This window comes from Chthoniobacterales bacterium, from assembly GCA_039930045.1.
Classification (GTDB): domain Bacteria; phylum Verrucomicrobiota; class Verrucomicrobiia; order Chthoniobacterales; family DASVRZ01; genus DASVRZ01.
Map to the genome: position 1 here is coordinate 1 of JBDSQB010000009.1, position 113443 is coordinate 113443.

111 protein-coding genes, 1 tRNA gene and 1 pseudogene (1 of these 113 cut by a window edge) are annotated in these 113443 nt (G+C 58.5%); 48 read left to right on the plus strand and 65 right to left on the minus strand.

Annotation, left to right across the window (positions count from 1 at the left end):
* The 8 genes and pseudogenes from ABIT76_07070 to ABIT76_07105 all read right to left on the minus strand — a co-directional run bounded on the left by ABIT76_07070 (nt 1) and on the right by ABIT76_07105 (nt 7432).
* Nucleotides 1-1185 (minus strand): annotated as a pseudogene (locus ABIT76_07070) (NADH-ubiquinone oxidoreductase-F iron-sulfur binding region domain-containing protein).
* A 108-nt stretch (nt 1186-1293) separates the two neighbouring features.
* Nucleotides 1294-1812 carry an NAD(P)H-dependent oxidoreductase subunit E gene (locus ABIT76_07075; GenBank protein ID MEO7932902.1) on the minus strand — a complete coding sequence of 173 codons (519 nt, stop codon included), beginning with the start codon at nt 1810-1812 and terminating at the stop codon, nt 1294-1296.
* A 116-nt stretch (nt 1813-1928) separates the two neighbouring features.
* Nucleotides 1929-2501, minus strand: a complete 573-nt coding sequence (locus ABIT76_07080; protein ID MEO7932903.1) for a hypothetical protein — start codon at nt 2499-2501, stop codon at nt 1929-1931.
* On the minus strand, nt 2498-4450 hold the full coding sequence (locus ABIT76_07085; GenBank protein ID MEO7932904.1) for a hypothetical protein: 1953 nt from the start codon (nt 4448-4450) through the stop codon (nt 2498-2500). The genes ABIT76_07080 and ABIT76_07085 overlap by 4 nt, the downstream gene beginning before the upstream one ends.
* A gap of 10 nt (nt 4451-4460) precedes the next feature.
* Nucleotides 4461-5396 (minus strand): hypothetical protein, encoded by a 936-nt coding sequence (locus ABIT76_07090; GenBank protein ID MEO7932905.1) that lies wholly within the window; start codon nt 5394-5396, stop codon nt 4461-4463.
* Nucleotides 5389-5973, minus strand: coding sequence for a prepilin-type N-terminal cleavage/methylation domain-containing protein (locus ABIT76_07095; GenBank protein ID MEO7932906.1), 585 nt, complete (start codon nt 5971-5973; stop codon nt 5389-5391). Before ABIT76_07095 ends, ABIT76_07090 begins: the two co-directional genes overlap by 8 nt.
* A 115-nt stretch (nt 5974-6088) precedes the next feature.
* Nucleotides 6089-6161: transfer RNA gene (locus ABIT76_07100), tRNA-Ala, on the minus strand.
* A gap of 104 nt (nt 6162-6265) precedes the next feature.
* Nucleotides 6266-7432, minus strand: coding sequence for a hypothetical protein (locus tag ABIT76_07105; protein ID MEO7932907.1), 1167 nt, complete (start codon nt 7430-7432; stop codon nt 6266-6268).
* Between the two features lie 177 nt (nt 7433-7609).
* Between ABIT76_07105 and aroC the strand changes: the two genes are divergently transcribed.
* The 7 genes from aroC (at nt 7610) to infC (ending at nt 14601) form a co-directional block, all read left to right on the plus strand.
* On the plus strand, nt 7610-8701 hold the full coding sequence (gene aroC, locus ABIT76_07110; protein ID MEO7932908.1) for a chorismate synthase: 1092 nt from the start codon (nt 7610-7612) through the stop codon (nt 8699-8701).
* A 1-nt stretch (nt 8702) separates the two neighbouring features.
* Nucleotides 8703-9620 (plus strand): CvpA family protein, encoded by a 918-nt coding sequence (locus ABIT76_07115; GenBank protein MEO7932909.1) that lies wholly within the window; start codon nt 8703-8705, stop codon nt 9618-9620.
* 5 nt (nt 9621-9625) lie between these two features.
* Nucleotides 9626-11083: an Asp-tRNA(Asn)/Glu-tRNA(Gln) amidotransferase subunit GatB gene (gatB, locus tag ABIT76_07120; protein MEO7932910.1), complete on the plus strand. Its 1458-nt coding sequence runs from the start codon at nt 9626-9628 to the stop codon at nt 11081-11083.
* An 11-nt stretch (nt 11084-11094) separates the two neighbouring features.
* On the plus strand, nt 11095-12345 hold the full coding sequence (locus ABIT76_07125) for an alkaline phosphatase (protein MEO7932911.1): 1251 nt from the start codon (nt 11095-11097) through the stop codon (nt 12343-12345).
* Nucleotides 12346-12416: 71 nt separating this feature from the next.
* The gene (locus ABIT76_07130) at nt 12417-13178 is read left to right on the plus strand and encodes an FKBP-type peptidyl-prolyl cis-trans isomerase (GenBank protein MEO7932912.1); all 762 of its coding nucleotides are present in this window, start codon (nt 12417-12419) and stop codon (nt 13176-13178) included.
* A 5-nt stretch (nt 13179-13183) separates the two neighbouring features.
* The gene (locus ABIT76_07135; GenBank protein MEO7932913.1) at nt 13184-13864 is read left to right on the plus strand and encodes a DsbA family protein; all 681 of its coding nucleotides are present in this window, start codon (nt 13184-13186) and stop codon (nt 13862-13864) included.
* 137 nt (nt 13865-14001) lie between these two features.
* Nucleotides 14002-14601 (plus strand): translation initiation factor IF-3, encoded by a 600-nt coding sequence (infC, locus tag ABIT76_07140; protein ID MEO7932914.1) that lies wholly within the window; start codon nt 14002-14004, stop codon nt 14599-14601.
* A gap of 75 nt (nt 14602-14676) precedes the next feature.
* On the opposite strand, the gene ABIT76_07145 is transcribed toward infC, so the two are convergent.
* Nucleotides 14677-15744: a PA0069 family radical SAM protein gene (locus ABIT76_07145; protein ID MEO7932915.1), complete on the minus strand. Its 1068-nt coding sequence runs from the start codon at nt 15742-15744 to the stop codon at nt 14677-14679.
* A gap of 102 nt (nt 15745-15846) precedes the next feature.
* On the opposite strand from ABIT76_07145, the gene ABIT76_07150 reads away from it, so the two are divergent.
* Nucleotides 15847-16527, plus strand: a complete 681-nt coding sequence (locus ABIT76_07150) for an HAD family hydrolase (GenBank protein MEO7932916.1) — start codon at nt 15847-15849, stop codon at nt 16525-16527.
* A gap of 3 nt (nt 16528-16530) precedes the next feature.
* Here the strand turns inward: ABIT76_07150 and ABIT76_07155 are convergent, their stop codons facing one another.
* Nucleotides 16531-16914 (minus strand): hypothetical protein, encoded by a 384-nt coding sequence (locus tag ABIT76_07155; protein ID MEO7932917.1) that lies wholly within the window; start codon nt 16912-16914, stop codon nt 16531-16533.
* 347 nt (nt 16915-17261) lie between these two features.
* Nucleotides 17262-18560, minus strand: a complete 1299-nt coding sequence (locus tag ABIT76_07160) for an MFS transporter (protein ID MEO7932918.1) — start codon at nt 18558-18560, stop codon at nt 17262-17264.
* Between the two features lie 608 nt (nt 18561-19168).
* On the opposite strand from ABIT76_07160, the gene ABIT76_07165 reads away from it, so the two are divergent.
* Nucleotides 19169-19345 carry a hypothetical protein gene (locus ABIT76_07165; GenBank protein MEO7932919.1) on the plus strand — a complete coding sequence of 59 codons (177 nt, stop codon included), beginning with the start codon at nt 19169-19171 and terminating at the stop codon, nt 19343-19345.
* Between the two features lie 67 nt (nt 19346-19412).
* Here the strand turns inward: ABIT76_07165 and ABIT76_07170 are convergent, their stop codons facing one another.
* The 4 genes from ABIT76_07170 to rph form a co-directional block, all read right to left on the minus strand.
* Nucleotides 19413-20828, minus strand: coding sequence for an MFS transporter (locus tag ABIT76_07170; protein ID MEO7932920.1), 1416 nt, complete (start codon nt 20826-20828; stop codon nt 19413-19415).
* Between the two features lie 61 nt (nt 20829-20889).
* Nucleotides 20890-21669 (minus strand): glucose 1-dehydrogenase, encoded by a 780-nt coding sequence (locus ABIT76_07175; GenBank protein MEO7932921.1) that lies wholly within the window; start codon nt 21667-21669, stop codon nt 20890-20892.
* Nucleotides 21670-21710: 41 nt separating this feature from the next.
* Complete coding sequence (gene gmd / locus ABIT76_07180; GenBank protein ID MEO7932922.1) at nt 21711-22715, minus strand: GDP-mannose 4,6-dehydratase; 1005 nt, start codon at nt 22713-22715, stop codon at nt 21711-21713.
* Nucleotides 22716-22742: 27 nt separating this feature from the next.
* Nucleotides 22743-23489 carry a ribonuclease PH gene (gene rph / locus ABIT76_07185; protein ID MEO7932923.1) on the minus strand — a complete coding sequence of 249 codons (747 nt, stop codon included), beginning with the start codon at nt 23487-23489 and terminating at the stop codon, nt 22743-22745.
* Nucleotides 23490-23569: 80 nt separating this feature from the next.
* On the opposite strand from rph, the gene thrB reads away from it, so the two are divergent.
* From thrB to ABIT76_07200, 3 genes are read left to right on the plus strand one after another with little or no spacing between them, the layout of a single operon-like run.
* On the plus strand, nt 23570-24460 hold the full coding sequence (gene thrB / locus ABIT76_07190) for a homoserine kinase (protein MEO7932924.1): 891 nt from the start codon (nt 23570-23572) through the stop codon (nt 24458-24460).
* 8 nt (nt 24461-24468) lie between these two features.
* Nucleotides 24469-25665: a tetraacyldisaccharide 4'-kinase gene (lpxK, locus tag ABIT76_07195; protein MEO7932925.1), complete on the plus strand. Its 1197-nt coding sequence runs from the start codon at nt 24469-24471 to the stop codon at nt 25663-25665.
* A 1-nt stretch (nt 25666) separates the two neighbouring features.
* Nucleotides 25667-27988, plus strand: a complete 2322-nt coding sequence (locus tag ABIT76_07200) for a ComEC/Rec2 family competence protein (protein MEO7932926.1) — start codon at nt 25667-25669, stop codon at nt 27986-27988.
* Here the strand turns inward: ABIT76_07200 and lipB are convergent.
* The 8 genes from lipB to ABIT76_07240 form a co-directional block, all read right to left on the minus strand.
* Complete coding sequence (gene lipB, locus ABIT76_07205) at nt 27942-28559, minus strand: lipoyl(octanoyl) transferase LipB (protein ID MEO7932927.1); 618 nt, start codon at nt 28557-28559, stop codon at nt 27942-27944. The two genes, ABIT76_07200 and lipB, sit on opposite strands and share 47 nt — an antisense overlap.
* Nucleotides 28556-29059 carry a crossover junction endodeoxyribonuclease RuvC gene (gene ruvC, locus ABIT76_07210; protein ID MEO7932928.1) on the minus strand — a complete coding sequence of 168 codons (504 nt, stop codon included), beginning with the start codon at nt 29057-29059 and terminating at the stop codon, nt 28556-28558. The genes lipB and ruvC overlap by 4 nt, the downstream gene beginning before the upstream one ends.
* Before the next feature lie 93 nt (nt 29060-29152).
* Nucleotides 29153-29623 (minus strand): roadblock/LC7 domain-containing protein, encoded by a 471-nt coding sequence (locus tag ABIT76_07215; GenBank protein ID MEO7932929.1) that lies wholly within the window; start codon nt 29621-29623, stop codon nt 29153-29155.
* A 24-nt stretch (nt 29624-29647) separates the two neighbouring features.
* Entirely contained in the window at nt 29648-30286 is a 639-nt protein-coding gene (locus ABIT76_07220) for an ADP-ribosylation factor-like protein (protein MEO7932930.1), read from the minus strand.
* Between the two features lie 29 nt (nt 30287-30315).
* A complete protein-coding gene (locus ABIT76_07225; GenBank protein ID MEO7932931.1) occupies nt 30316-32163 on the minus strand; it encodes a hypothetical protein in 1848 nt (615 codons plus the stop codon).
* Nucleotides 32164-32168: 5 nt separating this feature from the next.
* Nucleotides 32169-33911: an ATPase, T2SS/T4P/T4SS family gene (locus tag ABIT76_07230; GenBank protein MEO7932932.1), complete on the minus strand. Its 1743-nt coding sequence runs from the start codon at nt 33909-33911 to the stop codon at nt 32169-32171.
* Nucleotides 33898-34845, minus strand: a complete 948-nt coding sequence (locus ABIT76_07235) for a hypothetical protein (GenBank protein MEO7932933.1) — start codon at nt 34843-34845, stop codon at nt 33898-33900. Before ABIT76_07235 ends, ABIT76_07230 begins: the two co-directional genes overlap by 14 nt.
* 65 nt (nt 34846-34910) lie before the next feature.
* Nucleotides 34911-35723: a hypothetical protein gene (locus tag ABIT76_07240; GenBank protein ID MEO7932934.1), complete on the minus strand. Its 813-nt coding sequence runs from the start codon at nt 35721-35723 to the stop codon at nt 34911-34913.
* A gap of 18 nt (nt 35724-35741) precedes the next feature.
* Between ABIT76_07240 and ABIT76_07245 the strand changes: the two genes are divergently transcribed.
* Entirely contained in the window at nt 35742-37298 is a 1557-nt protein-coding gene (locus tag ABIT76_07245; GenBank protein MEO7932935.1) for a hypothetical protein, read from the plus strand.
* Here the strand turns inward: ABIT76_07245 and ABIT76_07250 are convergent.
* Nucleotides 37201-37818, minus strand: coding sequence for a hypothetical protein (locus ABIT76_07250; protein MEO7932936.1), 618 nt, complete (start codon nt 37816-37818; stop codon nt 37201-37203). The two genes, ABIT76_07245 and ABIT76_07250, sit on opposite strands and share 98 nt — an antisense overlap.
* 3 nt (nt 37819-37821) lie before the next feature.
* Nucleotides 37822-38232, minus strand: a complete 411-nt coding sequence (locus tag ABIT76_07255; GenBank protein ID MEO7932937.1) for an EVE domain-containing protein — start codon at nt 38230-38232, stop codon at nt 37822-37824.
* A 70-nt stretch (nt 38233-38302) separates the two neighbouring features.
* Between ABIT76_07255 and tmk the strand changes: the two genes are divergently transcribed.
* Nucleotides 38303-38929 (plus strand): dTMP kinase, encoded by a 627-nt coding sequence (gene tmk, locus ABIT76_07260; GenBank protein ID MEO7932938.1) that lies wholly within the window; start codon nt 38303-38305, stop codon nt 38927-38929.
* 25 nt (nt 38930-38954) lie between these two features.
* Complete coding sequence (locus tag ABIT76_07265) at nt 38955-39944, plus strand: hypothetical protein (protein MEO7932939.1); 990 nt, start codon at nt 38955-38957, stop codon at nt 39942-39944.
* A gap of 790 nt (nt 39945-40734) precedes the next feature.
* Here the strand turns inward: ABIT76_07265 and ABIT76_07270 are convergent.
* Nucleotides 40735-41169, minus strand: coding sequence for a hypothetical protein (locus ABIT76_07270; protein MEO7932940.1), 435 nt, complete (start codon nt 41167-41169; stop codon nt 40735-40737).
* Between the two features lie 251 nt (nt 41170-41420).
* On the opposite strand from ABIT76_07270, the gene ABIT76_07275 reads away from it, so the two are divergent.
* The 6 genes from ABIT76_07275 to ABIT76_07300 all read left to right on the plus strand — a co-directional run bounded on the left by ABIT76_07275 (nt 41421) and on the right by ABIT76_07300 (nt 43798).
* Nucleotides 41421-41930 (plus strand): hypothetical protein, encoded by a 510-nt coding sequence (locus ABIT76_07275; protein ID MEO7932941.1) that lies wholly within the window; start codon nt 41421-41423, stop codon nt 41928-41930.
* A gap of 28 nt (nt 41931-41958) precedes the next feature.
* A complete protein-coding gene (locus tag ABIT76_07280; GenBank protein MEO7932942.1) occupies nt 41959-42471 on the plus strand; it encodes a hypothetical protein in 513 nt (170 codons plus the stop codon).
* A gap of 105 nt (nt 42472-42576) precedes the next feature.
* Nucleotides 42577-42909, plus strand: coding sequence for a hypothetical protein (locus ABIT76_07285; GenBank protein MEO7932943.1), 333 nt, complete (start codon nt 42577-42579; stop codon nt 42907-42909).
* A gap of 23 nt (nt 42910-42932) precedes the next feature.
* Complete coding sequence (locus ABIT76_07290; GenBank protein ID MEO7932944.1) at nt 42933-43355, plus strand: hypothetical protein; 423 nt, start codon at nt 42933-42935, stop codon at nt 43353-43355.
* A 45-nt stretch (nt 43356-43400) separates the two neighbouring features.
* The gene (locus tag ABIT76_07295) at nt 43401-43586 is read left to right on the plus strand and encodes a type II toxin-antitoxin system HicA family toxin (protein MEO7932945.1); all 186 of its coding nucleotides are present in this window, start codon (nt 43401-43403) and stop codon (nt 43584-43586) included.
* A complete protein-coding gene (locus tag ABIT76_07300) occupies nt 43583-43798 on the plus strand; it encodes a type II toxin-antitoxin system HicB family antitoxin (protein MEO7932946.1) in 216 nt (71 codons plus the stop codon). Before ABIT76_07295 ends, ABIT76_07300 begins: the two co-directional genes overlap by 4 nt.
* 2 nt (nt 43799-43800) lie before the next feature.
* Here ABIT76_07300 and ABIT76_07305 read toward each other — a convergent pair whose 3' ends face one another.
* On the minus strand, nt 43801-45288 hold the full coding sequence (locus tag ABIT76_07305; protein MEO7932947.1) for a CoA-acylating methylmalonate-semialdehyde dehydrogenase: 1488 nt from the start codon (nt 45286-45288) through the stop codon (nt 43801-43803).
* A gap of 102 nt (nt 45289-45390) precedes the next feature.
* Here ABIT76_07305 and ABIT76_07310 point away from each other — a divergent pair, with 102 nt between their 5' ends.
* Nucleotides 45391-46554, plus strand: coding sequence for a peptidylprolyl isomerase (locus ABIT76_07310; GenBank protein MEO7932948.1), 1164 nt, complete (start codon nt 45391-45393; stop codon nt 46552-46554).
* Here ABIT76_07310 and ABIT76_07315 read toward each other — a convergent pair.
* The 3 genes from ABIT76_07315 to ABIT76_07325 are packed head-to-tail and all read right to left on the minus strand — an operon-like array spanning nt 46551 to nt 49466.
* Nucleotides 46551-47351 (minus strand): polysaccharide deacetylase family protein, encoded by an 801-nt coding sequence (locus ABIT76_07315; GenBank protein MEO7932949.1) that lies wholly within the window; start codon nt 47349-47351, stop codon nt 46551-46553. The genes ABIT76_07310 and ABIT76_07315 overlap by 4 nt on opposite strands.
* A gap of 21 nt (nt 47352-47372) precedes the next feature.
* Nucleotides 47373-48950 (minus strand): glutamine-hydrolyzing GMP synthase, encoded by a 1578-nt coding sequence (gene guaA, locus ABIT76_07320; GenBank protein MEO7932950.1) that lies wholly within the window; start codon nt 48948-48950, stop codon nt 47373-47375.
* A gap of 6 nt (nt 48951-48956) precedes the next feature.
* Nucleotides 48957-49466, minus strand: coding sequence for a peptidylprolyl isomerase (locus tag ABIT76_07325; protein ID MEO7932951.1), 510 nt, complete (start codon nt 49464-49466; stop codon nt 48957-48959).
* Between the two features lie 142 nt (nt 49467-49608).
* Here ABIT76_07325 and ABIT76_07330 point away from each other — a divergent pair, with 142 nt between their 5' ends.
* Nucleotides 49609-49875, plus strand: a complete 267-nt coding sequence (locus ABIT76_07330; GenBank protein MEO7932952.1) for a hypothetical protein — start codon at nt 49609-49611, stop codon at nt 49873-49875.
* Nucleotides 49876-49980: 105 nt separating this feature from the next.
* A complete protein-coding gene (locus tag ABIT76_07335) occupies nt 49981-51009 on the plus strand; it encodes a hypothetical protein (protein ID MEO7932953.1) in 1029 nt (342 codons plus the stop codon).
* A gap of 16 nt (nt 51010-51025) precedes the next feature.
* On the opposite strand, the gene ABIT76_07340 is transcribed toward ABIT76_07335, so the two are convergent.
* From ABIT76_07340 to argA, 3 genes are all read right to left on the minus strand, one after another.
* Nucleotides 51026-51289 carry a DNA-binding protein gene (locus ABIT76_07340; GenBank protein ID MEO7932954.1) on the minus strand — a complete coding sequence of 88 codons (264 nt, stop codon included), beginning with the start codon at nt 51287-51289 and terminating at the stop codon, nt 51026-51028.
* Between the two features lie 64 nt (nt 51290-51353).
* Nucleotides 51354-52325: a tryptophan--tRNA ligase gene (gene trpS, locus ABIT76_07345; protein MEO7932955.1), complete on the minus strand. Its 972-nt coding sequence runs from the start codon at nt 52323-52325 to the stop codon at nt 51354-51356.
* A gap of 3 nt (nt 52326-52328) precedes the next feature.
* Nucleotides 52329-53612 (minus strand): amino-acid N-acetyltransferase, encoded by a 1284-nt coding sequence (argA, locus tag ABIT76_07350; protein MEO7932956.1) that lies wholly within the window; start codon nt 53610-53612, stop codon nt 52329-52331.
* A gap of 99 nt (nt 53613-53711) precedes the next feature.
* On the opposite strand from argA, the gene tsaD reads away from it, so the two are divergent.
* Nucleotides 53712-54710 (plus strand): tRNA (adenosine(37)-N6)-threonylcarbamoyltransferase complex transferase subunit TsaD, encoded by a 999-nt coding sequence (gene tsaD / locus ABIT76_07355; protein MEO7932957.1) that lies wholly within the window; start codon nt 53712-53714, stop codon nt 54708-54710.
* A 117-nt stretch (nt 54711-54827) separates the two neighbouring features.
* On the opposite strand, the gene ABIT76_07360 is transcribed toward tsaD, so the two are convergent.
* The 3 genes from ABIT76_07360 to ABIT76_07370 are packed head-to-tail and all read right to left on the minus strand — an operon-like array spanning nt 54828 to nt 57751.
* On the minus strand, nt 54828-55526 hold the full coding sequence (locus ABIT76_07360) for a glycosyltransferase family 2 protein (protein ID MEO7932958.1): 699 nt from the start codon (nt 55524-55526) through the stop codon (nt 54828-54830).
* 18 nt (nt 55527-55544) lie between these two features.
* On the minus strand, nt 55545-57110 hold the full coding sequence (locus ABIT76_07365; GenBank protein ID MEO7932959.1) for a glycosyltransferase family 39 protein: 1566 nt from the start codon (nt 57108-57110) through the stop codon (nt 55545-55547).
* Nucleotides 57107-57751 (minus strand): phosphatase PAP2 family protein, encoded by a 645-nt coding sequence (locus ABIT76_07370; protein MEO7932960.1) that lies wholly within the window; start codon nt 57749-57751, stop codon nt 57107-57109. The genes ABIT76_07365 and ABIT76_07370 overlap by 4 nt, the downstream gene beginning before the upstream one ends.
* 20 nt (nt 57752-57771) lie before the next feature.
* On the opposite strand from ABIT76_07370, the gene ABIT76_07375 reads away from it, so the two are divergent.
* Nucleotides 57772-58449 carry an outer membrane lipoprotein-sorting protein gene (locus ABIT76_07375; protein ID MEO7932961.1) on the plus strand — a complete coding sequence of 226 codons (678 nt, stop codon included), beginning with the start codon at nt 57772-57774 and terminating at the stop codon, nt 58447-58449.
* Nucleotides 58450-58492: 43 nt separating this feature from the next.
* Here ABIT76_07375 and ABIT76_07380 read toward each other — a convergent pair whose 3' ends face one another.
* The 3 genes from ABIT76_07380 to ABIT76_07390 form a co-directional block, all read right to left on the minus strand.
* Nucleotides 58493-59062 (minus strand): hypothetical protein, encoded by a 570-nt coding sequence (locus ABIT76_07380; protein ID MEO7932962.1) that lies wholly within the window; start codon nt 59060-59062, stop codon nt 58493-58495.
* A gap of 119 nt (nt 59063-59181) precedes the next feature.
* Nucleotides 59182-60195, minus strand: a complete 1014-nt coding sequence (locus ABIT76_07385) for a hypothetical protein (GenBank protein ID MEO7932963.1) — start codon at nt 60193-60195, stop codon at nt 59182-59184.
* 46 nt (nt 60196-60241) lie between these two features.
* Entirely contained in the window at nt 60242-60997 is a 756-nt protein-coding gene (locus ABIT76_07390) for a hypothetical protein (protein MEO7932964.1), read from the minus strand.
* A 299-nt stretch (nt 60998-61296) separates the two neighbouring features.
* Here ABIT76_07390 and ABIT76_07395 point away from each other — a divergent pair, with 299 nt between their 5' ends.
* A complete protein-coding gene (locus ABIT76_07395) occupies nt 61297-61614 on the plus strand; it encodes a hypothetical protein (protein MEO7932965.1) in 318 nt (105 codons plus the stop codon).
* Between the two features lie 38 nt (nt 61615-61652).
* Here the strand turns inward: ABIT76_07395 and aroF are convergent, their stop codons facing one another.
* The 3 genes from aroF to ABIT76_07410 are packed head-to-tail and all read right to left on the minus strand — an operon-like array spanning nt 61653 to nt 64889.
* Nucleotides 61653-62663: a 3-deoxy-7-phosphoheptulonate synthase gene (gene aroF, locus ABIT76_07400; GenBank protein ID MEO7932966.1), complete on the minus strand. Its 1011-nt coding sequence runs from the start codon at nt 62661-62663 to the stop codon at nt 61653-61655.
* A 55-nt stretch (nt 62664-62718) separates the two neighbouring features.
* Entirely contained in the window at nt 62719-63522 is an 804-nt protein-coding gene (gene trpA, locus ABIT76_07405; protein MEO7932967.1) for a tryptophan synthase subunit alpha, read from the minus strand.
* A complete protein-coding gene (locus tag ABIT76_07410; protein MEO7932968.1) occupies nt 63519-64889 on the minus strand; it encodes a class II fumarate hydratase in 1371 nt (456 codons plus the stop codon). The genes trpA and ABIT76_07410 overlap by 4 nt, the downstream gene beginning before the upstream one ends.
* 91 nt (nt 64890-64980) lie before the next feature.
* On the opposite strand from ABIT76_07410, the gene ABIT76_07415 reads away from it, so the two are divergent.
* Nucleotides 64981-65943 carry an acetylxylan esterase gene (locus ABIT76_07415; GenBank protein MEO7932969.1) on the plus strand — a complete coding sequence of 321 codons (963 nt, stop codon included), beginning with the start codon at nt 64981-64983 and terminating at the stop codon, nt 65941-65943.
* Nucleotide 65944: 1 nt separating this feature from the next.
* On the opposite strand, the gene ABIT76_07420 is transcribed toward ABIT76_07415, so the two are convergent.
* On the minus strand, nt 65945-66256 hold the full coding sequence (locus tag ABIT76_07420) for a metalloregulator ArsR/SmtB family transcription factor (GenBank protein MEO7932970.1): 312 nt from the start codon (nt 66254-66256) through the stop codon (nt 65945-65947).
* 110 nt (nt 66257-66366) lie between these two features.
* Here ABIT76_07420 and ABIT76_07425 point away from each other — a divergent pair, with 110 nt between their 5' ends.
* From ABIT76_07425 to ABIT76_07480, 12 genes are all read left to right on the plus strand, one after another.
* A complete protein-coding gene (locus ABIT76_07425; protein MEO7932971.1) occupies nt 66367-68493 on the plus strand; it encodes a hypothetical protein in 2127 nt (708 codons plus the stop codon).
* 122 nt (nt 68494-68615) lie between these two features.
* The gene (gene hydA / locus ABIT76_07430; GenBank protein MEO7932972.1) at nt 68616-69998 is read left to right on the plus strand and encodes a dihydropyrimidinase; all 1383 of its coding nucleotides are present in this window, start codon (nt 68616-68618) and stop codon (nt 69996-69998) included.
* Between the two features lie 90 nt (nt 69999-70088).
* On the plus strand, nt 70089-71483 hold the full coding sequence (locus tag ABIT76_07435; GenBank protein ID MEO7932973.1) for a cytochrome ubiquinol oxidase subunit I: 1395 nt from the start codon (nt 70089-70091) through the stop codon (nt 71481-71483).
* Nucleotides 71483-72514 carry a cytochrome d ubiquinol oxidase subunit II gene (gene cydB / locus ABIT76_07440; protein ID MEO7932974.1) on the plus strand — a complete coding sequence of 344 codons (1032 nt, stop codon included), beginning with the start codon at nt 71483-71485 and terminating at the stop codon, nt 72512-72514. The genes ABIT76_07435 and cydB overlap by 1 nt, the downstream gene beginning before the upstream one ends.
* Nucleotides 72515-72577: 63 nt before the next feature.
* The gene (locus ABIT76_07445) at nt 72578-74065 is read left to right on the plus strand and encodes an NCS1 family nucleobase:cation symporter-1 (protein ID MEO7932975.1); all 1488 of its coding nucleotides are present in this window, start codon (nt 72578-72580) and stop codon (nt 74063-74065) included.
* 12 nt (nt 74066-74077) lie between these two features.
* Nucleotides 74078-75412: an aminotransferase class III-fold pyridoxal phosphate-dependent enzyme gene (locus tag ABIT76_07450; GenBank protein ID MEO7932976.1), complete on the plus strand. Its 1335-nt coding sequence runs from the start codon at nt 74078-74080 to the stop codon at nt 75410-75412.
* Nucleotides 75394-76245 carry a factor-independent urate hydroxylase gene (gene pucL / locus ABIT76_07455; protein ID MEO7932977.1) on the plus strand — a complete coding sequence of 284 codons (852 nt, stop codon included), beginning with the start codon at nt 75394-75396 and terminating at the stop codon, nt 76243-76245. The genes ABIT76_07450 and pucL overlap by 19 nt, the downstream gene beginning before the upstream one ends.
* Before the next feature lie 159 nt (nt 76246-76404).
* On the plus strand, nt 76405-77205 hold the full coding sequence (locus ABIT76_07460) for an XdhC/CoxI family protein (GenBank protein ID MEO7932978.1): 801 nt from the start codon (nt 76405-76407) through the stop codon (nt 77203-77205).
* Nucleotides 77206-77252: 47 nt separating this feature from the next.
* On the plus strand, nt 77253-79004 hold the full coding sequence (locus ABIT76_07465; GenBank protein MEO7932979.1) for a hypothetical protein: 1752 nt from the start codon (nt 77253-77255) through the stop codon (nt 79002-79004).
* Nucleotides 79005-79104: 100 nt separating this feature from the next.
* Nucleotides 79105-79257, plus strand: a complete 153-nt coding sequence (locus ABIT76_07470) for a DUF3309 family protein (protein MEO7932980.1) — start codon at nt 79105-79107, stop codon at nt 79255-79257.
* Nucleotides 79258-79314: 57 nt separating this feature from the next.
* A complete protein-coding gene (gene lpdA, locus ABIT76_07475; GenBank protein MEO7932981.1) occupies nt 79315-80715 on the plus strand; it encodes a dihydrolipoyl dehydrogenase in 1401 nt (466 codons plus the stop codon).
* A gap of 6 nt (nt 80716-80721) precedes the next feature.
* Nucleotides 80722-81714, plus strand: a complete 993-nt coding sequence (locus tag ABIT76_07480; GenBank protein MEO7932982.1) for an aldo/keto reductase — start codon at nt 80722-80724, stop codon at nt 81712-81714.
* A 120-nt stretch (nt 81715-81834) separates the two neighbouring features.
* Here the strand turns inward: ABIT76_07480 and glmM are convergent, their stop codons facing one another.
* The 4 genes from glmM to folP all read right to left on the minus strand — a co-directional run bounded on the left by glmM (nt 81835) and on the right by folP (nt 85085).
* Nucleotides 81835-83214 (minus strand): phosphoglucosamine mutase, encoded by a 1380-nt coding sequence (gene glmM / locus ABIT76_07485; protein ID MEO7932983.1) that lies wholly within the window; start codon nt 83212-83214, stop codon nt 81835-81837.
* Between the two features lie 68 nt (nt 83215-83282).
* A complete protein-coding gene (locus tag ABIT76_07490) occupies nt 83283-83423 on the minus strand; it encodes a hypothetical protein (protein ID MEO7932984.1) in 141 nt (46 codons plus the stop codon).
* Nucleotides 83420-84238: a diadenylate cyclase CdaA gene (gene cdaA, locus ABIT76_07495; GenBank protein MEO7932985.1), complete on the minus strand. Its 819-nt coding sequence runs from the start codon at nt 84236-84238 to the stop codon at nt 83420-83422. Before cdaA ends, ABIT76_07490 begins: the two co-directional genes overlap by 4 nt.
* Nucleotides 84231-85085 (minus strand): dihydropteroate synthase, encoded by an 855-nt coding sequence (gene folP, locus ABIT76_07500; GenBank protein ID MEO7932986.1) that lies wholly within the window; start codon nt 85083-85085, stop codon nt 84231-84233. The genes cdaA and folP overlap by 8 nt, the downstream gene beginning before the upstream one ends.
* Nucleotides 85086-85130: 45 nt before the next feature.
* Between folP and ABIT76_07505 the strand changes: the two genes are divergently transcribed.
* The 4 genes from ABIT76_07505 to ABIT76_07520 all read left to right on the plus strand — a co-directional run bounded on the left by ABIT76_07505 (nt 85131) and on the right by ABIT76_07520 (nt 88059).
* Nucleotides 85131-85649: a hypothetical protein gene (locus tag ABIT76_07505; GenBank protein ID MEO7932987.1), complete on the plus strand. Its 519-nt coding sequence runs from the start codon at nt 85131-85133 to the stop codon at nt 85647-85649.
* 80 nt (nt 85650-85729) lie between these two features.
* Entirely contained in the window at nt 85730-86395 is a 666-nt protein-coding gene (locus tag ABIT76_07510) for an acyltransferase (GenBank protein MEO7932988.1), read from the plus strand.
* Nucleotides 86396-87520 (plus strand): glycosyltransferase, encoded by a 1125-nt coding sequence (locus tag ABIT76_07515; protein ID MEO7932989.1) that lies wholly within the window; start codon nt 86396-86398, stop codon nt 87518-87520. It abuts the gene before it with no gap.
* Nucleotides 87517-88059 carry a DapH/DapD/GlmU-related protein gene (locus ABIT76_07520; protein MEO7932990.1) on the plus strand — a complete coding sequence of 181 codons (543 nt, stop codon included), beginning with the start codon at nt 87517-87519 and terminating at the stop codon, nt 88057-88059. The genes ABIT76_07515 and ABIT76_07520 overlap by 4 nt, the downstream gene beginning before the upstream one ends.
* Before the next feature lie 1054 nt (nt 88060-89113).
* Here the strand turns inward: ABIT76_07520 and ABIT76_07525 are convergent.
* From ABIT76_07525 to nadA, 5 genes are read right to left on the minus strand one after another with little or no spacing between them, the layout of a single operon-like run.
* Entirely contained in the window at nt 89114-90112 is a 999-nt protein-coding gene (locus ABIT76_07525) for a glycosyltransferase (protein MEO7932991.1), read from the minus strand.
* Nucleotides 90109-91293 (minus strand): FAD-dependent oxidoreductase, encoded by a 1185-nt coding sequence (locus tag ABIT76_07530; GenBank protein ID MEO7932992.1) that lies wholly within the window; start codon nt 91291-91293, stop codon nt 90109-90111. The genes ABIT76_07525 and ABIT76_07530 overlap by 4 nt, the downstream gene beginning before the upstream one ends.
* On the minus strand, nt 91290-92753 hold the full coding sequence (locus ABIT76_07535; protein ID MEO7932993.1) for a menaquinone biosynthesis decarboxylase: 1464 nt from the start codon (nt 92751-92753) through the stop codon (nt 91290-91292). The genes ABIT76_07530 and ABIT76_07535 overlap by 4 nt, the downstream gene beginning before the upstream one ends.
* A gap of 6 nt (nt 92754-92759) precedes the next feature.
* Nucleotides 92760-93437, minus strand: a complete 678-nt coding sequence (locus ABIT76_07540; GenBank protein ID MEO7932994.1) for a hypothetical protein — start codon at nt 93435-93437, stop codon at nt 92760-92762.
* Nucleotides 93438-93459: 22 nt separating this feature from the next.
* Complete coding sequence (gene nadA, locus ABIT76_07545; GenBank protein MEO7932995.1) at nt 93460-94395, minus strand: quinolinate synthase NadA; 936 nt, start codon at nt 94393-94395, stop codon at nt 93460-93462.
* A gap of 93 nt (nt 94396-94488) precedes the next feature.
* Between nadA and ABIT76_07550 the strand changes: the two genes are divergently transcribed.
* The gene (locus ABIT76_07550) at nt 94489-96279 is read left to right on the plus strand and encodes an adenine deaminase C-terminal domain-containing protein (protein ID MEO7932996.1); all 1791 of its coding nucleotides are present in this window, start codon (nt 94489-94491) and stop codon (nt 96277-96279) included.
* 40 nt (nt 96280-96319) lie between these two features.
* Here ABIT76_07550 and ABIT76_07555 read toward each other — a convergent pair whose 3' ends face one another.
* From ABIT76_07555 to serB, 10 genes are all read right to left on the minus strand, one after another.
* Nucleotides 96320-96844 carry a GNAT family N-acetyltransferase gene (locus ABIT76_07555; protein MEO7932997.1) on the minus strand — a complete coding sequence of 175 codons (525 nt, stop codon included), beginning with the start codon at nt 96842-96844 and terminating at the stop codon, nt 96320-96322.
* A 136-nt stretch (nt 96845-96980) separates the two neighbouring features.
* A complete protein-coding gene (locus ABIT76_07560) occupies nt 96981-97439 on the minus strand; it encodes a hypothetical protein (GenBank protein ID MEO7932998.1) in 459 nt (152 codons plus the stop codon).
* 30 nt (nt 97440-97469) lie between these two features.
* Nucleotides 97470-98636, minus strand: coding sequence for a PilT/PilU family type 4a pilus ATPase (locus tag ABIT76_07565; GenBank protein ID MEO7932999.1), 1167 nt, complete (start codon nt 98634-98636; stop codon nt 97470-97472).
* Between the two features lie 36 nt (nt 98637-98672).
* On the minus strand, nt 98673-99752 hold the full coding sequence (locus ABIT76_07570) for a type IV pilus twitching motility protein PilT (protein MEO7933000.1): 1080 nt from the start codon (nt 99750-99752) through the stop codon (nt 98673-98675).
* A gap of 141 nt (nt 99753-99893) precedes the next feature.
* A complete protein-coding gene (locus ABIT76_07575; protein ID MEO7933001.1) occupies nt 99894-100559 on the minus strand; it encodes a response regulator in 666 nt (221 codons plus the stop codon).
* Nucleotides 100560-100863: 304 nt separating this feature from the next.
* A complete protein-coding gene (locus ABIT76_07580) occupies nt 100864-101865 on the minus strand; it encodes an acetyl-CoA carboxylase carboxyltransferase subunit alpha (GenBank protein MEO7933002.1) in 1002 nt (333 codons plus the stop codon).
* A gap of 5 nt (nt 101866-101870) precedes the next feature.
* Nucleotides 101871-102716, minus strand: a complete 846-nt coding sequence (locus ABIT76_07585; GenBank protein MEO7933003.1) for a LysM peptidoglycan-binding domain-containing protein — start codon at nt 102714-102716, stop codon at nt 101871-101873.
* 23 nt (nt 102717-102739) lie between these two features.
* Nucleotides 102740-103261 carry a hypothetical protein gene (locus tag ABIT76_07590; protein ID MEO7933004.1) on the minus strand — a complete coding sequence of 174 codons (522 nt, stop codon included), beginning with the start codon at nt 103259-103261 and terminating at the stop codon, nt 102740-102742.
* A 65-nt stretch (nt 103262-103326) separates the two neighbouring features.
* On the minus strand, nt 103327-104997 hold the full coding sequence (locus ABIT76_07595; protein ID MEO7933005.1) for a glycosyltransferase family 39 protein: 1671 nt from the start codon (nt 104995-104997) through the stop codon (nt 103327-103329).
* A complete protein-coding gene (serB, locus tag ABIT76_07600) occupies nt 104994-105854 on the minus strand; it encodes a phosphoserine phosphatase SerB (GenBank protein ID MEO7933006.1) in 861 nt (286 codons plus the stop codon). Before serB ends, ABIT76_07595 begins: the two co-directional genes overlap by 4 nt.
* 54 nt (nt 105855-105908) lie before the next feature.
* On the opposite strand from serB, the gene ABIT76_07605 reads away from it, so the two are divergent.
* Entirely contained in the window at nt 105909-107852 is a 1944-nt protein-coding gene (locus ABIT76_07605; protein MEO7933007.1) for a phospho-sugar mutase, read from the plus strand.
* A 34-nt stretch (nt 107853-107886) separates the two neighbouring features.
* The gene (locus ABIT76_07610) at nt 107887-108474 is read left to right on the plus strand and encodes a hypothetical protein (GenBank protein MEO7933008.1); all 588 of its coding nucleotides are present in this window, start codon (nt 107887-107889) and stop codon (nt 108472-108474) included.
* Here the strand turns inward: ABIT76_07610 and ABIT76_07615 are convergent.
* Together ABIT76_07615 and ABIT76_07620 are read right to left on the minus strand one after the other, a co-directional pair.
* The gene (locus ABIT76_07615; protein ID MEO7933009.1) at nt 108471-108788 is read right to left on the minus strand and encodes a hypothetical protein; all 318 of its coding nucleotides are present in this window, start codon (nt 108786-108788) and stop codon (nt 108471-108473) included. The genes ABIT76_07610 and ABIT76_07615 overlap by 4 nt on opposite strands.
* Nucleotides 108789-108791: 3 nt before the next feature.
* Nucleotides 108792-109157: a hypothetical protein gene (locus tag ABIT76_07620; protein ID MEO7933010.1), complete on the minus strand. Its 366-nt coding sequence runs from the start codon at nt 109155-109157 to the stop codon at nt 108792-108794.
* A gap of 42 nt (nt 109158-109199) precedes the next feature.
* Here ABIT76_07620 and ABIT76_07625 point away from each other — a divergent pair, with 42 nt between their 5' ends.
* The gene (locus tag ABIT76_07625) at nt 109200-110951 is read left to right on the plus strand and encodes an Ig-like domain-containing protein (protein ID MEO7933011.1); all 1752 of its coding nucleotides are present in this window, start codon (nt 109200-109202) and stop codon (nt 110949-110951) included.
* Nucleotides 110952-110963: 12 nt separating this feature from the next.
* Here the strand turns inward: ABIT76_07625 and xdhB are convergent, their stop codons facing one another.
* Nucleotides 110964-113443, minus strand: partial view of a xanthine dehydrogenase molybdopterin binding subunit gene (gene xdhB / locus ABIT76_07630; protein ID MEO7933012.1) — the 3' portion only. 1222 nt of this gene lie beyond the right edge of the window; 2480 of the gene's 3702 nt are visible here — the last part of the coding sequence; its start codon lies off the right edge, out of view; the stop codon is at nt 110964-110966.

Genomic DNA, 113443 nt, shown 5'->3' on the forward strand with positions numbered 1-113443 from the left:
CGGGAGCGTCAGCGGTGCCGGAGGCGGCCCGTAGAGTTGGAGGATCTTGATCCCCGACTCCACTGCCGCGTAGGCCGCCTGGCCCAGGCCGCAGATAGAGGCGTCGCGCATGCCGGCGCCGACCTCGTCCAGGAGCCGCAGCTCCGCCGAGGCGCCCTGCTTGCCGCAGCCCGCGGCGATCCGGCCCAGGGCCTCTTCCTGGCGCACCGTGCCCACCCGGCAGGGCACGCATTGGCCGCAGGACTCGTCGCGGAAGAAGGCGGCAATGCGCTGGAGAACGGCCGGCAGGTCGGCCCGCTCGTCGAAGGCCATCACCACACCGGAGCCGAGCGTGGTCCCCGCGGCGCGTGCATTCTCCAGGGTCAGCGGCAGGTCGATCTGGTCCGGCCTGAGGAAGGAGCCGGCCGCCCCGCCCATCAGGACCGCCTGCAGCCTGCGGCCCTCGGCCACGCCGCCGGCTTTGTCCAGGAGAGCCAGGAGGCTCGTGCCCATGGGGACCTCGTAGATCCCAGGTCGGGCGACGTTGCCGCTCAGGCAGAAGAGCCGCGTGCCGCTGGATTGTTCGGTCCCCATCTGAGCATAGGCCGCGCCGCCGCGCTCCAGGATGGGCAGGACGTTGACCAGGGTCTCTACATTGTTGACCACCGTGGGCTTGCCAAAGAGGCCCTGCTCCACCGGGAAGGGCGGCTTGCTGCGCGGCTCGCCCCGCCGGCCCTCGATGGACTCGAACAGCGCGGTCTCCTCGCCGCAGATGTAGGCTCCGGATCCCCGGCGCAGCTCGATGTCGAAGTGCAGGCCGCTGCCCAGGATGTCCGGGCCCAGGAGTCCCGCGGTCCGAGCTTGGGCGAGCGCATTCGCCAAGCGCTCGTGCGCCAGTGGGTACTCGGCCCGCAAGTAGACATAGCCATGTTCGCAGCCGGTGGCCAGGGCGGCGATGGTCATCGCCTCCACCACCGCGAAAGGGTCGCCGCACATCAAGACGCGATCCTTGAAGGTACCGGGCTCGGACTCGTCGGCGTTGCAGATCAGGTAATTTGGCTTCGGCCCGTCCTGTTTGATGAAGCCCCATTTCACTCCGCAGGGAAAACCAGCGCCGCCGCGACCGCGCAAACCGGAGGCCTTCACCTCGTTGACGATGTCCACGGGTTGCATCGTGATGGCTTTTTTCAGTTCCTCGTAACCGCCGTCGTTGAGATACGACTCGATGTCGTTGCTCCAACCCGGACGGTCGATGTTTTTGAAAATCATCCGGCGCTCACCGGGATGCGGCTGTTTGATTAGAGAAACCATAAATTAAACGGCGTATTCTTCCTTGTCGGCGCAGTTGTCGAGGAGCGTGGTCGCCTCGTCGTGGGTCACGCCCTCGTAGAAATCGTCGCCAATCATACAAACCGGCGCGGTGCCGCAACTGGCGAGGCATTCGACAAATTCGATGGAAAATTTTCCATCCTCGCTCACGGAAATCGGGTCGCCGTGGCCGCCATGTTCATGCCGGTGAATGCCCGCTTTCTGGCAAAAATGGTCCATCAACTCGTAACTCCCGCCCATTGCGCAGGAGAGCGTGCGGCAAACGCGAATGTGATGCAATCCCGCCGGTTTGCGGCGAAACATCGGGTAAAACGTGACGACTTCGAGGACGTTGATCGGCTGCAACTCGAGTTTGGTTGCAATCCAGGTGATCGTTTCATCGCTGATGTAGCCCATTTCCTCCTGAAACAGGTGCAGCAGCGGCAGGGTGGCCGACCGTTTGGAAACGGGATAATGGGTAATCGTTTCGTCGATCTTGGCAGCAAAGTCAGTGGGAAGGTCCATGTGGTGTCTCGGTTCCGAAGTGGTCGGCAAATTTAATAACCGATAAAGGAACGCCACGAAAACGAAAAAATGGACACCGACGCCTATTCTTTCCGAAACGGGGCCGGGGCTGGCTATTATTGGGCGTCCATCCAATGCCAGGAACAGAGGCTGCCTTCCAGGGCTTGGCTGAAGGTCTGAAACTGTTTCGCTGGCGCAGTGGAGACGATTTCCAAATACTCTTTGCCGAGATTGATGAAGGTCACGCGCAGACAAAATTTCTGCCCGTAAAAGGCGTAGGTGAGGTCGGCGGTGTAAAACTCGCCATTGGCAATGAGATGCTGTCCGGTGGATTCGGCGATGGTGACGTTTTGAGTTTCACTCGGCACCAGCTTCAGCGCGGCGGCCTTCAGATTTTTCAGCGTGTCGGCGTTAAAGGAAGCGGGCTTCGGGATTGGACACACTTGGAAATACGCCTGCCCTTGTCCGTTGGAGTCGTCGAGAGTGAGTCGGCTGCCGCTGCCAGTGGCTTTCCAGCCTGTGGGCGGCCCGTAGGCCACTCGTTGAGCCCCATCGGGAAAGCTCAAAAAATGAATCGGATACGTGTCGATCATCTGCGTTTCCTGCCGGGGCGTGAAATCCAGCGCGAACGCGGCGGACGCTCCCCAAGCGGAGACGCAGGCGATCAACAGACGAGAAGCGGTTTTCATTGCAGGAACCAGCGTCCGTCGGTCTTCGAGTAGGAAACGAGATAGGGCGTGCCGGGCGGCGGATTATTCACGAGGCGGCTGTCGAAGTTCCAGCGGCGTTTCGGAGCACTATAAACATTGGATTTGCCCCAAGGCTGGTTGGCTTGCTGGCTCTGAAACATTTCCACCATGGAGCCCCAGTAGGTGAATTCAATGTTGGTCCAGTCTTCGAGGAAACGCGGGAAATTCTCCGCGCCACCACTGTAGGCCGAGCTGGTGGTTTCCACGTTGCCGGTCATGAAGGCGGAATTCACGGTGGTGCGCGAGGCGGCGGTGACGGTGGTGGTGGAGGAGTTCACCGTGGCGTCGTTCCAGGCGTTGGAGAGGACGGTGACGGCGTCGGCGATGATGGCCGCTGGCTGCTGGATGGTACCGGTAATGGTGGGCTTGGTCTGATCGGGCGTGGAGGAGTTCGAGACGGGCTGCGTGGAGGGGGTGCGATCGGTGGTGGCCGTGGTGGCGTAGGTCCCATTGGTATTGTAGTCGCCCTGCACATAGACTGGGTTTTGACTGGCAAAGGTGAGCCCGCCACTCGGCAAAGCGGCACCGCGGATGAGACGGATGCCTTTGCGAGTGGTGCTGGTGCCACGCGAGTCGTAAACGTAGATGGTTTTGTTCCCGGCGAAGTATTTCGGGTCGGTGGTGGCGAGTTTCGAGCGAGCGGTGAGTTGACTTACATCGATATCTGTCACGTCCACATTTCCGCCCCAGCGGTTGTCGCGCACGGTCTTGCTGGGGGTGAAGACGGCGGCGAGAGTGGCGTCAGGCGCAACTCCATAAATGCTGTAGCCGTTGGCATCCTCTCCAGTTTTAACTTTTACGCTGACGGTGGCGGGACTGCCGCTGATTTGGACAAGAAGGTCTGCCTTGTTGTAATAACGCTGGCCAGCGATCTCGGCGGGATCGGGGTAGCTGGCGTTCGGGGGTTCGATGATCTCCTGAAAGTCGTCGTTGTTCGGATTGGAATCCGTCGTGTTAAACGTACTGCTGGAGATATCGATGACTTTTTGCTGGGTGCCTGCGGTGGGCGGCGAAGTACTGGTCCAGTTGTCGAGATAGCCGTTGGAAACAGAGGAGCCAGAGACCAGGTCGGTGCCGCCGCCGTAAATGGGTGCCGAGGTGGGAAACAAGTTGGAGCCGCTGATGCGCCGGGAGTCGCCTGGCGCGTAGTTGCCCTCCATGCCGTTGCCGTAGGTCACGCGTCCCATCATGTGGACGCTGTTTTCTGCGGCGTAGAAAGTGCCGTTGCTGTGGATCCAGCCGTTGATGATCATGTCGGGACCCGGATGCAGCTCGAGGTTGTCATTATAGAAAATGGCGAAGCTCCAGGGAGATTTAAAGCGCTTGACGAAATAGCGATTAGTCTCCACATGCACGCTTGCGCCAGTGGTGCTGCGGTCGCGGATGGGAACTGTGACGCCAACGTGGGCTTTGTAGTAGAAATTGCGCAATCCGGTGTCCGCGCCGATGGCGGGGCGGAGATAGTCCTCGCCGGTCGTCTTGGTGGGCGTCACCGAGGTGGTGACGTCATTTCCAAAGCCATCAATGTGGGTGATCTTGAAATCCTTTTTGAAGCCATCGCTGCCCACTGTGAGGTCCTGAGTGTAATAAAAGCCGGTGGCACTGCTCGCGACGGAGGCGGAAACCGGCGTGTAGGAGGCCAGAGTCGTCTTTAAGTCCGCTGTGGTGATCTCGCCGACTGCGCCGCGATTCTGGCTGGCGGTTTTCCAGACCGTGAACGCCTGGTCGATGAGACCGTCGGCGATGTTGGCGGCAGCTTGATACGCCTCGGTGCGCTCGCCGTTTTTATCCATGGCGGTGGTGAAGTCAAAGGAGACGCTGATGAGCGCGGCAAAAGTCGCGATGATCATCATGGTGATGACGATGGTGTTGCCTTGTTCGTTTTTCATGGCGGTGATCTCAGTTATAGACGGTGCTTTGGAGCATGGTGCATTTGGCGGGAATGGTTTCATTGAGGACCATGCGGTCTCCAATGTATTTGCGGACACCGGTGTCGGCGTTGATGGAAATAAGCTGGACGGTGACGCTGCTGCTTCCCGTCGGAATGGAGAAGGCACCGTCGGGCAACGTCAAGGTGCCGGCAGGCAGATAGGTGGTCATGTCCCGGTTGGTAACGGTGTAACTCGTGGTCACCAAGGCATCGGGATAAAACCGGACCTCCGTATTTGTGGGCAAACCATCACTGTCCGTCGCCGTGGTCGTAGGCACCACGCAATACGCTGCCAGTCGCGCGATATAGATGAGAGTCGGCTCAATCGGCGGAGTGGGATACGTATTCGGGCTGATGTTCAGGTTGACGCCGAGATCCTTCACCGTGACCGTGGTCGGGCTGCCCAGGGAGACAGCCGTGATCGTGCGCGTCAGGGTGTTTCCCAAAATATCCGAGATGTCGGGAAAAATCAGGATGTCGCCCACTTTCGGCGAAACGGTCTGCTGTGGGATTTTCAGGGACACCGACGAAGTAGCGGACACCGTCGGGATGCTGTAAGTATTGGTGCTGCTGGAAACAACGTAAGAGGCTTTGGAATTGAGCAGCAAAGGAAACCGCACGCCCTGGCCCGTCGCTGTAGAAACGCTCTGAAAACTGCCACTCACCAGCTTGACCAATTCGGGACGTCCGACTGATTCGTGCAAATCTTGAATCAGGCGGAGCGAGGCCATGCGCACCGTAAGATTGGAATGGTTGGTGGCGATGTTTTTGGAGAAAAGAATCATTCCCCCATTCAGAACGGTGTAAATCACGCCGCCCACGATGGTCAACATGCCCATGGAAATGGCGAGTTCCATGAGGGTGAAGGCCCTTGAAGAAAAGCGGCTGGCAGATGTCTTATTCATCGAGTGAGCGGAAAGTGCTGAAGCGGACTTGGTATCGGTAGGCTGACTCGAAAGCCGCCTGAGTGGTGTAGGTGTAGGAAGCGTTGTTGGTCGCGCTGTTGCTGCCGCGATAGTTGTAGCCCACGGTCACGTCCACCTGACGCAAAGACGAATTGATGATCGTTATCTTCCGGAGCAACTGCCCGTTGACGATGGTCGTGCCTTTGTTCGCCCCAATCTGGAGTCCCACCGGGGAAATCACCACGCTGTAAGCACGTCCACTGGCATCCGTGCCCGACGCGGCCCAGCTATCTCCCGTGGCCAGAGTGCCGCCCTCGGATTGCACCCGCAAAATCTGCGGAACGCTGCTCGTCGCCGTGTAAGGCCGGGCCGACATCACATCATCAATCTCCTGCTGGGCCATGACGACAGCCGCCGTTCCGATCCGGCTCCGGGAGCTCTGCCTGTTCAGCACCAGAAAAGTCGAGGTGATGCTCAGGAAAATAATCGCGAGCAAAGTCATGGAAATCAGGATTTCCGTCAGAGTGAAGCCGATCTTTCTCTTAAAAAAACCAGGAAATATGAGGACGGGCGACATGACCCGTCTTAATACGCAGCTTCCATACCATTGCTCCCCGCCGCGTGTTTTTACCTCAGATAGTCGGCAATTCCAAGAAGTTTTTCTTAGAATTGCGTCTCACTTCTCAAGAATGTGGAGACAAGGGGGATCGAACCCCTGACCTCGTCATTGCGAACGACGCGCTCTACCAACTGAGCTATGTCCCCGGTCACTGGGCCTGTCATGGAATACAGGCGCTGTCAGTATGTGTTGAAAAAGCTTTTCGGCAACCAAAAAGGCGGCCTCATTCCCATGGAACTCGACTCTCGTTTTATCCAGCCAGCAAACCAGCCATGTAGGCGGCGGGTTGGAAATTCTCGATGAGCACTTCGGTGCGGCCGTGGCGCGACATGCGGACTTGAGGGACGTTGATCTCGGGGGTTTTCGCCGGGGAGAAAAGGATGTCGTCGTGCGTGGCGTTGGCTTTTGTTTTGAACATGCTCGGAACCAGATTGCCGCCGAGGTGATCGCTGCGCCCGGTGGCGACGTGCATCGTGCCGAGGACTTTTTCATCCTGAATGTCGCGACCGGAAACGGGCAGCACTTGCGTCCCGAAACCGAGTTCGCCCAATTCGCCGGTAACCGGATCGTAGGCCAGTTTCGCGTTGTGCTCGGCGACGGTTCCCGGGTTGCCGCGCACGAAATCCGCGTGAACGATTCGCCCGCCGGTTACGTTCATGATTCCCAAAGTGCCGTCCTCGTATTTCGAGGGAAACTGCCCCTCGGCTCCGGTGGGGACGTAATAAATTTCACCCGCCGGCAGATTGGCAATGTCTGGACCGCCGCGACAGAGGCCGTGGCTTTTTTGCGCCTCCTGACCGTCGAGCTGGAGGCGCAGCGTGTATTTCGCGTCGTCCAGAGTGTAATCGATCTCGACCCAGTCCGCGTTCGTCATGCCGAGGCGCAGCTTTTCCGCATCGCGGCTGACTTCGTCGTAATCCACGGCCAGGCCGGAGCCGAGGATGATCTCATTCACCCCATGCAGCGTCGCGCCGCGGAAGCCGTATTGCTTGGCAAAAGCCGTCAGCGGCGCGGTCGCCGAGTAGGTGGAAATGCAGAGAATGATCTGGTAATTCGGGTAAACGTCGCGCTCCAGGCTGACTTGTTTTCCCACGGGAGTGAACGCCTCGTCGCCCATGTCGAGGTTGCTGCCGCCGGTGATTTCAAAGGCGTAGAAATCCACGTTTCCGACGTTGATCGCCGCACCCTCGCCGTTGAGCAAACCCTGGTAGAAGACCTCGTAGGCGTTACGCTGGATGGTGAGTTCCGGGTTTTTCAGAAAGGCGAAATCCTTCACCTCGGCTGGGTTTTCGAGATCGATCAGGATGGCCACATTTTCGCCGCCCTTCGGATGAAAGACCGTTTTCAACAGACGCGAGAGGCTAAATTCGGGGAAACCCGCGATGCGGGGAATGGCGGGTGCGGTGGCGGTGATCATAACGTCATGTTCGGTGGTTATCGAAGAATGTCAAAACTCGGATGCAGCTTACCCCGAGCAGGTCTTCAGTGTAAATCCTGATACGACTGCAACTCCCCCCCGCGATGCAGCGGAGTTGCATAAAACTGGAGTTTTTATTCGCGCCCAGCGGCGGCCTTTGCTTTGCTGTGCGGTCACATGTCGAGTCAACTGGGCCAGCTATTTCGCATTTCCACCTGGGGTGAATCCCACGGGGGCGGCGTTGGCGTGGTCATTGATGGCTGCCCGGCGCGACTGGAACTCAGCGAGGCCGATATTCAAGTCGATCTCGACCGGCGGCGTCCGGGTCAAAGCGAGATCGTGACCCCGCGCGACGAAGCGGACGAATGCCGGATTTTGAGCGGCGTTTTCCAGGGAAAAACCCTCGGGACTCCCATTTCCATCGTGGTGATGAACAAGGACGCGCGCCCGTCGGCTTACACCGAGATGGAGACCGCGTTTCGCCCATCGCACGCAGATTTTACCTACGAGGAAAAATACGGGATTCGCAATCATCAAGGCGGCGGTCGCGCGTCGGCCCGCGAGACAATTGGCCGCGTGGCGGCGGCGGCGGTCGCGAAGAAACTTTTCGCCCACATCGCACCGCAACTCGAGGTGCTGGCCTACGTGAAATCGATCTACAACATCGAGGCCGAAGTCGATCCGTCTACGGTGACTTTCAGTGCTATCGAAGGTAACATCGTGCGCTGTCCCGACGCGGCTGCGGTGGAAAAAATGATCGCGCTGATCAAACAAATGCGGACCGACGGCAACTCGGTCGGCGGCGTCGTCGAATGCGTCATCCGAAATTGTCCGACCGGCCTCGGCGAGCCCGTTTTCGACCGGTTGGAAGCCGACTTGGCAAAAGGAATGCTCAGTCTGCCCGCGACTAAAGGCTTTGAGATCGGTTCCGGTTTTTCCAGCACGCGCATGACGGGCGCGGAGCATAACGATCCTTTTGTGATGCGTGAGGGAAAGGTCCGCACGACGACGAATTTCTCCGGCGGCACCCAGGGCGGCATCTCGAATGGCGAGGACATTTTCTTTCGTGTCGCCTTCAAACCCACGGCCACGATTACGCGCTCGCAGCAGACCGTCACCAAATCCGGCGAAGCAACAGAACTCGCCGCCCGCGGACGCCACGATCCATGTGTGCTGCCGCGCGCCGTGCCGATGGTCGAGGCCATGGCCTGGCTAACATTAGCCGATCATTGGCTGCGGCAGCGCGCGACCGATATCGTTCCCCGCTAACATGACGCTCGCCGAGAACACTTTCGCGGGTCTCACCGTGCTACAAATCGCATTGGTTAGTCTCACGTTGCTCATCATCACGATGAACGTCTGGTCAGGCTGGCAAAACGGCATTGTGCGCCAGGTGCTGCGAATCTTCGCCATCCTCGCGGGCTACATTGCAGGCTACAAGCTAGGTCCGGTTCTAACTCCGATGGTGCCCGATGTGGCGGTGCTCGGCTCCGTGCAGCCAGCAGTGATTTCCCTCCTCACTGGCTTCCTCACCTACCTGTTTCTGCGCTTCCTAATCAACATGCTTTTCCGCAAAACGCGCGAGCAGGAATCCGCCATCATGCGCTTCATTTACGGCATCGGCGGCGCGACGATCGGGTTGTTCTTCAGCGTGTTCTTTCTAGTAGTTTTTCTGGCAGGCATCCGATTGTTAGGAACCGTCGTGGACGCTCAATTTCACGTGGCCGAGAAACGTCATGAGAAGCTGCCCGACGACACGCGCACTACAGTCATGACGCAATTCTCGAAGGCGCGTCAGGCGATTGAAAACGGTCCCGTCGCTGCAGTAGTCGAGACGATTGATCCGACTCCGACGACAGTTTACAAAACGCTGGATCGCGTCACCACGATGACCGCCGATCCAGATGCGATGAATCGGTTTTTCAACTACCCCGGAACGAAGAAATTGATGCAGCATCCCGCATTGAAAAAACTAGCGGACGACCCGCAAGTTCAGGTCATGGTTCAGAAGAAAGACTACGTCGGTCTGATGCAAAATCCCAAAGTCGCGGAGATGTTGAAGGACGATTCTTTGCGGACGCAGTTGAAGACGTTCGAGTTCAACAAAGCTCTGGACTACTCGCTCAAGCCCGGTCCGATTGCACCCGCCAAACCCTCCCCCACTCCTCTCAACACCATTCTCTACTAACATTTATGAAACCCGGATTGATCGTCACCATTGGACTGGAAGTCCACGTCCAGCTTAAGACTCGCAGCAAGATGTTCTGCGGCTGCCCCGTGGAGTTTGGAGCGGAACCTAACACGCACACCTGCCCCGTCTGTCTCGGCATGCCGGGCGCATTGCCGGTAATGAATTTGCAGGCACTGAAACTTACTGCGCTGACAGGTTTGATGTTGAAATGCGAGATTCCCGAGATCTGCAAATTCGACCGCAAACACTACTTCTATCCGGACATGCCGAAGAACTACCAGATCACACAATTCGACCAACCGATTTGTCTCGGCGGCGGCGTTCCGCTGCACGATCTGGCCTACCCAAAAGATCACCAAAAGAAGATTACGACTCCTAACAAAATCATCGGGCTCACTCGCATTCATCTGGAGGAGGATGTCGCGAAAAGTTTCCACTTCGATGCGAACACTGGGATCGATTTTAACCGGGCCGGATCGCCGTTGATGGAGATTGTTAGCGAGCCCGACATTGCATCACCCGAAGAGGCGTTTGCCTATCTAACCTCGCTGCGCCAAGTGTTAGTCTATGGCAACGTGAGCGACGCCGACATGGACAAGGGCCAGATGCGTGTGGACTGCAACATTTCCGTGAGACCCGCATCGCAGAAAGACTACAACGCGAAGATCGAGCTGAAGAACTTGAACACCGTCAGCGGAGTTAGACGCGCGCTGGCTTTTGAGATCGAGCGCCAGACCGAAGCAGTGGAAAATGGAGTTGTTCTCAAGCAGGAAACCCGCCGCTGGGACGACGACGCAGGCGAGACCTATCTCATGCGCGTGAAGGAAACTTCCGCTGACTATCGTTACTTCCCCGATCCCGATTTGCTGCCGGTGAAAACGGAAGCGTTTATGACGGAAGTTCGCACGCTGGTGCCTGAGTTGCCGACGCAAAAACGCGACCGCTATGTGAGTGATTACGCTGTAAGTCCGTATGACGCCTCAGTGATTGCCAACGATCTCGATCTTTGCACCTATTTCGAGGCGGCGGTGAAGACTGCGCGCAAGCCAAAGGGTATCGCCAACTGGATGCTCAACGATCTTCTCAGCGCCCTGAGCGCGGCCAATCTAACTATTGCGTCATCGCCCATCCAACCAGAGTTGCTGGATGAATTGGTTAACCTCGTGGACGACGGAAAAATCAATGGCAAGCAGGCGAAGGAAGTCTTTGCCGATATGTTTGCCACTGGCAAATCGGCCGGCGTGATCGTCGAGGAAAAAGGGCTCAAACAAGAGAGCGACAGCGGCGCGATTGAAACGATCTGCCTGCAAGTCATCGGCGAAAATCCGAAGTCGGTCGAAGACTATCGCGCTGGAAAAGTGGCAGCGGTGAACTTCCTCAAGGGACAAGTCATGAAGCTCAGCAAAGGAAAAGCGAATCCCGCCATCGTCGGCGATTTGTTAGTCAAGCTGCTGGGTTGACTTCCATTTCCATGTTAGTCCGCTCACTTTTCAGCCTGCTGCTTCTAGCTATTTCGCTGCAAGCGGCGCCGAAGGGAGTCGTGCTGCTGATTGCCGACGGAACTTCGCTGGAACTACTCACCGCCGCGCGCATTTATCAGGGCGGTGTTGCGTCCAAACTCAATCTGGAAACCATGCCGCAGTCGGCTTTTGTGAGCACGTATTCCTACGATGGAATGGTGACCGACTCCGGCGCTGCCGCGACCGCGCTGGCTCGTGGTTTCAAGGCCGACAACCAGGCCGTCGGTTCTCCGCCGCCGGGAAAACCGAGCGCGCCGAGCATTGTGGATCTCGCAAAGAAAGCGGGGTGGGCCACGGGCGTGATCACCGACGACAGCGTGACCGGCGGCACTCCCGCGCCGTTTGTGATCGAGCACGATCATCGCGAGGAGGAATACATTATTGCCAATCTGGAAGCGCAAAATCTCGGTAAAAACTGCGACTTTCTCCTCGGCGGCGGCCAGCGTTACTTCCAGGGCGGGCCACCCGGAGGCGGGAGCACTAAATTTGTGCCTGTCTTTAATTCGACTGTTTCCACCCTGACAGCATCTAACATCCAAATCTTCGACTCGTGGGACAAATGGATGGCCGCGCCGCCCGCCGATTTGCGGAAGCCGATCCTGGGAATTTTTGCCCCTTTCAAACTGGACTTCATCGCCGATGGCGACCGCAAGCCGCACCTCGAGGACATGGTTTCCGAAGGACTCCGGCTTTTGCAAAGCTCGGGAAAACCTTGGCTGCTCATCGCCGAGGCCGGGCTTCCGGACAAGGCCTGTCATTTAAACAACATGAAGCGAGCTCTTGAGGAAGTGCTCGTGCTGGATCGCACCGTCGCTCTGATCCGCCAAAAGATCGGGCCAGACGTCCTCTTTCTCGTCACGACCGACCACAACACGGGGGGACTCACCTTAAACCCTGGGCTACCGATTCGCACGAAGGGCGATGCTTTGTTAAAGACCAGTCCGATCACGAAACTGCCCGTGCTCACCTTCGCCAGCGGCCCCGGCGGCGTGCTCGATACGACTGTCACTCCGCCCGACCCGTCGGTGGATTACACCGCGCCGGAGGCTGTTTCTCCGGCGTTGATTCATAGCGGAGCCGCCTGGCACAGCGGCGGTAATGTCTGGCTCTTAGGCCAGGGCCCGGGCAGTGAAAAGGTTCACGGTTTCCTCGATAACACGGACATTTTCCAGATCATGGCTGCCGCTATTTCGGAAAAATAAGGCTCCGAGACGGATTGTTACCATTTTATTATTTGCACCGCTTCTGCATCTGGCTTACCACTGCGATTCCTATGAAATTCACCCCTTTGGCACTCGTTGCCGCACTCACCATCACCTCTTTTGCGCAAGCTGAAGACCTCAAAGAACCCAAAGACAAAGTCAGCTACAGCATCGGCGTCGATATTGGTTCCACCATCAAGCGCCAGGGCATCGAGATCGATCCCGACAAAGTATTGCTCGGCCTGAAGGACGCCTACAGCGGCGGCAAACTCGCCCTCACCGACGAGGAAATGAAGTCCACGATGGAGACGTTTCAGAAGGAAATGATGGCCAAGATGGCCAAGAAGCGTGAAGACGACGGCAAAAAGAACAAGGAAATCGGCGAGAAATTCCTCGCGGAGAACAAGAAGAAGGACGGCGTGAAAACCACCGCTTCCGGTCTGCAATACAAGATCATCACCGAAGGCAAAGGCGAGAAACCGAAGGAAACCGACACCGTTGTCACCAACTATCGCGGCACGACCATCGACGGCAAAGAATTCGACAGCTCCTACAAGCGCAATGAGCCTGCGGAATTTCCTCTCGCTGGCGTGATCAAGGGCTGGACCGAAGGTCTCCAACTCATCCCCGTCGGCACCAAGGCCCAATTCTACATTCCAGCGGAACTCGCTTATGGCGACAACGCTCCTCCCGAAATCGGACCAGGCCAGACCCTAATCTTCGACGTCGAGCTTCTCAGCATCAAGGCTCCTGAAGCCGCCGCACCAGACGCGGCTGCCAGCGCCACTCCAGCAACTGCGGCACCCGACCAGAAACCTGCGGAGAAGAAGTAACTCCCATGCCCGCCATCCGGGTCACCTATTATCTGGAAGTCCTTTCCTCATGGTGTCACTGGGCGGAACCGACTTGGACTGCACTGCAGGCGAGATACGCCGCAGTCGCCGAGTTTGATTGGAAGATCGCCCTCATGGAGGCGTCCGCATTTCCCGAGTCCCTCGAGCAATGCGATTGGTTTTACCGGCGCAGCGGCACGATTCGCCGCTCGCCCTATAAGTTGAACCCTGGCTGGTTTGAAACTGGCCAGGGTCAATTTTTGCCTCCGAGTCTAATGGCTCTCGCAGCGAAACAGATGGGAGTTGCAGACGATTCCGTGCGGATGGCCCTAGCGCACGCTGCCCTCATCGAGGGGCAAAAAGTCGCGGACTGGCAGATAGCAGCCGAAGTCGCATCACGGGCGACCGGCATTTTTCCGCAGGAGCTTTTGGAGAAGGCGCGGTCGCCAGAAATTCTCCAGGCAGCGCAGGTTAGCACCGAGGAATTTCGCCAGTTGCAGGTAACGCAACGTCCGGCGTTTCTGATTGAGAGCCCCATCGGCGATCGGGCTGTTTTCTCCGGTCTGGTGCATTTCACGCCGCTTGCCGCGACCATCGACGCGATGTTAGAAGATGCCGCTGGCTATGCCTCCTACGAGGCGCATTTTGGCAAGACCGGAGCAGTTAGTGAGTGCGATTCACATTAAAGCTTGCCTGTGGGCAGAGGCGCTATTATATGCCTCGTTCCGCATGGCAGTGAACAAGCCTCGCAGATTTTTTAACCCAAACCAAAAACCGAGAGTCATCGCCTTAACCTGCGCCGATTTTCCAAGGAGATAGCACCATACAGCAACCACCCCGTGTCAATGGCCGCATACGCGCTCGAGAAGTGCGCGTCATCGTGGCGTCCACTAATGAGCAACTTGGCGTCTTGAAACTGACCGACGCCATCAAGCACGCGCAGCAAGCCGGCTTGGACCTCGTCGAAGTCGCTCCCAACGCCAACCCCCCAGTTTGCCGCATCGTCGATTTCGGCAAATACCGTTACGAGATCGCCAAGCAGGAAAAGGAAAAGAAGGCTACCACCAGCAAACTCAAGGAAGTCAAATTCCGGGTCAATATCGACGAGCACGATTACATGACGAAGATTCGTCGTGCCGAGCAGTTCCTCGACAAGGGCAACAAGGTTAAAACCCAACTCCAGTTTCGCGGACGCGAAATGGCGCACCAAGATCTGGGTTACGCGCTGATGCAACGCGTCAAAGCCGATCTCGCCACCATGTCAGCCGTGGAGACCGAGCCGAAAATGATGGGCCGCAGCATTAACATGATGCTCTCCCCGCTCCCCGCCGCCCGCCGCAAACTGAAGTGGACGACCAAGGACGACGCCGACCTCGACGAGGAGGAAGAAGAAGACGACGAGGGCGACGAAGCGGAGGATTGAAACTCCCACGCCGGATAACGGCAGTTCGATTTTGAAAAAGACAAGGCGGCAAATCCAAGCCGCCTTTTTCTTTGGTTAGAACAACGACAACTGATTCGTCGGCACACGGAAGGCCGCCGTGGAAAGCTCGGGCATTTCCTTGGGGAAGCCGGCCTTGTGACGGGCGAGCTGGTAAAGATTTCGCATTTCAGTCGCATAGAAACCTTCGCCGCTCATCCGGGAGCCGAAACGCGGATCGTTCAATTTGCCGCCACGCATCGCCCTAACCCGGCTCAAAATTTTCTCCTTCTGCCCCGGCAGCGTTCGCTCCAGCCAATCCTCGAAAACGGGCGCGACCGCACCCGGCAGCCGCAGGGGAACGTAACCCACGCCGCGCGCCCCAGCCTTCGCGACCGCCGCAAAGATTGCGGGCATCTCGTGGTCGTTCAGCCCCGGAATACATGGAGCCATGAGGACTCTCACTGGGATGCCCGCCGCGCTCAGTTCCTCCACGGCGGCGAGTCGCCGGCTGGGAGCGGAGGCGCGGGGTTCGAGTGTTTTCGCCAGCTCGGCGTCCAGCGTGGTGATGGAAATATTCACCAGCGCCGCCTGATGCGCGGCGAGCGTTTTCAGGTGGTCGATGTCGCGCGTGACGAGGTGATTTTTCGTAATGATGCCAACCGGCTGACGAAATTCCGCCATCACTCCGAGACAGCGGCGGGTGATTTCCAGGGTACGCTCGATCTGTTGATAACAATCCGTGACACCGCTCATGATGAGCACCTGCGGTTTCCACTTTCGGGCCGAAAGCTCGGCGTGGAGGAGTTCGGGCGCGTTCTCTTTCACGACGATCTTCGATTCAAAATCCAGCCCGGCAGAAAACCCCAGAAACTCGTGCGTCGGCCGTGCGAAGCAATAGGCGCAGCCGTGTTCGCAACCCCGATACGGATTCAGGCTGGCCTCGAAACCAATATCGGGGCTGTTGTTGTAAGTGATGATCGACTGCGTAGCGTCCTTCAGAAACTGCGTGCGCAGCGGACGCAGTTCGTCATCTGGATCTAACTCCGCATCAGGATCAGCGACGTATTCGAGCTTCTCGAAGCGGTTTTTCGGGTTCAATCCCGCCCCGCGACCGCGAGTTAGGTTCGAATCGCGCGGTTGCATTCCCACCCTTTCGCACTGTCGCAGAATCCTCTGCAACTCGTCGCGCTGCGGAACCGGTGAAAACACTCGCCGCCAGCACGGCTCCATTCTAACCTAACTCCCTTGAAAAAACTCCTTCTCTTCGACATCGACGGCACCCTCATTGACACCGGCGGCACCGGGTTTCCCGCCTTGCAACAAGCGTTGCAGGACAGTTTCGGCATCGAGGACGATCTGAGTCACATCAGTCTCGCCGGGGCGACGGATACGAATATTTGCCGCGAGATTCTGGCGCATCACGGGATTGAGCCGACGGCGGCGAACATAGCGCGCTACCTCGACAGCTACCTGCACCATTTGCAGATGTTGCTCCCGGAGAAAAGCGGACGCGTGCTGCCGGGCATCCTCGAACTGCTGGGAAAACTCCAGTCGCGTCCGGGCCTCGTCGTCGCCCTGCTCACCGGCAATCTCATTCGCGGGGCCGAGATTAAGCTCGCCCACTTCGGCATCTGGCATTTCTTCGAGTTTGGCGCGTTTGCCGACGATCACCACGTGCGCAACGAGCTGGGGCATTTCGCGAAGGCGCGCGCCTTGGAAAAGCACGGCGTCGAATTTCCACCGGAGGCGATCTATGTTATCGGCGACACCCCGAAAGACATCGCTTGCGGTCGGGCCATCGGCGCGAAAACGGTCGCCGTCGCCACCGGCGAATACAGCAGGGACGAGTTAGAGAGTTATCAGCCTGATTTCGTTTTTGAGAATTTCTCGGAAACCGCCCACGCCATCGAGCGGCTCGGCTGGTAAAACCTACGCCGCAGCCTTCGTCTGGTGCCGGAGCGATTCCGGACTCTTGAAAAGCACCGCCTCGGACTCGGAAACCTTGATCAACCGGCCTTCCGGATCTCGGAAATTGGCATACGGTCCGTCATTCAAAACAATCACGCCATTGCGCCGCAACTGGTCGAGCACGGCTTGGCGCTCCTTGATCGACAGATACAAATGGAAGTAGCTCACGGCCTCGCCCATCAGGCACGGGCGAATGGTCAGCGGCATGCCGCCGAGCATGAGATCGACATAACGGTCGGTGCGTTCACTGATCACCTTCGCCGCCAGGATATTGACGTAGAAGTTGCGAATCTCCCGCCAGCGCTCCGTAAAAACGGTGATGGAATAGCACTGGGGTTTGATCATGCTGCGGTTGACCCGACGCCGGGGATTCACCCGGTTTAGTTGCTCAAATTCTGGTGGCATTATGGATTCCTTCTTAAGCAGGTTCCATGCACCACTTGCGGAACATTCTTCATTTGCCAGCGGGAATTATTTTCAGAAGTGCCCTTTGCCGGGTAAATGAGGGCGAAAAAGCGGCTTCCGGGTGCCGATGAACCGTGGATTCTCACATTTGTCTTCCAAATTAGAGAAAACACGAGGTTTTACGTCGCATCCGCTGTGGACTGCCCCTGCGGCGGCAGGAAGAAAAAGGAGAAAAGAAAGTTCTGACCCGACTTGCAACTCGCAACTCTGGGGGAGGCGCGGGCTGCCTAGCCTTTCACCCGTTTGGCCAGGCGGAGAAACATTCCGATCGTCACACCGGCGAATATCCACGGGAGCCACGACAGGGCGGCCACGAAAACCTCATTCGGCGTGAGTGCCATCGAACCCGACTGCAAGCCGCGCAACAAACCGGCAAACATCAGTCCCGCGCTGCCGTAGGCGAGATTCGTCGCCAGCCCGCGAAAGCTCAAGATCGTCGCCCGTCGCGCCGGGTCAGCGGCCTGATTGAGATAATACGACGTGAGAAAATTCATCACCGACATGCCGAGACCGAGCAGAAGCGGAAAAATCAACCCCGTGTAAGGCAGCACAAAAGTCAGCCCCGTGAGTGCGATGAAACTCAAGCCCGACACCACGGCGAAAGCCCGCGTCGGCGGCCCTAGCGCGATGAGCCGTTTCGCCAGCGGCGGCGCGAGGTAGCCGAGGAGGGCAAACCCGGAGCCAATCAATCCAAACGACGCCTCGGGCAACTGGATGAGCCGGTAATATTGGCTGCCGATGGTGAGGAAGAGTCGAATGAAGCTGTCGTTGCAAATCGTCGCGGCAATGACGAAGAGCGCGAGCGGCGACGCCCAGATCCAGCGTCCGGCAGCAACCACTTCGCCAAAGGCTGCCCCGGCCGTGACGTGTTTTCCCGTAGTCAGCGGTGGCTCGTGCAGGCGCAGCGCGGCGAGCACGGTGCCGAGCGATGTGGCCAGGGTGAGATACACCGGCCAGCGAACGGTGAGCGCCTTCGTTGCCACGAGCGGACTTCCAATGAAATGGAGCACGCGTGTGACCAGACCCGGATCATAGACCGCCGCACCGACGACCATGGCAAAGAAAAATCCGCCCGACTGCCAGCGCGCCAGACGTTCCAGCACCCGGGGCCATTCGTTGTCGCGCCCGGCGGCTTTCAGCGAATCATAGACCAGCGCCTCGTCGGCCCCGCTCGCACTCGCCTCCGCCGCACCGCTGATCACCCGGTTCAGCATGAACAGCCAGAAGAGCAGCGTGAGATTTGACCGGGGCGCGAAGGAAAAGACGGCCATTTCGAGGACCATGAGGCAGGCGGCAAAGACGACGAGTCGTTTGCGTCCGACGAGATCGGCGAGCGCACCCGAGGGCACCTCCAGAAGGACGATGGCGGCAGCCCAGGCGACATTCAGGAGGGCGTATTGTGAGAGGGTGAGGCCGAGGTCGAGGAAGAGAATCGCCATCACCGGATAGTAAAACCGGGCATTGAAGAGCACGCGAAAAACGATGAACCACCGCACATTGCGATCGGCAGCGGAGTGGAGTTCCATCGCACTGTGATGTCAGGAAACGAGGGATGGGTCAGTATCTATTTCGGTGTTTATCGAAAAAGGTAAGCGATGGAAGGTGGTGCGGGGCTGGGAGTGGGAGGATGGCGGCCTCTGCTTCGGGAGCGCACGCGTCCCGCGTGCTCCGTTGGGCGTCTCGCCCAATGGCGATCTTCCGTCCATGGAGGGTAAGAGCTTTTTCAGGCACCGGGCCTCGTATTCTATTTCACTCGACCGTCGCCTATGCATGCTGACCCCCGTCTTTTCGGCGAGACGCCAAAAAGAACACGCGGGACGCGTGCGCTCCCAAAGAAACGGGCAGCGGCGCGCCGTTTGTCTGGGGAGCACAGGCCGCTGGCCTGCAGTTCTCGGCGGCCCGCCGGGAACCAATGGGCGATGCGAGTGATTCGAGTTCGATAGTTGCCATCCTCACTTTGGCGGGCCGCCAAAGGGTGCAGGCGAGCCGCCTGCGCTCCCCGGAATTGTGGGCCACCGCTGGCCGTGGGAGTGCCATGCGACTGACATCCGGCGGCGGGGCGGGTGACGTTTCTCTTCATATGAAAACATCCTTCGTCTCTCTGTTGCTGGCCGGTGTGCTAGGTGCTGGTGTTATGACTCCTTCGCCCACCGAAGCGGCCAGTCTGGTGGTGTCTATCGGCGACCGCGGTTACTATCATGGCCGCTCGTATCGACGGCATCATCGTCATTACGTGTGGGTGCCCGGTTATTGGCATCGCACGCGGCATCATCACCGCGTCTGGATCCACGGGCATTATGCGGTGAGGTAAGCGGAGGCTTGGCCTACGGGATGGCGGTCAAGATTCGGAAGATCGAATAGAACGACAAAGACTTCGATTAAGCTGAGGCCAGGTTGAGGCGTTTTTGTTTCCGCATGACGCTCCACATGGCGAGGCCGCCGATGCAGCCGAAGCCGGCCATAATGGGATACCAGATGCCCCAGCCGTATTTCTGGATGCAGTAGCCGGTGAGGGGCAGCGCGATGGCGGCTCCGTAGTATTGGAAGCTGTCGATGACGCCGCTGGCGAAGCCAGCCATTTTCCGTCCGCCGATGTCCATGGCGGCGGAGGTGCCGACGATGCTGTGGGTGGAGTTGGCGGTGAAGGAGACGAGGACGAGGAACATGCACCCGATAAAGATGCCACTCGGGGTGGGTCCGACGAAGTGGAGGTGGATGACGATGGCGGCGGCGGTGATGACGAGCGCCTCGATGAAGTAGAGGCCCATGGCGACGGGCGAACGGTGGCCTTTGAAGACTTTATCGGAGACGATGCCGGAGAGGAAGGAACCGAGGACGGCGACAAGCGGCATGAGGTTTACGGTCCAGGCGACGGCGGCGGGCTTGGCGGCGAGGTCGAGTTTGAGCACGTCGTGGAAGTAGAGGATCATGAGTTGGTCGGAGCTGTTTCGCACCGCGCCGGTGCAGGCGTAGGCGAGGGCGTAAAACCAGATGAGCGGGTGCTGGAAGATGGTAATGAAACATTCGCGGATGCTGGCGCGGGTTTCGCTGCCTTCGTTACCTCGGCTACCGGGAGGGGTGGCATCGTCTTTAACGGCGTCTGGATGGCCGGCGGCCTCGGGGGTTTCCTTGACGAAAAAGACAAAGAGGAGCGCGGCGAAGGCGACGATGAAGGGCGGGATGCGGAAGAGGTAATGCCAGTCGGTGGCGCGTCCGTTAGCGGGCCCAGGCGAGAGGACCCAGATGCCAACGGTGAGGCCGGCGAGGATGATGGGGGCGAAGTTGTTGATGGCAAACTGGCCCATCTGAATCATGAAGCCGAAGATGCCGGCAAAGGTGCCGCGCTCGGTGCGATGGAACCAGGCGGCGTTGATTTTGATCATGCCCGGCGCGCCGAAGGATTGGAAGTAGCCGTTGAAGAGCCAGATGAGGGAGAACGTCGAGAAGGTGCCGACGAAGGAAGAGAAGCCGAAGATAAGGTTGACGATAATGGTGCCGATGGCTCCGGTAATCATGGCGGTCTTTCCCCCAATGCGGTCGGTCAGGAGGCCGTTGACGAGCTGGCCGGTGCCGTAGGCGAGCGACCAGGCGCTGAGCATGGAGGTGATCTGGAGGGTGCTGAAGCCAAACTCGGCGACCATGCCGGGGGTGGCGAACCGGAAGTTGTACCGGCACATGTAGAAGGAGGCGTAGAGGAGGCCGATGATGGCCCAGTTGAGCCCGCGGCGGGCGCGGAAACCCGGAGGGTGATGCAGGATGGTGTCGGGGGTCGCAGCGGGGGAGATGGCAGCCATGGGAGTTAGATAATCATGGTTTTGCCGTATCGAACACGAGAAAAGATTGGACAGTTACAATTTACTGTTCGGAGTAGTTCCAAGTGAGGCCGCCATCGACGACGAGAGTGGCTCCGTTGATGTAGTCGGCGTCGGAGGAAGCGAGAAAGGCGGCAAGCGCGGCGACGTCGTCGGTCTTGCCAAGGCGGGCAAGCGGGATGTTGCCGAGAAGCGATTTCAGGAGGGCCGGGTCGTGGAGGAGTTTGGCGTTGATGGGCGTCTCAATGGCTCCGGGGGCGATGTTGTTGACGGTGATGCCGTGGGGCGCGAGTTCGATGGAGAGGTTGCGCATCATCATTTTCATTCCACCCTTGCTGGCGCAGTAAGCGGTGAAATGCGGGAATGGCAGGTCCTCGTGGACGGAGCTGATGTTGATGATTTTTCCGGGCGACTGGCGGTCGATGAGGTGGCGGGCGAAGGCTTGCGAGGTAAAGAAGGTGCCCTTCAGGTTGGTGTCGAGAACGAGGTCGTAGTCGGCTTCGGTGACTTCGGTAAACGGGGCGTTTTTTTCGATGCCGGCGTTGTTGACGAGGATGTCGAGCGAGCCGAGCGCGGCGATGGAGTCAGCCACGAGTTTCTGGACATCGGCGACGTTGCCCAAGTCGGCGACCAGCGCGACCGACTTTCGTCCGAGAGCGCGGATGTCGGCGGCGGTTTGCTCGGCGGTTTCCGGGTGCGAATGGTAGTTGATGACGACGTTCGCGCCTTCACGGGCAAGTCGCATGGCAATGGACTGCCCGATGCCCTGGCTGCTGCCGGTGACGAGGACGTTGCGTCCCGCGAGTTGGTAGGAAGTGGCCATACGATTGAATCGCTACTGCTCCCCCGGCTTGTTGGAATTTTTTACGCCGGAATCCCCGACCGCACGATGCCCTGGGCTTTGTCCATGTCGGCATCGACCATGATTTTGACGAGCTCCTTGAATTTCGTTTTTGGTTCCCAGCCGAGTTTGGCTTTGGCCTTGGAGGGATCGCCGATGAGGAGATCGACCTCGGCCGGACGCTCGTAACGCGCGTCGTATTTCACGTATTCCTGCCAGTCGAGCCCGACACAGGCGAAGGCTTCCTCGACGTATTGTTGCACGGAGTAGGTCTCGTTGGTCGCCAGCACGTAATCGTCCGGCTCATCGGCCTGCAACATCCGCCACATGCCTTCGACGTATTCTGGCGCGTAACCCCAGTCGCGCTTGGCTTCGCGGTTGCCGAGGTAGAGGTCTTTCTGTTGGCCGATCTTGATGTTGGCCACGGCACGGGAGATTTTCCGGGTGACAAACGTCTCACCCCGTCGCGGGCTTTCGTGGTTGAAAAGGATGCCGTTGCAGGCAAACAAATCGTAGCTTTCGCGGTAATTGATCGTCGCCCAATAGCCGAACATCTTCGCGCAGCCATAGGGTGAGCGCGGCCAGAAAGGCGTTTTTTCCGTCTGCGGGATCTCCTGCACCTTCCCATACATTTCACTGGAACTCGCCTGGTAGAAACGCGGTTTCACCCCCGATTCGCGGATCGCTTCCAGAATGCGAATCGTGCCGACGCCCGTGACGTCCGCCGTGTATTCGGGGATGTCGAAACTCACCCGCACGTGGCTCTGTGCGCCGAGATTATAGATTTCATCGGGCTGCAATTTGTAGAGGAGTTTCACCAGTTGCACCGAGTCGGCCAGATCGCCGTAATGCAGAAACAGCCGCACGCCATTGATGTGCGGGTCGGCGTAAATGTGGTCGATGCGCGACGTGTTAAACGTGCTGGCCCGGCGGATGATGCCGTGAACTTCGTAACCTTTGGCGAGAAGAAGATCGGCGAGATAGGAACCGTCCTGGCCGGTGATGCCGGTGATGAGCGCTTTTTTCATGGGAGTTAAATGGAAACCAGAGCCGTATTAAGAGAGGGAAATGCCCAATGCCTCAAGTGCCATTTTCTGCCCTACGAGCAGTTCGGCAATGCCCTTTTTTCCCACAGCGATGAGAGCGGCCAGTTGCGCCTCGGAGAAAACGGATTCCTCGCCAGAACCCTGCAACTCGATGAACTCTAGGTCGCTGGTCATCACGAGATTCATGTCGACCTCGGCGTCCTTGTCCTCGAGGTAATTCAAGTCGAGCAACGCCTCGCCGCCGCAGATACCCACGCTCACTGCCGCCGCTAGTTTCTTGATCGGCAACGCCGCCAGCTTCCCCGCCGCGACCAGTTTGTGACACGCCATCACCACCGCCACCGTCGCGCCCGTGATCGCCGCCGTGCGCGTGCCGCCGTCGGCCTGCAACACGTCACAATCGACGCAGAGCGTGCGCGCGCCCAATTTTTCCAAGTCCAGGACGGCCCGCAGCGAACGCCCGATCAACCGCTGAATCTCCGTGCTGCGTCCATCCAGCCGGCCCTTCGTAATGTCGCGTGCCTTCCGGTCGAGCGTCGAATAGGGCAACATGGAATACTCCGCCGTCAGCCAGCCGCCCGTCACATTTTGTTCCTTCATCCAGCGCGGCACTTTTTCATCGATCATCGCGCTGCAAATCACCCGGGTATTTCCCGTGGCGACGAGGACCGAGCCGGTCGCATTTGGCGCGATGTCGGAAGTGAAAGAGAGCGGGCGAAGTTGGTCGACCGTGCGGCCGTCGTTGCGAAGTGACATAAGGCGCGCAGACTAGGAGCCGGGTGAAATGCTGGCAAGGCTGCTGTTTGGGTGAACGGTGCGCACGCATTTCGTGATTGATGCGCGGCGGCCTGCATTCGATTCTAACTCCCATGTCGATTCAGCGAGCCAGAGTGCAGGTCCCCGGAACCACCGCCAATCTCGGACCCGGCTTCGATTGCCTCGGCATTGCGCTGGCCGTGCATAATGTCTTTACCATCGAACGCGCCGAATCTTCGCTGCCCGAGCCGATGATTGATCAGGCCGCCGCAGGTTTTTTTGCGCGGGCGAAACAGGCGCCGTTTCCCTTTCGCTGGTCGATTGAGGGCGAGGTGCCGCGTTCCCGTGGCCTCGGCAGCAGCGTCACGGTTCGACTCGGGCTCCTCCACGGCCTGAACGAACTCTGCGGACAACCCATGACGCGCCACGAGATTTTCCTCCTCTGCGCCGCTTTGGAGGGTCATCCCGACAACGCCGCGCCTGCGGTTTACGGTGGCTTCACCGTCGCCGGTGAGAATGGCCGCGTCGCCCGCTTCGAGGTGGATGCGAGTCTGATGTTTGTCCTGCTCATCCCCGACTTTGAAACGGAAACCACCTCCGCTCGCAAAGTGATGCCAAAGACGCTGTCTGTTTCCGACGCCGTCTTTTCCCTCGCCAACGCCTGCGCGATCACCGCCGCCTTCGCCAGTAAAAACTACGAGTCGCTGCGCGGAGCGTTCGCCGACAAAATCCACCAGCCGTATCGCACTCCGCTCATCCCGTTTCTCCCCGATGTGCTCACAGCCGCAGAAAAAGCCGGCGCCCTCGGCGGATTTCTCTCCGGCTCCGGCTCCACCATCGCCGCCGTCACCCTCAAAAACCCCGAAATGGTCGCCCGCGCGATGTCCCGTGCCTCCGGCCAGAAAGTCTGCGGCATCCGCATCGTCGGCGCCGACAACGCAGGCGTCCAAACCTTGTCCGTGGACAGCTAGTTAGCATCATGAGCCGACGTCTCGAGGAAGCGGAGGAATACGCCATCGATGTCATCCTCGGTGGCCGCAAAGGCGCGCAAGCCTCCATGCTGCGGACGCTTTTGTTAGGACTTTCCCAGCTCTACAAACTCGGCGTGCAAACCCGGCTCTGGCTTTTCCGCAAACGCCTCCTGCGCGATCACCAGCTAGGTTGCCTCGTCATTAGCATCGGCAATCTAACTGTCGGCGGAACGGGCAAAACTCCCGTCGTGGAAAAATTTGCCCGCGCCCTGCAAAACGGCGGCCGCCGCGTCGCCATCCTAACACGCGGCTACAAAAGCAAACCGCCGCCCGACACCCGCACATTCTGGGACCGCGTGCTCTTAAAAAAGCCCGACCGCGAGCCGCGCATTGTCTCGGATGGAAAGACTGTTTTGTTAGATTCCGAATACGCTGGTGACGAGCCCTACATGCTCGCAAAAAACCTCAAGGACGTGCTGGTCATCGTCGATAAAAACCGCGTGAAGAGCGGTCTGCGTGCAATCAAAAAATATGGCGCGGACACGTTGTTGCTAGACGACGGCCTGCAATATCTCCATCTCAAGCATCGCCTCGATATTGTGCTGGTCGATTGCCAGGCGCCGTTCGGAAATGAGTTTCTCCTCCCGCGTGGCACCCTGCGCGAACCGCCCGAAAATCTGCGACGGGCGAGTTACATTTTTCTCACCAAAAGCGACGGCAACAACACCGCGCTCATCGAGCGCATTCGACGCTACAACCGCCGCGCCGAGATCATCGAGTGCGCCCACCAGCCGCTCCATCTGGAAAATTTACATTCGGGTGAGATCGTTCCCCTCGACTTTTTGAAGGACAAATACGTTGCCGCCCTCAGTGGCATCGCCTCGCCGGAAAGCTTCGAAAACGGCCTGCGCAGACTGGGCGCGATCGTCGAGGTTAACAAACGTTTCGCTGACCATCATCGCTATACCAAGGAGGACTTGGATTCCTTTCTGCGACGCTGCATTCGGCGCGATGTGCATGCGATTATCACTACGGAAAAAGACGCCGTCCGCTTCCCCGCGATGAATGCATTGGAAGTCCCGATCTTCTTTCTGCGCGTCGAAATCCAGATTCTCAGCGGACAGGAAACCTGGGAACATTGCGTTCGCCGCATCTGCGATCCGCAGCACATCACACCCGCCGAAATCCGTCTCCAGACTGTCTAACATGATGGACCCGGCGACTGGAAAATATCCATTCGTGGGTCTGACATTCGCCGCCATGGCTGGCATTTTGCTGGCCGATCACTGGCCCGCTTCACTCGGGAGTTCCATGGCAATCACAGCCATTGCCCTCGGCATCTGGCGGCTCTATCGGCGAACTCCCACCTTGTTAGTACTCGTCGTCGCCATTTTCCATCTGCTGCACAGCTTGCAGTTCGATCACAATGCAAGTCGCATGTTAGCCGCGCAGCTCGGCGGCACTGAAACGACCATCCACGGCTCCGGCATCGTCGATTCCGTTCCCAACGAAATCGCGTCCTCCACCGGCAAGCTTCGCAGCAACTTCCAGGTCACACACGCCCAGCTAACTTTCGACGACACGCACCGGGTTGGATCGTTATCATTGCTGGTCAACTGGCCCGACGCCAAGCCAAAGCTGGGCGACCGAATCGAGTTTGAGGGCAATCTTCGGAACGTCGCCGCACCACGAAATCCTGGCGAGTTTGACTACCGAGCCTGGCTGGCGCGCCAAAACATATTTAGCCAAATCACAGTCCCGTTTGCAAAGAAGGCCCACATCGTCACAGTCGGTTCTAACTCGAATCTGCGTCGCTGGGCCAATGAAACCAAACTCACCCTCGCCCGCATCATCACCACCGATCTAACCTCGTCGCCCGTCGAGGCGAGCGTCATATCCGCGATGATGTTAGGAACCAAGGACGACACTCCCGATTCGACTCTGGAGTTGTTCATGAAGACCGGCACGTTTCATCTTTTCTCGGTCAGCGGGCTTCACGTCACCATGCTGGCGGCGATCACCTTTGGCATCTTCACCATCGTGCGAATCCCACGAAGAACGGCGCTGCTTCTAACCATTCCATCGGTCTTCATCTATGCACTGATCACCGGCTGGAGTCCGTCGAGTGTCCGCGCGGCGATGATGACTTCCGCGTTTGTCGTGGCGACGTTGCTGGACCGCTCGTCGCTCTCCATCAACACGTTGGCCGTTGCCTGTTTTCTGATTCTGATCGCCAATACCAACCAGCTTTTTTCCGCCGGCTTTCAGCTCTCCTTCACCGTCGTCGGCGCGATCATTCTCCTGAGCGGAACGATTACACGCTGGCTGCAAACATTTACCCAGCCCGATCCATTTCTTCCGAAGAAACTGCTCACGCCTTTTCAGAAAAGCCGCTGGCTGGTGACTAACAAAATCGCTGGCAATCTCGGCCTCACTCTTTCCGCCTGGGCCGGTTCGCTCCCGCTGACAGCAGTCTATTTTAACCTGCTCTCACCTGTCGCGCTCGTTGCCAATCTCTGCATCGTTCCCCTCGCCTTTCTCATTCTAACCTTGGGCATTCTCAGCCTGATGTCCTCGCTGGTTAGTTCATGGCTGGTGGTCGCATTTAACAACACGAGCTGGGCCTTCGTGAAAGTGCTTCTCCTCGTGTTAGGTGCCTTTGCCGCGATTCCCGGCAGCTCGGCTTTTGTGGGCTCGCATTGGTGGCAGCGTCCGAGTCAGCAGCGTGTCACGTTCTTTGACTTGGGCAGCGGCGGAGCGACTGCGATTGAGACGAGCAACAGTTGCTGGTTAGTCGATTGTGGATCGGACACAGACTATCGCCGCGTGGTGCGACACTACCTGCAACAACGCGGCATCAACCGCGTCGATGGCATCCTTCTAACCCATGGCGATGGAAGTCATATCGGAGGCATCACGCAGTTTCTGATCGATTTCCCAAAGGCTGCGGTCTATGTGCCCGAAGCAGGCCGAAAGTCGATTGTCTTCCGGCGGTTGGTTAACAAAGACACCGCCCACTGGATCACTGCCGGTGCGAATTTTTCTGTGGATGACCATGTTAGCATTGATGTTCTTTGGCCGCCCTCAACAGTCGATAGTGGACGCGCCGACGATCATTGCATGGTGCTGAAACTCTCAATCAACAATCAGATGTTTCTACTAACTGGTGACAGTGGGCTCACCACGGAAATGAATTTGCTCGCGAATGAATCTCCCGATTTTCTGCGTGCCGACTGGCTTGTTATGGGACGTGACCGCAATGATGTCGGCGGCTCCAAAACGTTTTTCCAGCGAGTTGGGGCGAGATCAGTTTTGACAACTGGCACGAATTTTCCGCCTGCGGAAAAGGTTCCCGCATCGTGGGTTAAAAACTGCCGAGAGTTAGGTTTGAATTTTCTCCGCTTTGATGAAACGGGTGCGGTGCAAATCGACTTGCAGGAGAAGAAGGTGGACGTGAAAACTTTTGCCCGCGCGGGCGAGGTTACTTCAAGCGACGCAGTAGTTCCGCCGCGAAGTATATCCCGGTGACATCGGCGAACTCCTTCACCGTCACATTGCGCCCTAACTCGATGCTGAGTGAAGTCATTGTGACACCTGCGATTCCGCAGGGTGTGATCGCTGCGAAGCCCGATAGATCGCGGCTAACATTCAGCGCGAAGCCGTGCATGGAGATCCATTTTCTAACACCGACTCCGATGCTGGCGATCTTGCGATCCTCGACCCAGACTCCAGTGAGTCCTTCACGACGTTGAGCGTGAACTTCGTAGATCGCTAGTATCTCGATGAGAAGTTCTTCCAGTGTGCGCAGATAGTGATGCAAGTCGCGTCTTAGTTCATTGAGGTCGATGATCGGGTAGCCGACCAACTGTCCGGGACCATGATAGGTGGCCTGTCCTCCGCGATTTGTCTGAATCACCGGATGCGACAGCAAACCTGTTCGCAAGCTAGATTGATCCGGCGTGCGTCCGATGGTGTAAATGGGTTCATGCTCGAGCAAAAGCAGCATGTTAGCATCGTGTTCCGCTACTAGCTTTTCCTGCAAGGCGAGTGCGTCCGGGTAGTTGACGCGTCCGAGCCATTGGACTTGAAGTCCGCTCATAGCCGTTCGCCGCTAAGCTGGCGGAGTTGCAGGCTGGACTGGCTTTGCAAATGCGTGATTCCAATCGCCAGTGCGTCGGCGGCATCAGCGGACGGAGTTTCGGTGAGTCCTAACATCGCGCGCACCATGAAGGCGACTTGTTTTTTGTCCGCCGCACCGCTGCCGACGACGGATTGCTTGATCTTGCGAGGCGCATACTCGAAAATGGGAATCCCATGCTGCGCGACTGCTAGTATCGAGGCTCCGCGAGCCGCGCCGAGAGTGATGGCGGTGCGCAGGCTTTGCACAAAGATTACTCCTTCCACGGCGCATTCCTCTGGGCGATGTCTAACTACTAGCTCGGTGATCTTTTCGTGAATGGCAACCAGGCAGCCGGACTGGGAAAGTTTCGGCGCATTGGCGATCACCCCATATTCGAGAGCGATGTGCTTTCGTCCATCGGATTCGAGCACGGCGTAACCTGTGCCGCGCAGGGAAGGATCTATGGAGAGCAGGCGCAAGGGAAGAAACTAGAAAGCTGAAACTTGAAGGAAGAAAACTTCGCCACGGCGAAATACTCAGCTTTCAGGTTTGCAGTTTCAAGTTTCTTTTGCCTACCTCGGCGCTGCGACATCGACGCTACCTACATCGAAGCCGGAGAAATTCATGTCGCCGCTGCCTTGAGCGCGGATGACGATGAGAAACTCAGCCAGACTTTTGCAGCAACCGGTTGCGTAGAAACGAACCAGACCGACGGTGGTCTGACTGCCGAAGACGGTGATCATGATCGTGTCGTCGTCCACTGAGTTCATGAAAATGTGACTGCCGTTGCCCTGATGATAGACGGCGTTAAACTCGATCTCGCCGATGCGTTTCGCCAGTTCCTTGGTGGCCGCAAACGAGCCCGCAGCGAGCGCCGCGATGATGGTAACATCCAGGATTTCCGAATGACCGCACTGCGAGATGACATTTCCCCCCTGGTCGATAATGACTGCCAAATCCGATTCGCTCTTGTCGAGATAAGACTGAAGAATTTCGTCGAGTCGGGCGACTTCTCGAATACCTAATGATAAAACTGTATCCATAATGTTAGCAGGGGCGGCAGATGCCTAGACGACGGCGATTTGGGGAGGGGCGGAGTTGGCCTGCGCAGCATCGCTGGCTTTGTTGAACTTGTGAAGCAATAGTTGCGACACGACATTCAAGGAACTGAAAACATTCTGGCCCGTGCTGGAGATGACCTCGAAACTTTGCACGCGCTTCTTGCGGTTGTTCAGGAGGAATTCCATGTAGTTGATCGGCGCGACATTGGGTAGATCGCGTTTGTTGTACTGAATGATGTAAGGCATCTCGTCGAGCGACATGTTCATCTTGTTCAAGTTCTCCTCGAGATTCTTAAATGCCTCTACGTTTTCCTCCATCTTGTCCCATTGCGAATCGGCGACGAAGACAATGCCATCGACGCTGCGGAGGACTAGTTGTCTAGTGGCGTTGTAGATGACCTGGCCTGGCACAGTATAGAGCTGAAACTTCGTTTTGAAGCCCTTGATAACAATGGCACTCAAAGGTAGAAAATCGAAGAACAAGGTGCGGTCTGAAGCGGTAGCCAGGGAAACTAGATCTCCACGATTTCCCGGATCGATCTTGGAGTGAATGTAGGAAAGATTGGTTGTCTTTCCGCAGAGAGCGGGACCGTAGTAAACGATCTTGAATTGGATCTCTTTGCTGGCGTAGTTGATGATGGACATACTCTGGGTTTCCTCGTGAAAAAATAGTGTTAGTGGGAGGCAAGTTCTCCGCTGTATTGCTTGGCTAGACCATCGACGATGGCGATGAATTTTTCCTTCACACCATGACCTAGATCGGACTGGTTTTGGTGGAGGACAGCCAGCGTCATTCCGCTGCCAGTAAAGATGGTTACCGTGTGAGTTTCGGTCGAGAGCGAGAGGTGTTTAAGCTCGCCAAGTTTCATCTCGGCAGCGTGCTTGGCCATCTTGCGGTGGAGTTGCGGTGCCATGGCGCTGAAGCCTTCGGGATCCATGAAGCTAGGCATGTTGCCAGCGAGGGCGAGTCCGTCCTCGGTGATGATTGTGAGACTGGCGACGCCGGGCAGGGCTGAGGCGAGTTTGATTACTTTCTTCGCATCCAGCGCGTCCTGGGTGCCGAGTGCGGCGTGCATCGGGCTCGGGAATTTGTTGCCTGTGTTGTTGAGTTTGCGCGTGGTGTAGTTGGTAATCGCCGGAGTAATCAGCGGCTTGGTGCGATTCGGGCCGGCTGGTGCCGGAATCGCGGCGGACAATGGCGGCGGCGAGGGCGGTTTGACCGCAATCGTGTCAGGCGTGGTGTTGAAGGGCGTCTCAAATTCGTCTGGATCGACTTCCTGCTCGTGCTGGTCCTCGCGCATCTGGAGGGCGGTGTTGGGCAGGTTTTTGACGATTTCCGAAAGGGAAATGGGCACCTCGGAACCGGTGTAGTTTTCCTTGAACAACTTTCGCATGGACGGGCTGAGCGCCTCGGAAAAAGTTTCCATGGAGAGTGCGACGCGGCCGCTGGCGAGCTGGTTTTCGATTTGATCCAGCGGCAGATCGACTTCGCTGTCCTCCGGGATGCTGCCGAGCAAGGCCTCGCGCTGCTGCATCGGCATGGCCTGAATGAGCGGGCGAACGCGCACGGTCACGCGGCGATCGGAATCTCTCGGCGCAGGCTTCGCGGCGGGTTTGGGAGCCTCCGCCTCCGGAGTAGAGCTGAGTTTGAGTCCAATGGGTTTCGGACGCGCCGGGGCCACGGGCTCTGGCGCGGGAGGTTGTGCCACGGGCGATGCAACAGGAGCCGGGGCGGCGACAGCACCGGAGACTTTGTGGATTTCCTTGTCGCGCTGGGCGGCCTTTAGGAACGGCGTTTCGACTTCCTCAAAAACCTCGGGTGCCTCCTGGTCGGGACGGGTGAAAAGATCACTCATTTGCGCGACGATCTTCGGCAGCGGGAGTTGGATTTCAATGTCCTCCTCGGCGGAAAGTTTGCGCTTGAAGAGGGCAGGCAGCGCCTCGGCAATGATCGAGAGCGGCACGGTGGCGCGGCCCTTGGTCATGTCGGAGTAGAGATCGGAGGCGTCGAAGCGCACTTCCAGCGTGGGAGAAACGGCTTTTTCATCCACGAAATTGCTCGGAATGCGGCTGAGAAAATCGCTGACCAGAAGAACGATCTGGCGGCTGGAGGAAGCTGCGGGAGCCGAATCAAAACTGAGCGCGGGTTTCTTTTTCGCCGTGGTCAGGCGCACCATTGGAGGCGCGGCATCCAGAGCGGGCTCAGACTCGGATGTCTCTGCGGCCGGGGACAGGCGGACCGGAGACCGACGGATGACTGGTGCTGCCTCGGGTTCCTCAGCGCGCGGAGCCGGCATGGAAATCGGCGACGGCTTTGGCAGGCTGGGCGTGAGCGTAATGGTCGGTGCCTGGGCTGCGACGGCGGGTCTGCTGGCAGCGTGGCGGGCTTCCTCCTCCTCGGCTTCGGCCTCGGCCTGTCGAAGGCTGGCGGGCACGATGCGTTTGACGACCCGCGTGGCACGGACGTCGTTGGATTGGGGGGGCTTGCGCCCTTGGGCGAGGTTTTTGATCCAGTTAAACATGGCTTTTAGGTGTCTTCTGAGGTTGTGCGCCACACTTCTTCGAGAGTGGTAATACCTTCTCTAGCTTTATCCATGCCCACCATGCGCAAAGTTTTCATTCCCTCGGCCACGGCTTGGTTTTTGATGACGGCAGCGGAGGCGCGTTTGATGATCAGACGGCGAATCGTCTCGGAAATAGGGAGGACTTCGATGACGGGGGCGCGTCCGACGTAGCCGCGTTGCTTGCAGCGGTCGCAACCGGTGCCCTGATAAAATATTTCGCCAGCTTCCGGGTCGATCCCGAGTTTGTCGCACATTTCAGAATCCGGGATCATTTCCTCGCGGCAATTCGGACAAATTTTGCGAACCAAACGCTGGGCGCAGGTGAGCAGAACCGAACTCGAAATCAGGAATGGCTCGATGCCCATGTCGTCGAGACGGGCGATGGCGCCAGCAGCGTCATTCGTGTGCAAAGTCGAGAGCACCTGGTGGCCGGTGAGCGCGGCTTTGACCGCGATGTCGGCGGTCTCGTTATCGCGAATCTCACCGATCATGACGATGTCAGGATCCTGACGCAAAATGGAACGCAACGAGCTGGAGAAATCGAGCCCGATGTCGGCTTTCACCGCGACCTGGTTGATGCCGGCGAGCTGGTATTCGACCGGGTCCTCGACGGTGACGATGTTGTAGATCGGGTTGTTCAGCTCGGAGAGCACGGAGTAAAGCGTCGTCGTCTTTCCAGATCCCGTCGGGCCGGTGACGAGGATCATCCCGTGCGGCGCGTCGATGGCTTTCTTAAAGCGCTCGAGGGTGAAATCGTCCATTCCGAGGTTGTCCACGGAGCCGGCGAGCGCGCTCTTGTCGAGAATACGAATAACGATTTTCTCGCCATAGACCGTCGGCAAAAACGAGATGCGCAGATCGACATCCTTGCCGCCGACGGTGATGCGAAAACGTCCGTCCTGCGGCAGGCGGCGCTCGGCGATGTCGAGCCCGGCGAGAATCTTGATGCGCGAGGCGATCGGGAGTTGCAGTGCTTTCGGCGGCGAGCTGGCCTCCACGAGAGCGCCGTCCACGCGGTAACGGAGTTTGAGCGATTTCTCAAATGGCTCGAGGTGAATGTCGGACGCTTTTTCCTTGAGCGCCTGGACGAGAATCAGGTTCACAATCTTGATGACGGGCGCTTCCTCGCTGTCCGCCGCCATGCGGTCGAGATCGACCTTGTCCTTCTGCGCGCCGGTGATCTCGATGTCGTCGGAAAGATTAGCCGCCGAGCGCATCGCCTCGTCCATCGCTGCGGAACCACCGCCATGCACGCCGCTAAGGGCGTCCATAATGCTCTTTTCCGTTGCAATCATCGGAACGATTTCCAGCTTGGTGCGCTGGCGGACGTCGTCGATGGCGAGCACGTTCAGCGGGTCGGCCATCGCGATGAAAAGCTTTGTGCCGAGCTGGCAGATCGGCACCAGCTTAAAGCTCCGGGCCATGTCCTTCGGGATGAGTCCCATCACACTCTCGGGCACACGGATTTTCACCATGTTGATCGGCGGCGTGTCGAGGCAGCGGCCCATGCCGAGGGCCATGTCCTGCTCGTTGACGAATTGTTTCTCGGTCAGAATTTTCAGCAGCCGTCCGCCGCTTTTCTTCTGGAGTTCCATCGCTTCCTCGAGCTGGCTGGGCAGCAGGAGGCCGTCGTCGATCAAGACATCGGCGATGCGCTCGCCGAAGGACTTGGCTGCAATCTTGGTGGTTCTTTTAGCGGTTGCCACGGTCGGGTTTGTCTAGTTTGTAAACGTCGGTGAGCGCCTTCGCGATAGCGGCAGGCGTGGCGACGTACCATTGAATGTTGTAGTCGAGCATCTTCTGGGCGGCGGACTTGGCCGCGACGTCGAATGGATTGCAAGTGGCGATCATGAGCGTGCGGCTCATCAGGTCGAACGGCAAAACCAGCCGCCCAATCGTGATTTCCTCGGGCAGCATCTTCACAATCGAGCGGTCGATGTCGTAAATTTCCAGCGGGATGTAGGCCAGCTTGACCTTGTCCAGGAGGTCGCAATACAGCGTGTCGATGGGGATTTGCGTCTCATTGCAGACTTCCTCCAGCAAGGAAAATGGGAGCGTGCCCGGAGCGCGGCCTTCGTTGCGTTCCCGGATCCGCTCAAGGGCGACCTTGGCGGCTTTGTTGGGGCAAATGCCGTGGTAAATGAGAAATTTCGAGAGGGCCGTGTCGCCATCCTCGGCCACAGCTCCGGCCTGACGCAGGGCGCTTTCGTTGCGCTGCGTGTCGCGCACTTCGATCAGCGAAGGCTCGGCCACGCTGCCTTGGCGCGCACTGCTGACCGACGCGCCGTTGATGACTTTTTCTGTGAGCAGACTGTCCACCGGATTCCGGGCATTGCCGCCTTGGCTCATGCGTTCCTCGACGTCCTTTTTCTTGGCGAGGATTTCCTTGTCCGCCGGATGCCGCTGTAGCAGCGCCTCAAACTCCAACAGAGCCGAGGAATACTGCCCCATGCTGATGTAAGTCTCGCCGAGTTTGCGCGAAATCTGGTAGGCGTCATCGTCGCGACCGACCTTCAGATAGGCGTCCTTCAGAATGTCGTAGGATTGGTAATCGTCCGGATTCGACTGCGTGATCAGCTCGAACATCTCGATCGTCTGGAGGATTTGCTCCTGCTCGAGATTGGATAGGGTCGGATTCATTTCATCCTCCTAAAAAGCTATTCCTGTGCCGGAGACGGCTGACTTAGGGAAATATCTCGATTTATTTAAAGCCACCGTGTGTGATAAACGCGAATGACGTTCACCCGTCCGCCTGGGTAGTACCAGGTTTTCTGATACTCGAAACTGCTCGTCGCAGAATCGAACGTGAGCTGACAAATTTTCCCCGGCAGATTGGGGTCCACCACGGAGAAAACGAGCCCCGCCCGCGTCCGGCGATAACGGTAGGCAACGAGGCAGTGGTTCAGCGGCTTAAAACGTGTGATGTAAACCGCAGCGAGCGAGCCGGAGTCGATGCTTTGCGTGAGTTTTTCGGCGACTTCCCGTTGGCCGGAGCGGGGAAATGGAAGTCCCATGCGCCAGTTGCCGAAGCGAAAATAAGTCGGCCACCAGTTTCCGAGATTTTCTTCAAGCAACGCCGGGTAGGCCCGTGAGAAACTTTGCAGATTTGCGAATCCGGGGATCAAAACCTCCTTTGGTTTTCTTTTTTGCGAAACAGGGATGCGACAGACTTGCCGGATTTTCTGGCGATATTCCTCCTCTGAAACCGTCGGCTGAGTCGGATCAAACTCCGCAAACTGATGAAACTGGATCAGCGCCCGGCCCATCACGAAGCACCGGCGAGAATACGGACGCCCCGTTTTCACCGCCGGACTCGCAGTGTCGCGATGCTGATTGCCGTAAGCCCAAAGCGTCTCGTTGCCAAAGGCAAACGTGTCCGTCGCCGGGTTAAATTCCGCCCGCAGCGACGTGGCCCCAAACGCCAGCAGGAAAAAGAAAAGCCTCCAATGCACAGGCCGCACCATGATCTGAATCGAAGCGACTTGCAAAAGGCGATTGAACTTGCAGGACACCGGCATTTTCCCAAGTCTCGCGCGGTGGAAGCCCCGAATTGGAGAAAAGTTTTCCTGCTTTGCCTGCCCGGACTCATCGTGGGTTTGGTCCTCCGCGCGTGGCTGCTCGCGGTCACCCCGGAAGCCTATTATGGACCCGACGGCGGCTCCTACTGGCACACCGCCGTCCGTCTCTGGACCGAGGGAAATCTATCCATGTTCGACAAGCGCCGCTGGCTTTATCCGGCCTGGCTTTGCATTTTGCCGCTGCTGCCGGTGAGACCGATTCAAGCCGTGGCTTTTTTCCAGCACCTGGCCGGTCTCGCCATGGTATTTGGAGGAGGCATGGTCGCCTCCCGCTGCACCCGGCAGTGGAAAATATGGGTGCCGCTGATTAGTCTGATTCTGGCCACATGGCCGCAAACTCTCTTGCTGGAGCATAGTCTGGAGACCGAGACGTTTCTCGTGGCCACGTTTATGGCGCTCGTTTTTATCGGCCTGGCTCCCGGATCATTTTCACCACGGCGGTTGTTCTGGTTTCTTCTCACCGCCGCCCTCGTGGCCGCTTGGAAACCGCATGGTCGCGGCATCTGGCTGGCCTGCCTCCTCATTGCCATCTGGAAAAATGGCAGCCCGCTGCACTGGGCCCGGCGCAGTTGGGGCGCGATTGTTTTTGCCCTCGTCGTCATTCTGAGTTCCGGCAGCAGCGGACAGGGAAACTGGCTGCTGCTCAACTCCGTCCTGCCGCTCGTCCCGCTGGAGGGACGCGCTTATCCAGCCGAGCGCGCCGCCCTTCGTCCGCTCCTGCTGGAAGCACGCGGTGTCCGCCAAAACTACGCCTGGGAACAGGAAAATTTTAAGTATCGCCTGAACAGCCCCGACCCGGAAAACGTCGATCCCGCATGGGCCCGCGTCGCCAGAGACGGCAAACATTTCAGCCGCGTCTGCCGCGCGTTTGCCTTCGAGGGTTTGCGCTCCGATCCCCTCACCTTCCTGAGATTCACCCTGCAAAAAATCGCCCTCTCCCTCTCCGAGAATGGCTGCATCGAACGCCTGGAGCCGAAAAAATTCTGGCACGATCAAAACGCCGAAAACGCCACCCGCTGGAAGAAAACGCCGCCCAAGGAACTCGCCCTGCTCTACCGCCTCGACGCATCGGAATACCAGCGGATGGCCGAGCTTGGGGCGGCACGAAAATTCACACCCATCACGGCCATTTATCGAATTGCCGACTGCTGGGGCTGGTTTCAGGAAAGCCTCTCGCCGCAAGGCAACACCCTCGCCCTGCGGACATCCGGCTGGCTCGCGCTGGCCGGGCTGCTCTGCACGTGGCTCCCGGGTCGTTTCCAGCGATTCAGCATTCTCTGGCTGCCCGCGGCGTTTTACGCCATCACCGTCTTTGCCATGGGCGACCGCTTGCCCCGCTATGCCTATCTCTTAAATTGGCTGGGCGTGATCCTGGCGGCCATTGCCCTCGACACGGTCCTCGCCGTCCTCGCCCGGTTTATTCCGCAGCGCGCAGAAGCGCCGCCAGATGCGTCACGCAGATCTGCGACCAGCTCTCCAGCGAATCCTTTTTCGCCTGAAGCTGCTCCACGGTGAGAAACTCCATTTCGGTGATCATCGCCTCGCGTTTCTCGACGGCGGGCGTCTCCAACTCGAAAATATGGACGACGCCCAGATGCACCTGGCCCACCTCGTTCGAGTCGTCGTTCAGCAAGGCGACGACGCTGTTTTTGTAAGGCGTGTTCACCTTCAGTTCCTCGTTTACCTCGCGCTGCACCCCGGCCTGATACGCCTCGAAGTCGAGTGCAAAAAGTCCCTCGTCCGCGTCGTTCATGTGGCCGCCGATGCCGATGGAACCCTTGCTCACCAGCCGTTGCTCGCCCGCTTTTTTGCCCCGGACGTAATGCAGCACTTTCCCCTCATGCACGAGCAGCGCGTAGGGAATGATCTGCTTAAACTCCGGACTTTTCTCCGCCTCGGAGCGAACCATGAAAAAATTATTCTGCCTCGCCAGCAACTGCGGCAGGTAGCGCTCGACGTTGAAATTCAGCCCTTGAAACGAGCCAATCGCGTCGAACACATCCCGTCGCACCACCAAAATCATTTCCTCAGCCATAAATCAGTTTTTTGAAAGCTCCAGAATCCGCTCAAACTCCGCTTTCTCCAGCGGCAGAACGGAGATGCGCCCGTTGCGAACGAGCAGGATGTTTTGCAAAGCCGCGTCGGCCTTGATCTCCGCCAGGCTCACCGGACGCGACAACGCCTTTTTGGGCTGCAACTCCACGCAACTCCAGTCGCCCTCAGTCGCTGTCGGATCGGGAAACGCCGGCTTCGATACCACTGCAACTCCCACCACTTCCTTGCCCGTGACGCTGTGGTAATAGAAGACCTCGTCGCCTTTCTGCATCGCGCGCAGATTGTTCCGCGCCTGGTAATTCCGCACGCCCGTCCAATTCGTCCGGCCATCCTGCACAAACTGCTCCCAAGCGTAGGCCGTCGGCTCTTGTTTCACCATCCAGAAGCGTTTCATCGAGCGCCAAGCATCGCAAAGTGGCTTTCGCGTGGACAAGAGGAAAACATTCTTTTTTCATGGCAGCCGCATGTCCCTGTTCATCACCTTCGAAGGCTCCGAAGCCTGCGGTAAAACCACCCAGATCGAGCGGCTGGCACAGCGTTTGGGTGAATTGAACCTCACTCCGCTCGTCACCCGCGAACCCGGCGGCACCGACGCAGGCGAAGCCATCCGCGACCTCCTGCAATACTCCAAGAACGGCGCGAAACTCGTCCCCGAGGCCGAGTTGCTCCTCTTCACCGCCAGTCGCGCGCAACTCGTTCGGGAAAAGATTCGACCCGCACTCGACCGTGGCCAGATCGTCATCAGCGACCGCTTCCTCGACTCCACCACCGTCTATCAAGGCGTCGCCCGCCACATCGACGCGGAGAAAGTCGCCGCCGTCAATCGCTTCGCCGTCGGCGACTGCCTGCCCACCATCACCTTCCTCTTCGACCTCGACCCCGACATCGCCGCCGCCCGTCTCGCCGCCCGGGTTGGGGAGAAATACGACCGCATGGAATCGCAGCCCCGCGCCTTTTACCAAGCCGTCCGCGCCGGCTACCTGGCCCTCGCCGAGAAAGAAAGCCAGCGCTTCGTCATCATCGACGCTGGATTGCCGATCGACGAGATAGCGGACTCGATCTGGGCTACTGTCTCGGGGCACCTTTCATAGGTCATATACGACCTATTTTCCACCCATGTCCTTCACACCCGCCGAAGCCCTCGCCCTCCTCACCGCCGCCCAGCGCGACTCGCGGCTCGGGCACGCCTACCTCATCACCGGCGCCATTGGCAGCGGCAAACGCCAGCTCGCCGCCGACATCTTCCGCCTCATCAACCGGCTGCCATTCGACCCCAGCTCCGACCTCCTTTCCACCCACCCCGACGCCCACACCGTCGAGCCCGAATCCAAATCCCGCCGCATCGTCATCGAGCAAATCCGCGAACTCGAACGCGCCTTGCACATGAAATCCGGCCAGGCCGAAAAGAAACTCGGCGTCATCATCGAAGCCGACCGCCTCCAGCCGCAGGCCTCCAACGCCTTCCTGAAAACCCTCGAAGAGCCCCCGGCCAACTCCATGCTCCTCCTCCTCACCACCGCACCCGAGATGCTCCTCGACACCATCCTCTCGCGCTGCCTCATCCTCCAGCTTCGCCCCCCTGCCGAAGTCGTCCGCAGCCCGTGGGAACTGAAACTCCTCGACACCCTCAGCCAATATTTCGCCCAGCCCGCTCCCGCATCGGGGAGGGAAATCCCCCAGATCTTCGGCCTCGTCCGCGACTTCCAAGACATCCTCAACGACTGCAAAGACACCATCGCCGCCGAGAACAAGACCGAACTGAAGGCCGAGGAAAAACACCTCAAAGGCACCGTCGAAGCCCGTTACCTGGAGAAACTCGAGGAACAATACGACGCCCAGGGGGCCGCCCGCAGCCAGCGCGAACGCACCCACCTCATCGAGCTCCTCACCACCTGGTGGACCGACGTTTCCCGCCAGCGTGCCGGCATCCGCACCCACCTCGACCTCCCGCATTACGCCGCGCAGACCGAATGGCTCGCCGGCCAGGAGGACACCCTCGCCACCCTCGACCGCCTCGACGCCCTCGAAGCCCTCAAGACCCACCTCGCCCAAAACATCAACGAACCCCTCGCCCTCGAAGCCGCCTTCCTCAAAGCCTTCGCCTAAAGCTTCGCCTAACTCAGCCAGCCCAGCTTCTTCTCGATCCCACCCGGCACTTGCCGCAGATCCAGCACCGCCCGCCCGAGCACGGCTCCGTCGGAGCCGAATATCTCTAGAAGCACGCTCGGGAAAAGCCTGAGCGCCGTAGGTGCGACATCGGATTTCCCTCGTCCAACGACCAATGCCGGTCCTACGGACCTGATTCGACTGCCACTCGACTGGCTATAGATAGGCCGACCCTAAAGGGTCTATTTCCCTCGACCTAACCACATGCCTGCATCGCTTGGTTTAGGCGACGTTCGGATGACGTGGTCAGCGCGCATGGAGAGAGTAAGCTGCAAGGCAAAGCTCAAGACCAAAGAGCAGAAAGAAGGCGAAGCTGGTGAAGACGGATGGCCGCACTCCGCAATGCCGAAAAGCGCGAAGGCAGGCGAAGAATGTTGTGGACCAACCGATAACGCCAAGAGCAAACACAATGGTCGCGGGGATTAGGTTGGGTGGCGTGAACGGCGGCTCGCTGGAAATCGGCGGGTATGTGAACAGAAAGAGCACCGTGAATACGACGGGAATGAGGAATGCGCGTTGCAGTGCAATCCGTCCCGCAGTGCCTCGAACTGGAAGTTCGGACAAGGGAGATTCTGTATTCGTAATTGCAGCCTTCACGGGAGACGTGTGCTAGTCGCCTAACGACCCCAAGCTCAGCGACGGTGAGGCTGGCGCGATGGTTGCGCGGGCGAAGGCGGCGGAGCAGCCAGCATGGCAGCCGGAGCCGTTCGCTGCAGCGCATGGTTAGGCATCATCTTTTTCGTTTCCACTCTTCAAATCTCCGGCTGACGACTGCTGCAATCTTGTCGTAATTCTGCCATGTGTCCTCGACGTGATACATGCTGGGCAAGTCTCCGACAAGAGCAGCCTCGTAGTCCTCGAAATAAAGTCCGCCCTGTCCCTCTGTGCCATCGTAGTAAAATTTGGCGAACGCATTTCCCTCGTCGCTCAAGTCCTCGTCCCAGAACTTCTCGTCGCACTCTTTGGACAAGAACTGCCGTCCAGTCATCTGGCGAGCACGCACGGCGGCGAGAGATGCGGGTGACTCCTGTCGGTGGAACTCTCCCTCCAAGCCATTCGTAATGGCCCATGCGAGAAACATGCCGATATGCGTGCCGCCGTTCTCAGGAGGCAAGCCCTCTGGATAATCTCCTCCATAATGCCAATCAGCGCGGTCGTATGCCATAGCGTGTGATGATGCCTAACATATTGTAGGCGAAAGAGGTGCGTCCATTTTGAAAAACGCTGGAGAGAAACGGCATGGGGTTCAAGGTGCTCCAGCAAAGCAGGGAATGGCAAGTGCGGAACTCAGGCTCCAGCGGCATCGCTGACACCTACCGTCGAAAAAAAAATCACACCCCTCGAAAATAATTCGCCGGAACGCTTGACGAGATTCAACGGAATCTTTAGCCAGTTCCATCGTCGGGCGGTTTTCTTATGAAACTCGGGAACATTTCGGCAGTCACGGGATTGGACGACGCATCGGTGGTCGATGCGTCGGGCGGATGCACCCCGGACGGTGATTTCATTGCAACTCGCCTCTTCCCAGGCACTTGCGCAAAATTGGTCATCCGAACGCTCATCGTCGGTTTGGGGTCTGTAAACGTCGGTTTGCGCCGCATCAACGTCGGTTTCCACCCGGTGATCGTCGGTTGGAGGGTGTTCAGCGTCGGCATGCGGTCGGTGATCGTCGGTTCGCGCCGGATCACTGTCGGTTTGCGCCAGATCAATGTCGGATCGTGGGTGGTCAACGTCGGAGCGCCCGCGTTCAGCGTCGGCGCGCGCTTCCGAAAGGTCGCCCAGCCATCGTTCAGCGGCTTTTTGTCTGCGATGAGTCGTTTTTCCCCAGCCCACGGACCCTTTTCAACGGCAGGGCGCGGCTTTTCGCATCCGCAAAACGTCCCCGCCACCCCGCACCCTTTCCCGGAGCTTCTGCCGGGCAATTAAACGCAGCCATCACCACACACTACGACCCATGGAATACCATCAAGCCATTCAAAATCGCACGCAGCAAACCGTCGCCGTCATCAATGCCCATGTGCCCACGATGCAGGTCGGCCTCGTGACTGCGGCCGATCTCACCACGCAAAGCAATGCCCTCAACGGGCTGGCGCTCACCCGCGACAGCCGTCTGGCGGATTACGACGGGGCCGTGAATGCCGAGGCGGCGGGGTTTAACCTCCTGCGCAAGCTCAGTCTCGCGCTCCCACAGTCGGCCACCGGCGAACTCGACGAAGAGGTGCCCGCCGAGGCGAAACTCCTCAACCTCCTCGATGCCGTCTATTCCATCAATCCCAACACCACCGAGGCCGCCACGCAACGCGCGCAGAAAACCAAGGCGGCGCTGCTCGAGATCGATCCTTATCTGACCGGCTTGGTGCCGCCGCGCAACGCCATTACCAGCGGCGGACGCGGCCTGCCCGAGCTCACCGCTGCCCTCGATGCCCAGCCCGACCTGGAGCAAAACGTGGAAACCGAGGGCGCGTAAGTCACGAAAGCGCGCGGCGACCTGCGCCTGGCCGCGCGGGCACTCGACCGGCTGAACAAGCGTTTCTACAGCAAACTCGTTGCCGAGGCGCGCGACAACGAGGCCTTGGCGGCGGCTCTTTCGCAAATCCAGACCGACGATACCAACCAGCCCGCCACGCTCGGCATCCGCAAGCTCCTCCAAGGCGGCGCGAATGGCCTGCAAGTGCTGGTGAGCTACGACAACGCCAGCTTCGATGCCGACCTTACGAACACCCTCGAGTGGTTGGTGGAGGGAGCCGGGGCCGAGTTTGGCAACAATGTGGTGGCCGACCCGAGCGGCAACGCCCTGGGGCCCTTTGCCGTGGGTGCGGTGGTAAAATTGCGCACCCGAACGAAGAACGCCAACGGTACCACCACCGGCAGCGTCCGCACGCTGACGTTGCTCGCGCCGGTGTAGGCGAGGGTGCGTTTCATGTGGAGATGAATCCATCCAAGAAATCACAAAATTGGAGGCAGGCCGCTTTGGGGTGCTTTCCTGAACTGGACGATTTGCTATCCATTCCCGATGAGGGAGATGCCTGTTATCAATACTTCATCTGGATGTTTTCTCGGTTTGAAGAGGCCCTTGAGGAGGGAGCCAGAAATCGTGCAGGGAAGTATCTCCAGTTCGTTCTCCGCGCCTTGGGAACAGAGTTGCACTCAGACAGCGAAGATCTCCAAGCCGCCGCTGGAGTTTGCTTTGCCGAACATTTGTTTGATGAGCGCTCCGAGGAGGATTGGCAGTTCATTCTTTCGCTCATGTCGCGCGAAGATTATCTATTGTGCAGACCCTATCTCCAGAACTGGCTCGACGCGGAAGAATTTATCAAAGCCGAGGGTGCCGCAGACCACCATTATGCTTAATAGCGTGGAGCTTGACGTATCGAGCGCGGCAGAAAGACTGGGGCTGTGAAAGTCCGTCAGATTCTAAAGCTCATCGAAGACGATGGCTGGTATCTGGATCGGACGCGGGGCAGCCATCGGCAATATAAACATCGTGCCAAACCGGGTCTGGTCACTGTGCCAGGCAAGCCGGGCGATGATCTTGCGCCGGGCACGCAAAATAGTATTCTCAAACAAGCAGGTCTCAAATGAAGCACTACCTCATCATCATTGAAGGCACCGACACGGGGTTTTCCGCTTATTCTCCCGATCTTCCGGGTTGTGTAGCCACGGGTGCCAGCCGCGAGGAAGTGGAGCGGGAGATGCACGATGCCATCGAATTTCACGTCGAAGGGCTGCGTCTGGCCGGTTATCCGGTTCCCGAGCCACGTTCGCAAGCGGCCTATTGCGACATCGCTGCCTGAGCTTATTTCTCCGCCCAGATGTTGCCTTCGCCGTAGCTGAACCAGCGGCTGGTGGTGACTTTGAGTTGGGTGAAGAATTGCACGCCTTCCCTCCCCTGCATGTGCAAGTCGCCGAAAAAGGAGTCGTCCCAGCCGTTGAAGGGGAACCACGCCATGCTCGCGGGCACGCCGATGTTGATGCCGACCATCCCGGCTTTGACGCGGTGTTTGAATTCGCGCGCGGCTTTGCCCGAGCGGGTGAAGATGCTCGCGCCGTTGCCAAAGACGGAGCGGTTGGTGAGCTCGATGGCGGCGTCGAGGTCGTCCATCCGCATGACGTTGAGGACGGGGCCGAAGATTTCTTCGCGGGCGACTTCCATCGTGCTCTCGACATGATCGAGAATGGTCGCGCCGACGAAGAAGCCTTTCGGGGCGTCGGCGACTCGCACGCCGCGTCCATCGACGGCGATCTTCGCGCCGTGTTGCAGGCCGCTGGCGATGAGAGATTCCACCCGATCCTTGTGCGCCTGGGTAATGACCGGGCCCATCTGAGGCTGGCTGGCAGTGTCGGTCGGGCCGACTTGGATCGCTTTCGTGGCGTCGATCAACGTGGGCAGGAAATGTTTCGCCGCATCGCCGATGACGACGGCGGTGGAGCCTGCCATGCAGCGTTCTCCGGCGCAGCCGAAGGCAGCCTCGGTGACGCCTTTGACGCTCGGCTCGAGGTCGGCGTCGGGCATGATGAGCACATAGTTTTTCGCGCCGCCGTTGGCTTGGACGCGTTTGCCGTTTTGCGTTCCAGTTAGATAGATATGGCGGGCGACGGGCGTGGAGCCGACGAAGGAAATGGCGCGGACTTTCGGGTGAACGAGCAGCGCATCGACGACTTCGCGGCCACCGTGGACGATGTTGAAGACACCCGCTGGCAGCCCGGCTTCCTCCAATAACTCCCCAAGTCGAATGGCGGTGAGCGGGACTTTTTCGCTGGGCTTGAGGACGTAGGTATTGCCGCAAACGAGCGCGACGGGGACCATCCAGAGCGGGACCATCGCGGGGAAGTTAAAGGGCGTGATGCCGGCGCAGACACCGAGCGGCTGGCGGATGGCGTCGCAATCGATGCCGCGCGCGACGTTTTCGAGGATTTCGCCCATCAATAACGATGGAACTCCGCAGGCAAACTCGACCATTTCGATCCCGCGCCGGACGTCGCCCCGGGCTTCGATGGCGGTCTTGCCATGCTCGCGGGTGACGAGCGCGGCGAGTGCGTCGAAGTGGTCTTCGAGCAGAATCTTGAAGCGGAAAAAGATGCGGGCGCGTTCGGTCGGCGGGGTCTCCATCCAGCTCGGGAACGCGGCGGCGGCGGCTTCGACGGCTTCGTTGACCAATGCCGCGTCGCCCATCGGCACTTCGGCGATGACTTCGCCGCGCGAGGGGTTGAAGACGGGCGATGTGGGGAGATCGGAGAGGTTTCTCCATTCGCCCCCGATGTAAACCGGGCAGGGCGTGAGCATGAGTAAATCTAAGCGTCGCGCCCGCAGCGTGTCTAATGGGAATCGGCCCGGCAAAGATAGGGAGATTTTGCACCGTGCGGAAGGTGTGTTACAGGTTTGCGCGTGACATTCCCCTCGCTTCTCCGTTTCGTCTGTGTGCTCTGGCTGGTGGGCTCCACTTTGTTCGCGGCCAATGAGCCGATCGTGGCGAACACTTTGCCCGATTTAAGTCTGATGCGTGGAGGGGCCACGACGACGCTGGATGTGTCGAATGTCTTCGGACTGACTGGCGTGACCGGGCCGCTGGTGGAGTTTGTTTTTTCTGGCGGCCACATGTTTCTCGAGCTGTTTCCGACGACCGCTCCCGCGACGGTGGCCAATTTCCTGCGCTACACGGATAACAAGGTTTACGACAACACCATCATTCATCGTTCCGAGCCGGGGTTCGTGATTCAGGCGGGGGGTTATCAGTGCGTAACCAATCTACCGCATGTGACGACATACGACCCGGTGCCGAATGAATTTTCGATCTCAAACACCGCTGGCACCATGGCGATGGCGAAAGTGGACGGCGATCTGAACAGCGCCACGAGCGAGTGGTTTGTGAACCTGGCGGATAACACCGGGCTCGATGCGGACAATCAGAAGTTTACGGTTTTCGGACGTTTGATTGGCAACGGACTGGGGTTCTGCCAAAGCATCGCAGCATTGCCGAGGGTCGATCTTTTCCCCGGTGATCCGACGAATTCAGAAGACCCGAATAACTACGATCCTTTCAACACATTGCCGGTTTTCAACTACACGAGCGGTACGGTCTTTCTCTCGAATTTGCTCCTTCTCGAGACCGTTCGCCGCGTCCCATTGATCAAACTCGACAGCACCATTTCTGGCTACCTCACACTCACGGCCACGTCGTCCAACCCGAGTGTGATGGTTCCCACGGTCACTTCCAATGGACTGCAACTCACCAGCGGCAGCACGTCGGGCCAGGCTACGATCACGGTCACTGCAACCGACATTTATGGACAAAACGTGAGCACGACTTTCGTGGGCAGCGCGTTGACGCCATCGTATCTCGTTTCCCTTCGAGCCAGCCCCTCCAGCTATGGCTCCGTTCGCGGCGGAAACACCATTCTCGCGGGCAGCCGCATCACGGTCAAAGCCATTCCACGGGCGCATCGCCGGTTCCGCAAATGGACGGAAAATGGCCGCACGATCAGCACACGGGCGAGTTACGTTTTTACCGTCGGATCGCAGCGTTCGCTGGTCGCAGTCTTCAGCCGCTAACTGGCAAAACGATAACCTGCGGCCCGAATCTGCGTCACGAGTTCGCGGATGAATTCCACGCTGGCGGGTGAGCCGGCGGCGTCGGTTTTTCCCTCGTGCACGAGCAGGATGGCACCGGGTTCCAGTCCGGTCAGAATGCGCTTCATGCTCTTCTCCGGGTCGCAGCGCAGGCCATCGAAGGCGCGCACGCTCCAGCCGACGAGGGTGAGTTTTTTCCGTCGCAAAACACCATGAAGAAAGGGATTTTTGATTCCCGCAGGACAGCGAAACGCCGGGAGCAACGGGAGTTGCATCCGACTCGCAGTCGATTCGAACTCGTCCAGTTCGCGGGCGACTTTCCACCGCGGATAAATCCAGAAGCGGGCGAGGTCGTGGTTTTGCGTGTGGCTGGCTGCGGTGTGCCCGTGGCGTTGCAATGCGGCGAGCGCCTCGGGGAATGAGGGTAGTTTTTTTCCCATCAAAAAGAAGGTCGCGGAGACGCCCTGCGCTTCTAACATTTTCGCCAGTTCCACCGTGTCGGCGGAAGGTCCGTCGTCGATGGTGAGCCAGACGATTTTCTCACTCGTCGGCAGCCGCGCTAGGACCGGACCTAACATGGTTGAACGCGGATAAAGCAATGCGACTAACAACAGCCCGTGGGCCACGACCGCATACAGCCAGACCCATAAGTGTGTGACTCCGATCAGGCCGACGAGCAGCGGCGGAGTGAGGTTCCAGACTAACAACGCGCGCCTGAGCCAGACGCTGGACGCGGTCACCCGATGCTCAGACAACGCACGGGCGATCAGCGATTCCATTCGACTATGGAATTCCTAATTTTACTCCCACTCGATCGTCGCGGGCGGCTTGCTGCTGATGTCGTAAACCACGCGGTTGACACCTTTGACTTCGTTGATGATCCGCGTGCTGATGCGGGCCAGAATGTCGTAGGGCAGCCGCACCCAGTCGGCGGTCATGCCGTCCTGGCTCTCGACGATGCGCAGCGCGATGGTGTTTTCGTAAGTGCGCTCGTCGCCCATCACGCCGACGGAGCGGACGGGCAGGAGGACGGCGAAGGATTGCCAGACTTTGTAATACCACTCGGAGGCTTTCATTTCCTCGACAACAATGGAGTCGGCCTCGCGCACGACGCGGAGGTTTTCCTCGGTGATTTCGCCGAGAATGCGCACGGCGAGTCCGGGGCCGGGAAACGGCTGGCGAAAGACGACTTCCTTTGGCAAGCCGAGTTCGAGTCCGACCTTGCGAACTTCGTCCTTGAAGAGCTGGCGCAGCGGTTCGATGAGCTGGAAATCCATGTCCTCGGGCAGGCCGCCGACGTTGTGATGGCTCTTGATAAGCGACGCCGGATTGCCGTCGATGGCGACGCTTTCGATGACGTCGGGATAGAGCGTGCCCTGGGCGAGAAACTTGTATTGCGACTCGTCGCCCGGGGCGTGAGCGGACTTTAAGTCGCGTGTCGCCTGCTCGAAAACGCGGACAAATTCGTTGCCGATGATCTTGCGTTTTTTCTCTGGATCGGTGACGCCCGCGAGCTTGCCAAGGAAGCTGGCCGAGGCATCCACGGTGACCAGTTTCATGTGGAAGTTCTCGCCGAAAAGTTTCTGGACGGCCTCCGCTTCATTGGCGCGAATGAGGCCGTTGTTCACAAAAACGCAGGTGAGCTGGTCGCCGATGGCCTTGTGCAAAAGCGCGGCCGCGACGGACGAATCGACGCCCCCGCTGAGCCCGAGAATGACACGCGCATCGCCGACTTTGGCCCGAATCTCGGCGCAGGTCAGCTCGATGAAGGAGCCCATCGTCCAGTCGCTTTTCGCGCCGGAAATAGTGTGGACGAAGTTTTTAATGATCTCGCTCCCGCGCGGCGTGTGGACGACTTCGGGGTGAAATTGCAGTCCGTAAAACTTGCGGGTGGCATCTTCGACGACGGCGTAGGGCGAGTTTTCCGTGGTGCCGACCGACTCAAACCCGGATGGCAACTGGGTCACTTTGTCGCCGTGGCTGTTCCAGACGTCGATCTCCTCGGGCAGACCTTGAAAAAGCGGGCACGCGGTGCGGACTTTCAATTTGCCGGGGCCAAACTCGCGGCGGCTGGAGTTTTCCACTCGACCACCGAGATGATGCGCCAAAAGCTGCATCCCGTAGCAGATGCCGAGCACGGGCAAGCCCAGGGAAAAAATCGCTGGGTCGGGTTGCGGTGCTTTCTCGGCATAAACGCTGGCCGGGCCGCCGGAAAGGATGATGCCGCTGGCTCCGGCCTGCGCGAGAACGGCGGCGGGCGTGTCGAACCGCACGATTTCGGAGTAAACCTGGCATTCGCGCACCCGGCGGGCGATGACCTGAGTGTATTGCGACCCAAAGTCGAGAATGAGAATTTTGGAAGGTGCGGCAGCAGACATGCGAATTTATTTCTTAACGATCACCATCTTCATCGCGTCGCCGCGCTTGATCTGGTCCACCACGGTCATGCCTTCGCCGAGGACGCGTCCAAAAACGGTGTATTGCATGTCGAGATGCGGCGCGTCCTGGAGGACGATGTAAAACTGGCTATTGGCCGAGTTGGGGGCGTTTGTGCGGGCGGCAGCGAGGGAGCCGCGGGAGTTTTTGTAGGCTTTGTTGACCTCGAGCGGGAGGTCGGGATAAGTCGAACCACCCGACCCGGCTCCGGGAACATCGACGCCATTTTTAGTTTTTGGATCGCCGACTTGGGCGACGAAATTCGGCACGATGCGATGGAACTGGATGCCGTCGTAAAAGCCTTCGCCAGCGAGAAGAAGAATCCGCTCGACGTGTTTCGGGGCGGCATCGGGGAAGAGTTCTAGGTAAATGTCTCCAGCGGGCACTTCGACGCGGACAATGGGATCTTTGCGGTCGAGATATTGGGCGTCCGCAGGTTTGGAGGTGGTGTCGTTCATCTGCAAAACTAAGCAAACAGACCGGGCCTAGCACAAGCGCGGAATTTTTTAATTTCTCCAAGCCACATCGCGAGTTGCATCGTTATGGGATTGACCCCGGGTTGCAGTCGCATGTATTACTAACTCGAACCCCTCCCCTATTATGATCGAGCTTGAAGTTTATGCGGCTGGCGTCCGCGATCCCGACAAAATCCTCGAACTCGAGCACGCGCTCGAAGTGCTGGTCGGCTTGCGTTACAAAATCGATGCAAACCACGACGTCGTTTACATGGATCTCGATCAGCCGACGGTGAATCTCCAGGAACTGAAGGATCTCTTTCGCCGCGCCGGACTGGACCCGAAATTTGTCGGTTCCGTCCCAGCGGAAATGACGAAAAAAGCGAAGACGCAGAAGATCACCATCCGCTAAATCGGGCGGTAAATTCTTTATCGGCGGGAATAACGCCCGCGGCCTCCATCGGCACCGTTCCTGCTTAGGAACAGGTATGCTTTTTATCACGGGAAATTCTCAGGTATGACACCCTCCCGGACGATCAACCTGATGCGGCTGCTGTTTCTGGCCTTCACCACCAGCATTGGCTGGCTCTGCATCGATCTCGGTCGCGGCCCTCTCTGGATCGGGGCCTGCATCGGCATGGTGGCGGGTTTGATCACGATTTTGGTGGACCGCCTGCTCGACGGGATTCGGCTGCGGGCGTTCTCATCGGCCACTTTCGGGCTCCTCATCGGTTGCGTCTTCGCCCATCTTTTGCGTGCGTCCGGCGTGCTCGATTATGTGCCGGAAAGGACCGCTTGGATGATCAATCTCGGTGCCTACTGCTTTTTCGGTTACATGGGAATGATGCTCGCCGTCCGCAGCAATCGCGACGAATTTTCCCTCATCATTCCCTACGTTCGCTTCCGGCAGCAATCGGTCCAGGAACAACCCGTTCTTGTCGATACCAACATCGTTATCGACGGTCGCATCACCGAGCTTTGCCTCTCTGGCTTCATTCGCGGACCACTCATCGTCCCGCGTTTCGTGCTCAACGAACTCCAGCGCATGGCCGACTCCGGCGATTCAATCAAGCGTGAGCGTGGTCGGCGCGGTCTCAGTAAACTGCAGGAAATGCAGCTCTCGGAGATTGTAGGCGTCACCATTCACGAGACGGATACCCAAGCCATTGGCGACGTGGACAGCGAACTGATCCGGCTGGCGCAGATATTGGGAGCCCGCATTATTTCCAATGACAGCGGACTTTGCCAGGTCGCACGGCTGCAAAAAGTCAACGTCCTCAACCTCAACGAAATGGCCAAAGCCTTGCAAATGAAGGACTTGCCCGGAGACGAGTTGGAGTTGCATCTGGTCAAGGAAGGCCGCGACTTCCATCAGGCGGTCGGCTACCGCAACGACGGAACGATGGTCGTGGTGAACAACGCCCGTCATCTCATCGGCGAGACGGTCGATGTTGTCATCAGCAGTTTTGTCCAGACGAACGCCGGTCGGCTGACCTTTGCCGAGTTGAAAAATATGGAACACGCGCCGCTGAAAGCCAGCGCCTGAGCAAACCGAGTTAGACTTAATTCAGCGTCCGCTCGTAATCCACCAGCCGGTTGAGCGCGGCGGCAAAATCCTCGAAAGCCGGGGCCGGAATCATGATCGTGTCGCGGCGTCCGTTCACGTCTTCGGTCACTTTCAGAAAGCGTCCGCGGGCGTTTTCCTTGAGGTCCAGAAAGAAAACTTTGCGGTCAATGATCACTTTTTCGCTCGCGATCGGCGCATCGTGCACGCGCTCATTTCCACCGCGGGATTCATTTCTTTCGGACCACTCTGATTCGGACATAAACGTGTTTTTTGGGGCTGAATCTTTGTTTTAGATTCTAAATGAACAATGTCAACCTCGCTCTTTAACTCCGCTGCAAGCCCACGGCAGAGCGGACTTTGAGCAGTGTCTTTGAGGCCACAGCCTGCGCCTTTTCGCTGCCTACGCTGAGAATTTTCTCCACACGAGTTGGATCGGATTGTAACTCGGCCCGGCGTTCCCGCATCGGCGCGAAATGGGTCCAGATCGCCTCGAAAAGCCGGTTTTTGAACTCACCGTAACCAATTCCGCCCGCCCGAAAATCGGCTTCCATGCGAGTTACATCCGACTCAGCGGCGAAGTGACGATAGAGCGCGACGATGCTGGAAGTCGCCGGATCCTTCGGCGATTCCACCGGAGTCGAATCCGTCTGCAGCTGGCGGATTTTCTTGAGCAACGCCTTTTCTTCCAGAAACAAATCGATGGTGTTCCCGTAGCTCTTGCTCATTTTTTGGCCGTCGAGTCCGGGCACGGTCGCGACTTCCTCGCGAATGATCGGTGTCGGCAGTTTGAAGGTCGCGCCGTATTGTTCGTTGAGTTTGATCGCGATGTCGCGGGTCACTTCCACGTGCTGTTTTTGATCGCGCCCGACGGGAACGAGGTCGCTCTCGTAGAGTAAAATATCCGCCGCCATCAGCACCGGATAGGCAAACAACCCGTGATCCGCCGCGATCCCGCGCGCCGTTTTGTCCTTGTAGGAATGGCACTTTTCTAAGAGCGACATCGGCGTCACCGTGCTCAAAATCCAGGAAAGCTCGGTCACCGCTGGCACGTCCGACTGCACGAAAAGGCAGGCTTTTTCCGGGTCCAAACCGCAGGCGAGAAAGTCCAGCGCCACGCTTTTCACATAACTCCGCAACTGCGCCGGGTCGCGCACGGTCGTCAGCGCGTGGTAATCGGCAATGAAATAATAGGCGTCGCCGCGCTCCTGCAATTCGATTGCGGGCCGCATGGCGCCGAGATAATTGCCGATGTGCAACGTGCCTGAGGGCTGGATGCCGGTGAGGATGCGCGGCATGAGTTATTTCGAGATGGATTTGACGAGCACCTTGCTATTGCGACCGCTCGCGTCGTATTTCTCGCGTCGGCTGGCGGGCAGCACGTCGGCGGACGTCTCCACGAAGCCGCCTTTCTGGTGCAAATAGGCAAATGCACGGGTCGAAAGCGCGAAGATTTCATTGAAACTCCGCTCACGCGCCAGGTTCTCGACAAAGGCCATCAGCTTTTTGCCGTGCCCTTGATTCTCCGCGCCTTTCGCGACGTAGAGACAGGCCAGTTCGGCCTTCGATTCCTCGGGAAAGGCATGAAGCGCCACGCAGCCGACAAGCCGACGGTCGATTTCCAGCACCCAATAATCCTCGATTCGCGCGACGATGTCGGCCCGCGTGCGATGGATCAATTCCTCGTTATCGACCGACTCGCGGATGAGATTCATCACGCCACGCACGTCCTTTTTGTAAATGCGCCGAATCTGCTGGTAGTCGTTTGAGAAAATCATCGTCCCGACGCCTTCATTGGAGAAAACCTCGGTCAACAACGCCTCATTCAGATTGCCGTTGATCAAATGCACTCGCGGAATGCCCAACCGGCAGGCGCGGGCGGCGTGGTCGAGCTTGGACGCCGTGCCGACGGGCAGTTTGGCGCGGTGCTTTTTGAGAAGATCCTCCGTCTCCGGCACGGAAAGCTGCGCCACGAAACGCCCGTCGATCACCACGTCCGGGTGAGCCGAAATGAAAATAATCTTCGCCGCGTGCAGCGCCTCGGCGACTTCCAAGGCTATGGCGTCGGAGTTCACCCGGAACGTGCGGCCCTCGCCATCGAACCCGAGCGGCGGAATCACCGGAACGATTCCCTCATTCAAAAACAGCTCCAAACAACGGTCGTCCACGCGCTCGACACGGCCGGTGTTTTGGTTGTCCACCCCGCCCAAAATGCCTGCCGGATGCGCGATCACGGTGTTCGCGTAAGCCGCCCGCAGATCGACATTGGTCAGGCCCTGCATGATCTCGTTGGTGAGATTGATCGCAATGTGAGTCGCGATCTCCAGCGTCGCGTCGTCCGTGATCCCAGTTCCATCGGTATTGGAGAGCGCGACGTGCTCTTTCTGGCCCGCCGCCTCGATCTGAAAAGCCGCGCCGTGAATCAGCACGACCCGGATGTTCAACGAACGCAAGACCGCGATATCGAGGAGAATATTGGGGAAATTGGGAGACGCCAGCACCTCGCCATCGATGGCAATCACGAAAGTCCGCTCCCGAAAACGGGGAACGTACTGCAAAATACCGCGGAGATCGGAGACCTTCATCTGCGGCCAGTGAATATCAATTTGGCGGATCGGAAAACAAGAAACTATGCCGGGTAATTTTCTCTGTGTCCGCTCCGGCACGTGTGAAATAGTCGGGCGATGATTCTGGCGATTGAGACTTCCTGCGATGAGACGGCAGTCGCGTTGTATTCAGCGGAAAAAGGCGTGCTGGCGTCGGAGATTTCGTCGCAGATTTTGCTCCATCGTCCGTATGGCGGCGTCGTGCCGGAGGTGGCGTCGCGCAGTCATTTGGAAGTAATCGAGCCGCTGATTCGAGTTGCATTGGAATCAGCCAAAGTGGCCGTCAGTGACATCGATGCGTTTGCCGCCACGTCGGGTCCGGGGCTCGCTTCGTCGTTGCTCGTCGGCTCGTCGGTCGCGAAGGGTCTCGCCGTCGGGTCCGGCAAACCCTATCTCGCCGTCAACCATATCGAGGGTCATCTGCTCTCGCCGTTCATCGGAAATCCGGCGGGCGTGCTGCCGAATCTTTCGCTCGTGGTCAGCGGCGGTCACACGCTGCTCGTCGAGGTGGGTGGGGCAGGCGATTACCGATTGCTCGGCCGCACGGTCGATGATGCCGCAGGCGAGGCTTTCGATAAAGTGGCGAAGATGCTCGGACTGCCGTATCCGGGGGGGCCGGAGATTGATCGCGTGGCGAAAACCGGAGATCCGAAGCGCTTCGATTTCCCGCGTTCGATGCTGAAGAGCGGAGATTTTCAATTCAGTTTCAGCGGACTGAAAACGGCGGTGCGCTATCTGTTGCCGAAGCTGAAACCCGACGATCTGGCGGACGTTTGCGCGTCATTTCAGGAGGCGGTGATCGAGGTTCTGGTCGGCAAAGCTCTGGCTGCGGCCAAAAAAACGCAGTCGAGTTTGATTGCAATCAGCGGAGGCGTCGCGGGAAATTCCCGTCTGCGCGAAGCGATGACGCACGCCTGCGTCAAGAATGGATTGGAACTCCGGATCGCCGCTGGAAAATATTGCGGCGATAACGCGGCGATGATCGCCCACGTCGCGCAAAAACATTTCGAGCGTGGCCTTTTTTCCGATCTGGATGAGGAGATTCAGCCCAATCTCAGCCTCGACTGGCTGCGCTGATTTCCTTGGGAGCGCCCGCGTCTCGCGGGCAGTTCTCGGCGTCCCGCCGAGAACCTTTCCAGATGTGTTGCGTGGGACACGCAACACTGGCCGCGAGACGCGGGCGCTCCCCGGGGTCTAACTTTCCGGTTTGATCCGGTAATCCACCCGGCGTGAGTTCAGCCAAGCCACTCCAAACATGTCCATCGTGGCCTTGATCGCACGGTTGCCGAGGCCGTATTTGCTGATGCCAAACTGCCGGTGCCGGTGATTCACCGGGGTTTCCACCACTTTGTAACCCGCGTTTTTGATCAGCGCCGGAATGAAACGATGCATTCCGTAGAAGGGCAGCAGCGCGCGGCGGCATTCGGTTCGCATTGCCTTCAGACTGCAACCCGTGTCGCGCACGCCGTCGCCGATGAAGCGACTCCGAACGAAATTGGCCACGCGGCTGGTGATGCGCTTGACCACCGTATCGCGGCGTTTAGCGCGGTAACCGCAGACGAGGTCACCGCCGTTTTCCACGGAAGAGACGAGTTTCATAATATCGGCAGGATCGTTTTGCAGGTCGCCGTCGAGCAGGACGATGATGTCACCTTTCGCCGCCATGATGCCGGCATACATCGCAGCGCTTTGGCCGGCATTTTTCTCAAAAGCGAGCACGCTCACGGTCGGCTTGCGCTCGATTTTGGCCACGGTGGCGTCCTTCGATCCATCATCGACGAAGAGGATTTCGTAATCCTGTCCAGCCAGGCCGGACTCGAGTTGTTGCTGGAGCGGGGCGATATTTTCCTCCTCGTTGTAGAGCGGAATGACGACGGAAATGTGTGGACTCATGGAGATTTTGGCGGGGTCTTAGAGAGGCAGGGTCTTATAATTGGTGCAAATGAAAAAGCGAATTTTGCGGACGAGCAGCCCATTTTTCGTGATTTCCCGCTCGCCGAAATACTCCCAGCGCTCGAAGCCGCGCATGAGCGCCTCCGCCGGTTTGCCCTCGGCGCGGTCGGTGACGTAGAGCGCGTTTTTGCCCATGAATCGATTCACACCCGCTTCTTCAGTGTTGAATGGATCGAGTTCGTGCGGCGCGGCATCGTCGAAAGTGTCGTAACTCGGCCAGAAGGAATATTGGTTCTGAATCATCTGCGACTCGGGGATGTAAACCGGCGGATCGCCCGCTCGCATCACCGGTTTTTCGGGCAGATACCAGGCGAGCGAGGCGGCGACCTGGTATTTGTTGGCGATCAGGAAAACCGGGCCGCCGGTCTTGGCTTCGACCTCACGGCGAACCTCGGCGACGGTTTTTCCCGTCTCGGTCCAGCCTTGCAGACGCGTGCCTGCGTCATATTCGTAGGGCCAGTGGATGCCCATTTTGCGGAGCGGTTCCGTGCCCATCGCGAGCAGGGAAATGAAAACCCCTAGCACGAGCGCGGCCCGCGCCCAGATGCGAAACCACGGCTTGCGCTCGAACCGGCGCAGCCAGTCGCGCGTGGCAAAAATCGCCAGCGTGACCATCGCGGGCGCGGTCCAGTTCGCCTCGCCGGCTTCCTTTAGCGACAATCCGAAGTAGAGAAAAATCAGCGGCGCGGCGAAGGAAATGAGGAAGGCTGTCTTGCGATGGTTGCTGAAATTCCAGAGTCCGGCGAAAAAACTCCAGCCGAGTCCGATCAATATCAGCGGCGAATAGACGCCGAGATGTTCGCCGAGGAACTTAAACGGCTCCTCCGGGTGCAGCGCGAAACCGGTCTCCAGATTGCCACGTTCGCTCAGGTGCGTGAGCGTGATCCAGTCGTGCTCATTATTCCAAAGCACCGGCGGAATCATGCAGAGCGCGGCAATGAGCAGCGCGAGATAAATGCCAAGCCGCCGCCACTGGATTCTCCATGCGGGCACGAGGGAAATCACCGCCGCCATCGAGAGGAGCGCGGCAAGATTGGTGTATTTCGCGAGCGAACCGAGCCCGACCGCCAGCCCGGACAGCAGCCACCACGGGCTCCATCGGGGTGTGACTTCGATGGCGCGCCAGAAGCTGTAAACCCCGAGCAGCCAGAAGAAAATCGACAGCGGATCGATCGTCATGAGAAGTGCGCCGATATTAAAAATCGGGAGGCATTGCGTCAGGATCGCCGCCCAGAATCCGGCGCGTTCGTCGTAGATCCGCCGGGCGAGTCCGAAGACGAGCAGCGACGTTCCCAAGCCCAGCAGCGGACTGAGCGCGCGCACGCCAAATTCCGTCGCGCCGAAGAGCTTTGTCGAAGCGAGAATCGTCATCGCCACGCCCGGTCCCTTGGAATAATAGGCGAGGTCGGGATGCTGCGACCATTGGTAGTAATACGCCTCGTCGGGCGACAGCTCGAAGCGTCCGCAAATCAGCAGCCGCAGCACCGTCAGCACGGCGAGAATCAGAAAAAGTCGTGTCTTCATTTCAGCAGATCAGGATGCAACTCCGCCGTCTTCGGAAACCAGCGCGGGCCGAGCCGCCGCCAGAGCGCGTTGCAAATGAGGAAGAGCAGCAGCGCCTCGCCCACCCCGAGAAAGATCGAAACCACCACATCGCTGGGATAATGCGCGCCGACGTAAATCCGCGAATACGCCACCAGCGCCGCCGGCAGAAAGAGCAGCCAGCCGCGTCCGCGAAAAAATACCGCCGCCAGCGTCGCCATCGCAAAATTATTCACCACATGCGACGACGGAAACGAGTTCCCCTCCACCGGTTTCTCCGACGGACGCGCCATCTTGATTTTCAACGGCTTGCCCAGCGCCAGCAGACGCGGCGACGCGTTTGCCAGATCGACCATGCGCACGTCGGCCCGGACGTCGTTGGGTCGTGGACGAGCCACGCTTTTCTTGAGCGATTTGCTGCTCACGCCATCGAGCAAACCCAGCGTCAGCCCCGCGCAAAGCACGAACGCCCGCACCCGGAAATTGCCAAAAATCAGCATCAGCCCGCCCGCCAAAATCAGGAGCGGCATCCACACTGCCACACAGGAGGCCACCGCCATCACCCAGTCCAGCGCGGGACTTGTCCAGGTGCGGTTGAATAAATAAAGTAACTCCAGGTCCATCAAAAACAGACCGCCAAACTATGACTCATCGCCCCGGCAAACAAGCACGGAAAACCGCCCTTCTCCTTTTCAGCATCGCCACTTTCATCGCATTGGCACTCCCCTCGTGGGCGAAACCCAGCGGCCCCGAAATCGTCGCCCAAGCCCGCGAAATGATCCGCGCGCAGGACGTTTCCCTCACCGGCAAACTCCGCACCGGCGCGACGAACATCCCCTTCCAGCTCACCCAGCGCGGCGGCGTTTCCACTTACGTTTTTCGCGACCCGGCGGAAACCATCCGCGTCCAGCTCGGGGAAAATGGCGTCAAAATCACCGGCGCTGATAAGACCACGACTCCGATCAGAAATTCCGTCCTCACCTACGACGACCTCGCCCTGCGCTTCCTTTATTGGACCCGGATCGAAGACCTCGGCGACGAGAAACTCCGCTCCCTCCCCTGCTGGAAACTCCGCCTCGATGCGCCCGATAAATCATCGCCCTACGCCTTCGTCAAACTCTGGGTCAACGTGCAAAGCGGCGCCTTCATCCGCGCCCAAGCCTTCGACTGGACCGGCGCCCTCGCCAAACAATTCGACGTCATCAGCACCCAAAACATCGAAGGCCGCACCTTCCTGAAGTCGATGAAAATCCAACTCACCAAACCCGCCTCACCCAACCCCGAAACCCTCAGCTACTTGGAGATCGACAAGCCGAATTAGAGAGTTATCAGACTAAGTAAACGAGGGGGCGAGCAGCTTAAATTCATTGTTGAGAAATTTTTTTGAGCCAAGCTCCAAGCCACCCCATTCTGATTAAGTCTACTTGCTCTATGATCTGTTTGCGGAGAGTATCTTTCCATTCGAAGATTTTACTCTCGTCTATTTGCTTATTGACGTATGGATGCGTCGGATTTTTTAAATGATCTTGATATCGTCTATATCGATCTTCAATTTGGCTTCCGCTGGCAATAACGCTGTTAATTAGTTCCTGTGCAGAATTCCTTAAATCTGGATACCAGATATCTGTTAAGACCATTAGACGCTTGTATGCATCCCAATGTTCTCTATCTATTTCGTCCACAAGGGCCTTAATATGTTGGGATTTTTCTACCTTTATGGTTCCGATGAACAATCCTAAACGTAAGTCTTGATATTGTTTACCCCAGGCAAATGCATCCTGTGTTGCCATCGCAATTTCTTCTAGTTTGCTTAACTGCCGGTCTCTATCAGCTCGATACAGCGTTATACCTTGGCTCAAGAGAGCCGAGACAACCCCCCCAAACAAGATCGTCAAAAGAGCAACCGCTATTGTGGTATATGATATCCCTTCCATTTAACGCTTTTAAGTGAGATGTGCTGCTTTGAAAAGACAACATGCCTTATTAGTGTCATTCCACCCATCTGATTCAACTAGGCAATGACTGAAACACCACTGACGTTTTTCTCTTCCATTCATTGGGTACCACTCTTTTTATTCTCAGCTTCTAATCGCGGCAAAAGATAACTATAAAGCTCAGGGAAATCTGCCGCTTTTGGAAAATCAATCTGATCCAGAAATTGGCAATCCATCAAGCACGCCCATAATGCTTCACATGTTCTTCGAGGATGCTTTGCTAGTAGAGAATCGTAGAAATCCAATGCGGTCCGATAATGATGTGTATGGATAAAAGGCGACCATGTATCTACTAGCTCTTTCTCTGATCTAACATCTATAATCTCGGTTTCTTCTAATTCGCGCTCAGCAACGTTTCCCCAAGCACTTTTCATCAACCTTATTGCTTCCACGTCTGTATGGGGAGCGCCGTAGCCAAAAATAGTTAATGTCCAAGCATTTTTCAAAGCATGATCCAATGTTCTCCAGTGTGCCGCAATTGCAGGATCCAAGGTATAATCCTTGTTTTGGATGGGATAAAGTAAAGGAGAAGGAATCAACGTCGATCCACATTTCTTGCAATGAAGAAAACGTGTCGTGACAATCTTGCATTTGGGACAATGAGCAGTAGCCACGCAACCATGGAGAAACAATATCGTAGGAGGGGTGCTAAAGGTATAATTTCTGGCACAAGCATTCCATAAAAACGGATCCCAATTGAAGGTGGCGATAAAGTCTTTAGGCCGCAGACTTAAAACTAAATGGTCATATATTGTAGGGGTATCCGGGAGTTCTAGCGAGCTAAAGTAGTTGCTGATAGTTGTCTCTACATATACCATCAGCTCGCTTAGCGAGGGATCAAGAGCAACTTTAGTAAAAAGTAACTCGAAATTGTCAAAGTCCTCTGAAACGCCAGCTTTTAGCAGCTCTCCACGAAGTCCTAGAACATCGACAAAATCCTTCATCACGGGCAGCTTAGTTCCATATCTATCTCCATTTGGAAATGCTGCTCGACTAGCACCTGCTCCTAGGATCACAACATGAGGCCTCCCAAACGAGACAGTTTGTATCTCCTTGGCGGTCGTGAATATCATAAGCTCTCCAGTAGGATTAAAGAAAAGCTGAACTTACTAGAAACGCTTACACTTGTGTCCCGCTAGTACTAGCACCCGGCGTATTTCCATCGGGGGTGTTTTTGTTTCTGGGTGGGAAGCTATCCACCAGGAAACGGCTGCGGGCGTTGACGGTTTCGGGCGCGATGGTTTGGCCGGGGCGGGGCAAGGGCCATTGCAGGCGGCAGGCGTTTTGCACGCGCAGGCTGCGGGCATAGACGGCGTTCGCGGCGTTGGTGACGGCGGCGGTGAATTTCGTGCCGTCGGCCAGGGCGGCTTCCTGCGCGAGGTCGGCCTCGGCCACGATCTCGATGGCGGCGATAAAATCGGTGGCGTCGCTCGCCATCCAGGCTTCCTCGGCGAGGGCGGTGGCGTATTTCACGCTGGCGGCATGGGTCTTGCGGGCGCGACCGACTTCGCCGCCTAGGGTGGAATCGGTCTCGCTCTGGCCGATTTGAAATTCCCCGCTGAGGACGACGTCCTGTCCCTTCAGCGCGAGGCTGGCACTGCGGCGGGCTCCGGAGGCGAGGCGGCGCATCTCATGGAGGGCGTCGTTTTGCGCCTGGGTCAGGGTGCCGCTGTCGCCGCCCTGGCCGGATTGTTTGACGATTTCCTGGTGCAAGGTTTCGCGGAGCGCCTCGAAGTCGGCGGCAGCGCTGGCTCCACCGAGACGCGGAAGGATGGCGGCGAACAGGGTGTCGGCGACAGCTTGCTGGAGTTTGCCCGACTCGGTGATGAGGACGGAAAGAGGGAAGTGGAATTGGCGTTTGGGTGTTTTGTCCATAAGGAGTGTTTTTAAGTGGTTTACCGCAGTTGAACGCGAGCTTGAACGATTAAACTCAGGAAGAAAAGAAAAAGAGGGAGCAGGCGATTTTTCCTCGTTTCCCTCGTTCCCAAACTCCAGTTTGGGAATGCCTTGCTCTGGAAACTCTGGTTTCCATTGTCTCATGCGACACGCAGGGGAAACGGAGTTTCGGGGACAAGGATGTGGAGTTTGGGAACGAGGATGTGCTAAAACGCTGATCTGGAAAAGCGGCGAGGTTTGAACTAATCAATACCGATAAATGGACTACAATCGCCGATTTGTGGCTGCGCAAGCCCGATAAACGGCTGCGCATTTCCGATAATTGGCTGCGCACTGCCGATGAGCCTCTGCACAACGCCGACGAGCGGTTGCGGGAGTGCGATGGAACTCAAATCACCTCCGACAAGCCTCTGCGGCTCTCCGACGAAGGGCTGCGCACGGGCGATGGCTCGTTGCGCGACGCCGATGAGGCGCTGCGAAAGGCCGATGAGTGGTTGCGCTACTGCGACGCGCTGCTGCGAAGTCGCGATTCAGAGTCGGATGCAACTCCGATGGGTTTCACTTGGAGGGCACTGCGCTGTCAGTGCCTGATTTGAGGAAGCGAGGGCCGCTTCCCTCCAGGGAAACGGCGGATTTATTTGCCGACGGCTCGCAGAAAGGGCTCCAACTCGGCTGGGAGGCTGGCGTAGCCGGCGAGGTCGAGTTGTTGCTGGCCGTCGCTGAGGGCTTCGGCGGGGTTGGGGTGGACTTCGATGAGCAATCCATCGGCTCCGAGGGCGACGGCGCCACGGCAGAGGACTTTGACCAAATCGGCGCGTCCGGCTCCCTGGCTCGGATCGACGATGACGGGCAAATGCGATTCTTTTTTCGCGATGGCGACGGCGGCGAGATCGAGGGTGTTGCGGGTGTAGGTCTCGAAGGTGCGGATGCCGCGTTCGCAAAGGAGGACGTTGGGGTTGCCGTGGGCGAGGATGTATTCGGCGGCCATGAGCCATTCCTCGATGCGCTCGCTCATGCCGCGCTTCAGCAGGATGGGTTTGCCGGTCTTGGCGGCGGCGATGAGAAGGGCGAAATTTTGCGTGTTGCGCGCGCCGATTTGCAGGATGTCGGCGGTTTCGGCGACGTGTTCGACGTCGAGTTCGCTGAGGAGTTCGGTGATGATCTTGAGGCCGGTTTCTTTTTTCGCGAGGGCGAGGAGGCGGAGGCCTTCTTTGCCAAGGCCCTGGAATTCGTAGGGCGAGGTGCGGGGTTTGTAGGCTCCGCCGCGGAGAATCGTGGCACCGGCAGCAGCGACGGCGTGGGCGGTGTCGAGGAGTTGTTTCTCGCTCTCGACGCTGCACGGGCCGGCCATCATGGCGAAGTGGCCGCCGCCGATTTTCACGCCATCGACATCGACGATGGTGTCTTCGGGATGCGCGTCGCGGCTGACGAGTTTGTAGCGTTTCTGGACGCGGACGACGCGTTCGACGCCGGGAAGTGCGGTGAGCGACTCGAGGGTGTGATGGGTGGTTTCGTCCCCGATGGCGGCGATGACGGTCTGGTTGGTGCCGTGGATGGGGCTGGCGGCGTAACCGAGTTTTTCGATTTCAGCGATGACGAAATCGATGTCGGGACGCGGCGTGTGGGGTTTGAGGATGACGATCATGGGAAAATTTGCGGGTCGGAAGGTTGGAGCACGCGCGAGTGCAATGCAACTCGAATCAAACTCCGTGCGCCGCAGCGACGAGCGGCTGGACGAATTGGAAAATCTTCTCGCCCAGTTCTGGATCGGCGGCGTGTTCCTGGATGCGTTTGACGATGGCGCTGCCGACAACGACGGCGTCCCCGGCGGCGGCGACTTCGGCGGCTTGCTCGGGATTCGACACGCCGAAGCCGATGGCGATGGGCAGTTTTGTGGTGGCGCGGATCATTTCCACGCGCTCGGGCAAGGAGGTGGCGACGCTGCTCTGCTCGCCGGTGACGCCTTCGCGGGAGACGTAATAAATGAAGCCCGATCCAGCGGCGGTGATCTTGGCGATGCGCTCGGCGGGTGTGGTCGGCGCGATGAGGAGAATGCGTTGCAACCCGGATGAGTTCGCGAGTTCCGCGCTGCGATTCGCTTCATCGGGCGGCAAGTCGAGCAGGAGAAGGCCATCGACTCCGGCGGCTGCGGCTTCCTCGTGGAATTTGCGGAAGCCGTAAGTCAGCACAGGATTCAAATAGGAATAAATGACGATCGGAAGCTGCGACGTTTTGCGAAATTCAGCGATCATCGCTAGCAGTTTCGGGATGTTCGTGCCGGCTTCGAGGGCGCGCTGGGCGCTGAGTTGATTGGCGATGCCGTCGGCCAGCGGATCGGAAAATGGGAGGCCGATTTCGAGGATGTCCACCCCGGCGCGCTCGAGGGCGTGGGCGATGATCCGAGTTCGATCCAAATCGGGGTCGCCGCCGGTGATGTAGGCGATGAAGCCCTTATGATTTTGGCTGCGGAGTCGGGCGAAAGTGTCGTCGATGCGGGTGCTCATGCGTTGCCCGTCATTTTGACGGGATCGAGCGCGGCGGCGAGTTTTTCTTCGGGTAAAATCTGCCGCTCCTGACAAATCTCCCGCACGGTGCGTCCGGTCTTGGCGCTTTCCTTGGCAATCTCTGCCGCCAAATCGTAGCCGATGATCGGCGCGAGACTCGTGACCATTGCCAGGCTTTTCTCGATCAAGGACTCGCAGTGTTCGCGGTTCGCCACGATCCCGGCGACGCAGCGGTCGGCAAAAAGTCGAGTCGAGTTCGATAGCAATCGGATGCTCTCCAAAATGTTGTGCGCCATCACGGGCATCATGACGTTGAGATCGAGATTTCCATTCGCGCCGGCCCAGGTGATCGTGGCGTCGTTGCCGATGACTTGCGTACAAACTTGCATGAGCGATTCGCACATTACGGGGTTCACCTTGCCGGGCATGATCGAGCTGCCGGGTTGAGTTGCAGGCAATTGGAGTTCGCCAATGCCGCATTGCGGACCGCTCGAAAGCCAGCGCAGATCGTTGGCGATCTTGAAAAGTGACACCGCGATCGTCTTGAGCTGACCGCTCGCCTCCACGAGACCGTCCTTGGCGCCTTGCGCCTCGAAATGATTGGCCGCTTCACGAAACGAAATCCCCGTTTTCTCCCAAAGCGTGCGGCAGACTTTGCCGGAAAACGTCCGGTCGGTGTTCAATCCCGTGCCGACCGCTGTGCCGCCGAGCGCGAGTTCTTCGAGGGCACGAATGGCGTTTCCAGCGCGCAGTTTTCCGTATTCCACCTGCTTCGCGTAACCAGAAAACTCCTGCCCCAGTCGAATCGGAGTCGCATCCATGAGGTGCGTGCGGCCGATTTTCAGCACGTCCCAGAACTCGCCGGATTTCCCGAGCAACTCCAAGTGCAACGCGTCGAGAGCGGGCAGCAAATCGTTTTTCAACGACTCCGCCGCCGCGATGTGGATGGCCGACGGAATGACGTCGTTGCTCGACTGGCCCATGTTCACATGGTCGTTCGGATGCACTTCGGAGCCGAGTTGCATCGCTCTGTGGCAGATGACTTCGTTGGCGTTCGTGTTCGTGCTCGTCCCGGAGCCGGTCTGAAAAATATCGAGCGGAAAATGTTCGTCGAGCTTCCCGTCGGCGACTTCCAGCGCGGCGGTGACGATGATTTCGCTCAAACCCGGATCGAGTTTTCCCAAGTCGCGATTGGCCAGAGCCGCGCCGGCTTTAATCAAGCCCAGTGCGCGGATGAAGGAACGTGGAAACCGGTAGCCGCTGACGGGAAAATTCAAAACCGCCCTCTGGGTGGACGCTCCATAAAGGGCATCGGCGGGCACCGACATTTCGCCCATGGAATCGCGTTCGATCCGAGTTTTTTCCATTCAAAACTAGACGACGCATCTATAACTAGAGCAAGTTCGTTTCTCATTCGACTTGCGGGCGATTCTCTAAGACGACTGAATCCTTTCCACCATGCCACTCGTTGACAAACCTCTTCTCGAGCTCCTGAAATACCAGGGCCGCAACCCAAAACCAGCCGACTTCGATTCCTATTGGGACGACGCACTGGCCGAAATGGAGGCCATCGATCCGCAGGTCGAGCTGGTGCCGCATCCGATCTCGGGCGTCGATTTTGCGGAGACGTTCGACCTGTTTTTCACTGGCGTCGGTGGGTCACGGGTTCACGCCCAATACATTCGCCCGAAGAAAGCCGAAAAGCCGGGGCCTGCGCTTTTGCAATTTCACGGTTACTCCGGCAACAGCGGCGACTGGGCTCCGAAACTGCGCTGGGCGGCGGCGGGATTTGCGGTGGCGGCACTCGATTGCCGCGGTCAGGGTGGTCAAAGTGACGACCTCGGCGGCGCACGCGGAATGACGCTGCGCGGTCACATCGTTCGCGGCCTGGACGACCCAGACCCGCGCAAATTGGGCTATCGCCAGATCTTTTTGGACACGGCGCAACTGGCAAAAATCGTGTCCGGTTTCCGTGAAATCGACGGCGACCGACTCGGCGCTTACGGCGGTTCGCAAGGCGGCGCTCTCACCCTCGCCTGCGCCGCGCTCGCGCCGATCAAGCGCGCCCTGCCAGTGTATCCGTTTCTCTGCGATTACCAACGCGTCTGGGAAATGGATCTGGCGAAGGATGCCTACGACGAGTTGAAGTATTTCTTCCGGATGTTTGATCCGAATCACGAACGTGAAAACGAGATTTTCACCCGGCTTGGTTACATCGATTGCCAGCATCTGGCCCCGCGCATCACGGGAGAAATCCTGATGGCTGTCGGCCTGATGGACACCATCTGCCCGCCGTCGTCGCAATTTGCGGCCTACAACAAGATCACGTCGAAAAAGAGCCTGAAGGTTTATCCCGATTTCGGCCACGAGGGATTGCCCTGGCTGGGCGACGTCGAGTGGGAGTTCTTCGCCGGACTTTGATCTAGCCGACGAGTTGCTGGGTGCCGATCAGTTCCCACAAACCGGGGAAACGTCCTGCCACTTCGTCGCGGCGGAGAAAGGTGATGCTTTTCGTGCCTTCGACCCGGTGCTGGATGAGCCCGGCCTCGCGCAGGACCCGCATGTGATGCGACACCGTCGCCTTGGCCAGATCGCCGCAGAACTCGCCGCAGCAGCATTCGCCGTCTTCCTTGGCAATGAGCTGGCGGAGGATTTCCAGCCGAGCCTCGTCCGACAGGGCGTGCATGACGGCAGACAAAGTGACGGAGTCGAGGTCTGGGTAGGAATACTTCATAAGGGCAACGCACTATACCGATGTTTGCCAGGGCTTGCGACGAGTTTTTCCTAAGATCGCCGCCTGCCATGCGTCTTTCCATGAGGGCCCAATCCTGCTAATCGACTTCCATGCTCTCCTCCAAAGCGTTGCTCTTTCTCGCCGTCGGTCTCCTTTTCGGGGGCATTCTCGGCCGCGTCACCGCTCCCAAAGTCATCCCCGGCTCCGTCGTCGGAAGGCCCGGTGCCACATTCGCCCGCAACTCGACTTTCGCCGCCAACCCGAACGACCCCGGCTCGTCCCGCGCCATCGACGTGGATCCGGCGAACAATGGCCAGCCGCAGGAACGCACCTTTTCCCTCGAGGAACTCCTTAAGCTGCCACTGGACAATAATTTCTACCGGCGCATGAACCAGTTTGCGAACAGCCTCGACGAAAAAAGCGTCCTCCAGGCTCTCGACGAAGTCCAGGCCGCACCGCGCAGCCGCAACAGCCGGGCGTTGCTTTATCAGATCGTCAATCGCTGGGCCACTTTCAGCCCGCGCAAGGCTTACGACTTCGTCCGCAACACCAAAAACCGCGAACTCCGCCAGGGCACTCTGGGCATGATCTTCGCCAACTGGGCCAGCAAGGACCCCTCCACCGCCAAGGCCGAAATCCTCCGCTTGCCGCCCGGACGCGACCGCGACCAGGCCATGGGCTTTTTCATCAACGCCCTCGCCGAGAAGCAGCCCGAGGAGGCCTATCAACTCATCACCACCCTCGGCGGCAACTCAGGCCGCAATTTCTCCTTTCAGGTCTTTCAAAAGCTCGCCGAGGCCAACCCCGCCAGCGCCGCCCAGCGCGCCCTCGCCCTGCCCGGCGGCAACCTCCGTTCTCAAGCCATCAGCAGCGTCGTCAGCGTCTGGGCCCAGAAAGATGCGACCGCCGCCACGCAATGGGCGAAATCGCTTCCGCCCGGCCAGGCGCAGCAAAACGCCTACAGCGCCATCGCCGGCCAGCTCGCCCAAAATGATCCCGACGCCGCCCGCGCATGGGCCGAGGCTCTGCCCGACAAACGCGCCCGTGAGTCCGCCTACAACAACATCATTTCCCAGATGTCGCAGACCGATCCCGCCGCCGCCATGCAGTGGGTCAGCTCCCTGCCCGATGGCCAGTCGAAGCGCAACCTCTCCAGCTCCATCGCCTTTAACCTCGTCGAGAGCGACCCCGAGGCCGCCAAGCAATGGGCCGCCTCCCTGCCGCCCGGCAACACCCAGCGCAACGTCATCAGCAACCTTGCCGGACGCCTCGCCCAGAATGATCCGAAAGGCGCACTCGCCTGGGCCCAGACCCTGCCCGCCGGCGAGTCTCAGAACCAAGCCATCGGTAACATTGTCGGCCAGCTCGCTCAGAATGACCCCAAAGCCGCCGCCGAGTTTGTCACCAGTATGGAACCGAGCCAGGTCCGACGCAACGCCCTCAGCAATATCGCCTCCAACTGGGCGCAGCAGGACATGCCCGCCGCCCTCAAATGGGTCGAAAGTCTGCCCCCGGACGATGGCCGCCGCGACGCCTACAGCTCCGTCCTTGCCAATTGGTCGGACAACGACCCGAAGGCCGCTGCCAGTTACGTTCTCGGACTGAAGGACGACCCGCAATTCGCCAACTATCTCAGCAACATCAGTGGCAACTGGGGACGCACCGACCCCGCCGCCGCCCTCGCCTGGGCCCGAACGCAATCTGACCCGCGCATCGAGGCCAACTTCACCGCCCGCATCATCGGTCAATGGGCCGACGACGATCCCGTAAAAGCAGCCGCCGCCGTCGCCACCTTGAAAAGCCCCGAGGCGCGCAACAACGCCATCAACCAGGTCGCCAGCCAGTGGTCGCAGAATAACCCCGCCGCCGCCATCACTTGGCTCACCACCCTGCCGGACGGCGACGCCCGCACCAACGCCATGGGCAGCGCCGTCTCCAACTGGGCCAGCAACAACCCGGCTGCCACCTCCGCATGGCTCGGGAAACTTCCCGAAGGCCAGGTCCGCGACAAAATGATACACAATTTCGTCGGTCGCATCTCCCAGTACGATCCCGCCTCCGCCACCGCCTGGGCCAGCACCATTAGCGACGACAACCAGCGCCGCGACTCCGTCCGCAATTCCCTCAACAGCTGGGCCCGCAACGACCGCGCCGCCGCCCTCCGCTGGGTCCAGAGCCAAAACCTCTCCCCCGAGGAACAAAAATCCTACCTCGACCGGATCGGCCCGCAGCGTTGAGCCGTCATTTGAGCTGGAGCCCACGGTCACCAAAGTTCCGCCAATTAGTTGAACAAGATCGCTGACAGCCAAACTACTTTTTCCTGTCGCTGGAAAAGAAAAATGTGGATCATCCTTTTCCCATGAGCTTGCTGATCAAAAATGGGGAAATCGTCACGGCCACGGAGCGTTATATCGCCGACATCTGGTGCGAGGGGGAGACGATCTCGCTGATCGCTCCGAACATCGACGCGCCGGAAGGCGTGGAGGTGATCGATGCCACCGGGAAATATGTCTTTCCGGGGTTTATCGATCCGCACACCCATATTTATCTGCCCTTTATGGGCACCCATGCGAAGGATACTTACACGACGGGCAGCCAGGCGGCGCTCATCGGGGGAACGACGACGATTTTCGACATGTGCTGTCCGTCGCGGGCACAGTCGGCGGCGGAGGGGTTTGCCATCTGGAAGGAGCAATCGGCAGGGAAGTCGGCCTGCGATTATTCGTTTCACATGGGGGTGACGCGTTTCGATGAAAACACCAGGGCGGAGTTGGAGTCGATTGTGAGTGAAGGGATCGCGTCGTTTAAGATTTTCCTGGCTTACAAAGGTGCCTTTGGCATCGACGATTCGGAGCTCTACAACACGCTCAAACTCGCCTCCGAGCTGGGCGTGGTGGTCTGCGCGCACTGCGAAAACGAGACGCTGGTCGCCGAGCGTCAGAAGGAGTTGCTGGCAGCAGGATTGACGGGACCAGAGCAGCATTATGAGAGCCGTCCGCCGATCGTGGAAGCGGAAGGGGTGCATCATTTGATGACGTTTGCGGAGTTGCTGGGGACGGAGATTTACATCGTGCATCTGAGTTGCATCGAGGCCTTGCGCGAAGCCGTCGCGGCCCGGTTGCGCGGGGTGAAAGTGTCCGTCGAGACGCTCATTCAGTATTTGCTCCTCAGCCAGGAGGACACGAAGCGGCCCGACTTCGAGGGCGCGAAATACGTCATGTCCCCGCCCCTGCGCGACGCGTCGAATCAGGAGATTCTCTGGAATGCGCTGCGCTCGGGTCTGATTCAAACCGTGGCGACGGACCATGCGCCCTTCGATTTCGCCGGTCAGAAACCGATGGGCGCGGACGATTTCACGAAGATCCCCAATGGCATCCCGGCTCTGGAAGACCGCATCAATTTGCTCCACAGCTACGGCGTCGAGGCGGGCAAGATCGATCTCAACACCATGGTCGCCGTGGCCTGCACGAACGTCGCGAAGACCTTCGGCTTGTTTCCCAGAAAGGGCGCGATCCAACCCGGCTCCGACGCTGACTTGGTGATCTTCGACCCCGAATGGCGCGGGACGATTTCCGCCGCCACGCAGACGATGAACGTGGATTACAGCGCCTTCGAAGGCTGGGAACTGCGGGGGCGTCCGAGTGTGGTCACGGTGCGCGGGGAAGTCGCGGTGAGGGATGGGAAATTCGTCGGCACCGTGGGCCGCGGGCAGCTTCTGGCCCGTCCGACGAAGGCTGGCTAATCGGGATTCCCTCCACTGGAAACGGACTTTGTGAAAATTTTCACAAAGTCTGATTGCGTGCCGAAGATCGCGGCCTTAATAAAGAAGTCGATGGAAAATCTCGACGTATTGATCCTTTCCAGAATCCAATTCGCGTTCACGATTGCGTTTCATTACATCTACCCGCCGTTAAGCATCGGATTGGGACTGGCCTTGGTGGTGATTGAAGGGATGTGGATGAAAACAGGGCTGCCGTTGTATCATCAGATGGCGCGGTTCTGGACGAAGGTTTTTGCGCTCACCTTTGCCATCGGAGTGGCGACGGGGATTGTGATGGAGTTTGAGTTTGGCACGAATTGGGCCACGTATTCGCGCTATGTCGGCGATGTTTTCGGCAGTGCGCTGGCGGCGGAGGGAATCTTCGCGTTTTTCCTGGAATCGGGCTTTCTGGCGATCCTGCTCTTTGGCTGGAACAAAGTCGGACGCAAAATGCATTTCTTTTCAACCTGCATGGTCTGCCTGGGTGCGCATTTTTCCGCCGTCTGGATCGTGGTGGCGAATTCCTGGCAACAGACGCCGGCGGGTTATCACATCGTGGGGGAAGGCGTTCACGCGCGCGCCGAGATTATTGATTTCTGGGCGATGGTCTTTAACCCGTCGTCGATGGAACGGCTGAGCCACGTGATCGGCGGGGCGTGGCTGGCTGGCTCGACGTTGGTGATGAGTGTGAGCGCCTGGTATTTGCTGAAAAACAAGCACACGAAATTTGCAAAGGCGTCGCTCAAAGTGGGACTGGCGATTGCGTTGGTGACGTCGCTTTTGCAACTGACGACCGGCCACAAAAGCGCGGTCGGCGTGGCAAAAAATCAGCCCGCGAAGATGGCGGCATTCGAGGGACATTACGAGACCGGTCCGAAGGCGGCGCTTTTCCTGGGCGGCTGGGTGAACGACAAGGCGGAGAAAGTGCAATTCGGCATCGGCGTTCCGGGGATGTTGAGCTGGCTTTTGCATGGCGATGTGAATGCACCGGTGACGGGGCTGCGCGAGTTTGTGAAGGCGGATCGGCCACCGGTGAATTTCGTGTTTCAGACCTATCACCTGATGATTGGGATCGGCTTCGGCTTAATCGGCCTGACGCTGCTCTCGGCGTTTCTGCTCTGGCGCGGAAAACTTTTCTCCAGCAAGCCGATGTTGCTCTTGCTCGTGCTCTCGGTGCTGGGGCCGCAGGTGGCGAATCAGGTGGGCTGGTTTTCCGCCGAAGTGGGGCGTCAACCGTGGATCGTTTATGGGCTGCTGCGCACGTCCGATGGCTTGTCGAAAGTGGTCCAGGCCAACGTGGTTCTGACCTCGCTGGTTATGTTCACCGTGGTTTATCTGCTGCTCTTCGCGGTCTTCGTTTATCTGCTGAACGACAAAATCCATCACGGTCCCGACCCGGATGATTTGCAGGTGACGGGACGACTCGGAGACAGTCTTGCGCACAAAACCGGGAGGGCGGACGAATAATGGAATTTCCCCATCTCGATCTCAACATCGTCTGGTTCATCCTGGTCGGTGTTCTATTCACCGGCTACGCGATGCTGGATGGCTTCGATCTCGGCGTCGGCGTGCTGCATTTGTTCACGAAAACAGACGAGGAACGTCGCCTGATGCTGAACTCCATCGGCCCGGTCTGGGACGGAAACGAGGTCTGGCTGGTGACGGGCGGCGGCGCGCTCTTTGCGGCGTTTCCGATGGTTTATGCGACGGTCTTTTCGGGGTTTTATCTGGCGTTCATGCTGTTGCTGGTCGCGCTGATTTTTCGTGCGGTGGCCATCGAGTTCCGTAGCAAGCAACCGATGAAATGGTGGCGAAAAATGTGGGACATCGGTTTCGCGGGCGGGAGCTTTCTGTCGAGTTTCCTCATCGGAGTGGCCATGGGGAATATCGCCTGGGGCATCCCGCTGGACGCAGACCACGAATATCGCGGTGGGTTGTTGCCCTTGCTCCATCCTTACGCGCTGCTGCTCGGGGTGACGACAGTGGCGCTTTTCGCGATGCACGGCGCAATCTATGGGGTGATGAAAACCGAGGGCGAACTGCACGATAAATTGCGGCGTTGGGTGAACCGCTGCATCATTATTTTCATCATCTGCTATGCCACGACGACGATGGCGACGCTGATCTACGTGCCGCACATGCTGGTGACGATCAAGGCGCATCCCGGCTTCTTTTTGCTGGCGTTGCTAAACATGCTGGCGATTGCGAATATCCCGCGCGAGATCCATTTCGGACGCGATCATCTGGCGTTTATCTCCTCGTGTTTCGCGGTGATCGCGCTGATGGCCCTCTTCGGCGTCGGCATGTTTCCCAACATGGTTTTCAGCCACGTGTCGCCGGAAAACAGTCTCACTCTTTACAACGGCGCATCCTCTAAAAAAACCTTGGGCATCATGCTCACTATCGCGATTTGCGGCATCCCGATCGTGCTCGCTTACACGGCGAGCATTTACTGGATTTTCCGAGGCAAAGTGACGCTCGACAAGACCAGCTACTAGCCCAGCGAATTCCGCAGTTTTCGCTATTGCCAGAGCGCCAGATTTTTCGCTTAACTCACTCCCATGGCACTCACTACCGGGGACGTAGTTTTGGGAAATCCGTTCATCCAGGACAGTCAGCTTTACAACGCCGACCTCGCACCCGTGCCGCCGGAGAAACGCACTTGGACCCAATGGAATTTCGCCGCGCTCTGGATTTCCATGGCGGCCTGCATCCCAACTTATTTGCTCGCCTCGTCCTTGATAGACGAGGGCATGAACTGGTGGCAGGCCGTCCTCACCATCTTCCTCGGCAACCTCATCGTGCTCGTCCCGATGATCCTCAATGCCCACGCCGGCACGCGCTACGGGATTCCGTTTCCGGTCTTGTGCCGGTCGTCTTTTGGCACGCGCGGGGCTAACATTCCCGCTCTCATGCGAGCCTTGGTCGCCTGTGGCTGGTTTGGCATCCAGACGTGGATCGGAGGCAGTGCGATCTTCAAAATCGTCGCCGTTTTCCAGCCGAGTTTGAGTGCAATCGAGCCCGTCCACGCTCTGGGAATTTCACTGCCGCAACTGGTCTGCTTTCTAATTTTCTGGGGCATCAACATGTTCGTCGTCTGGCGCGGGATCGATTCCATCCGCATCCTGCTCAACATCAAAGCGCCGCTCCTCATCGCGCTCGGACTCCTCCTCCTCGGCTGGGCTTACCAGCGCGCGGGCGGGTTTGGTCCGATTCTCAGCCAACCGTCCGCCTTCGATCCGGGACAGCCGAAGGCGGGTCAATTCTGGACCACGTTTTTTCCGTCGCTCACCGGCATGATCGGCTTCTGGGCCACGCTCTCGCTGAACATCCCCGATTTCTCCCGCTACGCCCGCTCGCAAAAGGCGCAAATAATCGGCCAGCTCATCGGACTGCCGCCGACGATGGCGCTCTACTCCTTCATCGGAGTTGCAGTCACCTCAGCCACGATGATCATCTTTGGCAAAACCATCTGGGACCCGGTCGATGTGCTCACGCGCTTCACCAATCCCGTCGTGCTAGTACTAGCGATGCTCGCGCTCTGCCTCGCCACTTTGGCAACGAATCTCGCGGCCAATGTCGTCGGGCCAGCCAATGATTTTTCCAACCTCGCGCCGCGCCTCATCTCCTTTCGCACCGGCGGGCTGATCACCGGCTTCATCGGACTGCTCATCATGCCATGGAAACTCGTTTCCGACCCGAGCGGCTTCATTTTTACCTGGCTCGTCGGCTACAGCAGCCTGCTCGGCCCCATCGCCGGCATCATGATCGCCGATTATTTCGTCCTCCGAAAACGTATCCTGAGCGAGTCCGATCTTTATCTGGAAAACGGCGTCTATCGCGGCACCGGTGGCTTCAATCTGGCCGGTGTCGGCGCGCTGCTCATCGCCATTTTGCCCAGCCTCCCCGGCTTCCTCGTGGAGGTAAAATTGATCGCTTCCACAGCCGTGCCCGCCTTTCTGGTGACGGCTTATCATTCCGCGTGGTTTATTGGCTTCGCCGTCGCCTTTGTGGCTTATCTGGCGCTGGCCACACATCGCAAAAACTAACCTTGCTCTAACATGCCTACTCTCCCTCCATTCGACTTCCAACCGACTCCCTACACCGGCCCTTCAGCCGAAGAAGTGCTCGCCATGCGCCACGCGCACGTCAGCCCGGGCATTTTCGCTTATTACAAAAAGCCGCTCATGATCGTCGAAGGCAAGGGCCAGTGGCTCTTCGACGAAAAAGGCCGCCGCTACCTCGATGGCTTCGCCGGCATCGTCACCGTCAGCGTCGGGCATTGCCACCCGCACGTCATCGCCGCAGCCAATCGCCAAAACGAATTGCTCCAGCACACGACGACGATTTATCTCCATCCTAACATCGCGGAGTACGCCACCGCGCTCGCCGCCAAAATGCCAGGCAATTTGAAGGTCTGCTACTTCACCAACTCCGGCTCCGAGGCCAACGATCTCGCACTCCTCATGGCCCGCGCCTACACGGGAAATTACGACATGATCGCCCTGCGCAACGGCTATCACGGAGGGAGTCAGAGCACGATGGGACTCACCTCGCACTCGACCTGGAAATTCAACGTGCCGCACAGTTTCGGCGTCCAGCACGCGCTCGCACCCGACCCGTATCGCGGCCTCTACGGTTACGACGATCCAGACGCCGGAACGAAATATGCCTCCGACATTCAGAGTTTGATCCAATTCGGCAGCTCGGGAAAAATCGCGGGCTTCATCGCCGAATCCATTCAGGGCGTGGGCGGCACGATTGTTTTCCCCGACGGCTATCTGCAAAAAGCCTACGAGCACACCCGCGCCGCCGGTGGCGTCTGCATCGCCGACGAAGTGCAGGCCGGCTTCGGTCGCACCGGCGAGAAATTCTGGGGATTTGAAACCCAGGGCGTCATTCCCGACATCGTCACCATGGCGAAGGGAATCGGCAACGGCGTCCCGCTCGCAGCCGTCGTCACCACACCGGAAATCGCGCGGACGCTCGCCTCCCGAATCCACTTCAATACCTTTGGCGGAAACCCCGTTTGCATGGCGCAGGGCAAGGCCGTTCTGGAAGTGATCGAGCGCGAGGGATTGCAATCCAACTCGGGTGTCGTCGGCGGCCATTTGCTGGCTGGTTTCCAGAAGCTGGCGGAGAAACATAACATCATCGGCGACATCCGCGGCAAGGGCCTCATGTTAGGAGTCGATCTGGTGAAGGATCGTGTTAGCAAGACGCCGGCCAAGGAGGAATGCCTGCAGGTTTTCGAGAAAGCCAAGGACCTCGGGCTCCTCATCGGCAAGGGCGGCTACTTCGGCAACGTCCTGCGCATCAAACCGCCGATGTGCATTACCCAGGCCGATGCCAGCTTCATGTTAGAAGTCCTCGACGAATGCTTCACATCGCTATGAAACTCACCTCGCACCAATACGGCAAACAGCGCGTGCGCGTGATGAAAATCATTCGCGACGGCAACACGCAAACCGTCAAGGAACTCACCATCGGCGTCGCGCTGCAAGGCGACTTTGAGACGTCTTACACCGCTGGCGACAACAGCCTCGTCGTCGCCACCGACACGATGAAAAACACGGTGCAGGCTCTCGCCAAGGATCACCTCGGCACCGACACGGAGAAGTTTCTGGCCTACCTTGGCCATCATTTTGTCAGCAAATATCCACAGGTGAAAACAGCCACCATCAGCTCGAAGGAACATGTCTGGCAGCGCCTCACCATCGGCGGCGCGCCGCATCCGCACAGCTTCTCCGGCAACGACAGCTCGACTCCATTTTCCGAGATTACCGTCACTGCGGCCGGCGGGTCCGCCTTCTCTGGAATCGACAATTGGCTCCTCCTAAAATCCACCGGCTCGAGCTTCGTGGATTATCCGCGCTGCGAGTTTACCACTTTGCCCGAGACGACCGACCGCGTGCTCGCCACTTCGATCAAGGCCACTTGGAAATGGACAGGCGAGTTAGATAACTATGCCACTGCCAACGAGGCGATTGTTAGTGCGATGTTAGTTCCGTTTTCTAACAATCACAGCCCAAGTGCGCAAACGACACTATTCGAAATGGGTGCCGCCGCCCTGGCGGCTTGTCCTAACATCAGCGAGATCCACATTGTGATGCCCAACAAACACTACATCCTCGTTCCGCTCGACAAGTTCGGCCTGGAAAACAACAACGACATTTTCCTGCCCATCGACGAGCCGCACGGCCAGATCGAGGCCACGGTGAGCCGCTGATGAAGGCGCTGGCAGCTTCGGGAGCGCACGCGTCTCGCGTGTTCTTGCCGGCGTCTCGCCGGGAAGCATTGGATGACAAGAAACGTGGTCGATTTCCAGCAAGCCGTTCTGCGAGACACAGAACGGAGCACGCGAGACGCGTGCGCTCCCGATCCTAACATGATTACCGACTTCATTCTCTCCGCCGTTGTTGCCGCGAGAGCCAAGCGAACACCCTGCGCCACCATCACCGTCGCCGCAACGACCGGCTCTGTGCCGCGTTCCATTGGCGCAAAAATGCTCGTCTATCTCAACGGCGAAACCATCGGCACCATCGGTGGCGGCAAACTCGAATCGCTCGCCGTCGGAGTTGCATTTGAATGCATCGGCAGTGGCCAGCCGCTTCTCAAAACCTACCCATTGCGCGAAGACGAACCCGATTCCTTCGGCGCGATCTGCGGCGGCGAGGTCACTCTTTTCTTCGAGCCCATTGCCCGCAAGGAAGCCCTCTTTCTCATCGGCGCCGGACATTGCGCACGGGCCATCGCCAAACTCGCGGCCGACTGCGATTTCCATGTTAGCATCATCGACGAGCGCGCCGACGAACTCGCCCTCTGCGACATGGCCCACGAAAAAATCCAGCGCGCTCCCGCTGAATTCATCAGCAGCCGCGATTGGAAATCCGACGACGCGCTCATCCTTGTCAGTCGCAATTTTCTCGGCGACCAGGACGCGCTCGCCGCCATTCTCACACGTCCGCTGCCCGGCTACGTCGGCATGATCGGCAGCCGCCGCAAAGTCCTCCACGTCTTCGATGAACTCCGCAGACAAGGCTGCAACTCCGATCTGCTCGCCCGCGTCCACGCCCCCATCGGACTCGACATCGGCGCCGATTCCCCCATCGAAATCGCCATCAGCGTCCTGGCCGAAGTCATGTTAGTCCTCCGCGGACGCAGCGGTTCGCACCTGAGTCTACGTTAGCATTCCCGCTCGACTATCCGGCTCGTTCAGATACTTCAAAGTCTGCTATGAACGAGAATACATTGGGCGACGAAACCAAACCCTCCATCTGGAAATGGAGCTGGCTGCTGCCCATTATTGTCATCTTTGTTCTGGCCGAGGTGATCGTCTACCGCTTCGGAGTTCACCAGCCATTCAGCGATGAATTTTCCACGCCGGGAAGAATTCTTTATGAGCTGAGTCAGGGACGATTCTCCTGGAAAGATCTCTGGGCCTGGCACAACGAGGCGCACATGGTTTTTCCAAAAATCCTCTGGATCATCGAGGCGCTGGCCGTCGGATGGCACGTGAAAACCTGGATGTATTTTGGCGTCATTCTGACCGCGCTGGAAGTTGTTCTGCTCTGTTTGCTTTTGGAAGTGAGAGCCTTCAGCGAAAAGACCAGATGGCTTCTGGGACTGGCCTTTGCATTGATCCTCCTGCATCCGTGCAATGCGCCGGGAACATTCCTGCGAGGCTCGCAATATATCGCGATCGTTCCAGGATTTTTGTTAGTTCTCGGCAGCTTTATTAACATCAAGGCTTCGAGGCTGGGCACCTTGTTTGCCAGCTATTGTGCCCTGAGCACCATCGGCACGCTGACCTTCCCAAATGGGATGGCATTGTGGGTTTTGCTCTACCCTTATTTCCCAGTCTTCAAGATGTGGGGATCGGGTGACAGGGATCTGCGGAAAAAAATCATCGGCTATTCACTGGCTTCATTCGCCTTCGGTCTGGCGCTGATCGGTTGCTACTTCATCGGCTACTCGGAAGTGCGCCAGGATGCCGGACTCAAGCTGCCGCATCCGGATTACGTCGGCTATTTTTTCAAATGGATGGGCGCTCCATTGGCGCTCCATTTTAAGAAGGAATATTCCGCTGCTTTCGGCTATGGAGTGACGGCCCTTTCCCTAATCCTGCCCGCATTTCTGTTTCTAACGGCTTTGGTTAGACGCATGTTAGGAAGAATCGAAGTCGCGTGGCCGTGGCTGATGCTCATCGCCTACGGATTGCTGTCCGCGACCGCCTCCTCGCTGGGCCGCGCCAGCATCCCTCAGGACCAGTCCGTAGCCGGCAGATACTTCCTGATTTCACTGCAACTCGTCGCTGGCATTTTGGGATTGTGGCTGGTCCTGGCAGCGTATGAGGCGAGCGGTGCGGTTCGGCGGAGAAAGGTATTTTCCCAATCTCTAATCTTTGCCACGCTGGGCTTGGTCTTGGTATTTGAACTCGGCACTTGGAACCTGGGCTACTCCCAATCAGCCAAACATCTTTTCTCCCGCTCGAAGGAGCAACTCGCGCTCAACTTATGGGACGAGGCTCCGCTGATTACTCCCATTCCATTTTTCATCCCGACGCCGCCTTCTGTCCGACCCAAATATCTTACGTTAATCGAGACGGGATTTTTGAAGAACCAAGGCGATGGCATCTGGCTGAGTGAGGCGTTAAAAGTGGCCGCAGACAAAAAGCCGATCGGCGAAGTGCGGGTGAACGGCCAGGGCGAGAACTTGCGTGTCAGCTCGCATCTTTCCAAAGTTTTCGCGAAATGCCCCAATCCGGCTCTTCTCACCACGCTGAGGCTTCCAGACGGAACCCTTGCACCCGTGGCCGTGGATCTGATGTCGCCACAAGTCACCAAAAAGGGTCTGCCCGGTCTGCAAATTTACACGAAGCCGTTTCGTAATAACGTCACTCATTGTCAGAACGCCAACGACCTCGTCTTCTTCGCCCTCGATCCCATGCGGAAGAAAGCCTATTTGCTCAAAAGCGTCATCAAATAGAGCACCTAGCCATCTGCCAATGATCCAGTCTGGAGCCACATGGAAGAACAAGACCGGAATCCTCTCGCGATACGTTTAATAAATAGAAACTCATCCTCCCATGTCCACCATTCTACTCATCGTCCTCATCCTGCTTCTCGTTGGTGCCATTCCCTCCTGGCCGCATAGCCGCTCTTGGGGCTACGGACCAAGTGGGGGCCTGGGTCTGATTCTGGTCATCATCATTATTCTGATGTTGATGGGCCGGTTTTAGGACCGCTTCCCCGCAGTGATTGACTCCCCGGCGGGCTGCCCCTAAATTTTTGGGCTTATGCCCACATTTGATCTCGTCGTCATCGGAGCCGGACCTGCCGGTTATGTCGCAGCCATTCGCGCCGCGCAACTTGGCTTGAAAACGGCCATCGTCGAGAAAGGCAAAACCCTCGGCGGCACTTGTCTGAACATCGGCTGCATCCCGAGCAAGGCCTTGCTCAACTCAACCGAGCACCTCCATTTCGCCCAGAAGAAGGCGGCCAAACACGGGATCATCATAGAAAAAATCTCCGTCGATCTGGCCAAAATGCAGGCGCGCAAAGACGGCGTCGTGAAGCAACTCACCGGCGGCGTGGAGTTTCTGATCAAGAAAAACGGCATTACGCGTTTCGAGGGCGTGGGGAAAGTCACCGCGCCGGGAAAAGTGACGGTCACCGGCGCAAAAACCGAGGAACTGGAGACGACTTCCATTCTTCTCGCGACGGGCAGCGTGCCGTCGGAAATCCCGCATTTGCCGGTCGATGGCGAAACAGTGGTCACCAGCACCGAGGCGCTCAGTTTTTCCGAAATTCCGAAGCGGCTGCTCGTGATCGGCGGCGGCGCGATTGGATTGGAACTCGGCTCTGTCTGGGCACGGCTCGGCAGCGCGGTGACGGTGGTGGAATTTCTCCCACGCATCGCGGCGTTTTACGATCCAGACGTTACGACGACGCTGCAAAAATGTCTCGCTTCGGAGGGGATCACGTTCCACCTCGATACGGCTGTAACTGCGCTCACCGTGGAAAAAGGCATCGCCACGGCGACCTTGAAAACCAAGGACGGCCAGGAATCCACGCTCGAGGCGGACAAGGTTCTCGTCTCAGTCGGGCGCAAGCCGTATCTCGCCGGAGTCGTGGACGATTCGCTCGGGCTGAAGCTAACATCGCGCGGCCAGGTCGAGGTCGATGCGCATTACGCGACTAACATTCCCGGCATTTACGCCATCGGCGACATCATTTCCGGTCCGATGCTGGCCCACAAGGCCGAGGACGAAGGCGTCGCCTGCGCCGAGCGGCTCGCGGGCAAGGCCGGGCATGTGAATTACGACATCATCCCGAACGTGATTTATACCGAGCCCGAGGTTTCCAGCGTTGGTCTCACCGAGACGGCGGCGAAGGAAAAAGGTATCGCGGTGAATGTCGGCAAATTCATTTTCAAAGCCAACGGACGCGCCATTGCCTCCGATGCGACGGAAGGGTTTGTGAAGATCGTGGCCGACGCCAAGACGGATCGCCTGCTCGGCGCACAAATCATTGGAACCGGCGCTTCAGAATTGATCGCCGAATGTGTCAGCGTCATGGAATTTAGCGGCAGTGCCGAGGACATCGCGCGGACGATTCACAGTCATCCGACGATGACCGAATCCGTGAAGGAAGCCGCGCTCGCCGTGGCGAAACGCTCCATTCACGCGGTCAACTAATCTCACATGCATCCCTCCCCCACCCGCTATCAGTCCATGCAATACCGCCGCTGCGGCCGCAGTGGACTGCAACTCCCGGCCATTTCCCTCGGGCTCTGGCATAATTTCGGCAGCGTGGATAATTTCGGCAACGCGCGGGACATGATCTCCACCGCGTTCGATCTAGGCATCACGCACTTCGATCTGGCGAATAATTACGGTCCGATTCCAGGTTCCGCTGAGACGAATTTCGGGAAAATTCTGCACGTCGACTTCGCAAACCATCGCGACGAAATGATCATTTCCAGCAAGGCTGGCTACACGATGTGGCCCGGGCCTTATGGCGACTGGGGCTCTCGCAAATATCTCCTCTCCAGCCTCGATCAGAGTCTGAGTCGCATGAAACTCGACTACGTCGATATTTTCTATCATCACCGGCCCGATCCGAACACGCCGCTCGAGGAAACGATGGGTGCGCTCGCCCATGCGGTGCGCCAGGGCAAGGCGCTTTACGTCGGTCTCTCGAATTACTACAACCCCGAGCTGGCGGTGCGCGCGGTCACGATTTTGCAGGAAATGGGCGTGCCGTGCCTGATCCATCAGCCCGCCTATAACATGATGGCAAATCGCACGCTGGAGACCGGGACGTTTCCCGCGTTGGAAGCGCTCGGCGTCGGCGAAATCGTCTTCTCGCCGCTCGCGCAAGGGCTGCTCACGAACAAATATCTGAACGGAGTTCCATCCGATTCACGCGCGGCGAATCCGCATGGATTTCTGAAGGAAAGCGCCATTACGCCGGAGAAAATAACAATGGTTCGCGCACTGGCCGCCATGGCCGCCGAACGCAACCAGACGCTGGCGCAAATGGCACTCGCCTGGTGCCTGCGTTTCCGCGCGGTGACCTCGGTCCTAATCGGAGCGAGCCGCCCGAGCCAGATCATTGATTGCGTCGCGTGCGTGGAAAATCTGGCGTTCACCGACGCCGAACTCGACCGGATCGAGACCATCCTGGCGGCGTAATTTCTTCCGGGAGCGCACGCGTCTCGCGTGTTCCCTTTTGCGTCTCGCGAAAGGGCTCGTCCCAGCCATCGGACGAGACGTCCGATGGGACACGCGAGACGCGTGCGCTCCCGAAGCATTTCAGCCGAGTTTGGTTTGAATCTCGGCGGCGATTTCATCGGCGCGCTGATTGATCCACTCGCCATCGCGGCCCTCGATCAACAGGCGAATTTTTGGTTCGGTGCCGGAGTAACGCAGCAGCACACGACCCGCGCCACCGAGCGATTTCTCGGTCTCGACGACGAGTTTTTGGATCTCCGGAAACTGCTCCAGCGGCAATTTCTCCCGCACCCGCAGATTGCGCTGCGCCTGCGGATATTTCTTTAGAACGCGCTTCAACTCGCTCAACGGCTTCCCCGTTTCGACCATGATTCGCAAAATTTGCAGCGCACTCACGATGCCATCGCCAGTCGTGGCGTAGTCGCGAAAAATCATGTGCCCGCTTTGTTCGCCGCCGACGTTGTGACCGTGGCGCAGCATTTCCTCGATCACGTAGCGGTCGCCGACTTTCGTCCGCACGATCTGGCCGCCGTGAGCGTGGATCGTTTCGTCGAGGCCGAAGTTCGACATGATCGTCGAGACCAGCGTCTGGTTCGCCAGTCCGCCATTTTTCAATAAATCGACCGCCGCGATGGCCATGATTTCATCGCCATCGACGACCTCGCCGTTCTCATCGCAGAGAAGCACGCGGTCCGCGTCGCCATCGTGTGAGATGCCGATATGCACGCCCGTTTCCTTCACAATCCGGGCGATTTCGTCGGGATACGTGCTGCCGCAACTGGCGTTGATGTTCGTGCCGTTCGGTGCGTTGTGGAAAACTTTCACATCCGCCCCCAGCTCACGCAAAATGCAGGGCGACGATTTGTAAGCGGCCCCGTTCGCGCAATCGATGGCGATGGTGACGCCCTCCAGCGTGCGGTTTTTCGGGAAACTGGCCTTGGCAAATTCCACATAACGCCCCAGGGCGTCGTCGATGCGGGCGGCGCGTCCGATCTTTCCAGCGGTGGGGCGAATTGACTCAATCTCGCCACTGAAAACCAGATTTTCGATCTCGGCTTCCACCGCATCGTCGAGTTTGCAGCCGTCGTGACGGAAAAATTTGATGCCATTATCCTCATACGGATTGTGGGAAGCGGAGAGGACGATCCCCGCGTCGGCCCGCAGCGAACGCGTGATGTAGGCGACGCCCGGCGTGGGCAGCGGCCCGATCAAAAGCACATCCACGCCGAGTGAAGTGATGCCAGCGACGAGCGCGGTTTCCAGCATGTAACCGGAGAGCCGGGTGTCTTTGCCGAGGACGATTTTGGGTCGAGTTTCAGTGTTATGGCGGTTGGCGCTGAGCTTGGTGATGACATGCGCGGCGGCACGTCCGAGTTTGAGCGCAGTCTCGGCGGTGACGGGCTCGATATTGGCCACGCCACGAACGCCATCGGTGCCAAAAATTTTGCGGGGTTGGGACATCGGACGATTACAAACAACTGCCCCAGCCTGTGCAAACGAAAACGCCGGTTTGGCGACTCGCTTCCCACTCAGGGACGGGCCAAAGCCCGCGGCGGCGCGAGCTGATAACTGGTGTCCGGAATGTTTTTCTTGATCAGATACCAGACGGCAAAGGCGAGGATGATGGAGACGATTTTGATCTGCCAGTTGTGCGTGAAAAGATGCTTCATGACGCCAGTTTCGTGTCGCTCAACTCATCGCCCACCTCGTCGGCCTCGTCCTCGAAGGACAGCAATTCGTTGATGCGCGCGCGGAAAGTCTGCGGATTGAAATTGCGCTCGATGCGTCCGCGATGGCAGATGGAAACCGTGCCCGTTTCCTCGGAAGTGACGATGGCGATGGCGTCCGATTCCTCTGTAACTCCGAGTGCGGCGCGGTGGCGCAGGCCGAGCGAACGGTCGAGATCTTCGCGGGCGCTGACGGGAAAAATGCAGGCGGCGGCTTCGATGCGGCCGTTGTTGATGACCATGCCGCCGTCGTGCAGCGGAGTCTTCGGATGAAAGATCGTGAGCACGAGTTCGCGCGAAAGTTTGCAGTCGATGTCCACGCCCGTCTCGGTGAAATTGCGGATGTTGGTGTCGCGCTCGAGGGCGATGAGCGCGCCGAGTTGCTTGGCCGCGAGCGCGAAAACGATGTCGGTGAGCTGGGTTAGGGTTTCCTGTTTTTGCCGGTTTGAAGAGAAAATCGGATGACCGCCGAGGGCCGCCAGAGCGCGACGCAACTCGGGTTGAAAAATGACCACGAGCGCGATCGCCAAAAACGCCGACAGGCTGCGGATGATCCAGCTAATGACCTTCAGATCGAGGACTTGCGCAGTGAGCGTGAGGGTCAGGAAAATGAGGGCGAGTCCGGTCAGCACCTTCGCGCCACGCGTTCCGCGAAAGTAGAGGTAGCCGTAATAAATCGCCACCGCGAGGATGCAAATCTCGATGGCCGACGGCCAGTTTTCGCGGGCAAATTCCAAGAGCGAACGCAGCTTATTCATGGACGCTTGCAGCTTGGCCCAAGATCGCTTCCATCATGCGCAGGGAGTGAAAATTCGGCCGGACATCGTGCACGCGGATGATTTCCACACCGGCCTCGCGACAGTGGGCCGTGAGCGCGACGGTCGGCCAGAAACGGTCGTTCGGCGAGTCGGTGCCGATGATTTTGCTGAGGAACGATTTCCGCGACACGCCGACCAGCATGGGCCGGTCTCCGAGGCGGAGCAAGGCGAGATTGCGCAGAAGCTCGAGATTATGCGCAACGGTTTTGCCAAAGCCGATGCCGGGGTCAAAGACGATCTGACTCGGATCAATTTTTTGTTCAGCGCAGGCGGCGAGGCCCTCCTCAAAGAATGCCCGCACCTCGCCGACGACGTCGTCATAGCTCGGGGTTTGCTGCATCGTCACCGGCGTGCCGAGCATGTGCATGCAGACGGCTCCGGCTCCGGTCGCGGCGACGACTTCGAGCATTTCCGGCGCACGCAAACCGCTGATGTCGTTGATGATATTGGCCCCCGCCTCCATCGCGGCGCGGGCCACGGCGGGCTTGCAACTATCGATGGAAATGAGCACGTCGGACTCTGCGCGCAACGCCTCGATCACCGGCAGCACGCGCTGTTTTTCCTCCTCGATTGAAATGGAACTCGCCCCCGGACGGCTCGATTCACCGCCGATGTCGATCACCGTCGCGCCTTCGGCGATCATCTGCCGCGCGTGAGTAAGGGCGGGATCGAGTTGGACAAATTGCCCGCCGTCCGAGAACGAATCCGGCGTCACATTCAACACGCCCATGATCCAGCCGCCAGTGCGTTGGAAGTCGTATGAGCGGTCTTGGATTTTCCAGATCATGGGTGGCGCGGCGATTCGAGTTTGATTATACTGCGCTCCACTTTTATGTCCCCCCGCTTTTTGCTCTTTTCCGTTTTCCTCGCGCTCGCCCCGGCCCTGCACGGCCAGTCGAAACCCGTCACCGAGACCGGCCCGCTGCCGCCGCCCGATCTTTCCCTCACTCGCGCTAGCACGATTCTCCACCCCGACGACACGAAAACCGTCACCCTCTACGACGCGACGAAACGCCAGTCCGACGTGCATTATTACAACGCCGACGGCTCCTGGCGCGCCCACATTATTTACTCGCTCGACACCGATGGAAAGATCAAGTCCGGCCAGTTTCTCGATCAGAAAGACAAACCCGGCGTCCGCAGTCTGTATCGTTATGGCGCCGAGGATCGCGTGGTCGAGGAGTCGCATTACAATCAGGCCGGCGCTCTCGTCCGCCGCATGGTCTATGAGTACGGCCTCACGAGTCAGGTCATGAAAACCGTCGCCTACGACGCGCAGGGCAACGTCCTCGGCGTCTGGACTCCCAAACGCAACACCAGCAACGGTCCGAATATCCGCAAGCGGCGCTAATAGCGATAAGGCTGGATTCGCGGGCAAAGTTTTCGCAGGCTCGGGAACGAAACTCGCTCTGTAGCGGGTTGTCATTTCCCATGCAACTCCTCCTCCAACTTCTCGCCTTCGCCCTCCCATGGAGCCTGCGGCGAATCGTCCTCCAGAAATGGTGCGGCTGCGAACTGGCCGAGGGGAGTTCCATCGGACTCTCGCTCGTCCTCTGCCGCCGCGTAAAACTGGGTCGCGCCGCGCGCATCGGGCATTTTAACTTCCTGAAAAACTGCTCCCTGGTCGAACTCGGCGACCACGCCATCATCAACAACCTCAACTGGATCACCGGCTTCCCGAAGATCGACTCGCCCCATTTTGCCGCCGAGCCCGACCGCGCCCCGGAGCTGATTCTGGGACGCCACAGCTCCATCACCAACCGCCACCTGATCGATTGCACGGCTCGCGTCACCATCGGGAGTTTCACCACATTCGCCGGGTTTCGCTCGCAGATTTTGACGCACACCATCGACATCATCGGGGGCCGGCAAACGTCGCGACCACTCACCATCGGCGACTATTGTTTCATCGGGACCGACTGCATTTTACTCGGCGGCAGCGCACTTCCATCGCACTCGGTGCTCGGCGCAAAATCGCTCCTCAACAAAATTCACCTCGCCGAATACCGACTCTACGGCGGCGTTCCCGCGAAGGAACTCTCCGAGCTTCCCGCTGACGCGAAATATTTCACGCGCGCCACCGGCTTCGTCGAATAGATGAAAATCCTCCACGCCATTTCCTCCATCGACCCGCGCCAGGGCGGCACCAGCGAGGCGGTCCTGCAACTCAGCCGCGAAGCGATCCGCCAAGGGCACGAGGTGGAAATTGTGAGCATCGACGACCCGGCGGCAGACTGGATCGAAAGTTTTCCATTCGAGTTACATGCCACTGGACCGGGGAAAACCGCCTTCCAATATTCGGCGAAATTCCATTCCTGGCTGCGGGAAAACGTCGGCCGCTTCGACGCTGTTTTCTCCCACGCCCTCTGGCAATACACCGGAGTTGCAGTGCGGTCTGCCTGCGGAAAAAAGCATCCCTACTTCGTCTTCCCTCACGGAATGCTCGACCCGTATTTCGATCAATTTCCCCTCAAGCGCCTCAAGAAAAACTGCTTCTGGCCCTGGGCCGATTACCGCGTGCTGCGCGACGCACGCGCCATCTTTTTCACCTCCGAGGAAGAACGCATCGGAGCGCATCATTCCTTTAAAAGCCTGCGCGGTCACGACGTCATCGCCCCGCTCGGCATCGACGATCCACCGTCATTCACCCCGTCGATGCGTGAGGCGTTCGCCGCCAAAGTCCCCGAACTGGCAGGTCGCCGCTACCTCCTGTTCCTCGGCCGCATCCATCGCAAAAAAGGCTGCGACCTCCTCCTCCGCGCTTGGTCGAAGGTCACCCATCCAGACATCTGCCTCGTCATGGCCGGGCCCGACCAGACGGGCTGGACAGCCGAGTTGCAATCGATTCCCGCCGAGCGCGTCTTCTGGCCCGGCATGTTGGCAGGCGACGCCAAATGGGGCGCGCTCTACGGAGCCGACGCGTTCGTTTTGCCGTCGCACCAGGAAAACTTCGGACTCGCCGTCGCCGAAGCGCTCGCCTGCTCCACGCCTGTCCTCATTTCCCGAAAGGTGAACATCTGGCGCGAAATCACCGAAGCCGGCGGCGGCTACGCGGAAGACAACACTGAAACTGGAACGCAAAATTTACTCACCCGTTTCCTCGCCCTCTCCGACTCCGAGAAATCCGCCCTGCGCCTCGCCGCCCGCGCCACCTTCGAGACCCATTTCCGCCTTTCCGCCGCCGCCGCCCTTCTCCACCAACACGTCGCCCAACTCCTATGAAAAGCGCCCTGCCCGACTTCCCCTCGCCCTGGACCTTTCGCCAGAAAATCATCATCTTCCTGTGGGGCATCGCCTGGGCCCTCCTCTGCTCCTGGACCCCGAAGCCGCTCAACAAATGGCGCCTCCTCGTCATGCGCCTCTTCGGAGTGAAGATCGACGGCCTCCCCTTCGTCCATCCGCGCGCCCGCATCCAGATCCCTTGGAACCTCACCCTGCACGACCGCGCCTGCCTCGGCGACCGCGCCAACGCCTATTCGCTGGGCGAAATCGAACTCGGCATCGCCAGCACCGTCGCGCAGGAATGCTACCTCTGCACCGGCACCCACGACATGCAGGACCGCGCCCGCCCGCTCCTCACCGCCAAAATCACCATTGGCGACTGGGCCTTCCTCGGCGCGCGCACGTTCGTTTTGCCCGGCGTCACCATCGGCAACAACTGCGTCGTCGGTGCCTGCTCCGTCGTCAGCAAAGACCTTCCCCCCGACTGCTACGCCATCGGCACCCCCGCCACCGTGAGACGCGCCAAGCCGCCGCTGTAGGTGCTGAATATAAAACGAAGGCCGCGGCAGGTCGATCATCTGTTGTCGAGAGAAGAGTCCTTCGAAATACGGTATTCCAAATGTCCCAAGCGGGGAACTTTAGAGTGATCCAAGTCCGGCTCCATATTGCGACTCCCTTCTTCGTTGAGCATATAGGTGAATCTGCAGGCCCAGCCACCATCATTGGAAATCAAACGAGGTCCCTCCACGATTTTGCCATACTTTGCCCCTCCTAGCCTTTCCGAGCTAATCTTGAAGTAGTAAACGAAAGGACTCCACGACTCTTTGCCTGTCTGTTTCGCTGCTTCCCGTAGGCTCGGCACGTAGCCAGTCTCAGGGGGCTTCATACAGCGTGTGAAATTCGCTTCTAGAAGTGGTTCCCTCATTGTAAGGAATGGGGAGAGCCCAAAAACCGCCCGCTGGTTCTGGAATACGCACGTCGATAGCATCAATCAACGCGGGAGTCCCATTGTAAGCAGGTATCTGCCATACTAAGAGAATGTCTATATGCTCACCTCTACCGTTGGGAGCCACGAGATCCCCTTTGACGAGGTCATATCCTACCTCCCCGGTTTCACGCAACATGACGAACGCCTGTTTGCCCAACAAAGGAATGGGATTGATTTTTTTCTCAGCACGATCGAGACTTTCCCGCGCTGGGATTCGCTGACCGTCCTACGAGATGAATAGTATCCGTCGTATTTGGTTTTAAGAAATGTTACCCAGCCCGACTCAGCCAGGGTGGACATTCCCTGAGCGTCGGTAACAGTTTCCTCTTCATAATTATTAGATCCCTTGCCTGTCCATGCATCTCCCCCTACCGACCAAGTATTGTTGATAGTGACACCGGACAGTAAATGACCTTGCTCATCGGTCACCTCCACTGCGTGCTGTTCGGACGGCAGCCTGTGAAAGCAAGGCAAAGCAGCAGAGTGAAAGCTTTCATCGTTGTTCGTAGTCTTTCTGCTTCCTTATGGATTGGCAACTGGAGTTGCCGGAGTGACCCTCGCAGCTACAGGAGGGGTATGGCCGCACCAGCCGATAAGAAAAATAATCAAGCCGCTGGGCGTTTCTCGACGAGGCCGGGCGGGCGGGAGAAGAAACCTCGGGTCCAGAGGGCGAGATCGTCCCAAGTGGATTTCATTTTGTAGGGGAGTTTGCTGCAGCGCACTTTCTGGAGGTAATGCAGGAAGTTTTCCAAGAGGGCCATGCGCTGTTCCTGGGTGATTTCTTTCATTTGGAGGTAGCCGGGAGCGACTCGGGGCGAGGTGAGGCGGTTGACGGTGGCCAGCCAAAGCAGGCGGCGTTCCTGCGGGTTGGCACCGACTTTGAACGTGATCTCCAGCAGGTCGGCGCAATGGGCGATCCAGGCGTGGAGGCGTTTTTCCTCCGGCCAATCGGCCCATTTCGTATGCACGTTGTCCTCGTGGTAACGCTTGAAGTACCAGTCGCCTGGAACTCGAATCAGGTCGCCCCAGCAGGCCATTTGCGACATCCAGGTGGTATCGACGGAGTAGTTTTCCACTTCGTTGGTGATCAGCCCGCCGGATTCGCGAAGGGCTTCCACGCGCGTTAGCCCCCGGAAGGCGACGGCGGAATGGTGGGCGTAGAGCAAGGCGAGCTGCCGCGCCGCCGGAATGCCGGTGACGGAGGGTTGGGAGGTCTGCCACGATTGCGTGCCGAAGGCGACGATGTCGCAATAGACCACCGCCGCACTCAGGTGGCAGAGGGCGGCCTCCAGTAATTTCTCGAAATAACACGGGGCGGTGAGGTCGTCCTGCTGGTAGTAGCACCAGAATGGGGTGTCCACCTGGGCCGTGAGCCAGTCGATATTGCCGACCCAGCCGAGGCGTTCGGGTTGCGTGACGACGGAGAATCGTTTGTCGCGGAGAAACGGCTGGCAGACGGCTTCGGACTCCGGGTCGGGGCCGTCGATGGAAATGAGGACGCGCAGGTCTCCGCAGGTTTGCACGCGGATGGATTCGAGGGTTTCGGCGAGGTAACGCGCGCCTCGATAGACTGGAACTCCGACGGTGATGAGGGGCGATGTCATGCGATTTGCTGGGCCAGAGTTTGCGCGAAGAAGGGGGCCATCGTGAGCTTGCCGGTGTCCACGGAATGGTAGCGCCCGTAGCTGACCGGCCCGATGCGGTAGCGGTCGTGCAAGCCGCTGTGTGGATCGTCAATATCGGTGGAGCCCCAGGCAAAAATGACGCCGCCTTTCACATGCGCGTTCTCGATGCAGGCTGGCGACAGACGCTTGAGCGAGGGAACGATCCGGCTGAGTTCCTGGAAAATGGAGGCGCGCAGATTCGACTGTAACTCGCCTGAAGGCGGCGGCCAGGCAGGCGGTCGAATCGCGGTGGACGCCCCGAGCATTCCCGTCGGATACCAGGAAAGATAGAGCGCGCCATTGTTGTAGTTTACCACGTCGCCAAAAGCTCCCAGCACGATCGTGCTCGACGGAATGCCGACGGTTTCCGACGGCAGCAACTGCACGCGGAGGTAATGTTTTACCCGATACAGCCAGGGCAGCGAGGGCGTGATGCCAGCCGTCTGATCCACCGCGAGGCGTCCTTCCCAGAGGGTGTTGATGACGTGATCGTAGGGCGCGTCCCCATTCACGATGGCGCTGTCTTCTCGCGGCGTGACACCGTCGATATGCGTGTTCCAGTGGCAAGTAATGCGGGGGTTTTCGGTCACTGCGACGTGAACGCGCTGGGCGAGAAACTCGGGATCAATGCTCACTTCCTCCGTGCGATAGGCGGCTTGAACCAAATCGGGATCGAACAGCGCCGCGCACTCCGCATCTGTGAGTCGCTCGGGAGTCAGCCGGTAGTCGCGTCCGAAATATTCCGGCGTCCCCTCCCCGGCGATGTCGCGGGCCATTTTTCCACAATCCCGAAAATGCGCCTCGACTTGGGGAATGCTGAGGAGGCTGTCGCTGTGGACCAGATAGTAAAACGGCGTCGAGACCGGGAGTTCCATGTCTCCCAGCAAGCGGCGCAGCAGGGGCTGGAACCGCACGGCTCCCTCGATCATAGCGCGGGCCGAGTTGCGCGAAGGATCGTTGGCATAAACGTAGCCGAGATGGATTTTGCCCTCGTTCTGGGAGGACGCCTGCGTCATGCACGCGGCGTTTTGATCGTAAAGCGCGACCTTCACGCCGCGCGAGGCGAGTTCCAATGCAATGCAACTCCCCTGCAAACCGGCACCGAGAACCGCGACTTTCACAGACTGGCGGAGAGCGCAGCCATCTTCGCAACGATGGCGGGGTCCATTTTCACCAAATCTGGCCAGGTGCGGGTGTAGCCTTCGCCAGCGATTTTACGAGTGGCGTCGAAACCGATGTGACTCCCCATGTTCGCGACGGTTTGCGCGTGGTCGAGGCTGTCGCAGGGGCTCTTTACAAACGTGCTGTCGCGCTGTGGATCGGTGTTCGAGAGCCATCGGAAAAGGACTTCGCTGGTGTTGTGCACGTCGCAATCCTCGTCCACGACGACGATGTATTTGCTGAACATCATCTGACCCATGCCCCAGAGGCCGTGCATGATTTTGTAGGCCTGCCACGGGTATTGTTTGCGGATGCTGACCACGACCAGATTGTGAAAAACGCCCTCGGCTGGGAGCGCCATGTCCACGATCTCGGGAAAGTTCATTTTGAAGACCGGCAGGAAGATTTTGACGCTGGCCGTGCCCATGTAGAAGTCCTCCATGGGCGGAATGCCAACGATGGTAGCGGGGTAAATCGCCTTCTGCCGATGCGTGATGGCGGTGACGTGGAAGACGGGATAGTCGTCGATCGGCGTGTAAAATCCGGTGTGGTCGCCGAACGGGCCCTCGGGCCGCATTTCGCCGGGCTGAACGTAGCCTTCGAGGACGAAATCGACGTCGGCAGGGACTTCGAGGTCGTTGGTGACGCATTTCACCAGCTCGACGGATTGTTTTCTCAAGAAACCGGCGAAAAGGATTTCGTCGAGTCCATCGGGCAGCGGCGCGGTGGCGGCAAAAGTGTAGGCCGGATCACCGCCGAGGCAGACGGCGACGGGCATGCGTTCGCCGCGCTCGTAGTAGCGTTTGCCGTGGCGCGCCGCGACTTTGTGTACCTGCCAGTGCATGCCAGTGGAACTCCCGTCGTAAACCTGCATCCGGTACATGCCGATGTTGCGTTCGCCCGAATCAGGGTCGCGCGTGTAAACCGTCGGGAGCGTGATGAAGCGTCCGCCGTCCTGCGGCCAGCAATGGAGAATCGGCAGGTCGGTGAGGGAAAACCCGGATTTACCCGTGAGATGGATCACTTCCTGACAGGCGGCGTCGGAGACTTTCTTCGGGCGGGCGTAAAGGAGGTCGAGGCCGTTTTTGAGCAAGTCCCAGCCTTCGCGGAGAGACTTCGGCGGCTTGGCCTTGAGCAAAAACTGCATCTGGTCGGCGATTTCCTGGACGTTGGAAACGCCCAGCGCGGCGGCCATGCGTTTCTCGCTGCCCATGAGATTGATCGCGACGGGGAACTCGGATTGGCGACCGTCGATGGTAGGATTTTCGACGAGAAGCGCCTTGCCACCGCCGGGCGATTTCATCTGGCGGTCGGCCAGCTCGGTCAATTCGAGTTCCGTCGCAATGGGCTGCGAAACGCGCAGAAGTTCGCCCGCCTGATCGAGCTGGGAAACGAAGCTGCCGAGCGAGGAAAATGCCATGGCCAGCTACGGCTTTTTGGCGCGGACGACGAGTTTGTTGTCCTTGATGTCTAGCGCGCTGAGGTTATTGCCAATGGAATCGCTCTCCGATATGGATGGAACTCCGAGGCTTTCGACGAAGTTTTTCGAGGTGATGTAACGCATTCCCCAACGCGGAAACTCCACGTCGCCGCTGCGCACACTGACGTTGTTCGGATGCGGCTTGCCTTTCTCCGTGATGAAATTCATGGAAACTTCGCCGTTGAAATAGCGATCCTGCATGAGTCGAATCTGACTCAGCGGAAAGCTCACTTGCGCCGAAATGTGATCGCCCTCGATGCTGGTGGAAACCTTGCCGCGCAGGGCGGACCACGGCTCGTATTTGGCGATCAGCGTGTTGATTTCATTCGCGGAAAGAACGATCTCCGCCTCCTGTCCGGCGTCGTAGGCCGTGTTAAACGCCTTCACTTTGTCCAGCGCAGTCTGCGTTTCGAGATCGGTCGGATTGTAAACCGGGATCGCTTTTCCGTCGGCCACGGTCATGCTCTTGATGCCGTTGAAAGTGCTCCAGGCACCCCAGAAAAGCGCGCCGCCGAGCAGCAGAAAAATGACGGCCGCCATCGCGCAACCGCCGCCGAGACAGCCGCAGCCCGTCTTTTTGTCGCGGTTCATGGGCGTGAGGACGGATGGAAGATTAGAGCGCATGTCGGTGATGAGAGCGGTTGTTCTAGCGGCTGAGTTCCAACATGCGCAAGATCGGTTTTTCGGCGCGCTGGCGGATAGCCTCGTCCATCAGGAGTTCCGGCGAGAGATTCAGCAGGGCGGAATGCAGCTTCTCCAGCGTGTTCATTTTCATGTAACGGCAGTCGGCGCAGGCGCAATTTTCCGTCGGCCCGGGGATGAAAGTTTTCCCCGGCACTTCGCGCTTCAGCCGGTGCAACATCCCGCTCTCGGTGACGATAATGAACGCGTCCGCCGGGTTTTCCTTGCAGAAGCCGATCATTTTCTCGGTCGAACAAATCTCGTCGGCGAGCATGCGCACGGCGGCGGAGCACTCGGGATGGGCCACCACGGGAGCCGCCGGATATTCTTCGCGAATCTTCCGAATGCTGCGCGCGGTAAACTCCATGTGCAGGTAACAATTCCCCTGCCAGAGATCCATCGGGCGACCGGTTTTTTCCATCACCCAGGCGCCGAGATTCTGGTCGGGCACGAAGAGAATGTTGCGGTCCTTCGGCGCGGCATTGACGATTTTCACGGCGTTTCCGCTCGTGCAAATGACGTCTGAGAGCGCCTTCACGCCCGCGCTGCAATTGATATAGGCGATGACGTAATAGTTTTTGTCGGCGTGCTTTTGCAGGTGCGCGGCGAGTTTTTCCGGCGGGCACGAGTCGGAAAGAGAGCAGCCGGCATCGAGGTCGGGCAGCAAAACGGTGCGCGACGGGTTCACGATTTTCGCCGTTTCCGCCATGAAATGCACGCCGCAGAAAACGATCACACTCGCCTCTGTTTCCTTCGCCTTGTAAGCCAGCCCGAGGGAATCGCCCACGTAATCGGCCACATCCTGGATGTCGCCGGTCTGGTAATTGTGCGCGAGAATGATCGCGTTGCGTTCGCGTTTCAGTTCGAGGATTTCCTCAGCTAGATCGACTCCTGTCATCATCGGGCGCGAAATATAGGGGTGTCCGCCGCGAAAGGCAACGGTTACAAGATTGCCGGGTGGCGTTTCCCATCGGAGTTGGATAGTGATCTCACTATGAATCGCTTCACCGTTCCGCCGCTTTGGACTGTCACCCGCCAGCTCGCCGATGTCGCCTCTGGACGAAAAAAGCCCGATCTCGTCATCGGCGGCGCACGGATTCTTTCCACCTACTCCGAGCGGATTCTGGAAAATCGCGAGATCTGGATTTCCGCCGGGCGCATCGCCGCAGTGAAGCCCGCAGGAAGCTGCCCGCGCTCGGACGGCGTCTCATTTTACGACGCGAAAGGCGGCATTCTCGCCCCCGGTTTGGTCGATCCGCACCTGCACATCGAGAGCAGTATGATGACCGCCTGCGCGTATGCCGAGGGGGCGTTGTTGAATGGCACGACCACCATTTTCTGCGACAGCCACGAGATCGCCAATGTCTCCGATGTCGCCGGCATCGAGTGGATGCTCGAGGACGCGCGCCAGGCTCCGATGTCGATTTATCTGACGGTCCCGAGCACGATTCCGGCGACGACATCCGAGTTTGAGACCGCTGGCGGCGATGTGACTCCCGATAAAATTGGCGCGCTTTTCGACAAATGGCCCGAAGCGCTCGCTCTCGGCGAAAAGATGGACTTTGTCCAAGTCAACGCAGGCGATCCGAGGACGCACGCGATCATCGCCGAGTCTTTGAAACGCGGGCGGCCCGTGTCGGGTCACATCTACGGGCGCGATTTCGTGGCGGCTTATGCAGCGAGCGGCGTCACCGACACCCACGAGGCGATCGACCGGGATATTGCCGATGATTTGCTGGAGGCCGGTGTCTGGATTTTCCTACGCGGCGGCAATCCAAAAACTCCGTGGCACAGTTTGCCCGAGGCGATCAAGACGGTCACGGAACTCGGTGCCTCAACCAAACGCATCTGCGTTTGCACCGATGACCGCGACGCCGACGACTTGTTCCAGTTCGGGCTCGATTGGGTAGTGCGCCAGGCGATTGTCGCCGGTATGCCGCCCGCGCGCGCCTGGAGTTTCGGTTCGCTGCACTCGGCGACTCGGTTTGCGATGGATGGAGAATTTGGCGCACTTGGGCATTCGCGCCGGGCCGACATCGTGCTCCTGAACGACGCCTGCGAGGTGCAAAATACCTGGTATGGCGGCGAATTATTGGTCGAGAACAAACGCGTCACGCCCCGGCTCGATGCGATTCTCTCCAACCCGTATCGCTACCCGCCCGAGGCTTACCGGACGGTGAATCTGCCGAAAACCATGCAACTCACTCCGGCGCTCCCGGAGAAAACGGTCACGGCCAATCTCATCCGAGCCGCGCTGCCAGGCATCATTCTTTTCCACGATCGGGCGACCATCGATCCGGCGGACGGCGACTGGAGCGCGCAATTTGCCAAGCATCGCCTCTGCTTCGTCAGCGTGATCGAGCGTTACGGAAAATCGGGCGCGGTGGCCCACGGATTGTTGCAAAATTTTGGGCTGCAAGCGGGCGCGGTTGCGAGTTCGGTCGGGCACGACGCGCACAACGTCATCGTCGCAGGAACCAACGAGAGTGACATGCAACTCGCCGTGGAAACGCTCCGCAAATCCAACGGCGGAGTCGTGGTCATTCGCGACGGCAAAATCCAGGCGCTGGTCGAACTCCCCATCGCCGGCCTGCTCTCCGACAAGCGCGCCACTGTCGTCGCCGAAGAAACGACGCAACTCAAAAAGGCCTGGGTCGAGTCCGGTTGCACCCTGCCCTACATGGGTTTCAACCTCATCCCGCTCTCGGTCATCCCCGAAATTCGGATCACGGACAAGGGGCTGGTGCTCGTCCCGCAGTTAGAAATCATCCCGCTCTTCGAGTAAAAGCCCGTTCCCGCAGGGCTTTCGGTCGTTCCCGCAGTGACTACAAAGTCACCATGTCGGGCTCGTCTTCGCAGACTTCGCTGCGGCCGCCGAACTTGTGATAGACAAATTTCGCCGCCGGAATGGTCTTTTTCGTGGTGCCGCTGGCGAGTTCCAGTCCGGCCTCGCGCAGGTAGGCGAGCGAAGCAGCCAAAAGCTGGGTACCGAGGCCGCGATTGCGGTATTCCACCAGAATGCACGGGCCCGAAATAAGCTGGTTTGGGGCGTCGGTGTCGGTGGTCAAAATGGACGCGCCGATGACCCGCGTGCCATGGGTGAGGACGAGGCATTTCGGCTCCTTGGAGCCAAATGCGTCGCCGATTTGGCCGGTCAAAGTGGGCCAGATGCGGTTGAGCGAATCGCTCCAGTCGGAGTCCAATGAAAATGCGCTGAAGATGGCTTTGCGAACCACTTCCTCCTCGTTGCGCACGGCGCGCCGGATGGTGTAATGGGAGGGCAAATCCGTCTTGGGAGCCTCGTAAGTCTTGAGGTCCCAGATAAATTTCAGCCAGTTGGTGAGCTTCATGCGGCGGAACTCTGCTTGCTGCCCTCTCCGAAAGCAACCGCCAATTCTGGATTCGCTGGCGAATCGCAATTGGAGGCGAGCCATTGGCTCCTATCTAGCAGCGTGGGAGGCGAAAGTTCAGGGCCTCACCCGATGCCTAGACGCGCGGGGCCTTGAAGGATTCGCGGAAATTGTAATAAAAGTCCGTGTGCCGGGCGAGACCGCGCCGCAAGACGGCTTTGAAGGTCGGCATGTCGGCGAAGTCGAAGATTAGATCGACGCTGTAAATGAAGGCCAGCATCTCGTCGTTAGTCGGCAGATTATTGCCCATCAGCACGACGTATTCGTTGCGCCGAATCTCTGCTGGCAGCTTCGCTACGGCTTGGAGAATTTCATTTTCCTCGATCGTCCAGCCGCCGTAATCGGCCTGGATGAGAATGAGGTCGTACTGGTGGGTTTTCACCTGAATGAGGAGCTCCTCGTAGGAGTCGGTGCCGTGGACTTTGTAGTCGATGGCGGTGAGTTGCTTGGAAACGACCTCGGCGTGGCGCGCCTCGTCAAACGCGACCAGCGCGGTGGAGTCGCCGGGTTCAAAAACATCGAATTGCTGGGCCATGGTGAAAAATGAGCGGAGTTGGATGCTTCTCTAAACGCCCAGTTTCGCGGCGAGGTCGAGGCGCAGGCCGGAGTCGTGATTCTGCGCCATGCCCCGGGCTTTTTTCACGCTGTCGATGGCGCGGGTGACGGCGCCTTTCCGATTCGCGTAAAGCAAAGAGGTTTCCTCGGTGATGATCCCGGCCTCGTAGGCGCGCAGGATGGATTGGTCAAAGGTGGTCCAGCCGTAGGTCGCGCTCGCCTCGGTGATGGAATAAAAATCGCGCGTCTCGTGCTCACCGAGGGCGATGGCTTCCTTCGTGCGCAGGTTGTTTCCCATGATTTCGAGCAGCAATTGACGTCCGCCGCCGACCTTCGGGGCGAGGCGCTGACTGACGACATAGCGCAGTGTGTCGGAGAGCCGCTGGCGCAGATGGGATTCCTCCGCCGTGTCGAAAAGCCCGAGGATGCGGCTGATGGATTGCCCGGCGTCGATGGTGTGCAGCGTGCTTAAAACGAGATGGCCCGTTTCCGCCGCCGAGAGCGCAGTTTCAATCGTATTGCGGTCGCGCAACTCGCCGACCAGGATCACTTTTGGTGCCTGGCGCAGGGCGGCCCGCAACCCGACCGTGAACGACTCGAAGTCGATCCCGAGTTCGCGCTGGCTGATGCTCGATTGCTTGTGCGGATGAACAAATTCGATGGGGTCCTCCAGCGTAACAATGTGCACGGCCTGAGTTTCATTGATCTGGTTGACGACGGCGGCGAGCGAGGTCGTTTTACCGCTGCCGGTCGCGCCGGTGAAGAGAACTAGGCCCGTTTTCTCGCGGCAAATCTCGTCGAAGATCGGCGGCAAACCCAGCGCGCGAATCGTCGGAATATCCATCTGGAGCTTCCGCATAACGATGGAGAGATGGCCCTTTTGCCGAAAAATATTCACACGAAAACGCGCCTCGTCGCCCAGTGAATAGCTGCAATCGCAGGAGCCGGTGCGGAGGAGTTCGTCGATCAGGCGCTTGTCGTGGCCGATGATATTCAGCGCCAGCGCCTCGGTCTGGTAGGAGGACATCGAGCGGATTGGCGGCTCGACGTTGATCGATTTCAGCCGTCCGTAGGCCTCGACCTGGAGTGGTCGGCCCACGGTGAAAAGAAAGTCGGAAATGCCCTCATAGCTTTGGAGCATGGCGCTGAGAATGGCGTCGAGTTCGATTTTGCGCATCGTGAATGAAGGGGAAAGCTAGGGCGGAGTCAGGGTCTATTCGTCGAGATCGTCCGGCGGTGTTTTGAGGAACGCGCGGAATTTTTTGCGGTCGTTGGCCTTGTCGTAGGCCTCTTCGGGAGAGATGCGGCCCATGCGCAGATGCTCGGAAATGGCGTCGTCGAGCGGCTGGTTGCCCTTGCGCTTGCCGACTTGCAACATACCGGGAATCTGGTGTGTCTTGGCTTCGCGAATCAAGTTCCCGATGGCCGTATCGGCGACGAGAATTTCCAAGGCCGCGACCCGGCCCGGCTTGTCGATGCGGCGGAAAAGATTCTGCGCGACAACGCCACGGAGCGACTCGGAAAGCGTCGCGCGGACCTGATTTTGCTGGTCCACGGGGAAGACGTCGATGATGCGGTCCACGGTTTTGGCCGCGCTTGAAGTGTGCAAGGTGCCGAAAACCAAGTGACCCGTCGCTGCGGCGGTGAGGGCGAGTTCGATCGTTTCCAAGTCGCGCATTTCACCGACGAGAATGATGTCCGGATCTTCGCGCAACGCCCCGCGCAACGCGGAGGCAAACGACTTCGTGTGGGTGCCGACCTCGCGATGATTCACGAGGCACTGCTGGCTGCGATGGACGAATTCGATGGGGTCTTCCACCGTGATGATGTGGTCGTGACGATGCAGATTCGCATGATCAATCATGGCCGCGAGGGTTGTCGATTTGCCAGAACCCGTCGGGCCGGTGACCAGGACCAGCCCTTTTTTCAACATGGCGAGCCGCTTCAAAACCGGTGGCAATCCGAGATCTTCGCAGGTGAGAACCTTGCTCGGAATGATGCGGAACACGGCGGCGATGCCGTTCTTTTGATTGAGAAAGTTCGAGCGATAACGGGCGAAATTCTTGATCTCGTAGCCAAAATCGACGTCCCCAGTTTCCTCGAATTGCTTGATCTTGGCTTCGGGCGCAATCTCGTAAACCATCGCTTTGAGGTCGTCATTTTCCAGCTCGGGATAATCAATGCGGACGAGTTCGCCGTGAATGCGCAGCATGGGCGGGTTGCCGGTGGAAAGATGAAGGTCAGAAGCATTCTGCTCCTTCATCAGCTTAAAAAATGGGTCGAGCTTGGCCATGGTGAGGTAAGGTTACCCCACTAGATTAAGCAAACGGCGTGCTCAACTCGGTGCCACCATCAAAATAAGATGGGAGTTCCAGTCGAATCTGACTCCGCAAATTTGGCTGAATCGACCCCAACTCGACTCAGATTTTTTTCCTTAAAGCGAATCGAGGACGTTGCGAATTTCGCTCAGGAGCCGCTGCTGCGTGTAGGGCTTGGCGACAAATTCCTTCAAACCTTGGGAGAACATCCGATTTAGCTTGGTTTGGTCCGCAAATCCGCTGCTGAGAATGACCGCAACCGAGGGATTGATTTTTCTCAATTCTTCGAAAACCTGGTCACCGTGCATCCCTGGCATCGTAAAATCGAGAATCACGAGGTCGATTTTTTCTCGGAGCTTCTTGTAATTGTCGATGGCTTCAAACCCATCCTTGGCCGTGACAACGCGGTAACCGTTTTCGGCGAGCATCATTTTGGCGAGCAGCATCACATGGACTTCGTCGTCCACGACCATAATGGTTTCCTTGGTGCCGCCCGGATTGGTGACGCTGACGTCGTTGATGAATTCGACGGCTTGCGATTTCAGGCCTTTGAAAGCTAGGCTTTCGTCTGTCTTCTGCGGGGCCATGGCAACTGGCGCAAACGGTTTCTGCACGGTGTCCTTCGTTCCATCGAGATGAGTCAGCAGGGTGTGCACAGTGCTGGTGGCGCGCTCAACACTGCCCAGGCAGCTCTCCAGATGCTCCCACGTCGGGCCCTTGGTTTTCGTCGATTCACGAGCGAGATGGACGTAGCCCGAAATCTCCTGCAGGAGGTTGTTCAAGTCATTGGCTGTCGATTTTATCCATCGATTATCTTCAGACATAAACAGAAAATCAAAAAAACCGGCTCACTGAGCCCGACCTTTATTGGGCATTATCGAAATCGTCGTTTTTGCAGGCCCACCACACGCAGCCGAGAAGAGTGAAAGCAACAATCGTAAAACTACCTAAAGTGAGCATTAAAAAATGGGTTAAGGGCGATGGACTGTGAGTTGTTTGAGCAGTTATCAGGTGAAAGGCTGATGGCTATTCTCAGCTATGGCAACCAAAATTGCGGAAATTATGCGGAGTTCCGAGAAATCCGCCCTAAGCCCGCCTTTTGGCCGCACGCACTACATCGGAGTTTGAGTCGGGGTCGAAAAATTTGCCGAAGTTTCGGAACTTCTCGTAGCGCGCCTGTAGGAGTTGCTCCCTCGGCACTGGGCTCAAGGCATCGAGCGAGGCCAGCAGCGAGGCTTTTAAAAGCTCCGCCGAAGCCTTCGGATCGTGATGTGCCCCGCCCTCGGGTTCGCGGACCACGCCATCGACAAGGCCGAGTTCGACCAAGTGAGTGGAGGAAAGTTTCAATGCCTCCGCTGCCTCCGGGGCGAAGCTACGGTGTTTCCACAAAATCGCCGCGCAACCCTCGGGGCTGATCACGGAATAATAGGCATTTTCCATGATCAAAACGTGATCGGCGACACCAATTCCGAGCGCGCCGCCCGAGCCGCCTTCGCCAATGACTACGGAAACAATCGGCACGTTCAGCAGCATCATTTCGCGAATATTTACCGCAATGGATTCCGCAATGTGACGCTCCTCCGCGCCGACGCCGGGATAAGCGCCGGGAGTGTCGATCAGGGAAACGATCGGGAGCTGAAATTTATCCGCCAGTCGCATCAGCCGCAACGCCTTGCGATAACCCTCGGGATTGGCGCTACCGAAGTTGCGATGGACGTTTTCCTTGGTGTTGCGACCTTTTTGATGGCCGATGACGACGCACCTATAATCACCAATCGTCGCCAACCCGCCGGGCATCGCTGGATCGTCGCCAAAAAGCCGGTCGCCGTGCAACTCGACAAAATCCGTGAAGCATTCCTCCAGATAATTCAGGTAAAAGGGACGCGCCGTGTGCCGGGCGATCTGCACGCGCTGCCAAGCGGTGAGATTGCTGTAAATCTCCGAGCGAAGCTGGACGATTTTTTTCTCCATGCTCTGCACCTCGGAATCAAGGTCGAAGCTGCTGGCCTTGGAATGTTTCTTCAGATCCTCGATCTTTTTTTCGAGTTCGACGATCGGCTTTTCAAAATCGAGGGGTTGGACTTTCATGCGTATCAGGGCAAAATCGTAACCGGTGTTCCACGATTAACGAGCGCAAAAATTTCCTCCAGATCGCCCGGACTCAACTGCGCCCCAGCGCCCGGCACCTCGACATCCGCCGGACTGCCGTCCTCGATCACCGACCAGAGGGTTAACCCGTTGCTGGACAACGTGATCCAGCGGCTGCTACCGACGTAATTCTTGTCTCCAAAGGCCACGCGTTTGCCGTCGTGCCAGGCGATTTTCTCGCTCACGACGATCCCTTCCGCCGACGGATTGGGCGGCAGGCTGGCGACGACGAGCGGGTAATCTTTGAAGAATACGCCGTTGTCCTTCAGCGTGATCAGTTTGTCCTTGGCCGAGATCTCCAGGCTGAAATTTCCGGTCGGAATGATGAAGCGATCTCCCGGATGAATCAGGAGCCGGTCGATGTTGTTGGCGCGAATGATGAGGTCGAACGACACCTTGTTTTTCGACGCGATGCGGGCCAGCGAATCACCGGGGACGACGGTGTATTCGGTCTTGTTCGGCCCCGGTGTGCGCGAGAAAAATTCTTCAATATTCAGATCGCCGAGCATCTTGCGGGCGTCGGAGATTTTATTGGAACTCGGATGGTCGGTGAGAAATTGCTGCAAGGCGGCGATGGCTTCCGTGCGCGGCTTACCCTTCAAACTCGCGGTCACGGCATCGAAATCGGCCGAAGATCGGTCCGGCGTCGGCGCGGCTTTCGCAGTGATCGCGGCCTTCGATTTCACGATTTTCTGCGGCTTCAGATAGAGGTTGTAGGCATACCAGGCGGCTCCGCCGAAAATGCCGGCGACGAGGATGAGCAAGACCAATACTTTGACGATAGTTTTCATCGGAGAATACAGAACACGTTGACTTAGAGGAGTTTGCGTCGGCGCAGATCCTTTACGTTGCCCTCCAGCGATTGCTGGATGAGGTCCATGGAAAATTTCAAAAGACACACTTCCCAGGCATCGTCCACGCCTTGGATGATCACGCTCACCTCGTCGTTCATGGCGATGCGGGCGTCGATGGTGTTGATCACGAGTTCCATCGTTTCGTGGGCGGTCGTCTCGGTGATGTCGCGTTTCACGATCTGCATTCCGTAGCGCAGAAACGGCCCCAAGTCGGGCTGGTGGCGAAGCATTTCGGCAAATTGACCGGCCTTTTCCCCGAATCCCTCCAGTAAAATCCGGGACATTTTTTCCGGGGTCAGCAACTGCGGACGCTCGGCTTCGATGCGGCCCTCGCGCACGCGGATTTCGTTGGCCCGATCCATCAATTCCGTAACGAGATAGAATCGAAAAGTGGTGGTTCCAAATGTCTGGATGGAACGCCGCGGCGGACGAATGACGACCGTATTTTCGATCGCATATTGAAAATCATCCGGGCTGAACATGGACGCCGAAGATGCCACGCCGCATCGGGACGGTCCAATCAAAGTTTCTCCGCCCCAGAGCGGTTTCACGGGTCGCCGTCCTCCAATTTGCGAGCGGCGAAGGCGGAGAATCCCCTTTCTGCGGCGCGAGCCCAAAAGAGGGCGAGCGGCTGCTCCGGCGAGGTGCGGATGAACTGGTGCGGACCAGGGGCGAGTTCCATCGCATTCGTAAAGGGCTGGCCGTCGAGCGTGCCGGCGACCGGGCCATTTTTTCCGACGATCACGTAGCGCTCGGGCACACCGACCTCGAAGGAATAGTGAGCGGAGGTGGAGTCGGATGCGGTGAGATCCTGACCCAAAACGGACGTGCCGCGTCCGATGCGGAGGTAATGTTTTTCCACAAACGCCTCGGCGCGATGGGGCAGGCGGTTGGTGCGGGTCACTGCCGTCCGAGTGGCGATGAGACGCTCGGGAATGTCGTCTGGCAGATCGCCCGCGATCAATTTCCGGCGCGTCTGCGTTTCGAGACAATAGTAATAAGGACGCCGCCGGAAGATCGCCTCGCCCTTCGCGTCCATCACGTAGTCGTCGGGCCCGGTGAGTTTGAGCACAATGGCGAGAAACCGCTCGTAGCGACCGGGGTTTGGCGTGTTGTCGATGGGATCGCGCAGCAACGGCACCAGTAAACCGGCGACGACAGTCAGCCCTGGCAATGGTTGCAGCCAGCGGGGAAACCGGTCGGTCACCCAGATCAAACCGGGAGCCAGGACCAGCATGAGCATCGGAGTCAACGGGAGGAAATCCTGATTCGTCAGCGGCGTCAGCAAAGACCAGAAACTGACCAGCAGCCCGCCGTAAATTGCGGTGCCCAAAACGAGAAATGCAGACCGGAAAGCGATGCCTTTTTTTTCGCGATGGAGAAACCATGCTACTAGGACGGCGGCGATCAGCAAGCCGGGGAAAACCAACATGGTCGGATCGAACTCCGGCACGCTGGCGGCGGACCGCGTGTTGTGATGAAACAGGCAGTAAACCATTTCCCGCAAGCCGCCGCGCCATTGTATATAGCCGGTGAGTGCCAGCGGAATGATCAGGCTCCCGGCGACGAGCAGGGCAAACTGGCCCGCGATTTTTTTCCACTCGATAGGACTGCGGGAGAGCTTTTGCAGCACGAGCCAGAAAGCGGCGGCAAGGGTGAAACTGACGATGAGGAGCGCCGTTTTAATGGAAGTCCCGAGCGTCGCGCCGAGGAGCAGGCCAGCCAGAAAGAGACGAGTTCCATTCTTATCTGCGGAGAGCAGAACGAGAAGCGTCAGCATCCAGAGCAACGCCCAGAGCACATCGGCCCGGAACTCCAGTGAGGTAAAGAAAAACGTCGCCTCGCAGGCCGTCAGCAACATCGCCCACCAACCTGTGCGCACGTCGTAAATCCTTCGACCCAAGGCATAAACGCACCACAAGGTCAGCGCGAAGAGCGGCAATTCCGCGATGCGCATCGCGACTAAAATATCCGCGCGCTCGCCGAGCAAGCTCAGTAACGGCGCATAAAAAATGTGGAAAAGCGGCGTGTGATTATCAAAAAAATCGCGGTAAGGCAGCAGTCCCCGCGTCCAGCCCCAGACGACGTGCAAATGCTGTGGCTCGTCCGAATCGATGCGAAACCGGCTGATCGCCCGCCAGCGCCACACCGCCAGAAAAACGAGCAGCGCGACTCCGAACCAAGTCTCCCAGCGGGCCAGATTCCTGACCCGGTTCATTTGGGTGCGATGCCCATGAAATACAGGACGGCGCGCAGATCCGAGTGTTGAATGCGGCATTTCACGGCGGCGTTTACTGCGGGTTTGGCGTGGTAGGCGATGCCGAGTCCGGCGGTTTGAAGCATGGGTAAATCGTTCGCGCCGTCGCCGATGGCGATGGTTTCCGCGAGAGAAATGCCCATTTGAGTTGCAGTCGATTCGAGGATGCGTTGCTTCTCCTCACGGCCCCCAACGGGCAGCACAGGCGCGCCGGTGAGCGTGTCGTTTTCAATGATCGGATCGTTGGAAAAATCCTCGCCCGCGCCCAATATCTCCCTAACTCGACTCGTGAAAAACTTGAAGCCACCCGAGACGATGATCGTGCGGATCTGGTGCGCGTTCAGCGCCTCGAACATCTCCTTCGCGCCCGCCATCCAGCGGATGTTTTCGTAGGCGCGATCCAGGATTCCCGCAGGCTGGCCCGCCAGCAGGGCGACGCGTTCCTGGAGCGAACCGGCGAAGTCGATCTCGCCATTCATCGCGCGCGCGGTGATCGCCTTGACTCGCTCGCCGACTCCGCAAAACGCCGCGATGTCGTCGAGAAATTCGTTTTCCACCAAGGTCGATTCCATGTCGGTGACGAGCAGTTTTTTCATCCGGGTCGCAGCATCCTGCACCGCGTAATCGACCTGTCGCGGCGCGGCCCAATTTGCCAGTTCCACATCGGAGATCGCCCCGGTAAATGTCACATCGACCGCGCAATCGAGCTGCTGGATTTCCTCCACCTGCACGCTGGTGCGCTCGAGAAGCGCCTCGACGCTGAGGCGCGTTTCAATCGGCAACCCATCGGTGTTCACAATCGTCAAAATCTGTTTCATCGAGCCGAGAACATAGGTTTGCAATCGCCCCGGTGAAAGTCTAAAGCCATAGCCATGAGTGATCGTTTCTCCCTAATTGAATCCGCCGTCGCCAACGCCCAGCTTCTCCCAGCCACGGCGGAAAATATCCAGCTTCTCCTCTCGCGCAGCACCGATCCGGTGGCCGCCGCGAGCATCGACGAATTGATCGCGACGGGGAATTGGACGGAACTGAACGACCGCTTTTTTCGCACGCTGGCCTTTGGCACCGGCGGCCTGCGCGGACGCACCATCGGCAAGACGGTGACCGCCGCCGAGCACGGGACTTTGAACGCACTCGGGCGGCCGCAGTTTCCCTGCATCGGGACGAATGCGATGAATTTTTATAACATCAGCCGCGCCACGCAGGGTCTGGTCGCGTATCTGAAAAACGTGGTGCCCGCCGGCAGCAAACCGAGCATCGCCATCGCGCACGACACGCGCCATTTCTCCCGCGACTTCGCCGAGTATGTGGCGAAGGTGGCCACGGAACTCGGCTGCGATATTTATCTCTGCGCCGCGCCGCGCTCGACGCCGGAATTGAGCTTCGCCGTGCGCCATGTGGGAGCAACGGCGGGAATCGTGCTGACGGCGAGCCACAACCCGCCGCACGACAACGGGTTTAAGGTGTATTTCAGCGACGGCGCGCAGGTGGTGGAGCCGCACGCGACGGGGATTATCAAGCAGGTGAACGCAGTGGAAAGCGACATTTACACGCCCGTGGCCGATCCCGGCACGCTTCATGTGTTGGCCGATGAACTCGACGCCGCCTATATGACGCGGCTGGAGTCGCTCCTGCTCGACCCGGCGATGGTGAAGGCGTCGGATTTGAAGGTGGTCTTTACGCCGATCCACGGCACGGGTGGCGAGATCATTGTGCCGATGCTGAAGCGACTCGGGTTTAGCTATTCCACGGTCGTGGAGCAGGATGTGCGGGACGGACGTTTCCCGACGGTGAAAAGTCCGAATCCCGAAAATGCCGACGCGCTGGCGATGGGCGTGGCGCTTGCGGAAAAAACGGAGGCGGATGTGGTGATCGCCACCGATCCCGACTGCGACCGCATGGGAGTCGCGTATCGTTCATCGAATGGCGCGATGGAATTGCTCACGGGGAATCAGATCGGCTCGCTGATGGCGTGGTATCGCGCGACGACGTTGTTCGCTCAGGGCATACTAACCTCGGCCAACAAAAAGAACGCGGTCATCATCAAGACCTACGTCACAACCGACCTGCAAAAAGCCATTGCCGAAAAGCTCGGCATCCGCTGCGTCGAGACGCTCACCGGTTTTAAATACATCGGCGAAAAACTCGGCAAATACGAAAACCAGATTCCGATGGAACTCCGGTCTAACTATCGCCAGCTATCCGATGCCGAGACGCGCAAACTGCGTCTGGAGCATTCCAGTTTCTATGTCTTCGGCGGCGAGGAAAGCTACGGTTACAGCGGGGCGGATTTTGCCCGCGACAAGGACGGTAATGGAGCGACGGTGATGTTTGCCGAGGTGGCGGCCTACGCCAAGACGAACGGCCTGACGCTCGACCAGTTGCTCGATCACATTTACGCGGAGTTCGGTTACTATCTGGAGAATGCGAAATCGCTCACTTTCGAGGGCGCGGAAGGCGCGGCGCAGATCGCGAAACTGGTCGCCAGCTACGCCAGCCATCCGCCGACGGTTCTCGCCGACAGCCCGGTGGCGAAGACGACGAATTTCGCCGTGGAAGATCTCACCGACATCGAGGGCGACGCCATTCCCAAGGAAAAAATGCTCATGATCGAGCTAACCGATGGCCGTCGCATCGCGGTTCGCCCCTCGGGTACGGAACCGAAGATCAAGTTCTATCTCTTCGCCAAAGTGAGCCCGCCCGCAGATCGTCCGTTCACTCCCGAGGAACTGGCCGCGCTCAAGGAATCAACCGTCCATTCGCTGGCTCATCTCTGGTCTAACATCGAGACCGACGTGGCAATCCGGCTGCTCTAACTTCCCTGGCACGCCGCTTGCAGTCGAATAGGGCGTGCGCATTATTTTTCTGATCCTGCTCGTGAGTCTGGCCGCCTTCTGGTGGTGCCAGCGACCGATTGCACGCGCAGATGGCGTGCTCATTCGCGGAGAGCCGACTCAGGTTCTACTCTCCGGCGAAAACACGGCAACGACTCGCGACGGATTCACCATTCGCCCACTGGCGGGTTACATCATCGAAGCCCGCGTCCTGCATACGAAACATTACCTCTCCGACACCGTCCACAACCTCGCTCCCTACGACGTCGGCCTGGGTTGGGGACCCATGTCCGACACTGGCATTCTGAAAAAGCTGACACTCTCCCAGAGCAACCGTTTCCTCTTCTGGGAATGGCAAAATCAAAGTCCGCTGCCGCAGCACGAACTGGAAACCCATGCGTCCAACAATCACCTCATCGCGGCCAATGCTAACATCGCCCGCCAAATAGCCTGGCTGCGCGAAGGCGAACTCATTCGCCTCGAAGGCAGCCTGATAGAGGCCACCGCGCGGGACGGTCACAAATGGACGAGTTCGCTCAGTCGCGACGACACCGGCAATGGGGCTTGCGAGATTATGTGGGTCTCGAAGCTAACCAAACTCTAGCCTTCGAAATTGGTATGGGGAGTTGGAGTGCTATCAGGCCGCGCCAGAACCTCATAGGCTTTGGCGGCTCCATAGACGAGCGCCGCTGGTTTGACTGCGAAGAGAACGACACGGATCGCACTCCGAACAATCGCGCCAATCGGCAAAATCCGCAGCACGTAACCCGCAGCCGCCGCATACGCGACCGCCTTGAGAGGTTCCTCGCGGACATAGCTTTCTCCATCGCGCAAACGAGCCAAGGCGGCCTCGCGGACGTCGCTCCATTTTTGGCAGACGCACTCCTCGATGGTGGGAACGGAATTGGTGTCCGGCATAACCTAGGAAAAGTTGAAGCGTTTCTTGGCTTTTTTCAGCACATCACCGATCGCAGAACTCACTTCGCTATAGCCGTCTTCGGCGGTCGAACTCACTCTGGATTTTAGCGAGCCGAGCAGATCCTTGAGTTCGTCGATGTGACCGTCGATCCGGCTGGTGGCGGCTTCTTTTTCACGCGGAACCAACAGGCCCAGCACGAAACCGAGGGCCAATGCTCCCGCGATGATCGGGACTGGATTCGATGCAGCGTAGCTTTTGCCTTGCTCAACGACTTTCTGGACGCGCTCGGCGCCTTGCTTGAGGGCTTCCCGGCCTTGATCGGCTATTTGAGAGGCACCCGACTGGTTTTCTTCTTGAGATTCGTTCATAACTCAAAATCGTAATCTGCACGTCCTTCGGCTGCAACTATTTTGGTCGCAACAATCATCTCGCCAGCGGCAGCCCGGCGAGCTAGTTTCCCCGCTGCCAAGGGGATTTTTACCATGCTGCGCGTCTGCCTCATTTCGATCTTACTCGCCTTTTTTTGGGGCGCATGGATCGTCCCCGCGTCAGCGTCGGATTTCACCTGGACGGCGGGTGCGGACACGCTGACGCCGCTGTTGAACAATCAGGACGCCGACGCCGGTGTGGTGCAAAGCGGCCCGAATCTCGATATCCAGACCGCGCTCGAGGAAACATGGCAACGCTGGCGCGGGCCAGACCTCGATCATTTGGCGGCGCTCCCCAATGCGAAGCTCGACGCATCGTTCCCTCACTTGAATGGCGACATCTATTGGACCAACGGCATCTGGCAGGACCCGGCGGGCAAGCGTTACGCGGTCATCCATGTCGAATATGACTACCTAACGCCAAAGAAAAGTTTCTACTGGAAACGCCGCATCGGCCTCGCCACCTCCACGGATCAAGGCGCGAACTGGCACTACGAAGGCAACATCATTACCACGAATCCGGCGCGTCCCGGAGCACCACCACCGGCGAGCGATTTCCAGGATTTCGGCTGCGGCGACACCTATCTCTTCGTCGATCGGCGCAACAATTACTTCTACGTCTATTACATGACCGCCTGGGTTTACCAACCCACCGGTTGGCGCACGCGGCAGATCATGAGCGTGGCGCGCTGCCCGATTTCCGCGAAGATGGCTCCGGGCCAATGGACAAAATGGAGCGGCGGCACCTGGACGCAACTCGGTCTCGGCGGTGCGGAAGACGCTGTTTTCGAGGGTAAATATCCAACACCTAGTGACAGCGGCACCGACTCCGCCGTGGTCCACTTTAATACGTATCTAAACGCCTTCGTCGCTATTGGCCATGACTCCGATGGCGCAGCTTGGATCAGGACCGCATCCAGCCTAACCTCTCAAAACTGGCAGCCCGCCGACTACACTTTTCCGCAGCGGCTTTATTGGTATAACTGGCCCATCGATCCGGTGACGCACGACCGCTATGAAATCGGGCAAACATTCCGGCTCTATTCCGCTCAGGCGAATGTTAGCAATGTGGGCACGAAATATTTCAACCTAACATTCTCGAAAAACAACAACGTCGCTCCCACCGCACATCTCATTCAACCCGAGGAAGGCGCCAAAACTTTCACACCCGGCCCGGTTACCATTATCGCCACGGCGGGCGACAGCGATGGCAATGTTAGTAAAGTCGAGTTCTTCGCCAACCAGCAAAAAATCGGCGAAGTCACCAGCGCTCCCTATGTCTTTATTTGGAAAGCCGTTCCCGTGGGCGACTACCGGCTCTCCGTCCGCGCGACCGACAACACTGGCGCTGCCACCGAATCGGCTGGCTCCGATATCTCTGTCACTGCGCTCACGTTCAACCTCTGGAAACAGAATCACGGCCTTCTAACATCCGCGTCTCCAACAGCTCCCGGCCCCAGCGGACGCCCCATTCTCTTGGACTACGCCCTCAATCTCGACTACGAGTCGTTGCCCGCGCCAAAGGTGGACACGAATCAGCTTTCCCTCACTTACACCAAGGCGCGACCCGATGTTAGCTACAGCGTCGAACGCTCGATCGATCTCACTAACTGGACCACCCAGGGAGTCGATCAAGGTGGTGGCGCCAGCACAACCGCTCCGGTTTTGGTCACCGCCAGCACGCCGCTGACCGGGTCGAAAACATTCCTACACGTGCGCCTGAGTTATCCCTAACCCAGCTCCGACTTACATCGCAATCGCCGCCAGAATCGCCTCGCCGCTGGCGGGTGACGCCAGATTTCCGCTGCCCCCCAGCGCCACCACCGCATCGCGAATCGCCTCGCGCACTGCTATGGCCAACATTAGCGGCGGCTCGCCCACCGCCTTGCTCCCGTGAATCGCCCGCGCATGGCTCGCATTGGTTAGGAGAGTGATATTGAACTCCGACGGAGCGTCGCTAAACGCCGGAATCTCGTAGGTGCTGGCGCTCGTTGTTAGCAGACGTCCAGTCGCCTTGTCCCATTTGAGTTGCTCACGAGTCAGCCATCCCATTCCCTGCACAAAACCGCCCTCGATCTGCCCGCGATCAATTCCAGAATTCAGCGAATTTCCGACATCATGGAGAATGTCCACGCGCCTAACCTTGCTCATGCCGCTGTAGCCATCCACCTCAACCTCGGCGACCGCCGCGCTGCACGAGTAGTAATTAAATGGACGGCCCTTACCCTCGGCGCGATTCCAGTGAATGTCGGGAGTCGCATAGAACCCGCTGGCCATCAGGCTCAATCTCCGCGCATGAGCCGCGAGTGCGAGTTGCGCAAAAGAAATTTCCTTTCCGCCACCGCTGATTTTACCATCGGCCCAGGTTAGGTCTTCGCTTCCTAACATCTCACTGGCCAGCGGACTCAGGCGCGTGCGCAGGATCGTGCAGGCATTGGCGACGGCGGCTCCATTGAGATCGGCCCCGCTCGAGGCCGCCGTGGCGGATGTGTTAGGAATCTTGTCGGTGGTCGTCGTCATCATCCGCACCTGATCGGCCCGCAAGCCCAACTCGCGCATGGCGATTCCCTGGATTTTCGTGTAAAGCCCCTGCCCCATTTCGGTTCCGGCGTGGTTCACCTGTATCGTCCCATCGACGTAGATCAACACCAGCGCACCGGCCTGGTTGTAGTAGGTGAGCGTAAAGGAAATGCCAAACTTCACCGGAGTGATCGCCAGCCCGCGTTTGATCCGGGAATTGTTAGCATTCCACGCGGCGATCTCGCTTTTTCTACTTTGGAAACGCGACGTTTCGATCAACTCATGCCAAATTTGCTCCACCCGATTGTCCTCGATCTCCTGTCCGTAGTGAGTCGTGTTTGTCTCGCCTGTTCCGTGATAAAGATTCCGCTCGCGAACGACTTCGGGAGCCAGGCCAGTCGCGCGTGCGATGCGGTCCATGATCTCCTCGATAACTAACATTCCCTGCGGACCGCCGAATCCGCGAAACGCGGTCTGCGAGGTGATGTTAGTTTTCGCCACCTGGCCCGTGACTTCGATGTTAGGAATGTAGTAGCCGTTGTCGATATGAAACATCGCACGGTCCGTCACGGGCATCGACAAATCGAGCGACCAGCCGCCATTCGAGAAGAGCGCGCATTGCAGGGCGTTGAACTGGCCATTCGACTCAAACCCGACTGAAAATTTCGCTAGAAACGGATGGCGTTTCCCTGTCAGTCGCATGTCCAGATCGCGATCCAACTGGACTTTCACCGGACGCCCCGTTTTCAACGACGCGAGCGCCACCAGCGCGGCCCAGGCGTTGCCCTGCGTCTCCTTGCCGCCGAAGCCGCCGCCCATGCGGGGGACTTGCACCGTGATGCGGTTTCTCGGGATGTCGAGGACATGCGAAACGGTGGCCTGAATCTCGCTCGGATGCTGCGACGAGGACGATATGAGGACGTTTCCCTCGGCATCGGCATCGGCCCAGGCGGCGTGCGTTTCGAGGTAGAAATGTTCCTGTCCGCCGAGTTCAAACTCACCGTCGATGCGATGCGCGCTGGAGGCCAGGGCGGAGTTCCAGTCGCCTCTGCGCATGAAGTTAGGTTCGGTGTGAAAGCTGCCGGCGGCAATCGCCTCGGGAATGGTTAGGAGATGCGGCAGAACCTCGTATTCCACTCGCACTTTTCCAGCAGCGACGCGACAGGCTTCGATGCTTTCGCCGACCACGAGCGCGATCAGTTGTCCGTGGAAGAAAACGTCTTTGTCGGCGAGTAGAATTTCGTCGTGAATGGACGGGCCGACATCGTTCAGACCGGGAACGTCCTCGGCGACTAACACTCGAATCACACCGGGCATCTCCGCCGCCTCCTGAATGTTGCGCCTAACAATTCTCGCTCGCGCATGGGGAGCCATCACCGGCCAGACTTCTAACATCTGCCGCTTCGACGCGGTATCATCGACATATAACGCACTGCCGCAGACGTGGCCGATGGCGCTTTCATGAGAAAGCCGGCGCGAGTCGGACAAGGCCGGCGTGGGAATCGCATCGGCGAAAGTTGGCGCGTAATCCTGCGACTCGCTTTCGTCGCCGGTGACAAATTTGTGCCAGAGTCCGAGGATGAGTGCATTGCGGTAGGCGGCGCTGCCGCGCACGTCGTCGATGGGAGAAAACTCGGTTTCGAGAACCTTCATGACGTCCAGACTATCAAGCGGCTGGCCCATGAGAGCGGCCTCGGTTTTTCGGG

What these genes read in the sequence shown, in the direction of transcription:
- ABIT76_07130 (MEO7932912.1), top strand. Translation starts at nt 12,417, where the DNA reads ATGAAATTCACCCCTTTGGCACTCGTTGCCGCACTCACCATCACCTCT.
- ABIT76_07435 (MEO7932973.1), top strand. Translation starts at nt 70,089, where the DNA reads ATGGAAAATCTCGACGTATTGATCCTTTCCAGAATCCAATTCGCGTTC.
- cdaA (MEO7932985.1), bottom strand. Translation starts at nt 84,238, where the DNA reads ATGAATAAGCTGCGTTCGCTCTTGGAATTTGCCCGCGAAAACTGGCCG.
- ABIT76_07465 (MEO7932979.1), top strand. Translation starts at nt 77,253, where the DNA reads ATGAACGAGAATACATTGGGCGACGAAACCAAACCCTCCATCTGGAAA.
- glmM (MEO7932983.1), bottom strand. Translation starts at nt 83,214, where the DNA reads ATGTCCCAACCCCGCAAAATTTTTGGCACCGATGGCGTTCGTGGCGTG.
- ABIT76_07085 (MEO7932904.1), bottom strand. Translation starts at nt 4,450, where the DNA reads ATGAAAAACGAACAAGGCAACACCATCGTCATCACCATGATGATCATC.
- ABIT76_07290 (MEO7932944.1), top strand. Translation starts at nt 42,933, where the DNA reads ATGAATCCATCCAAGAAATCACAAAATTGGAGGCAGGCCGCTTTGGGG.
- ABIT76_07220 (MEO7932930.1), bottom strand. Translation starts at nt 30,286, where the DNA reads ATGTCCATCATCAACTACGCCAGCAAAGAGATCCAATTCAAGATCGTT.
- ABIT76_07460 (MEO7932978.1), top strand. Translation starts at nt 76,405, where the DNA reads ATGATTACCGACTTCATTCTCTCCGCCGTTGTTGCCGCGAGAGCCAAG.
- ABIT76_07300 (MEO7932946.1), top strand. Translation starts at nt 43,583, where the DNA reads ATGAAGCACTACCTCATCATCATTGAAGGCACCGACACGGGGTTTTCC.
- ABIT76_07105 (MEO7932907.1), bottom strand. Translation starts at nt 7,432, where the DNA reads ATGATCACCGCCACCGCACCCGCCATTCCCCGCATCGCGGGTTTCCCC.
- ABIT76_07490 (MEO7932984.1), bottom strand. Translation starts at nt 83,423, where the DNA reads ATGAAGCATCTTTTCACGCACAACTGGCAGATCAAAATCGTCTCCATC.
- ABIT76_07380 (MEO7932962.1), bottom strand. Translation starts at nt 59,062, where the DNA reads ATGGAAGGGATATCATATACCACAATAGCGGTTGCTCTTTTGACGATC.
- ABIT76_07265 (MEO7932939.1), top strand. Translation starts at nt 38,955, where the DNA reads ATGTCCTTCACACCCGCCGAAGCCCTCGCCCTCCTCACCGCCGCCCAG.
- ABIT76_07250 (MEO7932936.1), bottom strand. Translation starts at nt 37,818, where the DNA reads ATGGCTGAGGAAATGATTTTGGTGGTGCGACGGGATGTGTTCGACGCG.
- ABIT76_07135 (MEO7932913.1), top strand. Translation starts at nt 13,184, where the DNA reads ATGCCCGCCATCCGGGTCACCTATTATCTGGAAGTCCTTTCCTCATGG.
- ABIT76_07095 (MEO7932906.1), bottom strand. Translation starts at nt 5,973, where the DNA reads ATGTCGCCCGTCCTCATATTTCCTGGTTTTTTTAAGAGAAAGATCGGC.
- folP (MEO7932986.1), bottom strand. Translation starts at nt 85,085, where the DNA reads ATGATCTGGAAAATCCAAGACCGCTCATACGACTTCCAACGCACTGGC.
- ABIT76_07275 (MEO7932941.1), top strand. Translation starts at nt 41,421, where the DNA reads ATGAAACTCGGGAACATTTCGGCAGTCACGGGATTGGACGACGCATCG.
- ABIT76_07340 (MEO7932954.1), bottom strand. Translation starts at nt 51,289, where the DNA reads ATGTCCGAATCAGAGTGGTCCGAAAGAAATGAATCCCGCGGTGGAAAT.
- nadA (MEO7932995.1), bottom strand. Translation starts at nt 94,395, where the DNA reads ATGATGACAGGAGTCGATCTAGCTGAGGAAATCCTCGAACTGAAACGC.
- ABIT76_07385 (MEO7932963.1), bottom strand. Translation starts at nt 60,195, where the DNA reads ATGATATTCACGACCGCCAAGGAGATACAAACTGTCTCGTTTGGGAGG.
- ABIT76_07235 (MEO7932933.1), bottom strand. Translation starts at nt 34,845, where the DNA reads ATGAATCCGACCCTATCCAATCTCGAGCAGGAGCAAATCCTCCAGACG.
- rph (MEO7932923.1), bottom strand. Translation starts at nt 23,489, where the DNA reads ATGTCACTTCGCAACGACGGCCGCACGGTCGACCAACTTCGCCCGCTC.
- ABIT76_07240 (MEO7932934.1), bottom strand. Translation starts at nt 35,723, where the DNA reads ATGCCGGTGTCCTGCAAGTTCAATCGCCTTTTGCAAGTCGCTTCGATT.
- trpA (MEO7932967.1), bottom strand. Translation starts at nt 63,522, where the DNA reads ATGAGCACCCGCATCGACGACACTTTCGCCCGACTCCGCAGCCAAAAT.
- ABIT76_07080 (MEO7932903.1), bottom strand. Translation starts at nt 2,501, where the DNA reads ATGAAAACCGCTTCTCGTCTGTTGATCGCCTGCGTCTCCGCTTGGGGA.
- ABIT76_07365 (MEO7932959.1), bottom strand. Translation starts at nt 57,110, where the DNA reads ATGAAGACACGACTTTTTCTGATTCTCGCCGTGCTGACGGTGCTGCGG.
- ABIT76_07090 (MEO7932905.1), bottom strand. Translation starts at nt 5,396, where the DNA reads ATGAATAAGACATCTGCCAGCCGCTTTTCTTCAAGGGCCTTCACCCTC.
- trpS (MEO7932955.1), bottom strand. Translation starts at nt 52,325, where the DNA reads ATGCCGCGCATCCTCACCGGCATCCAGCCCTCAGGCACGTTGCACATC.
- ABIT76_07590 (MEO7933004.1), bottom strand. Translation starts at nt 103,261, where the DNA reads ATGTTCAGCCCGGATGATTTTCAATATGCGATCGAAAATACGGTCGTC.
- ABIT76_07425 (MEO7932971.1), top strand. Translation starts at nt 66,367, where the DNA reads ATGCTCTCCTCCAAAGCGTTGCTCTTTCTCGCCGTCGGTCTCCTTTTC.
- ABIT76_07315 (MEO7932949.1), bottom strand. Translation starts at nt 47,351, where the DNA reads ATGGAATCGCTGATCGCCCGTGCGTTGTCTGAGCATCGGGTGACCGCG.
- ABIT76_07115 (MEO7932909.1), top strand. Translation starts at nt 8,703, where the DNA reads ATGACGCTCGCCGAGAACACTTTCGCGGGTCTCACCGTGCTACAAATC.
- ABIT76_07330 (MEO7932952.1), top strand. Translation starts at nt 49,609, where the DNA reads ATGATCGAGCTTGAAGTTTATGCGGCTGGCGTCCGCGATCCCGACAAA.
- ABIT76_07165 (MEO7932919.1), top strand. Translation starts at nt 19,169, where the DNA reads ATGACTCCTTCGCCCACCGAAGCGGCCAGTCTGGTGGTGTCTATCGGC.
- ABIT76_07390 (MEO7932964.1), bottom strand. Translation starts at nt 60,997, where the DNA reads ATGGACAAAACACCCAAACGCCAATTCCACTTCCCTCTTTCCGTCCTC.
- tsaD (MEO7932957.1), top strand. Translation starts at nt 53,712, where the DNA reads ATGATTCTGGCGATTGAGACTTCCTGCGATGAGACGGCAGTCGCGTTG.
- ABIT76_07360 (MEO7932958.1), bottom strand. Translation starts at nt 55,526, where the DNA reads ATGAGTCCACACATTTCCGTCGTCATTCCGCTCTACAACGAGGAGGAA.
- ABIT76_07410 (MEO7932968.1), bottom strand. Translation starts at nt 64,889, where the DNA reads ATGGAAAAAACTCGGATCGAACGCGATTCCATGGGCGAAATGTCGGTG.
- ABIT76_07215 (MEO7932929.1), bottom strand. Translation starts at nt 29,623, where the DNA reads ATGGATACAGTTTTATCATTAGGTATTCGAGAAGTCGCCCGACTCGAC.
- ABIT76_07620 (MEO7933010.1), bottom strand. Translation starts at nt 109,157, where the DNA reads ATGAACGAATCTCAAGAAGAAAACCAGTCGGGTGCCTCTCAAATAGCC.
- gmd (MEO7932922.1), bottom strand. Translation starts at nt 22,715, where the DNA reads ATGAAAAAAGCGCTCATCACCGGCATCACCGGCCAGGACGGTTCCTAT.
- ABIT76_07525 (MEO7932991.1), bottom strand. Translation starts at nt 90,112, where the DNA reads ATGACATCGCCCCTCATCACCGTCGGAGTTCCAGTCTATCGAGGCGCG.
- ABIT76_07470 (MEO7932980.1), top strand. Translation starts at nt 79,105, where the DNA reads ATGTCCACCATTCTACTCATCGTCCTCATCCTGCTTCTCGTTGGTGCC.
- lpdA (MEO7932981.1), top strand. Translation starts at nt 79,315, where the DNA reads ATGCCCACATTTGATCTCGTCGTCATCGGAGCCGGACCTGCCGGTTAT.
- ABIT76_07515 (MEO7932989.1), top strand. Translation starts at nt 86,396, where the DNA reads ATGAAAATCCTCCACGCCATTTCCTCCATCGACCCGCGCCAGGGCGGC.
- ABIT76_07270 (MEO7932940.1), bottom strand. Translation starts at nt 41,169, where the DNA reads ATGGCATACGACCGCGCTGATTGGCATTATGGAGGAGATTATCCAGAG.
- ABIT76_07560 (MEO7932998.1), bottom strand. Translation starts at nt 97,439, where the DNA reads ATGGCCCAGCAATTCGATGTTTTTGAACCCGGCGACTCCACCGCGCTG.
- hydA (MEO7932972.1), top strand. Translation starts at nt 68,616, where the DNA reads ATGAGCTTGCTGATCAAAAATGGGGAAATCGTCACGGCCACGGAGCGT.
- ABIT76_07420 (MEO7932970.1), bottom strand. Translation starts at nt 66,256, where the DNA reads ATGAAGTATTCCTACCCAGACCTCGACTCCGTCACTTTGTCTGCCGTC.
- ABIT76_07200 (MEO7932926.1), top strand. Translation starts at nt 25,667, where the DNA reads ATGATGGACCCGGCGACTGGAAAATATCCATTCGTGGGTCTGACATTC.
- aroC (MEO7932908.1), top strand. Translation starts at nt 7,610, where the DNA reads ATGTCGAGTCAACTGGGCCAGCTATTTCGCATTTCCACCTGGGGTGAA.
- ABIT76_07125 (MEO7932911.1), top strand. Translation starts at nt 11,095, where the DNA reads ATGTTAGTCCGCTCACTTTTCAGCCTGCTGCTTCTAGCTATTTCGCTG.
- ABIT76_07160 (MEO7932918.1), bottom strand. Translation starts at nt 18,560, where the DNA reads ATGGAACTCCACTCCGCTGCCGATCGCAATGTGCGGTGGTTCATCGTT.
- ABIT76_07075 (MEO7932902.1), bottom strand. Translation starts at nt 1,812, where the DNA reads ATGGACCTTCCCACTGACTTTGCTGCCAAGATCGACGAAACGATTACC.
- ABIT76_07595 (MEO7933005.1), bottom strand. Translation starts at nt 104,997, where the DNA reads ATGAACCGGGTCAGGAATCTGGCCCGCTGGGAGACTTGGTTCGGAGTC.
- ABIT76_07565 (MEO7932999.1), bottom strand. Translation starts at nt 98,636, where the DNA reads ATGCGCAAAATCGAACTCGACGCCATTCTCAGCGCCATGCTCCAAAGC.
- ABIT76_07445 (MEO7932975.1), top strand. Translation starts at nt 72,578, where the DNA reads ATGGCACTCACTACCGGGGACGTAGTTTTGGGAAATCCGTTCATCCAG.
- lipB (MEO7932927.1), bottom strand. Translation starts at nt 28,559, where the DNA reads ATGAGCGGACTTCAAGTCCAATGGCTCGGACGCGTCAACTACCCGGAC.
- ABIT76_07510 (MEO7932988.1), top strand. Translation starts at nt 85,730, where the DNA reads ATGCAACTCCTCCTCCAACTTCTCGCCTTCGCCCTCCCATGGAGCCTG.
- ABIT76_07335 (MEO7932953.1), top strand. Translation starts at nt 49,981, where the DNA reads ATGACACCCTCCCGGACGATCAACCTGATGCGGCTGCTGTTTCTGGCC.
- ABIT76_07585 (MEO7933003.1), bottom strand. Translation starts at nt 102,716, where the DNA reads ATGAAAACTATCGTCAAAGTATTGGTCTTGCTCATCCTCGTCGCCGGC.
- ABIT76_07175 (MEO7932921.1), bottom strand. Translation starts at nt 21,669, where the DNA reads ATGGCCACTTCCTACCAACTCGCGGGACGCAACGTCCTCGTCACCGGC.
- ABIT76_07540 (MEO7932994.1), bottom strand. Translation starts at nt 93,437, where the DNA reads ATGCGCTCTAATCTTCCATCCGTCCTCACGCCCATGAACCGCGACAAA.
- aroF (MEO7932966.1), bottom strand. Translation starts at nt 62,663, where the DNA reads ATGATCGTCATCCTCAAACCCCACACGCCGCGTCCCGACATCGATTTC.
- ABIT76_07305 (MEO7932947.1), bottom strand. Translation starts at nt 45,288, where the DNA reads ATGCTCACGCCCTGCCCGGTTTACATCGGGGGCGAATGGAGAAACCTC.
- lpxK (MEO7932925.1), top strand. Translation starts at nt 24,469, where the DNA reads ATGAGCCGACGTCTCGAGGAAGCGGAGGAATACGCCATCGATGTCATC.
- ABIT76_07155 (MEO7932917.1), bottom strand. Translation starts at nt 16,914, where the DNA reads ATGATCAAACCCCAGTGCTATTCCATCACCGTTTTTACGGAGCGCTGG.
- ABIT76_07535 (MEO7932993.1), bottom strand. Translation starts at nt 92,753, where the DNA reads ATGGCATTTTCCTCGCTCGGCAGCTTCGTTTCCCAGCTCGATCAGGCG.
- ABIT76_07615 (MEO7933009.1), bottom strand. Translation starts at nt 108,788, where the DNA reads ATGCCGGACACCAATTCCGTTCCCACCATCGAGGAGTGCGTCTGCCAA.
- tmk (MEO7932938.1), top strand. Translation starts at nt 38,303, where the DNA reads ATGTCCCTGTTCATCACCTTCGAAGGCTCCGAAGCCTGCGGTAAAACC.
- ABIT76_07570 (MEO7933000.1), bottom strand. Translation starts at nt 99,752, where the DNA reads ATGGCCAAGCTCGACCCATTTTTTAAGCTGATGAAGGAGCAGAATGCT.
- ABIT76_07145 (MEO7932915.1), bottom strand. Translation starts at nt 15,744, where the DNA reads ATGCAACCGCGCGATTCGAACCTAACTCGCGGTCGCGGGGCGGGATTG.
- guaA (MEO7932950.1), bottom strand. Translation starts at nt 48,950, where the DNA reads ATGTCTGCTGCCGCACCTTCCAAAATTCTCATTCTCGACTTTGGGTCG.
- thrB (MEO7932924.1), top strand. Translation starts at nt 23,570, where the DNA reads ATGCGCGGCGGCCTGCATTCGATTCTAACTCCCATGTCGATTCAGCGA.
- ABIT76_07170 (MEO7932920.1), bottom strand. Translation starts at nt 20,828, where the DNA reads ATGGCTGCCATCTCCCCCGCTGCGACCCCCGACACCATCCTGCATCAC.
- serB (MEO7933006.1), bottom strand. Translation starts at nt 105,854, where the DNA reads ATGAAACAGATTTTGACGATTGTGAACACCGATGGGTTGCCGATTGAA.
- ABIT76_07480 (MEO7932982.1), top strand. Translation starts at nt 80,722, where the DNA reads ATGCATCCCTCCCCCACCCGCTATCAGTCCATGCAATACCGCCGCTGC.
- ABIT76_07505 (MEO7932987.1), top strand. Translation starts at nt 85,131, where the DNA reads ATGTCCCCCCGCTTTTTGCTCTTTTCCGTTTTCCTCGCGCTCGCCCCG.
- ABIT76_07370 (MEO7932960.1), bottom strand. Translation starts at nt 57,751, where the DNA reads ATGGACCTGGAGTTACTTTATTTATTCAACCGCACCTGGACAAGTCCC.
- ABIT76_07520 (MEO7932990.1), top strand. Translation starts at nt 87,517, where the DNA reads ATGAAAAGCGCCCTGCCCGACTTCCCCTCGCCCTGGACCTTTCGCCAG.
- ABIT76_07375 (MEO7932961.1), top strand. Translation starts at nt 57,772, where the DNA reads ATGACTCATCGCCCCGGCAAACAAGCACGGAAAACCGCCCTTCTCCTT.
- ABIT76_07255 (MEO7932937.1), bottom strand. Translation starts at nt 38,232, where the DNA reads ATGAAACGCTTCTGGATGGTGAAACAAGAGCCGACGGCCTACGCTTGG.
- ABIT76_07580 (MEO7933002.1), bottom strand. Translation starts at nt 101,865, where the DNA reads ATGAAAGTCCAACCCCTCGATTTTGAAAAGCCGATCGTCGAACTCGAA.
- argA (MEO7932956.1), bottom strand. Translation starts at nt 53,612, where the DNA reads ATGAAGGTCTCCGATCTCCGCGGTATTTTGCAGTACGTTCCCCGTTTT.
- ABIT76_07450 (MEO7932976.1), top strand. Translation starts at nt 74,078, where the DNA reads ATGCCTACTCTCCCTCCATTCGACTTCCAACCGACTCCCTACACCGGC.
- ABIT76_07605 (MEO7933007.1), top strand. Translation starts at nt 105,909, where the DNA reads ATGAGTGATCGTTTCTCCCTAATTGAATCCGCCGTCGCCAACGCCCAG.
- ABIT76_07550 (MEO7932996.1), top strand. Translation starts at nt 94,489, where the DNA reads ATGAATCGCTTCACCGTTCCGCCGCTTTGGACTGTCACCCGCCAGCTC.
- gatB (MEO7932910.1), top strand. Translation starts at nt 9,626, where the DNA reads ATGAAACCCGGATTGATCGTCACCATTGGACTGGAAGTCCACGTCCAG.
- ABIT76_07280 (MEO7932942.1), top strand. Translation starts at nt 41,959, where the DNA reads ATGGAATACCATCAAGCCATTCAAAATCGCACGCAGCAAACCGTCGCC.
- pucL (MEO7932977.1), top strand. Translation starts at nt 75,394, where the DNA reads ATGCTTCACATCGCTATGAAACTCACCTCGCACCAATACGGCAAACAG.
- ABIT76_07555 (MEO7932997.1), bottom strand. Translation starts at nt 96,844, where the DNA reads ATGAAGCTCACCAACTGGCTGAAATTTATCTGGGACCTCAAGACTTAC.
- ABIT76_07415 (MEO7932969.1), top strand. Translation starts at nt 64,981, where the DNA reads ATGCCACTCGTTGACAAACCTCTTCTCGAGCTCCTGAAATACCAGGGC.
- cydB (MEO7932974.1), top strand. Translation starts at nt 71,483, where the DNA reads ATGGAATTTCCCCATCTCGATCTCAACATCGTCTGGTTCATCCTGGTC.
- ABIT76_07325 (MEO7932951.1), bottom strand. Translation starts at nt 49,466, where the DNA reads ATGAACGACACCACCTCCAAACCTGCGGACGCCCAATATCTCGACCGC.
- ABIT76_07225 (MEO7932931.1), bottom strand. Translation starts at nt 32,163, where the DNA reads ATGTTTAACTGGATCAAAAACCTCGCCCAAGGGCGCAAGCCCCCCCAA.